The organism is Pantoea sp. LMR881, assembly GCF_027157825.1.
GTDB classification, from domain to species: Bacteria; Pseudomonadota; Gammaproteobacteria; order Enterobacterales; family Enterobacteriaceae; genus Pantoea; species Pantoea haifensis.
In genome coordinates, this window is sequence record NZ_JAPVOK010000006.1 from 1 (window position 1) to 115,343 (window position 115,343).

A 115,343-nucleotide genomic window follows, 5' to 3' on the forward strand; every position below is an offset into this window, starting at 1 on the left:
ACAGTACGGTAAACCACAGCCAGAACAGGCTGATGGCAGCAGTAACACAGCCCCTGCTCCGTTGTGATTCACCACAGCCAGGTAACGTTGTCACCACGCTGCCCAGATAAATACACACAACATCACGGGATTACGAAATTGCCCGTGGATCAAAGCTTTGAACGCTTCGCCTCATCGCTGTCCGCGCACAGGGCCTGCGCTGCTGAGAAGAAAACTGATGTCCCCGGCGATTCTCCGGCAATTAATGTGTTAGCAACTGCATCTGTTCAGTCTCAGGCCCCAATGCGAGTGACGGGACAAAGGTCGCGCGCCAACCAGTATGGTGCCCGTCAACAGGCCAATAAACAGTGGACCGTGGTAGGAAGCGTCCCGGTGCTGGCGGGCTGCTTTTTTGGCCGCCAGCGGAACTGGCGATCATCATCACCGGAATAAAAGGCAAAAAGAGCGGCCCAGCAGACATGGCAACCGCCAGTAACAGGTTCCAGAGGGGGTATTGGCTGACAGTCCTGCAAAGGCACTGCCGTTATTATTTGCCGCAGAGGACAATGCATAGAGCACTTCACTGAACCCGTGCCGGCCCCGGGATTAAAAATGGCCGCCCGACCGGCATCACTCATCATCGCCAGCGCCGTTCCCAGCAGTACCAGCGCGGGCGCAATCAAGAATGTATATCGCGGCCATCTTCATCTCAGGCACGCCAATTTTTCTTACCCAAATACTCAGGCGTGCGGCCTATCATCAGCCCGGCATAAATACCGCAAGCAACACATTAATGTAGCATGCCATAAAAGCCCTGAACCGACCCCCACCAAACACCACTTCGCCCCAGTTGCATCAGCCACAGGGGGATCACATGCCCTCCCAGGGCAGTAAACGAATCATGCATGGCATTGACGGCGCCACGACGCGGCGGCGGTGGTCGATAACGGCAAACAGACTGGAGTTCAAAATACCGAAATCGCCTCTCTTTTCCTTCCCAGTTCATTGCGCTGTCAGACCAGCAGGGGCAAATGTGAACACCGCGCGCGTTTCAGCCAGGCATCACCAGAAGAGCGGCAACGACAAACATCATGACATCGTCCAGAGAAGCGTGTTTCCCCGGCGACGATCGAGCACGGTTTCCTCACCAAACGCAAAACAGAGTCGCAGCAGGAATGAGAAAATCATGACCATCTGACACAAAATTGGTTAAGGCAGTTGGATTTTCGGGATGAGCTGAGTTCGCATTAAAAGAAACCTCCGCCATTGGTGCCAATAATTTTGATCGCTTCCTGAGAGGCAACCGGCCCCATCGGCGTGTCTGACGAAGCCCTTCAAGCGTGGTGGCCGTCCAGGTAAGGCGTAAAATTTTGAATCACGCCTGACTGACCAGAAACGAGTGCCATTAGCAGTGACAGAGGAAATAAAATAAATAACGTGATACGTATCACATCACGCCATGCATTACCCAGTTGGTCTGTTTGCTGGCGGGGAAACCGCGCGGATCAAGGCAAATACCACCGCTATTCCGCTGGCTGCCGAAGAAATTTTGCCTGGCGAGGCCCACCCATCTGGCTCGGATAGCTCATGGTCGATTCACCCGCATATGACTGCCACGTTAGTATTGGTGACAAAACTGACCGCAGATTAAATGCTGATGCCATGACAGTACTCGAAAGTGTTGCGGATTGAAAGCATGGCACACGCCTTGTAGCATGAGAAGAGTAAAAAACAGGAAAATCATGCCAGCCAGATTGGGAAACAGGCATCAACAGGGCGAGCAAATATTGCCGTCCGTTCATCTCTTTCATCTGCACGCCACAAATCCGCCACAGCACGGCTTCGATCGCCGCAGTACCGGCTATAGCACGATTCCGAGAATTATTCCCGATAGCAAGCGCCCCAGAGGCTGAGAGCCAGGATCAACAGGAACACCAAGGAAACTGGCCAGCAATAAAAGCTTCCGTTGCCATCAAAATTCCTCCGCCCGGAAACAGGGCACAAACAATATAGCTCAGTAACAGACACACATCTAGCGTAATGCCGGTTATCATCTAATCCCATACTCACGGTGGATTCTCCTCGTTATTCATTCAGGAAGAGGTGCAAAAAATAAATATAAAAAGTTCGTTAAAGAATAATTGTAGGCATATAAAAAAACATAAAACTTAAAAAAATAACGCAGAAAATTAAATAACATTGTTGCGAAAATAAAAACCGCGCATTCTGTGTACTGTAATAGTGGCGCGAAGGCATTAAGAATAAATAAAATATATGTTACCGCTGTAAATCTCCGCTTTCGCCTGCTCGCTTTTTTTGACCCCGCGCTCTTGCTGGCGTCAAGGTTCAACGTCTCACGCCAGAGCATGCATCATCGTTTTTTATATCTTGCGAAAAAAATGGATACCGATATAACTCACCCCGGGACATGCATTAGACAACATAAAGGTTTAAATAACAATGAACGGTATCTTCTCATGTTTTACCCGGCAGTCGTCGGTTGATACGCTGCAGGCTTTTCAGAACACCATTGACAAAGCCAATAAAGACGGGCGGTAGTTCTCAAATTTGAATAATTTGCTAAGAGCCGTTAAGAACTCGCCTGAGCAGCTTACGCTTAATCAGTACAAAAAAGTTAAGGATAACGTCATCACACTGGAATGCTTTGCTGGAAAAACAGCATTACCAAATCTGCATACACAGAAAAAGATGCAAAAATTACCGAGGCATTCACTCAGGCAAGTCCTAAAGCTTCTTCATCCTGAAAGAGAAGTGAACGCATCGAGAGAGGCAACGCAAGCGCATACCGCAGTGATTAATCAAGCGTTAGAGAGCCTTAAGCACGCCCTCCCGGATCTGGAAAGTTGTGTGCACAACACACACGTTATGAAGTGGATTCGACGATCTCAAGCCTGCCCACATTAGCGTCCCGGCAAAGGCAAAGAGATGATTTCCCGCAACCATTTCTCTGCATTCGGTAAAAATACGGCTAATACCGTAGCCTGTTCCCGCCACATACGGAGCGCGCTGGAAAGATGTAATGGTTATCGTAGCCAGCAGTTTGACCATTCCGCTAAATCAACCTCGACATCGCTTTACAGAATCTGGGCAGGCAACAGGCTGACGCAAAGGAGATGTTAAGCCAGGCAACGGCATTTCCTGAAACATCGCGATAACGCTCTTACATTCAATCAAACCAGACCACACAGGTAAGCTTGAGCTCACTGCGTATCAGCAGGCTCTGCTGGATTTTGCACGGGCAAATACTTAACTGCATCGATGAACTGCGCGGCTGAAGCACATGGTCAGAAAATGGAAGTCGTTTTAAACGTTTCCTGACCATGCGTTTTGTTGCTGGCCTTAACGCCGCTCACCAGCATCATATGTGATGCCAGTGCATCGCCAGTAAGCGTCATACCGGTACTGTTTTCTGCCGCTTGTGCAACAGCGGTTTCCGGCATGAGCCGCCTGGTAAACGGCGGCTATGCTGGCTTAAACTCGCTTCGCAGGAACAAAAAAAATCCCTGTTTATCCCGACATTGCCATTATTAGCTGACCATCAACCGCGGGGACGGTTATTTGTGCGGCCCTGCTTTATGGCTGCGCGCAAAACGACTCGTGACTCCTGTCTGTGAAGGCTCAATATTCATACAGGCCTGTCTCTGGCGGGTTTTTCATTTTTACTTCACACATAATATCGAATTCGCTGAATGACAAAGCCCACTCATTCAGCGTGTCGTTAAAGTAATAATTTGAATGTGCTCTTAGCTTTGTTTTCGGTACGCCCAGCAGGGACTGTTCCGGCCACCCTTGATCGGGAATAATTCCCTCCTGAGAAATGGAATAATGCAGTACTGGCCTGACATCTTTCCAGGATTCTTTTACTACAGCGATCCGCGGGTCGTCAGGCTGGATGAACGCGTTCCTTCACCCAGTGATGATGAATATCCAGCACAATCGGGCACAGCGCCCCCCTTGCCTGTAGCACCTCATCCAGCGCGAACATGAAATCTCTCATCATTCTCAACGGTTAACATCAATTTCGTTCTTCAGGGCTGAGTTTGCCAAAAGAGTTCTTAAATCCTTCGAATCCTTTTTTTTGCCATTCATATGGATATTAATTTTAAATCACCGAAGGTTTGGCGCATACCCCATTAACTTTGCACACATTGAGCATGATATTCGACATCTTCGATTGCTCTTTCCACAACCAGTGGATTATCTGAAGCCAGAACAGAATATTGTCCGTAGATGCAAACGAAAAAGGCGTTATATTATTTTTCCTGGAAAAATCCCTGCATTTTTGAACAACGGATAAAGATCAGGCGAAACGTTTTATACAAAATCGTCGCGTCGGGAACCGTATAAAGAAGCGGAAGTAAATCACTTCCTAGCCTCATCATCCTCAGGGATCAGGCAATAACGCTAATTGTTCAAGCGTCAGAAAAAGGTTAGTTAAATTGACTGTCGCTAATTCATGAATGAGCTTTATTTTCTCTTCATCAGGCAAACTCAGAAAGCGTGTCCGGGTTGTGGCTCTGAAGGGAAAAACCTGCTTCAGTTCCGAATCAAGATATTTTTACACGCGAATCCTAATTTCATAACAGCCCTTAATTATTCATTTTATTTTAATTTTAAGCAAAAGATTTGAGAAATTACGCCTTGCCGCTATAAAAAATCACAGGAAGTCACCCGGCTATAAAAGAGAAATAACTTATTTATCTCATCTGCTCGCGCTTCTACTCCACATCGGCATCAATATAAGCCTTCGTTTTTTTTTCATACTTCCTGCCGCTCAGGCAATCGCCGCGCTTGTCTGAAGGCCCCGTGTGAAGAGTGGCTTTACCGGCACGGTACAAGTGGTTTCCACTCCAGCTTCTTACCGCCTCTGTCGCCCCTTCCATCATGCCTGAAGCCGCGTTCGCTTGATCTTAGCCTGATTAATTTCTGCCACCGGCTGGTTTGCCGAATCGAGGCAGCCTGCCCTATCCTTACTACGCTTTTGAATCCCGTTAACGTTGCGCAACGCGCTTATTGATCAACCAGGCGCAGTGTTAAATGAATCACGCGTCCCCTGTTTAGCCGGAGGTTTACAGTGGTGGCAATCGCCCCTATCCCCCCCTCTTCCCGAGCAACAACAAGATTGGCCTGGCGAAACCGCAAAAGAAATGCAACCTGCAACCCGATCATGGTGAGACCAGTTACAAAGGATCGGGCCGTTGGCTGGCAAAAGCCATCATTACCGGCGGTGAATTCCGGTATTGGTCGTGCGGTGGCCTAGCTTATGCCCGTGAAGGTGCAGATGTCTTAATTTCATATCTTGATGAACACGAAGACGCTGAAAGAAACCGCAAGACTGGTTGAAGAAGCCGGACAGAAAGCGATATTGGTCGCGGGTGATATTACCGAAGTTGAGAATTGTCAGCAGGTTGTCGACAAAGCTGTTGAGGCTTTTGGCGAAATCAATATTCTGGTCAATAACGCCGCGTTTCAAATGACGCGTGAGTCGCTCGATGAGATTAGCGATGACGAGTTTGATCGCACAATGAAAACCAATATCTACGCTATGTTCCGCATTACCAAAGCGGCGGTACCTCATATGCCTGCTGGCGGATCGATTATTAATACCGCTTCGATCAATGCCGATCAGCCAAAGCCTCTGCTAATCGCCTATTCAGCGACAAAAGCTGCGATTGTTAATTTTTCAGGCAGCCTGGCGGCATTACTGGCTGAAAAGGCATTCGCGCAAATGCAGTTGCGCCGGGACCCATTTGGACCCCCTGATCCCAACGACAATGCCAACCGAGAAAGTCAAAAGCTTTGGCAGCGAAGTCCCACTGAAGCGTGCTGGCCAGCCTGCTGAGTTGGCGCCAACCTACGTAATGCTGGCAAGCGATGAGGCCAGCTATATCTCAGGCGCGACGATTGCGGTAACCGGCGGTGTTGCTGTCATTTAATCATCAGGTTTAATGCCTGGCGCTCACAGAAGGAGCTGAACCATGAAAGCCTGTCCTTTGTGGCTGTCATTACCGATGGCTTATCATATTTTTGGCGGTGATTTGATCAAGACGCAGCTAGGGCAAACAAGGGCTGCCTGATAAGCGTATCGCTGAAACCTGGGAAGTCAGCGATGTAGATGGCATGAACGCCACGGTGAAAAACGGGGGATCTGGCAGGTAAAACGCTGCGTGAGCTTACTGAGCGTTATCCTGATGAACTGGTCGCGCCAAGCTGGCGCGGCCCCATTTTCCACTGCTGACAAAGTTTATTGATGCCTCATCGATGCTGCCGGTACATCTGCATGCCAATGATGATGCAGCCCAACGGCTTGAACAACAGCCCAACGGTAAAACCGAAGCCTGGCATATTCTTTTGGGCTGCTCCGGATACAAGCTGTCTGGCCGGTATTAAACCTGGCGTTAACAGCGAGCAAATACGCAAAGCGTTACTCGCTGAAAAATATGATGATGTTATGCAGCGTAAGGCTGTCAGAACGGGTGATACGTTTTATATCCCCTGGCGGAATGCTGCACTCATTTGGCCCACATACCCTGATCTACGAAATTGAGCAGACCTCGGATATTCAGCAGCACGCTATGCCATGGAAAATGGAGGATGGCAGCAAAATCTCATCATCAGAGCGTGAAAAAAAAATATAGATGCGCTGATGGCAGAACTTCGCCCTGAATTAACAACCGAGCCACATCCGGGCCTGACGCTTACTCAGAATGCAGATATTACGCGGCTGTTCTGCTGTGCAGGCCCTTACTTCGCGCTTGAACGCTGGCGGCTGCAGGGCAGATACACTTACCCCTTTACGGGCGTGCGCATCATTTCCAGTATTGGCGAACCCGTAAAATTCGAAGCTGCGGGTGAAAGCTGGACACTGGCTCGCGCAGAAACCGTGTTATTACCCGCTGCGCTTGGCGAAGTAACTTTTAACGGGCCGGGGAAATCCTGGTGGGCTATGTACCCAATCTGCAAGATAATGTGATTGCACCTTTGCTGGCGCGTGGATATGACTTACAGAGTATTGAGCAGCTGGGAGATATACACGGAAAACAGAAATAAAGTGGCCACTTCCTGTTTCCACGTTGTCACTGGCGACAGCCCTGTCCCCACTTATTGCTCAGGCCAAAAATTCAGTGGCTGACTAAACGCAGCTTATGCATACAGCAGCGCCATTTTTTCATCTCCCTCTGTGCCTCAATGAAAATGCTCAGCCAGCTTCCCGCTTGTGCTGCCAGTAAATGCCGTTATCAGCCATTCTCATTAACCCTAAACTATACTTGTAGCCATTATTAAGCCGTTTAAGGAATGAAGATGAAGATTGCAGCTTTTGGATATTGGAGGCACCTCGTTGAAAATGGGGTCATCACGGATAAAGGCGACATAAGGCATCAGGATAAGGCTGATATATCACATAATTCACGCGATAAAATTCTTAATGAGATACTGGACTGGCTTAAAAACAATCCCGGCTGTGAAGGGATCGCAGTTAGCGTTCCCGGTTACGTAGATTCAAAAAAGCGGCTTTATTTCAATGGGAGGAACAGTCCGGGAATTTGATGGGTTTCATCTCAGCCAGTGGTTAACAGAAAAACCTCTCTTCCGGTCAGTGTGGAAAATGATGCGCATTGTGCGTTATTAGCTGAACGCTGGCTTGGAAAAGCAAAAAATATGTCCGATTTCCTGATGTTAACTATTGGTACGGGTTTAGGTGGGGCAGCATTTTGTAACAACGCCCTGATTCGCGGTAAGCGCGATCGCGCTGGCGAATTTGGCTGCATCCTGACGTCGCGACCGGCAAGCAGTCACGTGACACATTATACAATGAGTAAAACCTGCACCATGACAGCCCTGCGTGAATACTACTGTCTGCAAAAGATATCCCCAGCGAGGAGATTAGCGGTAAAGAAGTATTCGACCAGTTCGACCAGGGCGATCCGATAGCCAGCAGACTGGTTACCACTTTCTATCAGGACCTGAGTGCTGGTCTCTATAATTTGGCCGCAGTGTTTGATCCGGACACTATTTTTATAGGCGGCGGTATTGCCGAACGCGAATCGTTTCTCGAAGAGGTCAGGTTCCATCTTGAATGGTTCAGTACGGATATCAAGGTGGATACCGCGACCTATGGCAACGAGTCGGGTATGTTGGGCGCCGTTTATCATTTCCTTAAAACGCAGGGAACAGTAACAGTGCGTAAAACCCGCTGTTGATATCTTAACAGCGGTTTCGCTGCAGCACGATTTTGCAGCCAAACTGTAATCTTTTGATTTTCAAATTACGATTTGTTCGCCAGGTCGTTAAGGGCAGATACAGTGATATCAGCATGGCTGTTTAGCAACCGTCAGCCGCTATGTAAAATGATTGTATTACCCATTGACCTTATTAAATTTATCAACCGGGGCTTGACTCAGATATGAAAAGTGCAAAAAGCAAAAACGCTGGATGAAGTGAATCAAAAAACTGCACAGCGGTGATTATAAAGAGGTAATAGTTGATTTTGATATCAGCAGTGATGACTTTTTTTCTCTGTCTGATTACTGGTGTGAGCGCGGAGCAAAAATCAAGAAAGAGGGTGAGCGATTTCTGGTTAAGCTCTCAAAAAATCCCCCTTCAGCTAATTAATGTTTTTTATCGACAAAAAATTCAGAAAAGTAAACCCAGCCTGATAAAACATTCACAGACCTTATAATTAAGAGGCTGTTTCATAGCGCAAACAAAAGGCTTCGGGTGCTCGAAATTTTTTGGCAAAATGACTAACATACAGCGTGCCGTAAAAAGATTAAAGATATATTTCAAGCAGTTAAAATGGACACTTTGCAAGCCAGCCATTGCTGCCCGTATAATCAGCGTGCCGCTATCAACGAATCGCTCGCAGTTTTTCTCTCCTGGAAGAGTAGATCGTTCAGGACGCCATACTAAAGCCTGTAAAATATGGCTGGCACGCTTTCAATCCAGTATATTATGCTATTCACCACGACATCATTCTTGTAAAGCTTTTTGCGTAATGCCTGTACAATGCTATACAAGACAGATGTGAGCCAGGCTAAAATAAAAATTTTAGAGATGCCATATATTCATCCTTTACAGGATTTAAAAATAGCAGGTAAGACTGTTTCAATGCGGATGCCAGCTACTCAAAATCTTCCTGCACGCAAAAAATTAACTATTAAGCCTGTCTTTATGCGTACTACAGGCTATAGAAACATATATTTTAAGCATTTTGAGATTATGCGTGTTTATGCTTTTTATTCCTGCTCGTCTGAAAACACAAAACTTATGGCCGCTTACCGTCTTTTTATTGATCGTCAAAATTGTTGAGATGCTGTTTTGTGATAATCCGTTAATCAACAATCGAAAAATCGCTTTTGATTTCCAACCATCATTTCAGGTATAGCATTTTTTAAATGAAGCCATCTTTTGATGATACTCCACATATCAGACAAAGCTTCATGACGTGAGATAAATAAAAACTTTTGACCTGCCCGGGTAAAGCTTCCCCGCTTCGTGTCACATAAAAAAACCACTGTCGGGTACCCATCACACATTTTCAATAACACTTCGCAAGGCATATCATAAAGCAGATCAATAATCAGAATCTCATTCTGCCTGTAAGTTAATTCATACAGACTGGCCTTTTTATCTGTCGGATTGGTTACAGAAGGCCTGGATCCAGCAATGTTATTTTCAACGTTTGGTTGAACCCCTGCTTGTAAAAATCGATCCTCTGTAAGGAGCTTCAGTTCCATTGCTAACCTCATCATTTCATTTTTCTAAAATTTCTTTTCACAGAACATCTTATTTAGCTGCTTTCGCAAAATAAAATTTGTGTGGCACTAACAGCAATGACAAAACCGCCCGACTTTTGTGGGAAAATATCCAGATTCATTTCAGCATTCTTTTCATAAAAAAAGCGGGGAACAACGATTTAAAAACTGCTTTATTTTCAGGTGAAGCGTTGACGCTATCAGTAGGTAATAAATTTATATCAGAGTTGGTAAATTTATAATTGTAGCCCTCTTTCCGATAGTTGAAACTGACCTTTCTGTTTATGTAGACTTTCTCTCCCTGAGCCTGAAATGTTCCCTGCAGAAATGCCTGACCACGAGAACGGTTAGCAATCAGGGTATTCACCACATAACTTTCTGATTGGGCTGCAGAAAAGTTATGCAAACGATAGCTGCACGAGAGATTCGTTCTGTTGAATGTATCTGCATACATAAAAATACAGAAAGCAAAAGTAAAACAAAACCAGGAGTATTTTTTTATTCATGATGACTTCCCAGTCATAAAGTATGAAACACAACGAGCATCAGGCGTCTTTTGCAAATCAAGTTTGCAAGAAATATAGGATAAGTTATCAATATTTTTTAGTTTTGTAATATACACATGAGGGTAGTTTTTATTACAAGAGATGCCAAACAAATCATTGGTTTTTTTAGCATCACCATGCATACTTTTGTTGAAGTAATATTCACACCCATCAACGCTTATTTGCTTCACATAATTACTTGAAAAATAATTTATTTTATCCTGACTCTTATACAAACCGTAATAGTAGGTTGATGCGCTTACAACGAGCATCATGAAAACTAAAGCATAGAAAATAAAATGTATCGTCCTTCTTGATCTAATATCGGATGAGATGACTTTATTTTTCAGTAAAACAGACTCCAAAACTGGATCGTTCTCTTCCTTTTTTCAGCCTGTATTTCGTCTTTTTCCTGAGAAACTATTTTTCCATTAATCTTGTAACCTACCCGAGGGACGGTCTCTATGATATCGCATAATTCGTTTTCAACGAGACCTAAACTCCGACGAACAATAAGAATATTTTGATAAAGCGTATTAGACGTTTTTTCTCTTTACCTTTATTCCCCCATACATAAGGATAAAATTCCTTCTGAGTGACAATATCAGGATGCTTTTCAATGATAAGTTGAAGACAACGTGATGCTGGGGCGCTAAGGCGGATCTGATGATTTATATCTTCAGTACGTCGCAACAGGTTCAAACTGGGGATAAACTCTACCCTTCCGTCTATAGTATAATTTACTTCCTTTTTTCCTGGTAAGGTTCCCATTTAATAATCTCCATTGAAAACAACAAAATCATTACCTTGACATGCCGTTCCCATAACAGCTTAAGCTGTATAAAATTCACGATATGTTTATCTTTATCGAAAAGACTTTAGCATTGCATAAATAAAAAGGCACAAAGAATGGCATTAAACAGCCGACCTTTTCCTTATTAAGGAGCAATCAAAAAAATAATTTCCCTTAAGTAAACCTCTTCGCTTAAAAAGCTTAGTCCGTTGACAAACCTTCTATATTAATCACTTCACTCATGGGGATAAGATGCGATAGTATTTTGAAAAAACCGCGTGCGGAAACCAGAGCTATCTCCTTGAATTTAAAAGTTAAGTACTGCGATCGGGCGTTACCAAACTTCATATTTAATTTAAATATTATTTCACATTACGATATCAGATTTATAATAAAATTCATTATAGTAACGTATCAATGCCCCGGCTTCTTATATGTTAATATTATGTTGACCTGATAAATAAAAGTGATTCCTCTCTCGAAAATCAAAAAAACCTTTGTATTCTCCAGGGCTTTTAGTATGCTTATTAATATATAAGGAAATAAATTCATCTATGAGGGGGCATAATTTGGATGAAGTAACTTCAACGCATCACTGTTACAGGCTAAATGATTTAATCGAATTTTGTCCTTTAACAAAACATTACGTAGCCTGGTCAATGCTGAGGCTCACACCACGCTCACGGCGCCAGCCGCTCTTTGTCTCAAGCTTTTGTTAGAAAAACATTCTGAGGTCGTCTTACAAAAAGAGTTTTACCCCTACGTCTGGGGAAAGGAGGGAGAAAGAACCACGACGAATACTCTCTACCAAAACATATCACTGGTCCGTCGCGGTTTGAGTTATATCGAGAATGATTTTGGTAATGTTGTTCAAACTATACCCCGTCAAGGTTTTAAACTCGATGACGCTCTCAAAGTTGAGTTAATCCCCGGTTTAGAGTTACACACGCAGCTGACTGTTAAAAACGTAATTAACTCACAAAAAAATGCCAGCCTCCCGTTGAATTTTTTTTTTTAAAAAAGACGGTGCTTGTAAGTTCCACATTCGTTGCTCTGGCCATGATTTATTTATTTTTCATCACCAAAGGGAGTTGGGGAGATAAAAATTTCTTTGACCATTATCTTTTCCTTAGCAAGAGTGGGAAGTGTAATTTTTACATAAACAGTGACGCGCATGACAGTATTCGTCACAATGAAATTATTCAATCACAATCTTTCAACTGCTTGAAATATCCTTACATTTATCTAACAGCTTATCACGGAATCAATTCAGCAACATTTACTGCTTGCCAGCGTTCCTTAACAAAATATGGCGATGCAAACTGTGCTACTACTTATATCAGGGAGATAAAGTGAAAATCCTTAACCGTAAAGGCGTTGCTGCACTCTTTTGTTTAGTTTTATTAAGCGGCGTTTTTTTATTTCAAATAATAAGCATGATAACTTTACATGTATCTCACGCTTATATGTTGAACAGGGAGGATATGATTACACTATTATCAATCATTTTATAGATAACGATGGTGAAGGTAAAAGCATTATCCAGGGACGGCGCATTGATAAGAATGGCCGGGTCGAAAACATTCATCGAAAAATTGAATTTGATTATAGTAAAAGAGGAAAAGAGTATACTTTTGTCAGCAATGACATTAGCTTATTGCCGGGCGATCAGATCGGTAGCAGTGATGAAATCAACCAGAGCCTTAAAAAACAGTTTCAGAGCTTTTATCTGGGAAAAGGTGCGGTGCTACGGCTACGCATTTACCCTCAGGGTAAAAATGGCAGCGTATTTGTTAACAGTAATACGCTAAATTTTTATTGCGATAAAGTATGATAAACCCCCAAATTAACCTCTGGAGCTCAAAGCTGTCTGTGAATAACAACATGTTATCTGCATTCGCTGGTTAAAAATCTCGTTTCGCAAAAACTTATTGTTAACATTTTTTTAATGAAAATCATCGATGACCAAATCATCTTATATAGTTGGTTTTAATAGCATTGATTATTCATCCTAACACTTGTGGTTTCCGATACTTTCAGTTATCTGTTTCATGCACCCGATCGTTTAAATGTTATTTTAGATTTAACATACCATGACTGCAGGTTAGCAAGATGATTATTTGATGAGGCCAGCGCAACATATCCATCGGGTCGGATAAGGTAAAGGGCATTTTGCGCCAGACCAAACTGGGCATAAGTTTCATGCCAGTTGAAGTGTTCTACCACGACGCCAACCTGATGGCACCATTCTGCAACGTTATCCGAAAATTCGCCGTAAATATGAACCTGCCATTTTAAAGTTTGCAAGCTGGCGAAGTTATTTATCATTTCATTTTTTACCCAGGGCAGGCGATCGCCCCCGGAAACGTTGCCAGCCTTTCCTTCACTCAATGTTGAGTGCCGATAATTCAGACTTATTTGTGATAACACCGAAAAAAGACGTTTTTGCAATGCGGGTATATGATACGCCGTAGAGGCTATAAAAGGAAAAAACAGACTGCGAAAACCGGTTGCCAGTAAAGTTTTGCCATTGATGATGCTGAATGCTTTATCGGTAGTTTTCACCAGTTTATAGGCAAATTTTTGCCGTTCAGTCTGATATGTTTTGAGCAGGCTTTCTGAAGCCTCATTTTTAACAACTGCTGCCAGTTTCCAGGCCAGATTCACCGCGTCACCAATGCCTGTATTCATGCCCTGCCCACCGACGGGACTGTGCACATGTGCCGCATCGCCAAGAAGAAAAACGTTATTATGCTGAAAATTTTTGGCAACCCGATGATGAACACGATATTCAGAAAACCAGTTAACTGTTGAGACCTTCAGGCTGAGATTTTTGACACAGCGTGAATTGATATCGTCAAACGCATATTCGCCACGTTTAGTATATTTATCAGGCTTAAAAGTACCAATCAGGCGCATCTTGTTTTGTTGTCCATAAGGTAAAACCACAAGGAAATCAGTCCGCTCAAGGGCAATATGCGCTTCCTTGTCTGCTGCTTTTCCCGTTGCTTCTACGTCCGCAACATAATAGAGCTTGTCGTAAGTTCCTCCTTCAAACGAAACCTGCAATATCTCTCTCACCCGCGAGTGCGCACCGTCACAGCCAGCTAAAAATTGCGCCTCAATTTTATTAATACTGCCATCAGCGTTTCGTATTGAAGCAACGATACCCTCTCTGTTCTGCGTAAAGTCGATAAGCTCCGTGTTGCGCTCAATGTTGATACCAACAGACTGTAAATAGCGTTCAAGTAAAGCTTCATGGCTATCCTGAGGAAAAATTAACAGCCAGGGATAAGGCGTCAGCGTATCGCCTATTGCATCAAATATAAAACGCGCTTTTCTTTTGCCATTGACATGCAAATTGACATGGGTATCGCGATTTCCCAGTTTGACCAGTTCATCTGCTAAACCGATTTGTTGATAGAGTTCCAGGGTGCGTGCATGGACGACCATCGCGCGTGATTGCGTTACATGGCTGTCGAGCTTATCGATTATCCTCACTGTTATACCCAGCCTATTTAGCCACAGTGCCAATACCAGTCCTGTTGGACCCGCTCCCGTAATAAAAACCTGGGTTTTTGACATGTGGCCTCCGGCTTTTAACGCGCGTTTACGCAGTTATCATTACTGGCAAGCAATTCAATATCCACTTCACCGACATTATTAGCGTAATACAGTGGTAATAAGATGGGATAAAACATCCAGTAAAAGCCAGAAACAGAGTGTTTTCAATCTGACAGACGTAACGACCAGGACTTTGAGCGCCAGTCATTATCGGATGATATCGGCGCTAATTCTTAGCTAACAGATCATGCTGCTGGGCAGAATTGAAAGATATTTCTGCTTTGTATTCACCAGGAAGTCGCCGGGCCTGATAAAAAACGGATTTCCAGTAACTGTTACGTAATGAGGACCGTATAACGCCTTTACTGTAGGACGCATGAAAGAAATGCTGGTTAGTGTCATAAAATCCAACATGCAACTGACGATGAATGCGGAAAAAGACCAGATCTCCCGGCACGAGTTGTTTTTTGCTGACGGGTTTTCCCATGTGAATAAGCTGTCGGGTAGTGACTCTTTCTAGCGGAAGATTGAATCTGTCTTTGAGGGTTCTCCATACAAACCCAGAGCAATCCACGCCCTTAAGGTCTGTCCCTCCCCAGTGATAAGGTGTGCCCTGCCAGGAATACATCTGGTCATGCAACGCCGCAATAACAGAGATGAGATCGGAATCCTGCTGTGAGTTTAATGAAGTTTTGTTGCCGCCTTTATCAGGTTTTTGATGAGCGGTAGAAACATCAGAGGAACAGGCTGTTAACGTGATGACAGCAGCAAATAAAATTGCTCCTGATACTTCTTTAAACATGAGACTTAATACCTGCTTGAAAGAGAAGTGTTATAGCTCGCTTTATGCCTTACTGGCAGAAATTATTGTACTGTAAAAAGTATATAAATACCCTCGCCCTCTTACTTAACTTTACAATTTAAAATAACAACCTAATATTATTAATATTGGCAATAATTTCAATTGGTTATATTATATATTTTTAATTTTCTCTTTATTTCAGACAGGAATTGCGTAATAACCGCAGCTTTAGCATGTAGGAATTTTAAAATATCTGGTAAATCTTTTTTTTTATTTTGAGAGCTCCTCTTACGCATTGTTTCTGTTAAAAACTAGATGGGCACTGATTTATGGATAACGTTGCCTGGCAGCTACTTCAGTTAGATCCGTGATGAAAGTGACGCGAAAGCCTCCTGTAGACGTCGAGCCATGAAATTTTTTGCAATGACCTGTTATCCATGCCCTGCTTCGCTTGTTATTGACAGTTTTTAACAACCACTGAAGGGAGATAATGCGCTGATCCACAACGTTTGGGGATCGCTATCCACTGTAGCGAGCATCTGTACGCCGACAACCCCTGCCAACAACCACTGTAGTAAGTACACACATTTTAATAACCACTATAGAGAGTAAAACTTTCCAGTAACCACTATAACGAGAGCACACAAGGCACTTTAAAAGACATGATCCCATAGTCCGCATTATGGAAGCCCAAACAGATGGCATCGCGATTGTGATTATGGAATTACTGATATGTTTTGTGGCGCGGCTTTGCTGGCGAGTTGCACTACAGCTCAGCTTCAAATAACCACTATAGAGAGCATAGCTACTCACTACAGTGGTTGGTCTCTCACTGTAGTGGATAACCACGCCGGTAGGAACATTCTCGCTACAGTCGATAGATCATTTCTGACTACAATGGATAGACAGAACGTTACTCGCTATAGTGGTTATCGATTTTTACTTTTTCTTATTTTTTCAAGCAATTCAAGCTCTTCAGGAGAAAGCATGACCATCTCCCCTTCTTGCCTGGTTTGCTGTTTTTTCACAGCTGGCTTAACTGGGAGTGAATCAATAGTACTGTCAATGTCATCATCTGACAGATCCGGCAAACTGAGTGGGATATCCGCAGGTCTTAGTTTAGGACGGCGATAGTGCACGCAAAAGTAAACCGTGTTGCCTTTTTTGACCTCTGTATAATCCAGATAACCAATCTCTTTCAGTTGCTCCATCGCCTTTCTGACGGTAGCGTTCTGAGTAATGGTGCGTGATGTGAGGTTTAATCTTGCCCGCAAACGTGCCATTGAAATGGGTGCAGGATCGGGCGGCAGGCTTTCAATGAATGTGTAGAGAGCCTGAGCAGACTCTTTACGAGATAATTCATTTATCGCTCTGAGCTGCAGCAAGACTTTTTTATCAAACTGGTAGAGTTCAAAGATTTTCGGATCTGCCTGAAGCGTGACGCTGTCATTTTTCGCGCTGTATTTTGCCGACTGAACAAGGTGCGTCACGTAGTACTCCCTTCTTTATTGCTGAAAGAGAGAGTATTGGTCGCAATACGAGTTAAAGACGCATCCAGACGGCTTCTGAGCTTCGCTGAGGAACGTACAGAAGGTATGCCACAGAGTTTTGCAAAATCAACGAACGGCAGCGTTACGCTGTCTCCCAGGACCTTGTATTTAGCAAAGGCATGAATGATCCCGACCCATGTTTTAAAGTCATTATCCATGTCCAGTCGGGCGCCCATGATCTTTATGTTCTCATATCCCTCAGACTTAACGATCGATAACTGTTTCAGTTCATCTGTCACATCCATTGTAGAGGTCTGATTCTGCCTGCCGCGATTCGTTGATTTAAGCGTAGGGACAAACAAACCAAGCCTCATCAACGCCACTGGCTGGACGGTGTTATTGCTGTTAGGTGTGAGGTTGATAACTTCGCCAGTGCGTTTATCAGTTTCACTGAAAGCGTCAGTTATCGCCCTGTTTTCTTGTTCTTTCTTCGGCATGGGATTTCCGTGACAGGAACAAGCGATAGTCGCCGTTACTCGATACAGTGGATACTAGCACTCACTACAGTGGATAAGCTACTCGCCACAGTGGATTATTTACTCTCTCTAGTGGTTGTTCTTCTCACTATAGAGGTTAGTGATCAGAGCTAAAGTCACGTATACCCACGGTTAAACTGAAAACAGGGATTTTCAGAATATTATGTAAGTTTGAAACGGGCTCAGCTTTGTAGTCACGTCATAATTTAGCTCAGCAAAATCAGTGCATAAAAACAGCAAACTTATTGCCGTCTCTCTGGATGTCTTACTGTGAGCTGTGTCGGGAGGGGTTTCACCGGGCTTATCCCGGATTCAATTGATTCACAACCTTATTGCTTATTTACTCACTACAGTGGTTGTGACCTTCTCGCCAGCGTGGTTGGTAACGCTCGCTACAGTGGTTGATCGACTCACTACAGTGGTTATTCTACTCTCTATAGTGGTTAACGATCCCCTTTCAGGCCTTTTGTACCAAGGGCTAACAAGGTACGGGGATCTTTATAGGATCTAATAAGGATCTCATTAGGATCAAGTAATTGGATCTGGCCTGTGGATAATGAGGATAACCAGCTAAAAATGTACTGACATATTTTGGTCAGATTCCTGTCAACTGGCTTACAGGTTTTAAACACACGCAGCCCTGCTGACTTACGATTAAGCACCAGCATAAAACCAGATATCGGCTGATGAACCTTTTTAGTCTGTAATGAAAACTCTTACTGCCTGGCCAGTCTTACCACTGCTATTTTTCAGACAACTGATTCACTCCCTTCAGAACACACCTTTTCCTTTAATGAGATGAGCGGGCATCATGTTACCGTGATAAAAATTTCCTATTCACACTCTCATTTTTAATGTTATCACCATGATTTTTTACTTATAACATATTGATAATAATAGATTTAATTAAAATTTTCAGGGTGAAATCACCCCTTCTTGACCGATTTTATTGGTATTATGTCCATAAAATTCATGGTTTATTAAAGTTAATGCTGCTGAGCTTCACAAGCTAAATTAACTGACCTTTTTACATCAGAAATTGATCCTGTGAATTGGCATCTGTACAACAGCGACTTAATGTAATAAACATGACAGGTTAAAGTGCTTCTGGATTTGAGTTATCCATGTTCTGCTACTGCTGTTTTCTTCATAACAGGGCGACGACAAACCCTTTTCTAACCTACTTTCCACTTTAGCAAAATCATTTACACGCTTTGTCTTTCTGCGAGTCATAATGTGTCCAGCGATGTATCTCTCTCAATTAGCGTTATCGTTAATACCGAAATCGAAGGATGCATTATTTTCAATGTTGCCTGACATGTTCCTCAATCTGTTAGCCGTATTTAAAAACGCGCCGATTTTCACCAAACGATTATTGACTTAACCATATGATAAATAATTATTTTTTTGAAATTTTCATTATGAAAACACCGCTGCAATACAGTAAATTTTCTGCCGTGGCCCTTCGAAAAACTTTCTACGGAACAGGACCATTGAGTTAACCTGGCCTTACCTGACTCATTTTCCTTTGCAATACGACAACTAACCCTTCTGCCGATTTATTACGGAACGGTCCAAAAACAGATTTTCCCGGCACAATTTAGAACCTGTGCTACACGTAACAAAAGAGCGTCTCTCTTATTCCGGCAGTGTTATAAAATGCACTCCTCATCCAGCAAGTAGAAAAAAATCCAGGTTTTTGTGATTTTTCTAAAAAATTGGCAGGTTTTTGTTTTTTGTGTAGTATGCCAAAAAACATTATCTGCGAGGGGCTTATGAAGCGTGATTACGGTGGCGTACTTGAGATGGCAAAACGCGCCAACACCATGCTGCATGGATTGAGCAATCATATTGAGCAGCAACGTCAGGAATTCAACCAAACAGGTTTTTACCAAACGTTCTCACGTAATGCTGTTGCCAACATGCCATTGCTAAGTAAACATGCTGTGGTGGCGGCCATAGGTGACATGGAAGAAAAAGGGTACCTTTTTGGCAAGAAGCAAACCGGTAGTACTTCACAATACGCATTAAGCCTGCAAAACGTCATCGACATTTATCATCACCGGAAAGTACCGAAATATCGTGACAGGCATAAGGGCCCGTTTGTGGTTTTTGTGGTCAGCCTGAAAGGGGGTGTTTCTAAAACGGTGAGTACCGTAACCCTTGCTCATGGTATGCGTGCCCATCCGGCAATGTTGCACAACGATCTGCGAATTCTGGTGATTGACCTGGACCCTCAGGCCTCAAGCACAATGTTTTTAAGTCATACCAACAGTGTAGGATCCGTACTGGAAACTGCTGCACAGGCAATGTTGAATGACCTTGATGCTGAACAGCTGCGTAGTCAGTTTATCAAACCAACTGTCATGCCTGGCGTAGATGTTATCCCTGCCTCTATTGATGACGGTTTCGTGGCAAGCGACTGGGACGCGCTGGTGGAAGAGCATTTACCGGGTGTTGCTCCATCTGAAGTACTACGTCGAAACGTGATTGACAGACTGGCTGATGACTACGATTTTATTTTTTGTCGATACTGGTCCACATCTTGACTCATTTATGCTCAATGCCATTGCAGCGAGTGATATTTTATTAACCCCTACTCCGCCTGCTCAGGTCGATTTCCACTCTACGATGAAATACCTGACACGCTTACCTGAAATGCTCGAACGCATAGAGGCAGAGGGAGTGGAGCCTCGCCTGAAAGCCAACATCGGCTTCATGTCCAAAATGACCTCCAAGCACGATCATCTCACCTCGCAAAGCTATGCTCGCGAAGTGTTTACAAAATCAATGTTAGATGCTGGCTTACCTCGACTTGATGGGTTTGAGCGTTGTGGTGAATCTTTTGATACGGTGATTAGCGCAAATCCAACCTCCTATCCAGGCAGTGCTGATGCATTACGTAAAGCAAAACATGAAGCTGAGCAGTTCTCCCGGGCTGTTTTTGACCGCATCGAATACATCAGGAGCACGCTGTGAGCGAACATAAACAGTTAAAGCGGATCGGCAGAACGTTAGGGCAATCCGCGATTGCCAGTATGATTGACAGCAATAATCATTCACGGGTTTTTACGCTGAAATCAGGTCAGGCGGCAACCTTTGTACGTCAATTGATCCCTCATGATAATATCGAGGAAAGAACCTTTATTGATCCTCAGATTAATGGGCGTGATCAGGCGACGCTGACCGAAGAGTCTGTAAAAGATATTTCCCGTACCATTACGTTACAACAGTTCTTTCCTGCCATAGGTCGCATGAGTGAAGGCCGTATAGAAATCATGGATGGCTCGCGACGTCGTGCGGCTTGCCTTTTTCGGGTGCCAGTCTTGAGGTGTTGGTCACAGCAGATGAGATTAGCATCGGTGATGCACGCCAGCTGGCGGCTGATATTCAAACCGCGAAGGAACATAACCTGCGCGAACTCGGTCTGCGATTCATGCTGATGCATGATAATGGTATGAGCAAAAGCGATATTGCAAAAGCTGAAGGCATTTCAAATGCTAAAGTTTCGCGTGCTTTTCAGGCTGCCGCCGTACCGGGTGACATTATCGAAATGTTTCCGGTCGTGTCGGAACTGACACTACAGGACTATCAGTTACTGCTAGATGTCTCTGAAGAAGCGAAAGCAGAAGCTGTAGACATTTCTGGTGTGATTGCACAAATTCAGAAAAATATTGAAGACGCGGGCGAGCTGAACGGCGATATCAATGCAGACGATAAAAAAGCGCAGATTCTGAGTTATTTCCGTGCGGCAAAACGCCAGCTTAAAAATCCCTCGCCAGCGAAAAAAATCGTTACCGAGAAGCTGGCAAGCTTCACCGATCGTAATGCTTATGCAAGACGTAAAATCAATGATGACAAACGTCTGGTGCAATATGAATTCAGTCGTCTGCCTAAAGATGTTGCGGATAAAATTGATAAAGCTATCAAAGATATTCTCTCTGGTATGAATGCCTAATCACTGTAAGCACCAGCCATAGCGATCGCCAGGCCATCATAACGCGGGGTCTGGCAGAGCGGCTTTAAAGCTTAAAAGAATTTTGCACCATCTCTTCTAATACAGAAGCGGCAGGTTCGGCATTCGCAGATGAAGAACGCAACAGAAGGATCTCATGCGGCGCTATTTGAGGAAATGAATGGAGTATCTGCATCGAAGCTGATACCCGGCCACGATCAATCAGGCTAATGCCTAAACCTGCTTCAACGCAGGCTTCTACTGCTCTTGCTGAGGGGCTGGTCAAAATAACTTTCCACGGCTGGCCTGTCAAAGCCAGCGAAGTTGTCATTGCCTCTCTGTAAGGACAATGAGCAGCGTGCAGTGCAAGGGGAACAGGCTCGTTATGGCGAAGTATAAAATGCCGACCCGCTACCCAAACTGGCAGAGTTACCGCCAGGCGCTGCAGCGCCCTTTTTCCGAAATGCCAGGCTGTACGACGACAGCCAGATCAAGCTGATTACGACCGATTTGCTGCATAAGTAACTGGCTTGATGCTGTCAATACTTCCAGTTCAACCTCAGGGCACAATGCAGTAAATGCAGGCAAGATATTGCGAATAACAGGCGTGGCATATTCGTCAGGAATACCCAGCCGGATGCGTCCTTTGACTGCCGTTTCGTGCAAATCGTTGAGAATATCATCATGTGCTTTTAACAGAACCGCTGTAGTCGCCAGTAATTTTTGCCCGAGCGGCGTTAGCGTAACGGATTGATTATCTCGCTCAAGTAATTTTCCCCCTGCGATCTCTTCCAGGCGTTGAATCTGAACACTCACGGCTGCCGGGCTTTTATTTACCTGGGCGGCGGCGGCACGAAACTGTCCCAGGCGGGCAACACAATGAAACGTTCGCAGCAGTGTAATATCCAGCGTGACAGGCATAATTCAACTCCTTTAAACAAGTAAGTTAAGAAGTATCGTTTTATTGAATTATAGGCCTTCATTAAAATTTACCTTTAATGGAGGTGTTACTCATGTTCAATTCACACTCTCGCGTTAAAGGCAACACGCAGGCCAAAGCTAAGGGTTTGTTCGCGCTTTCACTGATCGTGCCTGAAATTTTGCTGGTTCTGGCATGGAGCTCAGGCTTTGTCGGCGTCCGTTATTCTGCCGATTACGCGCCAGTTCTGACGGTTATATTTTGGCGATGTGCTGTCGTGGTAGTTTTACTGCTTCCCTGGGGTGCCAGAGAAATTTTGCGTATACAACCTGCGGTTTTATTTACACAAGCCGGTATTGGGCTGCTTGCAATGTTTGGTTATCTGGCCTGCGTGGCAAAAGGAATTGAATACGGGGTACCTGCGGGACTGGCAGCATTAATGGCCGATCTTCTGCCACTCGGTACGGCGTTACTCAGTAGCCTTTTTCTGGGCCAGCGTTTGGTTGCAAAAACATGGTGTGGCCTGATGCTTGGCGTGGCAGGTGTTTTGATTGTCACTTCAGGCGCGCTCTCCTGGGGTAAGGCTCCACTCTGGACTTATGGGTTGCCATTGCTGGGTATGATCTCACTGGCTTTGGCAACCTTGTTGCAAAAAACGTTAAAAGCAGCTTCCTCTGTCAGTCTCCCGGGAACGCTGTGGTTGCAGTGTGTTGTTTCATTGCCTTTTTTTGGCGGGCTTTCGGCGATAAAAGGGGAATTGCTACCTGTTATATCGACAGGATTTGCCATCAGCGTGGCCTGGACAGCCTTGTTCTCAACGCTGGCGGGTTATGGCCTTTACTGGTTTTGCCTGAAGCGGACATCCGCCGTCCGGGTTGCCAGTGTGCTTTATCTGAGTCCTGCTGTGACGTTGTTATGGTCGAAAGCGGCATTCAACGAGCCGCTTTCCTGGACAATGCTCACAGGCGCACTGTTATCAGGTTATGGTCTTTGGCTGGTGGTAAAGGCTGAGGGATAAAGCAAAAAAGGGCGTTAAAAACAGAGCCAGCAAAAAGGCCGCAGCGTTAAAGACGACGGCCTGTCTGAAAGTAAGAATAAATTAAACGGCAGGCAGGCTGTTACCAGCCTTTTATCGCATCACCTTTATACACTTCGCGGGCTTTTTCCGCGACTTCAGGCGATTGTACCGCCGCCTTCAGCTTTTGAATCTTATCGCTGTCTTTGTTTTCTTCACGAGAAACCAGCGCATTGACGTAAGGTGAAGCGGCACCTTCCATAAATAAACCATCACGGTTAGCGGACAATCCGGCCTGAGCAGAGAAGTTGGTGTTAATGATAGACAACGTAACGTTTGGATCATCAAGTGTACGGGTTAACTGTGGTGTATCTACTTCCGTCAGTTTCAGATGCTTAGGGTTTTCAACAATATCCAGCGTGGTGGGTAAATAACCCACGCCCTCTTTGAGCCTGAGCAGGCCCTGCGCCTGTAACAGCAGCAGGCTACGCCCAAGGGTGGTGGCTTCGTTTGAAATGGTAATTGTTGCGCCATCCTGCAGTTCGCTAATATTTTTGATTTTATGTGAATAAGCAGCAATTGGAAAAACAAAGGTTTTACCGACAACAGCGAACTTGTAGCCGCGCTCTTTTGACTGATCTTCTAAATAGGGAAGGCTCTGGAAAGCATTAGCATCAACATCTTTATTGTTCAGGGCTTCATTGGGTAAAACATAGTCGTTAAAAGAAATGACCTCAACGTCGAGCTTGTACTTATCCTTAGCGACTTTTTGCACTTCCTGCCAAATTTCCTGATCGGGCCCGGTATTAATTGCAACCTTCACTTTATTATCATTATCTGGCGAGCAGGCGGTCAGTAATAAAACAGTGCTGGCGAGCAACGCCGTAAACAAACCTTTCATCATTTAAAATCCTTACGGTATAGATAAGTTCTGAATAGTAATACAACTCAGCCAGACTGCACACTTACCGTCGGATATAACATATAACGACAAATTTGCATTACGATGAATTTATGCGCAGCGTAAAATTTCTTCGAATCTGCGTTGCGGCCATAAAAAAGCCGGCTTGTTCGCAGACGCCGGCTCTTGAGAGGTGCAGGGCAGGTTATTAGCCTGCCTGGATAACAAATTTAACGAGACTGCAAAAACGACAGCAAATCTTCATTCAGCTGATTTTGATGCGTTACGGCAAAGCCATGAGGGGCATTGTCATACACTTTCAGTTCTGCATCCGCGATCATCTCTGCCGCCATTTTACCGGTTGATTCAAACGGAACGACCTGATCGTTACTGCCATGAATAACCAGCGTCGGAACGTCAATCTTCGCCATGTCAGCGCGGAAATCTGTTTCTGAGAATGCTGTGACACAGTCCAGGGTGCCTTTTAGCGAAGCCAGCAGGGCGATGTTTAGCGTCTGGGTTAAAACGCCTTCTGAAACCACCTGACCTGCATTAGTGCCATAAAACGTCGCGTTAAAATCACTGATAAATTGCGCACGATCCTTGCTTAAGCCGTCGCGGATGCCAGCAAAAACGGATAAATCGATACCTTGCGGATAGTCACTGATTTTGCCAAAGACAGGCGTCACGGCACCTAACAGCACCAGTGCCGCAATACGTTCACTGCCGTAACGGCCAATATAACGCGCAACATCACCGCCACCCATAGAGAAACCGACCAGAGTTACATCCTGCAGATCCAGGTGATTAATCAGCTCATTAATGTCAGACGCGAAAGTATCATAGTCATAACCTGTCCAGGGCTGATCTGAACGGCCAAAGCCACGTCGGTCAAAGGCGATTGCGCGATAACCACGCTCCGCCAGAAAGTTCATCTGACTGTCCCACATATCTGCATCCAGTGGCCAGCCGTGGCTGAATAAAACCGGTTTTCCTGTTCCCCAGTCTTTGAAATAGATCTGCGTACCGTCGTGGGTTTTAAATGTGCTCATAGTAAGGACCTTTGTTGGGTTTAAAGAATAAAAGCCGGGTAACATTAATTACATCGGTGCCACCAGATACCGGACTTCAGGATGTTTCTCGCCCTGGTGGAAGGCGTAAACGCGACGCTGTATCTTTTGATCGTTCATGGTGTAGCGATCCTGTTGTCGCAAATGCTCCATCCATGAAGCCACGACAAAGGTTTCGACAAAAATGCCGGGTTGAAGAATATCTTCATAAACACACCAGTTAATCGCGCCGCCACGACGTCGCACGCGACGCATATCCTGCATACATACGATAAACTGGCGCGCATCATCCGCGTGGATAAGGTACTCATAGCTCACCATCACCGGGCCCCGGTCATGATGAATGTCAATTGCCGGAATGGCTTCGCTTCCGCTGCTGGCATCCAGATTCAGATCCGGATCTTTATCCAGGCGCCAGCGAAAAACCGTTGTGCTGGCAATAAACATGCCTGCCGCTGCGATGCACAGCGATACTGGAATTGAAAAATGCGATGCCAGCTGTCCCCAGACAGCACTGCCAACTGTCATTGAGCCAAAAAACACCGTCAGATAGACCGCCAGCGCACGGGCTTTTACCCATTTAGCTGCGCTGCGTTGTGCACCGAGATTGAGCGTAGATAGCACGGCAATCCATGAAAAACCGGTAAAGAATATAAATGCATTCAGTAGCCAGAAATGACGGACAAAAGCCAGGGCCAGCATGGTCAGGGCAAACAGCAGACTGGCCAGTACCATCAGGCTGTCTGAACTGAAACGCTTACGCAGGCGAGGGAGCAGGACAGCCCCGAAGATGGCACCGACGCCTATAAAAGCCAGCATGATCCCATAACCGCCTGGCCCAAGCCCAAGCTCCCGACGAGCCACCAGCGGCAGCAAAGCCCAGCCGGCACTGCCGAACAGGAAAAAGGCAACAGTGCGTATCAATACATTACGTAAGACCGGCGCAGCATGGACATAGCGAAGCCCGGCGCGCACAGCAGAAAAGAAATGTTCTGGTGGCAGGCGCTGAATGCCTGGCTCGGCTTTCCAGCGATACAGCACCCAGGCCACGCCCAGCACAGAGATTGCGTTGAGCAGGAACACCATCCAGGGGCCGACAAATGAAAGAATTAGCCCGCCAAGCGCCGGACCGATTGCGCGGCTGATATTGATCCCTAAAGAATTAAGCGCAATGGCGGGGCCCAGCGCATTTTTACTGACCAGGTCCGGCACAATAGCCTGAAAGGGGGCGAACTCATTGCCGCACCGGCACTCAGTAAAAAGGCCGCAATTAACAGAATCAGTGGTGTCACGTGGCCTGTAAACGACAGCGCAGTCAATCCGGCTGCCGTGATGAAGACCCAGACCTGAGAAAAAAGCAGATATTTACGGCGATCAACAATATCTGCCATCACCCCAGAGGGCAGGGCAAAAAGAAACATAGGCAGACTGCTGGCGGCCTGCACCATGGCGACAGACAGCGGATCGGCACTGAGCGTTAACATGGTCCAGTTCACGCCGACATCGTTCATCCATGAACCGATATTGGAAACAACAGTCGCCAGCCACAACATGCGAAACACAGGTTGATGCAACGGTTGCCAGGGAGAAGCACTTACTGCCGGCGTTTCTTTTAACGCTTCTGCCGTTGCGCTGTGAATATCGTTAATTTGCGCCATGTCGCGCCTCCTGTAAATCGCCTGCGAACAATAACCAGCCAGACTGACCTTCGGTTACAGACCGGTCAGGATGAACAACAGCCTCGCAACCCGTAAGATGCCAGTGCGGGTAAGCAGGCGACCCCCAGTGATAAACACCGGACAGACAATTTCTGCGTGCAGCACCGGCAGGCTACCCGCCAGGCGCACGCAGAACAGCCCCCGAGCATGCCGGGGTGCAATCAAAGAGAGCTATTCACAGGACTAAAACGCAAAGCAGCTACAGCCGAGTGCGCCCCAGAAGGCGTTATCATCGGCCACGGGCACGCCTGAGCCACGAGCAACATCGTGATTATGTGTGTGAATGCCACACGGTCCGCTGCAGTGGTGCGCCTGTGGCATCATGCCAACACGAGTTTGTGCAACGGAAGGCGCGCAGCGGTAGTGGCCTGGGACATTCACGACAGGCGACCATTCAGGCAACACCGGAATTGAGGGCGGCGCTTCAGCATTAAAGCTCCCGGCTGCGTAAACCACCTCGCCATTTACGACGGTAAGAACAGATTCAATGCCTTTGATTTCCTCTTCCGGCACCCTGAAATAGTCTTTGCTCAATACCGCCATATCGGCCAGCTGGCCGACTTTAATCTGACCTTTTTTACCCTGCTCACTGGAGAACCATGCGCTGCCCTGGGTCCAGAGCATCAGAGCGGTTTCTCTGTCGAGGCGAGCGTTGACATCATACATTTGCATTCCGCCAACGGTGCGACCGGAAACCAGCCAGTAAAGTGCCGTCCAGGGGTTATAACTGGCTACGCGGGTTGCATCGGTGCCCAGTCCAACAGGCACACCCGTTTCGAGCATACGGGCAACCGGTGGCGTATGGCGTGTGGCTTCCAGACCGTATCGTTCGGCAAAATATTCACCCTGAAACGCCATACGATGCTGTACAGCAATTCCGCCACCCAGTTCTTTGATGCGATCAATATTCTTCTGAGTAACGGTTTCGGCATGATCAAAGAACCAGTGCAGGCCGTTAAACGGAATATCGCGGTTGACTCTCTCAAAGACATCAAGCATGCGGCTGATGGATTCGTTATAAGTCGCATGCAGGCGGAATGGCCAACGATGTTCAACCAGGTGGCGTACCACGCGCTCCAGTTCCTCTTCCATGCCGGGCGCCAGATCCGGCCGAGGTTCGAGAAAGTCTTCAAAATCAGCCGCCGAAAAAACCAGCATTTCACCTGCGCCGTTATGGCGAAAATAGTCACTGCCCTGGCCTGGCGTGAGCATATCTGTCCACTTTTCGAAATCTTCCAGTTCATGGCCAGGCCGCTGTGTAAACAGGTTATAGGCGATGCGGATCGTCATCTGCTTTTTCTGATGCAGTTCGGCAATGACTGCGTAATCTTCCGGATAGTTCTGGAAACCGCCGCCGGCATCAATGGCACTGGTCAGACCCAGCCGGTTGAGTTCGCGCATAAACTGACGGGTGGAGTTTATCTGTTGCTCAAGCGGCAGCTTTGGCCCCTTTGCCAGCGTTGAATAGAGGATCATGGCGTTTGGTCGGGCAATTAACATTCCGGTTGGGTTGCCATGGCTGTCACGCTGGATCTCTCCACCTGGTGGATTCGGTGTATCTTTGGTATAGCCAACGACTTTCAGCGCGGCGCGATTGAGCAGTGCGCGATCGTATAAATGCAGGATAAATACGGGTGTGTCCGGTGCGGCTTCATTGATTTCATCCAGCGTTGGCATGCGGCGCTCGGCAAACTGAAACTCCGTCCAGCCACCCACTACGCGAACCCACTGGGGTGTTGGAGTACGCAGCGCCTGCTCTTTGAGCATACGTAACGCATCGGACAGTGACGGAACGCCTTCCCAACGCAGTTCAAGGTTGTAATTCAGACCACCACGGATCAGATGTAAATGTGAATCATTAAGGCCAGGAACCGCTGTGTGGCGTTTTAAATCAATAATTTTAGTGCCTTCGCAGTGATGTTGCATGACTTCTGCAAGGCTTCCTACTGCCAGAAACTTGCCTTCACGAATCGCGACAGCGTCGGCGATCGGGTTTTCCCGATCAACAGTATGGAAGGTGCCATTCGTTAAAATCAGCTCTGCTTTACCAGGCGAAACCATAAATCCTCCTGAACCGATATGTCCGCTAAAGCGACTGCTGTCGCAGGACGGGGATTGCGCTGCCGCAAGTCATGCAGGGCACAGATATGGCGGGATTATGGGTAGCGTGATGTCACAGCGTCTAGTTATACGAACGTATAGTTATACACAGAGATAATAGTGCCGAAAAAAAAGTCTCATACACTCCTGCCAGACAGTAATTTCCAGTCAGATTCAGGATCACGTTAAAACGTGAGCAACGATCTGTAAGGGACTTCGGGTTACTGCCTTCTTTTGCGCCGTATTCATATTCACGGAAATCCAGCTACATTAACCTCAATGGGTAAACGCATGTCTGACTCTAAGCTTGAAGTACTGACTCCTCATAACAGCCAGATTATTTTCATCGACCAGCAGCCTCAGATGGCGTTTGGCGTGCAGTCAATTGACCGTCAGGTGTTAAAAAACAATACCGTTGCGCTGGCAAAAGCGGCGAAAGTTTTCAATATCCCGACAATCATCACCACGGTTGAGACTGAAAGCTTTTCTGGCCACACCTATCCTGAATTGCTGGACGTGTTTCCAGGGCAGGATATTCTGGAGCGCACCTCGATGAATTCGTGGGATGACCAGAAAGTGCGCGATGCACTCGCGAAGAACGGCAAGAAAAAAGTGGTTGTGTCGGGTCTCTGGACTGAAGTCTGCAACAACAGCTTTGCGCTGTGTGCCATGCTGGAAGGCGGGTATGAGATCTATATGGTGGCAGATGCTTCCGGCGGCACCACTAAAGAAGCCCATGACTATGCTATGCAGCGCATGATCCAGGCCGGTGTGATCCCGGTAACCTGGCAGCAGGTTATGCTGGAGTGGCAGCGTGACTGGGCACACCGGGATACCTACGATGCGGTAATGAATATTGCAAAAGAGCATTCTGGCGCCTACGGCATCGGTGTGGATTACGCTTACACCATGGTGCATAAAGCGCCTTCTCGCCAGAAGAGCGAGCATCACACGCTGGCTCCGGTTCCTGCACGCTAATCTCCTTAGCTAACCGGGGCTCATCGCGCCGGTTAGCTTGCCGTATGAAAGGAGAGCCCCGGCGCTTGCAGGGGCAGGTTAAGTCAAAGGGCGGTTTATACCGTGCTCTGTCTCCGTTCACCGGCATTGCCTGTGGTTGCCTTGCTGGAACGCTTCGGTATGCTGGTGAATAAACAGCTGATCTGCCTGATTATCTGACAGCCTGTTACTCTCGCCAGGTTTCACTATGAATGTGTGTCTGAAATCACCGGCACGCCGCCTGCGAGCGAAAAGCACCCTGGAAAGCGTGCTCACCTGCGTGAATACTGCCAGAGGAACACAGCATGACGCTGTCACAGCGCATTATCATCGTCGATGACGAACGTTCCGTCCGCAACGGATTGAGCAATCTACTTGAATCAGAAGGCTATGCTACTGCGGCTTTTTCCTCGGCGGAGGCGTTACTCAATGACGATATCGCGCTTGCTGACGCTGCCTTTTTATTATTGATGTCAGACTGAAAGGACAAAGCGGACTGGAGCTGTTCCGTGAGTTGTGTCACCGGCTAAGAAAGCCGTTGGGTATTCTCATCTCGGGAGACAGCGATGAGGATATGTCCTGGCGCGCGCTGGAGTCAGGTGCGATTGCATTTTTGGCCAAACCTATTGAAATAGATATGCTTTTTTACCACATTCGTCGCGAATTAACTTCCGGGGAGACGGACTGATGAGTTCACTACCTTTCTCTCCACAGCGTCAGGGAGAAGAGGGACTTTCGCTCTCAGACGAGGTGATTTTAACCTCACTTGCCCTGGAAGGCGGTATCGCCTGGTCACTGTGTCATTCTAAAACTTCAGGCGAGACTTTCATTATTGCCCGGGCAGCCAGCGACGAAGCGGCGTTTCAGGTAACACAACTGCTAAAAAATGAATTTGCGCTGCGACATCAGTTGGCAGACAGTTGGGCAATAATCCCGACCGGGCATACCTTTTATCATGGCCGGTATGCACTGATTTATCCGCCTTTTTCTTTTAAGACGCTGACCAGCCTGATGCGGTCACCGTTACCTGCGATCACTGAATTTTTAAGCAATGCCATCAAATTGTGCGCTCCGCTTAGTGAGATGCATCTTCAGGGACTCATTCACGGCAATATTAAACCCTCAAACTACTTTTATGATCATGATGGCGCGTTTCGCTTAAGCGGATTTGGGCTTTCTTCTGCCTCTGCAGAGGCTTTGCTGCATTCGCGATTACCGGTTAGCGGCGGCACGCTGGCTTATATGTCGCCGGAACATACCACCCGTACACCTTACCGCGTTAACAGCCTGAGCGATCTCTACAGCCTTGGCATAGTGCTTTACGAGTTGCTGACAGGAAAGTTGCCTTTCATGCCAGCCGAAGGGGGATATTCAGAATGGGTGCATCTTCATATCGCCTCTGATCCTTGCCCTCCACATTTCATCCGGCCCGATGTTCCCTCCGTGCTGTCTGCAATCATTATGCGTTTACTGGCAAAGCTGCCTGAAAATCGCTATCAGAGCGTGGCCGGACTGTTAGCCGATCTCAGACGTTGTCACGGCACGCTGACGGAAGGAGGCGAAATCGCAGAGTTTACTACTGGCCTACGGGACACGCTGTCAGCAACAGATCCCTCGGCCACGCTTTATGCATCCCACCCGCAAGCAGCCAGGTTAACGGCTGTGCTGGAGAAGGTCAGTCAAAGCGGAACATCTTGTTTGGTGATGATCACTGGCGCCCCCGGTACGGGTAAGTCCTCTTTGATCTTCTCGGCCCTGAAACATATTCAGGCAGAAAAAGTGCTTTTGACGGTAAGTAAAGCCGATCGGTATTCACCGGTCATTCCTTACGCGCTGGTTACCGCGGCTTTGCGATCGTTGACGTTACATATACTGGGCATGCCTGCAGCCGAACTGACGCGCTGGAAATCGCGCATTTTGCAGGCGGTTGGCGATTGTGCAGGATTAGCGGTGAATTTGGTGCCCGAGTTAGGTTTGCTGTTAAACCTTAAATCGCAAACGCCCACTGAAACAGATTTTGTTAATGCAGGTGCTCAGTTCACCTTAACGGCATGTAATTTAATCAAGGCATTTGCAACAGCGGAACTCCCGCTGGTGATATTGATTGATGATATTCACTGGGCTGATGAGGCCAGTCTGCACCTGTTTGAAAACCTTTTTAAACACCATGAAGCTATTCCGTTGATGCTGATCGTGACGCAACGTGACTTAGCGTCACTGCCGTGCTCGTTGATACATGCGCATCTGACCCGGTTGCGTCATGCTGCGAATAATGTGGTTGAAATCATGCCTGAGCCGCTTACGGTAAAAGCGGTGGCGCGCTGGCTGGCCAGTGTGTTGCACGTACGCGCCTCAACGACCACCGGTTTAGCGCAATTAATTCATGAAAAAACAGGGGTAATCCTCTGTTTGTGCAGGAGTTTTATCAACAGGCTGCGCTGGATGGGTTGATCACGTCGGCAAAGCATACGGGTAAATGGAGCTATGATCGCAAGGCAATAATGGCGCGCCGTTATACCGAGAACGTGGCCAGCAGGGTAATGCAACAGCTTAGCGTTATGCCGGAGCAAACCAAGGATTTACTGGGCAGCCTCGCATGCCTTGGCGGCTCGGGTAACTTGACGCTGTTAAGCCAGGTAAAATACCTGACGCGGGAAGAAATTAACGACAGGTTAGCCCCGGCAGTGCAGGCTCAGCTGATCAGTCTCACGGGTGATAACTATGCGTTCACCCATGATCGGGTTCATGAAACCGCTTTTGCCCTGATTGCGGCAGAGGCGCAAAACCATTTGCATTACCGGGCAGCCAGCCAGTTAGCTGAGCAGATTTCTCATTCGGAGGGAAACGATGCTCTGTTCCGTGCCGTTTACCATATCGCTTTGATCACCGGGACGCCGCCTGCCTCCGCTCGGGCTGAAGAGTTCTATTCGCTGGTGTTTTTAGCCGCCAAACGGGCCAAAAACACAGGCGATTACGCGTCTGCGCTGCGCTTTCTGCAAACCGCCAGAACGCTTAAACCGCAGCGGCCTTTTATCCTCATGCTTGAAGAAGCGGAGTGTGAATTTCTGCATGGTAATCTCGCGTCTGCGCTTAATATCTGCGGAAAAATGTTGAGCGCCCCTGGCGATCTGACCGAAAAAGCCAGGGCGGCCTGTCTGATGGCTGAAATTCATATGCGTCAGTCAGATATTCCGCTGGCTCTGGAAACCACCATCGCCTGGCTGGCCGTTTTCGGCATTCATTTCATTCGCCATCCTGATAATGATGAATGTGATGCGGCACGTACATCACTTCAGCAGCGGGTAGGTCGCGATCCGCATAGTGCCTTTATGCCCTTAGCGTTAATGCAGGATCATGAAATCGAATCGGTGATGAATCTGTTAGCCAGCTCGACTGTGTTCGCCATTTTTGTCTGCCCGCGATTGCATTTTCTGCTGCTATGCAAAATGCTGCATCTCACGCTTGATCATGGCGTAACGGGAGCATCTGCCTTTGCCATCTCATGGTATGGCGTACTCATCGGAGATCGCTATGGTGAATATAAGCTGGGTTTCCGGTGCGGCATTCTCGCCCGCGAATTGGTTAATCAACATGATTTCACGCAGTATCGCGCCAGAACATTAATCTCACTCGACAGATTAAGCATCTGGACGCAACCCATTTCATTTGCGATAGATTGCGCAAAAGCGACGTTTGCTGCTGCTGTGGCTATCGGCGATCGCACCACGGCCTGTTTCGCGCTGCGCCATCAGATCATGAACTGCCTGGCGCGGGGCGATCATCTTGATGCGATTCTGACCTCCATTGAGCGTGCGCTGGCTTTCGTTCGCAAAGCACGATTTAAAGATGTGGAAAACGTTCTGATTATGCAGCGTTGCTATGTTAACACGCTGCGCAATCCAACGGGCGACCCCCTGACAGGCCATCATCTTTTTTCCGCCTTCTCACCGGATACGGCGCCCACCGCGACGCCGTCAGGGGCCATCGCGCTGGTCAAATTCTGGTCGTGGATATACCGTGGCAAAGCGCATTTTTTAAGTGAAGAATTTATCAGCGCCAGCCACTGTTTTGATCAGGCCGCACGGTTGAGAGAGTCCATTGCCGGACATATTCATATTTTTGATTTTCATTTTTACAGTGCACTTTCGCTGACGGTGCCACTGATTGCTGAACAATACACGCCGGATGTTCAGAACAAAGTCGTGCATCACTACCAGCAAATTGCCGGCTGGGCAAACGAGAATCCTGGTACTTTTTCTGACAAAGAGGCGCTCTTGTCGGCAGAAATATGCCGCCTGGAGGGAAAAAGCCTGCCCGCCATGGAAAAATATGAGACAGCAATACGTCTTTCACAGGAAGGCGGCTTTATACACATCAATGCACTGTGTCATGAACTGGCAGGGAACTTTGCCCATTATGCAGGCCTGAATGTTGCGGCTGATGCCTACTTTAAAAAAGCGATCAACGCCTGGAGAGAGTGGGGGGCAGCGGCTAAGGTGAGGCAGCTTGAAAGAAAACACCCCTATCTGGTCACTGCTGCGCCAGTAACGCCTTTCAACACCATCTCTTTCGCACAGAATGAAACGGTGCGTGATTTAGAGAGTGTGGTGACGGCCATCAGAGCGTTGACAGAAGAGATCAATCTTGACCGCCTGATCAATACGCTGATGATGATGCTGCTGGAGCGAGCGGGCGCACAACGTTGTTTACTGATCCGCATCCTGGACAATAACCTGCCTGAAACAGAAGCAAAAGCGGTAATGACCCCTGACGGGATCCGCGTTGACATTGTGAATGAAGCGCCGACAGCAACTGATTTGCCGCTTTCCGTTCTGTCTGCGGTAATTCGTACCGGACAGGAAATCCGTACCGGAAAGCCAGAGATATTTAGCCCGTTCAGTCAGGATCCCTATCTTGTCGCTTCCGGCGCGGCGGTAATGTGTGTTCCTGTATTCAAACAGGCCAAACTGGTTGGCGTGCTCTATTTTGAAAACCGGCTCATGCCTGATGTATTTACCGCCGAACATTCAAAAATCATTAGCACGTTAGGTGCTCAGGCAGCCGTTTCACTTGAAACGGCACGTTTGTATAGTGAATTGCTTGAAGAGAACGTACAGCGCCGACGGGTTGAGAAAGAACTGCGTGCCAGCCAGACCTCTCTGATGCAAGGCGAACAGATTAGCAATACCGGAAGCTGGCGCTGGGAACTGAAACAGGATCTGATGATGATATCGGATGAATATGGCCGCATTCTCGGGTTACCTGCCGCGCAAAAATCCCTTTCAATGGCTGATTTTTTAACCCGCGTTCATCCAGACGATCAACCCAGTATCAGTGAGCGGGTCTCGGAGAGCGTGCGTAATGGCATGAATATGCGGGCGGAGTTCCGTATTCTGCGACCCGATGGCGACTGTCGCTATATCCTGGGAATTGGCGATCCCGTTGAAAACTGGCCTGATGTTAAAGAATATTTTGGCATTATTCGGGATATTACGGCGCAGCGTCAGGCGGAAGATGCCGTTCGCATTGCCCAGGCGGATCTGGCGCGCGTTTCACGTGCCACCACGATTGGTCAGCTTACTGCCTCAATCGCGCATGAAATAAACCAGCCATTAATGTCGATTGTTGCCAATGCGGGGGCGAGCATGCGCTGGCTGAATCGGGATCCGCGTTATCTGGCAAACGCGCGGGAAAGTTTGCAGGAGATCATTACTGAGGGGAAACGTGCGGGCGACATCATTCGCGGCCTTCATGCCTTAACCCGAAAACAAGAAACTTTATTCACACAGGCGAATCTGCACACCATTGCCCGCCATATTCTGTCTATTTCGCGCAACGAAATTGAACAAAAATGGATCGCGCTGGAGTTAAAACTGCAGGCAAACAGCGCCGAAATCTACTGTGACAATATTCAGATACAGCAGGTTTTGCTCAATCTTATCGTTAATGCGATCGAAGCGATGAGCGGTGTTGAGCATCGTCCCCGAATACTGACACTGACCTCAACCAACCCCAGCGCAGATACGCTACGCTTCGAAGTGGCTGATACAGGCAGCGGCTTGTCACCCGACGTTATCGGTCATCTTTTCGACTCATTCTTCACGACAAAGAAAGAGGGGATGGGCATGGGGCTTACCATCAGTCAAAGCATTATCAAAAAACATGGTGGGGAATTAATGGCTGACAACCGGCTGCCACATGGAAGCGTGTTCTGGTTTACTCTGGAGGTAAAGCCAGAACAGAACACGTAACAGGCTGGCCTTCTTACCGGCGCAATTTTCCTGCACCGATAAGGATAAAGGCGTTACCGGCTGCGAGACTTACCCAGATTGAGCCTTTCGGCTGCTCTGACTAAATCAGAAAGTGAACGTGCCTGCATTTTTTCCATTACGCGTCGCTTGTGTACTTTAGCGGTAATTTCACTTACCCCCATCTCGTGCGCAATTTGTTTGTTCAGCAGGCCGCCAATAGCCAGTAACATGACTTCAGACTCGCGGGGAGTGAGTGATTGATGGCGAACTGTCAGGTCGAGCTTTTCAATTGAAGAGACCATATTTTCCTGGGAAATGTGCAATGCTTTAGAAACGCTATTGAGAATTTCCTCAGGATCGGCAGGCTTAGTCAGAAATTCGTAAGCGCCCTCTTTCATTGCTTTTACCGTGACAGGAATAGTGCCAAATCCGGTAAGAAAAATAGTGGGTATTGAATAGCCCCGTTGATGTAATGTGCGGTTAACGTTTAATCCGTCTAAATTGGGCATGTTAATATCCAGAATAAGACAACAGGGCGCAGGGTAGATGGGATGTGATAAAAAATCCTGAGGTGAAGAGAAATCCGCAACATCATAATCTTCTGAGCGAAGTAGTTGTATCAGAGAATTTCTTACTGAATCATCATCATCTACTACGTAAACCATTTGATTCATATTTCCCCCAACTGGAAACGGATTAGCGGCTACCTGATTCAAAGGATCACCTGTGCACAACAAGGAATGAAAAGCGATAAAAGACGACAAGATAAAGCAAGCTAAAGGGTCACCGCGATAATACCATAATAATTCTCATTATCACCTTTAAAGTCAGCACTGCGCGCAGGTAAGGTAACCCACTGACCCAAAAGGTCAAATCATGAGCAGGTTTTGAGCCAGGTTAACAGCAAAAGTGTAATTTTCAGGTTTGGCGGCAAAGTGACGTCGGCTCGCGACCTGTCACCGTGCTGGCGTGATTCAACGAAATAAACGCATCATCGAAATATCGTTAACAGAGATAATCTGCTTATATTCATAGCGCAAAATGCGTGCTTTTATCAACTGCGGGTTAACATGCAAACTTTTAAACGGCGATTCAGCCATTTTAATATGGACGAGTCTGTCATACGCCGGTTATCTCTATTGCAATAGCAGCATTGCTGTTAACAGTTAATTCGTGTGGCATAAGGTTGTTTCTGAATAATTATTGCGTGTGAAAAGTAGTTGCCATTAACACCAGGTGAAATAATCCATATATATTAAAAAATTATGAAGATAAAAATGGTTGTGCATCGTTCAATAAACGGCTTTGAAGCCAGCCGTTTATTAAAACCCACATCATGCCGATATAATATTTTTGTCTGGCTGCATTAACATCATGTTTTTTTGGTGACTTTTTCTGATGACAACCGGTTAATTACATTATAATTTACTGCTGTCCAAAATTCAGATCGCTCAGAATCAATAATGGTGTGCTCAGCGGCTTCAATATGTGCCCAGTCACGTGTGCAGATATAGTCTTCTACATCATTTAAGGACGCGAAAGACAGGACGGTTATGCCATCTATTTTCTCGCCTTCAGGATCTTCCTGCGTCAGGTCAAAGGGGTGAAGCTGAGCATAGCGGCTGACATATTTTTTTGTTGCGTCCATGGAGGCGACGAGATCGGCATGATCGTGCAACCACTGGTGTTGAAATGCTTCCCGGCTCAAAGCGGGCTGCCGGTAATGAATTTTCACCAGGCTGAAAGGATCGCGGTGACGGGCAGAGGGAATAATAATGAATTCACGCGCCAGCTGCCGCGTAACTTTACGAAACACCGTTTGCTCATCGGCAATAATGCGTTTGGCATACTGCTCTTGTGTAAGGGTTTGTTCTGTGTCGTCTACTGAGTTGTAAGCGATGTAGGCAAACCCATCCCATGAGAGACGATGATAGACCGGCACTCGTGCTGCGGGGTCAGCGACGAGGCGGTTGTGATCGTCGATCATGGCACGATAGGGGGTCTAAACCAGGAGGAGGGGCCAGATGCCAGCCGGTGAACCTGATCGTAGCGCAAAACGCTGTCATTTTGTGTACCGGGCCCCGCATAGGCAAATTTCGGCCCATGTACCTTACGCCAGTATTCATCCCAGTGTTCAAAGGCAAGATTTGGTTCAGCCTCCAGTGCCAGTTTTGCAGCATGGCGATCTGGCTCAGTCACTTCTTTTCCTGTGCAATCAACAGAAGACCCTTTATCGTGCGGGCGTTCAGTCCACTGCGTATTATCGCTACGTAATACAAATGTCGGCGTAACAACAAGGGGCTGGTTTGATGCTTCTTTGGTTTCACCTGCGGGGGGACGCTGCAACATATCGGAGCGAGTAAGATCGCCGAAGTGGGAAGTATCGTTCATCTCTTTTCCTTATTGCCAGTGAATATAAACATCTGCACGGGTTTGTTTAGGTCCCTGCCGCTTGCACCGGATACCACCGCTTTGATTAACGTACAACAGGGCATTTTTCGAACGGCAGGGTAAACAGACACTATAGCCTGCTGTCGCGCCAGCGAAGCCACGCTGAATAAATTGAGATGAACCACGCGCTTATCGATACAAAACAGATTTAACGCTGATTTCCCGCGCAGCCGGAAAATTCTTTGCCACACTGATAAAGATTTTCACTGGCTCAATTTTAATTTGTCCTTGTTTCTTCTCTGAAAGGATCACTTCGATTCTTTGCCTTAGCGGCATCGTTCCGCACGTTATGACGTGAAGTGGTAAACATTTCTCTTGCGCTGAAACGCTGCTGATAAAAAGCGCAAGCCGTTGAACAATGCGGTCAGGCTTGCGGGCTTCAGTCTGACTGTTAATTCGGAGCTGATGATGAAGAATAATACCAATGCGTCCTCTCACACTTCCCTCGCGGTTATTACTACGCTAAGTGCTTTGTTGATGCCGGTTTCCGCTTCAGCATGGGATAGTCTCACCGTTTTCGGCGACAGCTTAAGTGATGGCGGTAATATTGGCCGTTACACCTGGGATGGCGCTACGCATCCGCTTTATGATGAAATCCTTGCTCAGAATATGGGACAAACGCTGCTTCCCTCTTCTCAGGGGGAAGCAACTACGCCGCTGGAGGCGCGGTAGCGACGCCTTTACTGAATCCGGATCTCAATACGCAAGATCAGGTTTCTGCCTGGTTTACCGCCATGGGGGAAGGGCTGACAGCAATGGTCTGTATATTCACTGGATCGGTGGCAACGATCTGGCTGCGGCGGTCATCAGTCCGCTGTTCGCAACGGAAATTGTTGATAACAGCGCAACAGCGGCTGCCGCGCAGGTAAAAACGTTACTGGATGCAGGCGCGGGGGCAGTGATTGTGCCTACCGTTCCTGATGTAGGCGCAACGCCTGCAGTGACAGAAGCGATTCTCAGCCTGCTGGGGCCAGCCGCTGAACCTGCACTGGCGGCGGCGTTCCAGTCTCTTGACAGCGCCGTAACGCCGGATGCCGCATCACGCCAGCAGGCGATTGAAACGGCGCTGACGCAGGCGGCGTCTGAAATTTCCTCCATTCCCGCCGTGCGTGATGCGCTGGCCCAACAGCTGATTGCCGCCTGGCAAACCATAAGCGACCAGGCGGCAACGTTAACCGACCGTTATAACCAGCTTGAAGAGAGTGGATTGGTGGCTACACAGGGCAATATTGTGCGGGTTGATGTTAACGGTTTATTTAGTGAAGTGATTGCCAATCCCGCTCTTTATGGCATCAGCAACACGGCGGGAATGGCTTGCCCAACCGGTGTTTCAGCCTCAGTCTGTACCTCATCTACGCCTGGATTCTCCAGCGCACAAAGCTATCTGTTTGCTGACCGTTTACATCCTTCCCCGGCGGTGCATGCGCTTATCGCAGATTATATTCAGTCAGTGCTGGATGCGCCTCTGCAGGTGGCGGCGCTGACGCAATCCCCGCTGGCAATGGTGCGTGACGTACATAATACGCTGGATGGGCATTTGCAACAGCAGCGCCATCGACCTGCCAGCGCAGGCCAGCTCACGGTTTTTGGTGGCTATGCGGGACAGCATTCAAACAGCAAAGGCGACGCCTGGAACGATGGCGACGCTACCACGACCAATCTGGCACTGGGTCTGGGATATCAGGTAACGGAAAACTGGCAGGCGGGCGCACTGCTTTCTACTGCGAATCAGCACCAGCAGCCCTCATCCCGTTACGATTACCGCTTACGTGGTAACCTGGTGGCGCTGTGGAGCCAGTTAAGCATTCTGGATCAAGGGTGGATCAACACCGATATTCACTATGCCGATTTGGATTTTGATGACATTGAGCGTCAGGTAAAGCTGGGGCCCGCTACCCGCACTGAGCAGGGCAATACCGGGGGCAAACTACTGGGGTTACGGGTGCAAACTGGCTGGGATTTGCCGTTGGGTTCTTATGTCACAACTGGCCCCGTTGCCAGTTATGCGCTTGACTATGCTCGCGTTGGCGGCTATCAGGAGCAGGGTAACAGCAGCAGCGCGATGCGCTATTACGATCAGACCACTCATTCTCAAATCGGTTCGCTGGGCTGGCGCATTGATACTCAGCAGCTGTCGGTCAATCCGTGGGCGCAGGTCAGTTATAACCATCAATTCGGTGATACTGACTCACCCGTGACGGCGGGGTTAAAATCCACACGCACGTCGTTCAGTCGTTCCGGCGAAGCGCGCGACGAAAACTGGCTGGATATGGCTGTCGGTGCGAACGTACCGCTTGGTCAGACGGTAAGTGCCTTTGCGGCGGTTTCTGCGGTGGGGGCGTCAGTGAATATAATGAAGTCACCTGGAATGTGGGTTTGAATGCAACGTTTTAAGCAGCGGTAAAAGCGGGTAAAAATTCAGTGAAGCGCAGCTATAAAAGCCAGCACAGCGAGTGCTCCTGTGCTGGCTTTCTGCATCAGTGACGGCTGGCACATCCACATTGTGCCATTTCTCCCGGCACTTCTTTACCCAGATGCGAGTGCCGAATTTGCAGTTCACCTCGCCGCCATAGGCCATTCTCATCATAACGGTTGTCCAGTAACCGGTTGAGAGCCTCTGTCACCAGTAAGTCGTTATGCTGTGACCAGCTTGTCAGGTGCCAGGTTGATGTGCGCGCTTCATCAATATCGCCAAAGCCCACTACAGCAATATGCGTCCCCTGACCAAAATCACGAATTGCCTGCATCGTGCCAAATGCCAGCAGATCATTTTCGCAAAAGAGTGCCTCAATGCGCTCCGATGCCCGGGTACGCTTCAGGTAAGCCATCATTGCCTGGTAGGCCAGCTCGCGATCGTGACTGCCCGCCACCAGTACCTTTGCTGTTTTATCTGCCGCTTCTAAACCGGCGGCAAAGCCCTTCATTCGTCGCAAGGGTGAAGAAAGGCGTTCATATCCCTGCATGTAGCCAAAACGCTGGTGCCCCTGCGACAGCATCAGTTGCGCAATTTCTTCCCCGGCAGTGTAGTCATCAGCAGTGACAACCCGGGGATTGTTATGATCAGAGCTGCTGCACAGATGCATCAGGGTTGAAGATAACGCTTCAGCGGCTGCGTTTAGCGCGTCACGATAAACAGTCGAAACGACCAGCACGCCATCAATCGGTTGCTGCGTCATAAAGTGCATAACTGACTGACGATTCTCTGGCGAGTCGACATTCAGCAGCAGCGTCAGAGCGCCACGAGTATTAAGCTGGTGGGTCACTTCGTTCAGCATCTTCACAACGCAGGGATGAGTCAGCTCCTCGCTGATAACCCCAATTACCCTACCCTTACGTTCCGTCATTGTCTTTGCCTCTGTTATCGTCATTTTCGGTTTTTGTCTGGAATGATAATCAAAAAATAACAAAAAAACATATCTGCAACATTTCAAATCTAATCCAGATCGGTCCGTTCAGAGAAAGGCAGTTGCCACAGGGATAAGTAAAAATGCCCTGCACGCTTAATCCTGAAGCTGTATATAGCAGGCCATGATTTTCTCAAACACTCCTTTTAAGAGCTTGTAATTTATTAAGGAGAGTTAATTTGCTTTTTTATGGTTTTTTTGTTGCCTTCTGTTTTTCACTTAAATTCCTGTTAAATAACTCACTTAAAGTTGATTTAATTTTTCCGGAACTCAAAATACAGATCGCTCGTTAGCGGTGAAATATAAAACCCCAAAAACAACACGGATAGAGAAAAAATTTTACGGTTATTAAAAAGTTAAAATGAATATAAATGGATTGCGTCATATGTTATTCATGGTGTTGTCAATTTTTTCTTTTTGCTGCTCAGGCAAATATGACTGTTTACCCTATGGTCGTTGGTCTTAATGAAAAAGGTGAAGGGAGTGTACGATTAATATCAAAATCACGGGACGTGCAGTTTGTGCAAACAAAGGTGTTTAAGATTATCAGTCCGGGGGCGCCAGATGAAAAAGAGATTGAAATTAAACCTGGAAAGGGAAGTGATTTGGTTGTCATGCCACCGAAATCGGCTATTCCCGGAGGAAGTAGCAAACTTATTCGTTTCGTGTCAATGAATATACCTGAAACAGAACAAATATATCGCGTGATGTTTGAAGGCGTACCATCACCGGATGATCCTGCATTGAGTAATGCCGGTAAAAAGATTACGACAGATGTCAGTGTAAATCTTGTTTGGGGAATTCTGGTTACTGTTCCTCCACGCAATCCGCAAATTTCCACTTCTCTGACTAAAGATCACAAGAAGTTAGAAAATAAGGGTAATCAGCGGATAAAAATCATTGATGTTGGATTAAGCCATCAAGGTAAGCCTGAAACAGCATGTCAATGGAAAACTGATAATATAAATTTATTTCCTGGGAGGTAATATCATTTACCATTAATAAAAAAACAAGGAAAAATAATCATTAAATACAAAAGCTGGCTTGGAAAAAACAAGGCCAACGAGTGTTTAATGTTAATCAAATGAAAGTAACGTTTATTTTTTGCTAAACACATTGCAACCAAATTGTTGATAAATAATGAATTTCTGTATGACATTACGTCTGAATTAAAAAGAATACATGGAAAACTTATATTACTAAACCTCTCACTTTTGCTGCTTTTTTGTTTGCCTGACAGGTTCAGCTTATGCCGTTCAGAAAGATATCACTGTCACGGCGAACGTTGACCCGACAATTGATATGACGCTATCTGATGGTAGTGCCTTACCAAAATCTGTTGAGATGAAATATGTTTCAGGGACTGGTTTATCCCCGGTCTCTATGATGACCAGGATTGGGTCAAATGCAATGAGCGCCTCAGCGGGTGCTATTCATATGAAGTTAGTTACCGCGCCGCAGTTGGTTAATAATGCCGGTGCTACTACCAACACTATTCCTCCGGCAGTAAGCTGGGGTGGTCAGGCCTTGAGCGACACGACACCTGCTGATTTCACTACCGCCGTGCTTTTCCCTAACGGAAAAGAGGCTGCTACAACCGGCTCTCTGGCGAAGGAACTGAATATTTCTCAGGCTAAGAAAGGTAATGAATAATCAGAACATCGTCTGGACACAGATCAATCAGAATAAAATTCGTCCGGTCAGGCTACCAGGTATTACTACACCAGTGCTCTGTATACCAGCGCCGTTACAGCTCAGTGTCAATAAATTTTTGGTAAAGGATAAAACGCCGGGCATTATCGCGAAAAGCTAACAGTCATTTTCACGCCAACAGTAGATTAACCGTTCTTAATGTCGCAGAAGGCGTGTCGTGATATTTAACGGAATCTAAATTTCCGGCTGAGATTATTAGCCGTGCCGCACGGAGCATGGCGGCACGTAACAGTGAAAGCTATACCGGCGACACTTCTTCAACCGGACGTTTTCTTGCAACGGACAATTACCTGTACAGAACGAATGGCGTGCTTAGCGGCCCTTTTTCTTCCGCCCAGGCTGAGTAAAACGTTTGCGAGAGGCGAGGTTGCCAGCCGATTTTTCAGCATTTTTGGGGCCGCTATTACCCGGCTTTTTAGCTACCGCCTTAGCGGGCGTTTTTTTTGCTTTTTCACTTCAGATGTTGAATTTTCAATCAGTTTAAACAACCCGATCAATTCATCGTCTGTTAAATCTCGCCATTCACCCAAAGGCAAGCCTTTCAGGCTGACGTTCATAATGCGGGTACGCTCAAGTTTGGTAACTTCATAACCAAAATGTTCGCACATACGGCGAATTTGACGGTTAAGCCCTTGCACCAGCGTGATACGAAACACAAAGGGTGCCTCTTTCTTCACCTTGCATTTTTTGGTAACCGTTCCGAGCATTGGCACACCGGCACCCAAACCGTGGATGAACTCATCAGTCACGGGTTTGTTGACGGTCACCATGTACTCTTTTTTCATGATCGTTGCCGGCGCGTAAGATTTTATTCACTAAATCGCCGTGATTGGTCAGGAAAATCAGCCCCTGAGAATCTTTATCCAGGCGGCCAATAGGGAAGACTCGTTTACTGTGATTCACAAAATCAACAATATTGTCTTTTTCACCCTCTTCGGTGGTACTGACAATGCCAACCGGTTTATTTAACGCAATCAATACCAGATCGTCTTCATTACGTGGCTCAATAAGCTGACCATTAACTTTTACCACATCGCCAGCTGATACCTGATCGCCAATCGCGGCCCGTTTGCCGTTAATAAAAACATTCCCTTGTTCAATGTAGCGATCGGCTTCACGACGAGAACAGATCCCGCTCTCGCTGATGTATTTGTTAAGGCGAATAGATGAGTTGATCAGCATGGTTCCTCCGTAAAAAAGCGGACTATACCTTACCGGGCACAGGTTGCGAAGTCTGGACAAAAGGAATCAACTGACCAAAAGGCGTGACGTGATCGGAGCGGTGTCATACTCGCCTTTATTTATCTGTATCAGGGGCATCATCTCTTATTAAGACGCGGTGCGTTGCCCCTGATATTTCACGGCCTCGACAAAGACAGAAAAGGCCGAAGACGTATTTCTTCTGTGAGGATAATAGAGATGATAGCCCTCGAAATAGGGACTCCAGTCTGCCAGAACCTCAATAAGACGCCCCTCTTTAATATGCTCTTCTACCATATAATCAGGAAGATACGCCAGGCCGATGCCGTCAAGGGCAGCGTTGAGGATATGAATGTTACTGTTTGCGGTGAACTGGCCATTAACCCGGACGTTGATTTTTCGCTCATCTTTCTCAAACTCCCAGGCATAAGCACTTCCACCAATAGCGTGTCGAATGTTTATGCAATTGTGAGTGGTTAACGCCTGTGGGTGATGAGGTTTTGGATTATGGCTGAAATAATCAGGCGAGCCCACCACTGACAGGCGCCAGTCCGGTCCGAGGCGAACAGCAATCATATCAAGGCTGATTGATTCACCGAGGCGTATACCGGCATCAAAGCGTTCACTGACAATATTGGTAAAACCATAATCGATACAAATTTCTACGTTGATGTCTGGATACTGGCGGAAAAACGCAGGTAAAACAGGCCGCAGTAATTGTTCAGCCGCATCATCTGAACAGGTCAGGCGAATATTTCCGGCTGGCTTATCTCTCATTTCACCGATTCTGTCGATTTCTGTGTTTATCTGCTCAAAAAGTGGACCAACTGACTGTAATAACCGTTCTCCCGCTTCAGTGGGGGCAACATTACGTGTTGTGCGGGCAAGTAACCTCACTCCCAGCCTTTCCTCAAGATGCTTTACCGTATGGCTCAGTGCAGAAGGCGTAACGCCAAGAGTACGTGATGCTTTGGTAAAACTTTGTTCTTTAGCCACTGCCAGAAAAGCCAGGATGTCATTCATAACGGAGACGCTTATTGTTGAGTAAAATTCAAAAGTACTTAAAAATTACCCTGGATAATCAAAGCTATCAAACTGTTTTAAACTGGGTGCTGAATTTTTAACGGAACAGAAAAATGCCTACAGCGCCTGCCACTTCAGACAATAAAACACACGTCAGCCATCATCCCGCATGGGGAGCCATCTTTTCAATGACGCTCGGGGTGGTTGTTCTTATTGCCTCGGAGTTTATGCCGGTAAGCCTGCTGACACCGATTGCTGACGATCTAGGCCTCAGCCAGGGAAATGCGGGTCAGGCCATTTCAGTATCGGGGCTGTTCGCAGTGATTACCAGTCTGCTGAACACACCGCTTACAGGGCATATCGATCGTAAAAAAGTCCTGCTGAGCTTCACTTTTCTGCTGACGATTTCAGGCCTGATGGTAACGCTGGCGACCAATGGTATAACCTTTATGGCGGGACGTGCGCTGTTGGGTGTTGCTATCGGTGGTTTTTGGTCAATGTCGACGGCCACCGTGATGCGTCTGATCCCCGCTCATGCCGTCGCCAAAGGGCTGGCATTGATTAATGGCGGTAACGCGCTGGCAGCCACCGTTGCTGCACCACTAGGCAGTTTTCTGGGCCAGTATATCGGCTGGCGAGGATCTTTTTCATTGTGGTGCCTTTGGCTGTTATGGCTTTTATCTGGCAGTGGCGCAGCATTCCCCTGATGCCAGCGACTACAGCAAAAAGCCATTCGGCTAACCCTTTTTCTTTACTTCGCATGCCACAGGTGGCGCTGGGAATGACAGGCATTATGTTCCTGTTTATGGGGCAGTTTGCCATTTTCACTTACCTGCGCCCTTTTCTGGAGGAGATCACGCGGGTTTCGGTGACGCAACTTTCACTAATGCTGTTAGCTTTGGGTATTTTTGGACTGGCTGGCACCGGGTTTATCGGGCATTTATTGCAACGAGGCCTTTACGCATACCTGATCGCGATACCGCTTGCCATGGCGCTGATAGCGGGATTGCTTATCGGGGCGGGCGCTTCTTTTATGGTTGTAACGATTTTACTGGCCGCATGGGGCCTGATTTCTACGCCAGCGCCGGTAGCGTGGGGACTCTGGCTCAGTAAAGCCTTGCCAGAAAATGCTGAAGCGGGCGGCGGGCTGATGGTGGCCACTATCCAGCTGGCGATTACTGTCGGAGCAGGCCTGGGCGGGATTCTGTTTGATGCTGTCGGTTGGTGGAGTCCTTTTGCGCTTGGACTGGTTCTTCTGATTGCTTCTGCACTCTTTGCATGGGCAGCACAAAAAGAGAGTGCAAACCTTTCTCTTTCTGTAGCTGATTGATGATAACAGTTACCGGTCTGGTCAATGGCTCTTCCTTAAAATGGGAAGAGCCAGGTTGTTTTTAGCCTTAAGCGTTGCTTTTCCCCGGCTGGATGAGTGTCATGACGCTAACCCCGCCTGCAATAAGCCCTGCCGCCGCCAGGATAATGGCCTCATTTAACGTACCAGACACCGCCACGCTTGCTGAAGAGAGCAGCGGACCGGCCAGCTGCCCGGTTGCATAACCAGAAGTCAGTAAGCCGACCATTCGGGCCAGTGAGCCTGTTGAAATCTCACGAGCGAAACGCATTGTCAGCTGCATAATTGAAAGAAATCCCAGCCCGGTTAACACAGTGGAGAGTAAAAGGCCCGCAGTGCTCTGCATAACCACTGAGGCCGCCACGCCAACACCCTGCAGCATCATTGCGGCCGCCAGACAACGCTGCGTATTGAAGCGCGCCGCAAAAAGAATCACCAGCGCCACTCCGGCTACAGCAGACAGGCCGAACAGGGGCCAGAAAAAGGCGGCCAGATCCCCTTCCGGGAAGGCGCTGTGGGCCATCTGAGCAAGAAAGGTGGCCGGCAGAATGTAACCGAACCCGGCCAGAGAGTAGATAACCACCAGCTTTTTCAATTCCTTGCTAACGGGTGGATGCAGGTCAGCATGGGCGCTGACCGGACCAAATTCAGCCGGAAGCGCACGGCAGATCAACAGACTAATAATCAGTGCCACAGCACCATAGATATACCAGGCGTAAGAGGAACTGAAGTGAAAGCAAGCCATCAACCATGCCAGCACACCGGTTAGCGTGATCCCGACGCCGGGACCAGTAAAAACGGCCGCAGAGAGGCGGGGCGCATTATTGTTACCCAGCCTGAGCTGCGTCCATGAAGTCACTATAATCAGTGCCCAGGCACCCCCTGCGCCTGCAACGAGACGGAACAGGCACTGAAGGATAAACGAAGAGGTCGTGCCTGAAAGCAGCGTTACGAGCACCGTTGCCAAAATGCCTGCTTTGAGAAAAAAGGCATGACCCTGTTTCATCCGGCTGACGTGTATGGCTCCGGCTAAATAGCCAATGTAATTCATCGCGGCCACTATTCCTGCACCAGACAGGGTGAGATAGCCGTCCCCTATCATTAAGGGGATCTGGGGTGTCAGTGAAAAGCGGCCGATGCCCATCACGGTTACCAGCGTTAAAATACCGGTGAGCATAATGATGAAATTATTTGTACGGCTGTCGTTCATTCTTAAAGTTATCCGGTCACGTCTGTAATATTGTCTGGCCTGGCACAAGATGCCCGGCCTTGCGGTAGCTGTTATCATCGGCACTGATGAAAATGAAAAGTGAAAATCCTCTTTACCCTCAGCGGCGGCGACAATAATAAACGCTGTATGAAAGGTGAAAAGAGGAGACGTTATCCTGTGATTACAGGTCATACTCAGGAGCATTTGTGCCCAGACATACCGATATAAAAAGCTTCCTTTTTAAAACACCGGGCAAAATTAAACCCAGAGGAGTACGGATTTAGCTCACTTAACCGGCGTGTTAAAGGATTGCGCAGAGAAGAAGTAGCGCAGCTGGCTGCGGTAAGTGTCAGTTGGTATACGTGGCTGGAGCAGGGAAGGGATATCCGGATTTCACCGGCTGCACTTAACCGTATTGGTAAAGTGCTTCAGTTAACGGATGTTGAGCAGCAATATCTCAACGCCGTTATTTTTGGGGGCGGGCAGCTGACGCAAAATCTGTCTGATCTCTCTGTTGAAGTGATGGCAATGGTTGATGCCCTGCATCCTCACCCGGCTTTTGTCCGGCGTGCCAATATGGATATTCTTTACTGGAACGACGCTGTTCGGGACAAGATTTTTGACTGGTCAGTGATCCCAGAGTCAGAAAGAAATTCCCTAAAACTGATGTTTATTAATGAGGATTACCGCAAGCGGATAGCGCACTGGGAAAAAGCGGCGAAGCATACCCTTGCTTCATTTCGATCATATCAGGCGGCCGCGGGCAATACTCATGTGTTTGAAAATGTCATTACTGACCTGATGTCCAGAAGTACCCTGTTTCGTGAAATGTGGGAACAGCACGATGTCAGCCGCGTGGGAGCAGGAAACAAAGCCATCATTGATGATAACGGCGTGCTCCATTACTACACCTATACGGCATTAGAAATTGAAAACAGTCCGGGCATCTTTTTGATTTTTTATCTTGAAAAATCAGGCGATCAGTAACATACAGCCGGGGCGCGTTTGTTAACGTGCGATACCATAACAGGATAAAGCGGCATTTAGTTACAGCATCCACTAATTTATGTTGCCGACACCCGCATTCCACAGAAACGACAAAGCTCATCCTGATCATGATTTTGGTGCACACCGGAAACACTCTGCCCATCCTGAGCCACGCTGTGCAAACCTCGCACACGCGCCAGGATTGACCCTCCTGAAAAGGCGGCCGGCCCCGGCCTTAGGCCGGGAGTCTGTTTTTCACGTTAACGATTGTTGTAACTAATACGCCTCTCTTACCTTTCACGTCACAACATGCAGAAGCAGTTCGTTCAGCAGCAGGGGGCCACAGATACCCCGGAGACGGCTGCGTGACATCTTGCAGAGTCCGCTGAAATTTTTATCTGCATATGTTAAGGGAATTATGAGGGCGGTTTACTACCTTAGTACCCGAATAAACGCTAATGCCCCGGTTGATGATTTGTTGTATCACCTGTGCATTAACCGCATGAGCCCCGACAGGAATCGATATCCCTGAATGGTTTTTAAGCCATTATCATCGCTATGAAGAGAAGTGTGATAAAACCGATTAAAGATACAGAAGACGCTTCTTGAGATCGTTTGAGTGGTACGCCGTATCGAAGCTCCCCACAGAATACCAGAAGCCGCTCAGACAGCGGTGCTGAAGCAACAGCACCGCTATTAAAAATCCATTTCTTCCATGCGTTCAAAATCCTTAACTGTTGAGCAGCGATAACACGGCTTGCGGCGTCTGGTTGGCAATCTTCAACGCGGCGTTTTGTCCCTGCTCAAGAATTTGCGCCCTGGCTAACCGGCTCGCTTCCAGCGCATAATCAGCATCCTGAATGCGGCTTCGGGCTGCCTGCGTCGCGGTATTCTGCTGCGCCAAAACCGTTTTATTAGACGTGTAGCGGTTTATCTTTGCACCATAAGTTGAGCGATAGCTGCTCACTTTATCCAGCGCCGCGTCTAATGCATTCATGGCGGTTGAAACAGATGCATCAGAAATCAGGCTGGTATTACTTAATCCTAAGGATTTCGTATCTGTTGGCGTCGGCTCGATAGTATCGGACTGCACCTGCTGACCAAAGCTGGCACTGGTCACTACGTCAAATGGCCGGCTCTGTTTAGGCGGAACCGTCGGCGTAACCGTCGGCTGCGGCAATGTTCCCCAGGTCAGATTACTGGTAAATGAACCATTCCCGACGACGACGACAATCAGATCTTCACTGACGTTATCAAGGGTGATACGTTCCTGCCGGTTAGCGCCGTTCGTCCCGTCGTTAAACTCACCTGCAGCAACATCTTCATAACGGTCACCGTCACCGCTATAACTGATATTCATCCCGTTATAGCTAAGCGTATCGCTGCCATTCAACGCCCAGGTGGCACCACCTGTGATTAATTGCGAATCATCATAGGTGGCACCACTGGCAAAGCCATTACTGGTAGTGAGTAATTTAGTCGTAGCAGAAGCATCGTCAGTAATACCTTTACTGACCCAGGTGTAATCCGGATCGCTTCCGTCTATTGGCGTACCCACCAGATGCTTACCATCACGGGTAAACAGCTGCAAATCATCATCTTGTCCCAAAGCGTCAATGGTGATGGTGATATTGGTGGCGCCAGCGGGAATATACGCTAACGGCACGACCCCAGAGTTGAAAGAGTAATTCTGGCCCGGCACCGGAAATTTGGTGTTAATCGGCTCCACGTTCCCCAACAGAACGGGTGGCATTTCCGGTGAGTCGGTTGCCAGAGGATACTGGCCAAATATCTCAGTCTGACTGGCAATATCATTGATACCTGCGAGGATTTGCTGGTATTCATTATCAATGCTTTGCCGGTCTGATTCTGACATCGTGCCATTCGCCGCCTGGATAGCCAGACTCTTGGCCCGGATAAGTAACTGACTTACCTGACTTAAGCTGCCTTCGGCGGTTTGTGAGTAGCTGATAGCATCATCCAGACCGCGCGCGACCACGCTGTCTGCATTGATATTAGCGGTCATACGATTAGCAATCGCTTGTCCCGCCGAATCATCTTTTGCGCCATTAATGCGTAACCCCGATGAGAGGCGCTCAATGGACTTTGCCAGCTCTGACGAGTTTGTTTTGCGCGTTTTATTCGATAGCGCGGCGGTTTCATTATGATTTATTGTTAACATAATCGCTGTGTGCAGGTGTTGTAATAATTTGAGTTATCGGCTGCGCGGTAACCGGCTTTAGACAGAAGATCAAAAAAACAGCACCCGATCACTAACAGTGACGTAAAACTATTTACATTAAGACAAAAGGCAGAAACGGTAATGTTGTTTCTGCCTGCCCGGTGAATATAAGGTGCGTCCGGCCTGTTAAACCTGAGCCATGCCTCCATCAACAAACATCTCTGTTGCGTTGATAAAACTGGCTGCATCTGAGGCGAGAAATGCCACTACTTTGCCAATTTCCTGCGGTTCACCCAGTCGGCCTAAAGGTACCTGCGCCGCCAGCGCATCGAATAATCCCTGTCGGTGTTCTTCACTCACGAGCTCTCCTAAACCCGGCGTGCGCACCGGTCCCGGACTGACGGCATTGACACGAATACCTCGATCTTTGAGATCCAGCGCCCACGAACGTGCAAAGTTACGAACAGCAGCTTTACTGGCACTATAAACGCTAAATCCGGCGGTTCCCTGCACTGACGTAGTGGAAGCCGTCAGGATCACCGACGCCCCCTCAGTCAGTAACGGCAGAGCTTTCTGCACTGTGAATAACACGCCGCGAACATTGGTTGCGAAAATGCGATCAAAATGTTCTTCAGTAATCGCGCCCAGTGCCTGCATGTCGCCACCGCCTGCATTGGCAAAAAGTATATCCAGTCGTCCACTACGTTGAGCGATTTGTGCATACACCCTATCCAGATCGGAAAGAACAGAAGCATCGGCGCGAATACCCAACGCTGTCGGGCCAATGGCAGAGACGGCGGCATCCAGTTCCTGCTGACGACGCCCCGTAATAAAAACCTGCGCGCCTTGTGCTGCCAGCTCCTGCGCTGAGGCCAGGCCAATCCCACTGGTTCCACCGGTAACAAGGGCAATTTTTCCGCTAAGTGGCTTATTCATGATTCTCTCCAGATTAAGTGATGACGTTATGTTGTCCTGGCAGATGGCGCTAGCAGTCAGTCGCTTACTTGCCGGGAATGGGATCACTGTAAACAAGGGACGGTTATAGATAAATTATGTAAAATAAGAATCACTATTCACCTGTGTGGATAATCAACCTTAAGTGAGGAAAAGCATGGATCAGTTAATGGCGATTCGGGCATTTGCGCGCGTTGTGGAAGCAGGAAATTTTACGCGCGCTGCAGATTCCTTAAACATGCCCAACGCAACGCTGAGCAAAATGGTGCAGGAGCTGGAGGCACATCTGGGGATCAGGTTGTTGCAACGTACCACGCGGCGGGTAACAGTTACGCCCGAGGGGTGGGATTATTATGAAAAAACAACGCGCGTTTTACGGGATTTAGAAGATATTGACACTTCGTTCAGTTCAGTGCGGAGTAAACCCCGCGGGCACTTACGTGTTGACGTCGGAGGCTCAACGGCAAGGGAAGTACTCATTCCACTCCTGCCCGATTTTCTGTCACGCTATCCCGACATCAGGATGGATCTTGGCGTGTCGGATCGCCCGGTCGATCTCATCAGCGACAACGTTGACTGTGTCATTAGAGGCGGCGCTCTTAATGACTCCACAATGATTGCCCGTCATCTCGGTGATGCGCATCTGATTACCTGCGCCACGCCGGGTTACCTCAAATCTTTTGGCGTACCGGCATATCCGGAAGAACTCAAAAACGGCCACAGGCTCGTCAGCTACCTCTCCCCCAAACAGGCCGGGCGACGCCGTTTCGTTTCGAACGAGACGGAGAGAAAGTGGAGATTAAAACAGAGCACCGCATTGGCGTTAATGAAAGCAACGCGCATCTTGCTGCCGCGCTGGCGGGATTAGGGATTATTCAAACCTTTACTTACGCGCTGGCTCCAGCGATACAAAATGGGTTAATGGTAGAAATCCTGCCAGCATGGCGACCAGCCACTTATCCTTTTCATGTTGTTTACCCGCAAAACCGACACGTTACGCATCGCCTGCGGGTTTTCATTGAATGGCTACTTGAATGTTTTCCTGAGCGGGTAAAAGGCAGTCGCCTGATTTAACCCCTTTACATGCACAGGCTGTTCCCGTTTTCTGTGGCTACGTTTTCGTACCTGCTAACCCTCTGTCAGCAGACGTTATAGTGAGGCCTGGTCTCTTCCCTTATGCTTGGCCTGATAGAGTGCAGCATCAGCCTGCGTCAGTAACTGCTGTATATCAGCGTCATTGCCACTGCCGGTTAATGCGGCACAGCCCGCGCTGATAGTGACAACTTTAGCCGGAAAATCGCTCGCCGCATGGCCTATTTTATGGCTTCGCACCGCTTCAACCGCTTTTTGAGCCACGCTGTAAGCGTCATTTAACGCCGTCTCCGGCAAAATAATGGCAAACTCTTCTCCACCATAGCGGGCACACAGATCCTGAAAGCGATGAGCCAGAGTTTTAATGATCTCGCCCACCAGGCGAAGACATTCATCGCCGCTCACATGCCCATAAACGTCGTTGTAACGCTTGAAAAAATCCACATCTATCATAATCAGAGATACAGGATGGCCACTGACCGCTGAGCGTAAAAGAGACTCTTTTAAATACACATCAAATTGCCTGCGGTTCGCCAGTCCTGTCAGGCCATCCACCATTGCCATGGCCTTCAGATTGCTGTTCAGGACGGTGAGTTCGTCACGTAACTGAGCAAGCTGAGCCTGATAACGCAAATTCATTCTTACCTGGCGCAGGATAAAAGATCCCATCGCCAGAATACCTGCCAGTAACGCAAGATTAAGCGTGACATCCTGCACCCGACTTTTCATCCACTGCTGAATCAGGTTTCGTCTGTCATAGCCCGCCGCAACAACGAGAGGATAGCGATCTGAGCGGGCGAAGCCAAATATTCGCTTTTGCCCGTCAAGCGCCGCACTCCATTGTCCGCTGCCACGATCGGACTTCATTAACATTTCACGAAACAGCCAGCTTGAAGAGAGATTTTTACCAATGTAGCTGTCTGGCATAGGGCGAGCATAAAGTACGGTGCTATCGGCGAGCATTAACACCAAAACGTCACGTTTACCCATCTCATAATAAGCATAGTAACGTCTGAAATAGTCTACTTTGATGGTGGCCAGCAGAACGCCCTCAAAACCGCCGCCCATACTGTTAACCCGCATTGAAACGGGAATAACAAGATCACCGGTACTGCGGCTTCGAATAACAGGGCCGATATGCACGCTGTTGCGGGGATTGTTGCGGTGGTATGAGAAGTACTCGCGATCGGCGTTATTTATTCCTGCTGGTACCGGTTGAGCAGAGGTCGCAATCCATTTGCCATTGGCATCGTAATAGAACAGGCCGTGCAGTTGCGGCAAACGGCTTTTCAAATCACGCATAATAAGACTAAGGCTGTCGCCATTTACGCCAGTGGAGATCTCATCCTGCACGTCTCGCTGCAACTCTCTGAGCGTAATTTCAGTCTGGAGAAAAGTATCTTCTGCCTGTCGCGCCTGAGAGAGAGAAAGGTTAATTGCCGTTTCTTCTGCTGTTCTGACAGTTCTTTGCCAGGACTGGCTAAGTGACCACGCATTAATTGACAACACAGCCAGAATTAACAGCGCGCCAAACGCCTTGATACTTTGCATCAAAGGTGACCGCAGAGGCTGCTCAGCCTCTGGTTTTGTGTCTGCTGTTTTTATTAAAAATTTTCGTCTTTCCATGGTTACAGTAAAGCACAGTTAATGATAAAAACAGGCGCTTGCAACGCAAAGGAGAGCGTTCGGGCCAGCCATGAACGTTATCAGTGACGGGGAATGGCATTTTCGCTGTAAACAAGCTAAGGCGAGATAAAAACGGAGAAGTCAATATGCGTTACACTGTCACTCAAAAAGCGCCCTGATAATGCTTTAAAACCCGTCAGGCAGTGCGATACGACCCTGATACAAGTGAACAGTAAAAGCGCACCGCGATACGGTTCAGGCAAGATTAGGTGATTTCATACTTTTCTATACACAGGCTGTCCCCATTTTCTGTGGATAACCCGTGCTGGTATAGACAACTGTCAGGATGTGATGCGTTACGGGCGGTGTACCTGCCTGACCCGATGAAAAGCTCATTCTTTAAGCTGCGCATTTTCACCAGACTAAAGCAGGCTCACGGTGTATCGGATTGCTGTTGTTCCATCAAATCAACCATCGCCCCTTTGTGTGCATCAACATTTCGAATGTAGCGCATCAACGTTTCGGGCTTTTTCCAGGTGCCTTCCTGCATGATTTGCGCCACCGGATACCCTTTTTTGCCATATCCTGTGCCGCGCCCACCCGGGCGCTGTGTCCGCTCCAGCCGCGATAACGATTTTTATTGGTTTTCACCGGCTTAACAGGCCCCGCAGCGCGCCATGCCTGTGCAAAAATCTCTTCAAGTGCCGGCGTGCTCATCGGGCGCTCTGTGTTAACGATCGCCTTGTCTGAACGATGAACCGGACAAAAAATGAAAGCATCAGGTTCACCCGCCAACCCCGCAGCGGCAATCCACTTCGTCAGACGACGTGATGAGAGGGCACTCAGTGCTTTGATCAGGCCGCCGGTTTGCACAATGGTTTTAGTCCATGCTACGTCGAGAATGATTCGGCCATCTTCAGCCCGGCTGATATCTCGCACCCGCAAACGTGCCAGTTCACTGACGCGCAAAAGCGTGCTGTAGGCCACATGTAAAAAGGCCAGATTACGGACGTCCTGCTTGCGTGTTGATACAGACCAGAGTGCATCCAGCTTCATCAAATCTGCCAGCCGGAACGGCACAGCCTGTCCGGTTCGTTCACCTGCCACTACCGCTGTGCGGTTGATTTTTTTAAGGGTGCGGAACACCAGAGGTGAGGTATTCGGCGGCTGAATCCCCGCGTTACGGTGTAACATTGAGATCAGTGAAGCGTGGGTAGAGATAGTTGAAGAAGCCCGGCCACTGGCCTGTAAAAAGGTGAGATAGTCACGTAAATCATCTGACGTCATCGGCAGAAAGCTGCGGCTATTTTTTTGCGCCCATTGATAACTGATGCGCATTACGCTGAGTAACTGACGCCAGGTATTCGGTGAAAACGCCTCACGGTCTTGCACAAATGCCTCAAGCTGCGCGGACAGATCTTCTCTGATAGCCGTCAGTGGAAGCACGGCACTGGATTGTATAATTTCTGTCATATCTGCTCGTAATCCGGCTCGTTAAGAATTGATCGCGCTACGCCAGTTCTGACGGGTTATCCCTCTGCTCATGCTTCCAGAATTCGCGTAGCGACGTCATTTAAGGGTCAGTTATCTACACCGTTTTGCTTGCAGTTATCTTACCCGTTCCGTTGCGCGCTGTCATGGCTTCATATAATGCTCATTATATTAACTTATGTGATGAGCAGACATCGGCGTCCCTTGATTTTATAAGGATAGAAACGGTAAGCGTGACAACCCGGTTTGTCGCTGTCGGTTCGCCCTCACAGACGCTTTACTTAGTCCAGGAAGCCCGCGCGTGGTAATAAGGAGAAAAGATGAGAGGTTTGAGTAAAAATTAAAAGATGCACTAACGTTAATTTGAGTCCAGCCACAAATCAAACAAGCACGCAGTAAAATAATAACCGGTCCTGTTTTGGGGATTTTTATCCTGGGGTTATTTTTTATAACACTGAAAAAGCATTAATGCCTGATTAGCTTAACTCTTAGCGTAGTCAGACTTTTATCCACTGTCATTTATGTATCTGCTCTTAATAAAAAAGGAATTAAATTAAAACGCAATCTACTAATTTTACTCTTCTTTAAACCACAATTAAGATCCAGGCATAAAATATTTATTTCCAGCATTTTGTCCGGAAATAGTCTCTTGAATAAAAAATTATCAAGTTCCGATAAATATTTCATGAGTGAAATGATGTTAATTGCATCACCAAATTCTTACTCATCCTCACATAAAATATTTAATTGAACAAAAATGCCTGAAACGTAACGGTTAACCTGATCCGGGCGTTGTATTTTCTCTGTTGAGGAAAACATCTTGTTTAAATTAAATCCTTTACTTCTGGGCCTTATCGCGGCGCAAGGGGTGATCCCTGCGTTTAATGTCACTGCGGCGGAATTAAAACCTTATACGCCGGAGCTGAACGACAATAAGGCAGGCGTTTACTGCCTCTGCAACGGCAGCACGCAAATGCTAAGCGGGCTGCCTCAATTTACCCCCGGCAAAGGGGTGAAACGCGCATTACGCTAACCGAATTGCAAAATAAGGGTCGCATCATTAATGACAGTTTGACCGGGAAAGAGCGTATCGAAATCGGTCAACAAACCTTAAACATTCGCATCCCTGACGTCGAATCCAACAGCTATACGCTGTATCAGGTTTATAATTCAGATTTTATGACCCATTTGCCTGTCATTGGTCTCGACACGGTAGTGCCAGATTATATTGATGTTAATGATGCGCAATATATTAATGCGCGGGTGGCATCGGTAAGTAATGGCACCATAAATGTCGATATTGGCAGGCAAGGCGCTGCAAGCCGTGCCACCACCAACAGCTGGTCAATGGCGGCGAAACAGAGCGAATTATTTACCGCCAGCAAACAAGGGCACCTGAACTGGAACTCAAACAACCGCATTACTTTTACCGCCGCCACGCCACCCTATAGCGGTGATCGGTTAGCCTATAACAGGGGCAACGTAGTCAACTACAGCGGCGTTTTCAGCGTAACAACCCTTGATGGCGCTACCAGCACCTTTAACGTTAATAACCTCAATGAGTTACGCAATTACAACAACTGGCTCATCGCTCAGCTCTCCGACGTTAATCTCAGCCCAGAAAACTATAACGCCGAATTTAATAAAGCTTTTTCTCTGAATGACAAAAGCGTGGTGTATCGCATGAGCAGCGATAATCTCAATGATGAGATAGCAGAGCCGCTGGGCGATCAGGTAGTGCTAAGCGCCGAGGGTCCCGATGCCAGCATCAAAATCACGCGTGGTAAAACCCTGGAGGTTGTGAACAACAGTACCGCTGTGATGCGTGCCAGTAACGGGGCCAGCGCAATTATTGATGGCAAACTCGCCAGTACCGGGCCAGCACAGTCAGAAAGCAAGGCGCTGGAATTAATCAATGGCAGTAGCGGAATCAATAACGGCGTGATAAACGGTGGCTTTTTAATAACGCTAACGGCAACGGGGTAGACCCCAGCACGCTCGGCTATATCGGCAAAGCGGTGTCGGCCTCCTCTGGCAGTCAGTTCACTAACAACGGCGTAATTAACCTTGCGCCTGGTGAAGGCCCCGAATTTTGGGAGAGTCAGGCTATCTGGCTGGGCAGCAGCAGCGCGATCAATCATGGCAATATCAATGTCGGTGTCACAGACGTTGATAGCAGTAGCGCAGGGACAGGCGTAAGTTTCAGTGGAAAAGGCAGCTTTACCAATGCGGATGACGGCACGATTTATCTTGGTCGCGCTGCGCAGAATAGTCAAACCAGCGACACAACGGATGTGGCTATCAATCTGAGCGGCGGTCTCAGCGCAATCAGCCAGGTCCATGATTCCAGCGCCATCAACAACGGTCATATTGTTATTGGTTCCGGAGTACAGAACGCGGTTGCCATGCGCGTTGAAGCGGGGCCGAATGCACTGGCGCTCAACAATGGCGTGATTGATATCAATGGACGCGCGCAATTTCAGCCCGCTGAAAACATCGGCATGCTGGTACTTGACTCTGGCAGTGGCGGGCGCGTTGGCAACACCGGCACCATTAACCTGAACGGCGATAATAGCACCGCGATGAAAATCATTGCCCGCGACGGCAACAGCGCCAGCGCGTTCTCTGGCGGCACGATAAATGTCAACGGTGACGCCGATTCCATTTTCAGCACAATCAATACCGCCGTCTGGCTGACTGGCCAAGAGGGCAGCAGTGTCAAAGCGGATCTTAGCGGGCCGATAAACCTTAATGGCAACTCGGCTGTCGGCATTCGCGCCGAAGGTAATGCCACCGTTAACGTGACGTCCGACGCGGTGCCACGCCTGAACGGCGGTCAGTATCAAATTGGTGTTTATGCGATCGGCCCGGAAGCCAGAATTAATCTCCCCGCCAACGGCAGCTATACAACGTCCAACTGGTTTAACACGCTGTTTCGCTATCAGGATGGCGCGATTTTTGATGGACGTGGTATGACCCTTACCGCGGATACATTTTTCTCCACTGGCGTGATGGGAAGTGGTGACGGCACACAGGTCTATACTCACGGCGCAACAATCAACATTGGCCAGATCGCCACCGGTTTAGTAATAGAAAACGGTGCTCTTGGCATCATTGATGCGAACACCCAGATAAACATAACCGCTGACACAGGAAGAGCAGCATTAGTGGACGGCATGAAACGTAACCTGGTCGGCGATTATATCGATCCAAATTCAAAACCCTCTGATGACAGCCTGCTCATTAACCATGCTGCCATCAACGGTGCCGCTGACTGGCAAAACGGTCTGGTCGCAGCCAATCATGCTCAGTTGATCAATACGGGCAACATCACGTTCGGCGGCCAGGGAACCCATGCCATTGAAGCCTATTCCGGTTCAACCGTCATCAACAGTGGCGATATCAGCGTGACGCGCAGCAGCACCGGGCTTAGTGCGAATGCTAATCCTTTTGCTGGCGATAATCTCAGATCAACCGTGATTACTAACAGCGGTACGCTAAACGTCAGCGCGGGAGAAAGTATTCTGCTATCACCGACTATCGGTGCATCGGCCAGTTACCCGCTGGCCCGCATCAACCAGAACGGTACCATCAATCTTTACGGCGAAAATGTTCTGGGCGCACAAGCCTGGGCAGGCGCAACGCTTAACCTTGGAACAGACAGCAAGGTCGTGTTTCACAGCGCCAACCAGACCGCTTATCAGGCGCTCGATGTAAATTCCAGCCTGGTCAGCAGCAGTGGTGATACCGATGTCAGTACGGACGGCTCGACGCTGTACCGTCTTGTCACAGGGGCTTCCTTCTATCCCCTTACCGCGCCTAACGTCACGTTAAGCGGTGCAGGCAGCAACGGGATTACAGGTTCTGGCACCGGCACCACTTTATTCGGCACGACCGTTTTCACCGTTAACGGCGAAGCCGCAACGGCAGTGCGCGTGACCGATGGCGCAGAAGCTACGCTTTCAAACGCTATTACGCTGAACGGCGAAAATAGCGTCGGCGCGGTCAGCGACGGCAGTGACGCAACGATTTATGCCGCATCTCAAATTGCGGGTGAGGGCAAAAATATCACAGCCTTTGCTGTGGGTAGCGGCGCACGGCTGTTCAATCAATACCCGGGGCGCGTCGATTTAACCGGGGATAACAGCACAGGTGTACGCCTGTATGACAAGGGCAATTTTACCAACCGTGGCAGCGTGCATGTGGCGTCGGGCATCGGCGTGGATGTCAACAGTGGTCAAGGTGAGTATGTGCCGATGGACAGCGAACTGCGAGTGGATGATGGTATCGCCGCGTTACGTGTTGGCAACGAGGCGGGGCTAAACCTCTATGGAGAGGGTCAGGGCCGCAGCACCCTGACCGCCAGCGGTAGTGCTGACACGCTGTTACTGGATAACGGTGCCGCCTGGTTTGAGGCCAACGACATCATTTTAGGTGTCTACGGCAGCGGTAGCGTTATCAACAACCGCGCCGAAACGGCAAACATTTCACTGCAAAACGTCATGCTCGACGTAAGCGGTGGCACCGGCATTCGCTCTGCAACCTCCTTCGATCCTGAAGGCAGCGCCTTCATCAACGTCAGCAACGGCGGCACCGGTTATCTGTTTGCCAATGCCGACGGCTCAACAACAGATAACGATCTGGTGATCGGGAAGAACTATTCCATCCTCGTTTCAGGCGAAGGCACCGGCATCCGTGCTGATACCACCGGCAGGGTAATTTCTCAGGGTTCTGTTGTGATCCGGGATACCAACGGTGGCTCAGCGATAGTGACCAGCACCGCCAGTGAAGTGATCAACCAGGGTTCAATCACCTCATTAAGCCTGGTCGCGCCAATCATCGACTTACGCGGCGGTCAGACGGTGTTCCTCAATGAAGGGAACATTTTTGCCCCCTTCCCGGAAACCGTTGTGGTGGCTGGCGGAGCAACCGATGACGTCATTGCCCTGCTGGACGGCAACGTGACTGGAGATGTGAATACCGGCAACGGCAGCGATTCACTTCTTGTCACCGGCGGAACGTTAAATGGCAGCCTGACAATGGGCAGCGGCAGCGATAATCAGGCCAGGGTGCAAAAAGTAAGCCTGGCGAAGACCAGTCACATCACCGCTGCAAGCGGCGCGGGCGCAACGCTGAGTTTTAGTGAGATCGAGGCGCGCGGTGGCTCCTTTGTTAGCGATGATCTGAGCAAAGGCACTAATCTCGGTGCCGGATGGAGCACGCTTAACTTCTCCCGCTCAAAGTGGACATTGACCGATAACATCAAACTTGCGCACAGCACCATCAATATCGACAGCGGTTCGACGCTGTTCGCGGGTGATAACGTTAATCCACTGTTGCAGGGTGCCACTGACGATTCTCTCGTCGTGAATAATGCCGGTACGCTGGATCTGACTAACGGAAGCAACACCGCCAGTAATACGCTGACTATCGACGGAGAGCTGGCGTCAGCAGGCGGAACTGTACAACTCAATTCCACCGCCACGCAGAGTGACAGGCTGCTTGTCAACGGCAGCGTCAGCGGTACGACCTTTATCGACGACAGGCTGGTGGCTGGCGAACAGGCGGATACTAACCGCGACGGCGTAATCGAAGCCACCGAAGGCGTCTCGCTGGTACAGGTTTCAGGTAATGCCAGCGCCAGCAGTTTCGTGTTGAAACAGGGCTACGTGGCGTCAGGGCCGTGGCAATACAGCCTGTACAGTTTTACACCGGGTACGAGCAGTGCCAGCCAGCGCCAGCTCAGCGGCAGCGGTAACGCCTTCTGGGATTATCGCCTCGCCAACAGTTATGTTTGTGAAGGGGGTTCGCTGTGCCAGCCGCAAACAGGAAGCACCCAGGCAGCGGTGCGACCAGCAGTGATACCGCAGGTGCCCTCCTATATTTCAGCACCTCTGGGTCTGGCCTATTACACGCTGGCGATCACCGACGATCTGCATAAACGCCTCGGTGAGTTACGTCATCAGCAAAGTAACACGGACGCATTGAGTGGCGAGATGTTTATTCGCTATCTCGGTTCAAATCTGGACTATAAAAGTCACCGCGATGTCAGTCAGTACGGTTATGATTTCGATCTCGATTACAGCGCCGTTCAACTGGGCGGCAACCTGCTACGCAGGGATGGCGTGCGTGACAGCCTGCGCGGCGGCATCGCCTATACGCGCGGCAACACGCGGATACGTCCGCACGCCGCAGACGGGTACAGCTCCACGACTTTCGACAGTGACAGCCTCGCGCTCTACACCACCTGGCAGCGTGACAGTTTCTATCTGGACGGTTCGCTGGCCTGGAACTGGCATCGCGGTGAAACCGATATCGCCCGTGAAAAAGAGGCAGGATCACCAAAAGGGGATGGATGGACCGCGTCGCTGGAGTCAGGTTATTCGCTGACCTTTGCAAACGGATTGCGCCTTGAACCGCAGGCACAGCTGACGTATCTGAACCTTAAAATGGATGATTTCACCGACAGCGATCGCACCCGCGTCGCCTGGGATGCTTATGAGCAAACCATCGGACGTCTGGGCGCGCGTCTGGATCGCACCTGGCAGGATGACAGTCAGCGTCAGTACACGCCTTATATCCGCACTAACTATTATCACGGCTGGGGTGGAACGGCGAAGGTGAAAGTGGGCTCCGCTGACAGTGACAGTAACCAACGCTTCGAAAGCGGTAAATTTGGTCAAATGTGGGATGTCGGCATTGGCGGTACCACCCGCTTTAAAAATGATGTTTCGCTCTACGCTGAAGCTGATTACCGCAAAGAAATTGACGGAAACGGCGCGAAAGGCTGGCGTTACAATGCAGGGATACGCTGGACATTTTAAACGGGCTCCTGGATAAGCCACCACTGAGACGCATTATGAATTGTACGGTTCAGCCGTACAATTCATAACAAATCACTACGGTTGCGGCGATACGCTTTGTTTAGCCACTGAGGTTTGATCAAGCGTTTGCATATTTTTTTGATAAGCGGCCAGTTGCGTACCGAAGCTTTTTTCGAGAACAGCAAAGGTTGCCTGCGCTTTATTTTTATACAGCTCGCTGGAAGGATGAGTACAGTCTGGTGACATTAAGGCCTGCCAGTTATCCATTTTTTTAATCCGTTCAAACTGGGGAACCAGAGGCACCGATTCTGACCGGGCAACAGCATTCAGACTGGAAACATAAGGTTCTAACTTCACACGTGCGATACGCCCGCAAATGGGATGCGGTTCCTGAACAATCACCGCTTTGCCTTCGGCACGCGCAATTTCAATCAGCTTTGACATCACTTCGCTATATTTTACCGGACTGACAATATAATCAGGTTCAGTATCTTTGAAACGATAGTGCCGGGCATCGTTCATGGCAAAATTAAGAATAATAATTTTAGCTTCCGATGTTTCCATCTCCTCACGCCAGGTTTTATTTTTGCGGTAATGATATTCACCTGTCAGTAACTCCAGTGCCTGTGCAGACGGCGCGCCATAATTAACAACGCGAATACCCGGACCATATTTATCTTTTAAAAGCGTATTAAGCACAGCTATTTCATTTTCTTTTGTGATAACCGACTTTAGTTTCCCTTCTTTTTTACTGCCATCACACCTTTGGTACTGGATCCGCCATAAGCCGCAATAATAAAGTCCTTTTGAGCATCAGCTGCATGTACCGTCCCGCTCAAAACAGAAAAGAGAGCAAATAAGGAAAACATTATTGAAAAAGAAATATGTAGCCTCATTGAATTTACCTTTGACGTGTATACATGATGCTTATCCTGCAACCGGATTGCCTGTGTGACATCAGGGTAACAAAGGGGCATTGAACGAAACAATCCGAAAGCGTGATTTATCATTTTTGCCCTGGCAGGGAATAGGAACAGTCCCATTTAACGGATGAAATGTTAAAAACAGCACGGCTAAACTTTGAAACATTTTTTCATCGCCATCACCTTTGCTAATCAGTTTCACTGTCAGGCTTAAGATTATTCTTTAAATCATACCTGCCTGATACGCGCCTGAATCATAAATAAAATAACTTAGCTTGCTAACTACCAAGACCACCCATGTGCGGGATATCAAAACTTAACCATTACCTATCATAAAGTTAAAAGATATTTCATTTTTTGGCTTACTTACTTTTTCGGCGTGTGCATTAAAAACGATAACCTCTTTTATTCATTATGAGGTTTATCCGAATATTTCCTGACTCTGTTAATGCATAATGTAAAAGCTGATACCATTATGTTTCCTCATGTAAAACGTCGTTTTGCCTGAGGGATGTCTGTTACAGTCGGGCCAAATAAACACACGCCGTTTTGTTTAACGGTGCTTACTTTTTTCACCAGTGCCAAACAGACCCAACTTAAAATAAAGTAATAAAAAACCTTAAGGCGGAGAAAGTGGATAAAACTTCATTTTTATCAACGCGAAATACAGGCCTCGATTTTTTACGTGCGCTGCTTATTTTAGAAGGCGTGCTGTACCATGCAGCACGCAGTTTACCCGGAGGGAATTCCTGGTATTACCTGTCAGAAAAAAATGAATCGGCGTTTTTTACCTCCCTGATTGAGTTTGTCCATACGTTCCGAATGGAAGCTTTTTTCTTTTTATCAGGCATGTTTTCAGCGATGGTGTTTTTACGCAAAGGGAAAGATTTCTTTATTCAAAATCGAAAGAAAAGGGTGCTTGTCCCCTTATCTCTGCTTTCGCTTTTATTCCTGGCGTCATGTACCTGCTTGCTGCAACGATTAAAGGCAGTGAGATAACCGCTGCGGGATTAGCAGAGGGTTACACGCACCTTCACCACCTGTGGTTCCTGGTCTCGTTATCAGCCATGTCGTTTTTCATTCCGGGTTCGGTATACGCGAAGATCGCGGCAATTTTCCGCCGTCTGCCATTCCCGGTGCTGGTGGGTACACTCATCGTGAGTTGCAATTTCTTTTTCGTGCTGAAGTTTTTACTGAAAGATGCAGGTGAACTGGTGTCGTTAATTCCGGTGACCGCCCGTTTCTGCGTTTACTACGCAGCCGGTTATGCGCTGTATCTCAACAGAGATAAGATCCCAGAGATTGCTAAAAGTCCGTTGCTGCATTCAGGGTTGGTGGCTGCGCTGGCGCTTGTTTGTTATGCCGCCTTTTATGCTACTTTTCATTACAACCCTGGCGGGGTGATGAAGTATTTACCCGCTCTGGCATCCAGCGTTTTCTCTGTTATTTTCTCCTACTGGATTGTTTTCTGTTTTGAGAAAATGCGCCTGAAAGAAAATCGTTTGGTGAATGGCATCGTCGATTCGGCTTTGGTGGTCTACATCATGCACTATCCGTTAACCATTTCACTGGCCTGGCTTCTGGATGATTATTTCCCGGATAATCTTTCTGTTACTTATGTCGTTGCAGTGACAACGGTTGCTTTGATACTAAGTGCCTGCTGCTATGGCTTTATCAAACGTATTCCTGTGCTGGCAACCCTGTTTGGCTTAAAACCAGCCAGCACTAAAATTGTGCCAGTGGCTAATCCTGTGGCGAAATAAACGGTTAAAGATCAACGTATCAACCGTTCAGGTCAGGGTAACCCGTAGCAAAAACCCCGTATCCGGTGAGCCGTTTACGGGGTTTTTAACATTTAGCTATTACTCATCCGCTTCAAGCGTTCCTTTAATGCCATGGGGCTCGGAGCGAAGATATTGTGGCGGTACGTTAACCGTTCCCTGCAATTCTGCCGCCGCGTGCCAGGGCCAGCGGGGATCATAAAGAATGCCGCGTGCCAGGGCGACCAGATCTGCTTCTTCGTTTTTCAACAGATCTTCTGCCTGCTGAGGCTCGGTTATCAGACCAACAGCAATCACCGGAATAGTGAGATGTTGCTTAATATCTCGAGCGAAAGGCACCTGATAGCCAGCCTGTACCTTGATTTTTTGCTGTTGCGCTAACCCACCGCTGGAAACATGAATATAGGCACAGTTAAGCGATTCGAGCTGTTCTGAGAAGGCGATGGACTGAGCCACATCCCAGCCTTCGCCCTCTACCCAGTCTGTGGCTGAAATCCTGACGCCAACCGGTATATTTTCCGGCACGGCATTCCGTACTGCCTGAAAAACCTCAAGCGGAAAGCGCATTCTGTTTTCCAGCGAACCGCCATACTCATCGCTACGCTTGTTAGAAAGCGGTGAAAGAAACTGATGCAGCAGATAACCATGTGCCGCATGAATCTCAATAAGTTCTATTCCTGTCCGGACGGCTCGTTGTGCACTGTCGACAAACGCTTGTTTTACACGTTTCATATCGTCGTCGCTCATTGCAGCAGGCAGTGTATCGTCTTCACTAAAAGCCACTGCCGACGGAGCAATAGTTTGCCAGCCGCCCGCGTTTATACTAATTTGCTTTCCGCCTGCCCAGGGCACAGCGCAGGAAGCTTTACGTCCGGCATGGCCAAGCTGAATACCGATACGAACACCAGAATACTGGCGGATATCATTCAGCACCGATTGCAATGCTGCTTCAGTTTTATCATCCCATAATCCCAGATCCCCAGGCGAGATCCGGCCGATATCCTCAACTGCCGTTGCTTCGATAATCATTAAGCCCGCACCAGAAAACGCCAGTTGACCAAGATGAATACGGTGCCACGCGGTCGCTTTACCCTCATCAGCGGAATACTGACACATCGGCGCAATGACAATGCGGTTATCCAGCGATAGCTCACCAATGTTGATTCCGGAGAAAAGTTGACTCATGAAAACTCCTTTTGAACGGGTGTGAAGAAAGGCGAATAGCTTTCACAACTATAGTGGCAGTTTGCGACACGCGGCAGGGTAAATGATTAACCCAATATGCGATTCAGAAGTGAATTAAGCCTGCCGGATGCTTGCCGACCCGTCAGGCTTTAACCGGAACTCAGTGGCGGATTTGCTGCAGTTCTTCTTCGGACAGGCCGGTCATTTTCATGACAGAAACGCTATCCATGCCGTTTGCCAGCAGGTTACGGGCAATTTCCCGGCTGGCTTCCAGCCCGCCAGGCTGCCGTCCTTTTTCCAGCCCTTCCTGACGCCCTTTTTCCCGGCCTTTTTCTTCAAGCTGTTGTGCAATTGTCATCAGTTCGTCCTCATGCTGTGGCACGCGGTGTGCCAGTTCGCGAATAACGGCTTCCGCATCCGGCGTTTCACCCGCCTGAATCAAGTAGTTTACCAGCACCTGCTGCCCGTTCAGGCTCGCTGAACAGCTGCAGCCAGTTCATCGAAGATTTTGGACACCGCGTCGTGTGGCGTGGGCGTGCGGTTTTTCTTCATCCTGATGGCTTCGCTGTGGGAGATCCGTTGGCGGGGTTTTAACACAGGGCCGCTGCCGGTACGGCATGCCAACGTGTATTGTCCAAAAGAGGTAGCATCAGAAATTCATGCTCATTTTATTACTGCTACCCAGAGAATAACCTGCATTTATTTAACATAATGTTGATTATACGCCTTTATTAAAGAGCCGTTACGCTGTAATGCCTGCTGGGAGCCAGACGAATACGCCGGTTACGGTGGCTTGCCGGAAAAGCTGCAATTCCTGTGGCCGATATCATGGAAGCCATGCGACATACGCTGAGCCAGCCAGCAGCTAACGCACCGGACTGCGAAGCGGCAACACCTGTTTTGATAATAAATTGTTACCGACGCGATAAACAGCGACATGAAAGTTTGTCTCTCTGTTAACGATAAACCAGCGCAAAAACCGCTGCCCGTAGAGAGCGTGGTACTCATCGCAAGTCAGCGTGCCCCGGGTTGACTACGCTTAAACAGAGGGTTACCCGGTTAACTACGGAGGTAAAAATGTCACGCGTACAGGCAGTCGATCATATTGTGTTATCCGTTAGTGATTTCGCTGCATCACGAACGTTCTATCACGGGTTGATGACCTTTTTGGGATTCGATGTTTTAGATGAGAAGCCGCAGGCCATGGGCTGGACCGATGGCACGACCCGGCTATGGATCTATCAGGCCGATGAACAAGGCGTGAAAAATCCTTATCGGCTGGGTAACCCCGGTTTTCATCACTATGCCTGGTCACTGAACGGCCGTCAGGATGTTGATCAGTTACAGGCATGGCTGGAAGAGAACAATGTCACCATTGTTGATGCAGCAGGTGAATATTATCCCGATTATTACGCCGTGTTCTTTCTCGATCCGGATGGAATGAAGCTGGAAGGTATGCACTACGCTAAGTAAACATCGCCTGATGTCTCGCCTGCTGTGATTGCGTTAAGCTGTTAATACGCAGGCGTTTTTTCACATAAAATCTGTTCATACGGACTTCATATGCCTTTTAATGCGTAACATTTACCACGTCTGTTTCTGTTTACACTACCTTTTAAGTCATGCGTAACGCGGGGAAGCAATAAACACTTTCCATATTCGCTGCATAACTTACTGAACATTTAGCTCTTAACTGCCCTGTAAATTGTCCTCGCCTCATGCGCAAAGCCCAACACCTGTTCTGTTTCCCTTCGTTCAACAGAGGAGTTAGTGCTATGTCATTTGTTACAACCAAAGACGGCGTAAATATATATTTTAAAGACTGGGGTCCCCAAAACGCACAAGCTATTGTTTTTCATCATGGATGGCCCTTAAGCGCAGATGACTGGGATGCTCAAATGTTGTTTTTTCTCGAAAAAGGCTTTCGCGTTATCGCTATTGACCGCCGTGGCCATGGACGTTCAGATCAGGTCAGTGACGGACACGATATGGATCATTACGCCGCTGACGTTTCAGCCGTTGTTGAACATTTAGATTTAAACAACACGGTTCACGTTGGTCACTCGACAGGAGGAGGTGAAGTTGCCCGCTATGTCGCGCATTATGGTCAGCCACAGGGACGGGTTGCGAAAGCTGTTCTGATCAGTGCCGTTCCACCTTTGATGGTTAAGACGGCGGATAATCCCGGCGGTACGCCAGTTGACGTTTTTGATGGTTTTCGCCGTGCGTTCGCGGCTAATCGTGCTCAGTTCTACCTTGATGTGGCATCTGGCCCTTTTTATGGTTTTAACCGGACTGGCGCAGCGGTCTCGCAAGGAATTATTCAGAACTGGTGGCGTCAGGGTATGAACGGCAGTGCGAAAGCCCATTACGAAGGCATTAAAGCCTTTTCAGAAACAGACCAGACTGAAGATTTGAAAACCATTACGGTGCCGACACTCATTATGCAGGGTGATGATGATCAAATCGTACCTTACGAAAATGCCGCTATTCTGCAGGACAAGTTGTTAACCAACGGGACTCTCAACATTTATCCTGGCTTTCCTCACGGTATGCACGCTACCCATGCAGACGTGATCAATGCCGACCTGCTTGCCTTCATCCAGTCTTAAAAAAGCTGACTGAGAGGAGTAGTTAACACGCCTCTCAGTTGTTTGTTCTGCCTCCCGCAACCGCAGAAAAAGCCAAACTACATCATCTGAGGCTCGCGTATTGCCTTACCCCTGGCAAAGCGGCTCAGGCTATAGGGCGTGATGTCGGTATAGAGTTTTTCATGGGTAACCAACTGGGCACAAAGCTCCCCTGCACCAGGACCGATACCAAAACCGTGACCGCTGAATCCTGAAGCGATGATCAAACCCGGTATGGCCTGAATTTCATCAATGACAGGAACCAGATCGGGTGTGGTATCTATCCAGCCTGCCCAGGCATAATCGATGGCTATGCCTTTTAACGCGGGAAATTCACGCTCCAGCCGTTTGATAGCGTCGTTAAGTAATGTGCTATCCGGCGCAGGATCTAACACCCGACTCTTTTCAAAAGGGGAAATACCATCTGTTTTCCAGGAGCCAGACGCCTCCGGGCCGGAAAAGAAAGCGCGGTTGAGACGGAACTTAAGTTTTTGGCAATTTTGCTGCGGTACATCGGGTAAAAACGGGTAGCATGACGCAGGTTTTGCGGTGCCAAATCGAGCGTGCCTCTTCCCGGCACGGCAACGGTATAGCTTCCATCCAGGCGGCGGCGAATCGCCAGATCAGGCATGCTCAGGCACCCTTTAATCACCTCTGGAGCCTGGGTAGTTTTAAAGGCTGTACCCAGTATGTTCGCGCTGGGTAATTCAATGCCATAGCGTTTACAAAAACGCGAACTCCAGGCACCTCCACAGCAGATCACCCGCCCCGCTTTTACCCGCCCATGCTCAGTCCAGACGCCCGCGACTTTCCCGGCAGCAATATCAAGCCCTCTCACCGCGCAGCGTTGATGAACATATGCGCCCAGCTTTTGTGCGCCCAGCGCCAGTGCCGGCGCCGCTTTAGACGGTTCTGCACGTCCGTCTGTGGGTGACCAGACGCCACCTTTCCAGGCAGTCTCACCAGCGATACGTTCACCGGCTTCTTTTGCGGAGAGCAGGTGACTTTCGAATCCTGCAAACCGGGCTTTTTCACCCCAGGCTTCCCATTTTGCCAAATCGGCTTCACTGGTGGTGCCGTACAGTATGCCGGTACGGCGAAAACCGAGATCGCGCCCCGTTTCCGCGCCCAGGGCTTCCCAGCGTTGCAGGCTGCGAATGGCAACAGGCAGTTCGTAAATGTCGCGATTTTGTTGCCTCACCCAGCCCCAGTTGCGACCTGACTGCTCGCCGCCTATGACACCTTTTTCAAACAGTGCCACGGATACCCCGCGTTTCGCCAGTTCATAGGTTACAGAGGTGCCTATAATGCCTCCGCCGATAACAATAACATCCACACTATCAGGAAAATCAGGGCTGTCCGGAACTGCGTCAACGTTGATGCGCATACATAGACCTCTGTTTATCTCTGCGGTGAGCAGGAGATATGAATAGTTCCACCACTTTGCTTATTATCAGAGATGGTGATCGGGCAGGATGTGCATGATCCAGAGCACCCTCGCCTCTTTGTCGGTATGGTTGAAAATGTTGTGCTTAAGCGAACTCTTAAACTGAAAACTGTCGCCAGGAAACAGAATGGTTGATTCACCCTCCAGTTCCAGCGTCAGCTCTCCGCTCATAATGATTCCGGCTTTTTCACCTTGTCCCATCAACATCTCATCGGAACGTACGCCTGGCGGAATGACAATAAACATAAACTGAACAGCGTGGTCGCCAGCGGGAGATAACATCTCCTTTGCAATCCCCTGCCTGCCAACGTTGAAATGTGGTCGTTCAGCCAGGCGGCGAATGTAATATTCTGTGCCACGCAACGTGGCCGTGGATCCTTCAAGAAAAGCCGTCAGCGGCACTTTCAGAACCAGCCTTAATTGCTCCAATACTCTGACTGTCGGGTTAGCCTGATTACGCTCAATTTGACTGATCGCTCCAGCAGAAACGTTCGCCAGCATCGCCAGTTCGTTAATGGTCATTTTTCGGGCCTTGCGGATGCATTTCAGGCGTGCACCGATATCGGCTTCAAGCGCGCCCGGCCCGAATTCGTCCTGCTTCACACTGTTCATTCAATATTATTCCTGCTGTCAGGCCGTCATCCGCATTATTTTCGAGCATCGTAATTTCAGAAAATTCACAGCGAGAGAAGCTGCCCTTCAGCATTTGTTCCGTTACGCTTTAAAATAACCCACTGCAACAGGCATTCGCTTCAGGCATAAGCATTAACCAGGAATAAACGCAGGATAAACAATTTAGCCTTATGTTCAGGTCAGCCAAAAATTATTTATGGCATGCCCCACCGGGCTTTTAAGGCATCTAATGAACCATCGGCTTTCATTTTCGTTAACGCATCATCAATTTTCGCCAGCAAGGCTTCATTTCCTTTTTTTACACCGAAAGCCATCGGCGAAACGGATTCAGGTTTATAACCTTCAACCACATGCATGCCTTTCAAACCGCCCGCTTTTTCCTGCGCTTTGAGAATAGGATAATCATTCATGCCGGCCGCTATGCGCCCAAGAGAAAGATCACGGGTCATGTCAGCAGGGCTGTCATAAACTTTCACCTCTTTTGCAATGCCGCTTTTTATCAGTGACTGCGTATAATCGGTACCCGCCATGCTGCCGACGATGTCGCCTTTTAAATCCTGCCAGGAATGGTAGGCTTTTTTATTGTCATCTTTTACAACCAGTCCAGCGCCAAACGCCGTTACCTCTTGTGAAAAGGAGATCCTTTTAGCCCGTTCAGGAGTAGGCGTCATGCCCGCCACAATCATGTCGATTTTTCCCGCGATAACCGACTGAATCAAGGTTGAGAACGGGACGGCCGTAAAATTCACGTCAAGCTTTTCTCTTTTAGCAATTTCAGCAGCAACATCAGGCATAAATCCTTCGATTTTTCCTGTTTTTGTATCAAGAAAGGTCGTGGGCGCACTCGACGGCGGCGATCCTGCGGTCCAGGTTGCCGCCTGCGCGGCAAACGTGGTGGTGAAAATAAGTCCAGCAGCGAAACAGCGAGAGAGAGCAGAAAGCTTTATCTGTGAAGCTGACATAAAACACTCCTGGTAGCGAAATGAGACGTAAGATTTATTTTCAATATAATGAAAATCAAACAGCCGTTGTCAAATACATTATCACCAAATAATAAAAATCATGAGCACCAAGGAATTATTCTTATAAATAACAAGGCAATATTTCCCATTCAATGTTGTTATGACGACGATAAGTAAAGCCTATGCGGTTTTTATTTAAAGCCGTTGACAGCTGACGGACGTGAGTAGATATTCATTTAAATGAATTAAACGCATCATTCTTGTCTCAGGACACACGCTAACGCCGTTAATACAGGAGTGAGAAATGGACTGGAGCAGCATCCATACTTATATGCCGTTTTTGCTGAAAGGCGCAGAAATGACGATTTACATCACAATTTTCTCGTTAATTATCAGCACCCCCTTAGGCTTGCTGTTTGCTGCTGCAAAAATGTGTCCGTTCAAAATAATATCCTGGCCCGTCTCCATTATTATCAATATTACCCGCGGTCTGCCGATGATCGTGGTGCTTTTCTATATTTACTTTGTCTTTCCTGATATCGGCATCACCTTAACCTCATTCCAGGCCAGTGTTATTGGTATCGCCTTCTGCTTTTCGACCTATATTGCTGAAATTTTCCGCGCCGGTATTGAGTCCGTTGATCGCGGGCAGCTGGAAGCCGCCCGTTCTATGGGCATGAGCTTTAATAAAGCGATGCGTCGGGTTCTGCTTCCGCAAGCTTTTCACGTTGCCCTTCCTCCCTACAGTAATACGCTGGTAATGATGCTGAAAGATTCCGCGCTGGCTTCCACTATCGCCGTAACTGAAATGACGCGTCAGGGACAACTTATTGCCGCGTCAACTTTTGACAACACCACTGTCTATACCCTTGTCGCCCTGCTTTATCTGGTGCTTTGCCTGCCGCTGCTCGCGTTGACCAAACGCCTTGAAAATCGCCGAATGAAAGGAGCCTGATATGATCGAAATACGCAACGTCCATAAGCGGTTTTCACATGTGGAAGTCTTGAAAGGGGTGAGCTTTAGCGTCAATAAAGGCGAAGTTGTGTGTCTGATTGGCCCTTCGGGATCGGGAAAATCGACCCTTCTGCGCTGTATTAACGGTCTGGAAACCTATGAAGAGGGTGAAATACGGGTGCTGGATCAGAAGGTAGAGAGCCGCCATAAAAGCATCAATGCCTTACGCCGCCAGATCGGCATGGTTTTTCAGCGATTTAACCTGTTTCCCCACAGAAGCGTGCTTGAAAATGTCATGGAAGGCCCGTTACATGTTAATGGCGAGTCTCGTGCGGTGGCAGAAAAACGCGCTAAGGAATTGCTGGCGATGGTCGGACTGGCGGATAAAATCAATGCCTGGCCAGCGCAGTTATCAGGAGGACAACAGCAGCGCGTCGCCATCGCCCGCACGCTGGCCTTACAACCTCAGGCCATCTTATTCGACGAACCGACCTCAGCCCTTGATCCTGAACTGGTGGGTGACGTGTTGCAAGTGATGCGTAATCTGGCAAATGAAGGCATGACGATGGTAGTGGTTACCCACGAAATGCAATTTGCCAGAGAAGTGGCTGATCGGGTGTGCTTCCTGCACAGTGGCAAAATCGTGGAGCATGGCCCGTCAGAGGAGGTTTTATTACGTCCACAAGAGCCGCGGACACAGGATTTTCTTAAGCGCGTTATCGGACAGTCAAATGCTTCTGTATGTACGCACTGTCGCCAGGCGGTGTCATGACGTCAGGAGAAACAGATGCGCCCGGCTTTACCACCACTTATTATCCGACCCGCTTAGCGGCGGCACAGGTTTAAAAGCGTCCAAATCTGCCGCAGAATTTCCCGCAATGACACCGTGCGGAAAATATCTCGCATCATCGCCATGTCGGCCTTAAGGCCTCGTAGCCAGCCCATTTTGCTGGCCTTACAGGGGCTGCGCACGCCCGGCCATTTTACCACCCGGAGTCGCACATTCTGTGTAATCCACTGATGATTGAGCCACACCTCCAGACCAAAATGTGGCAGGGAAGCGAGTTCGTCCAGATGTTTCGCAACAACGTCACGGGCAAAGACGCGCTCGCCAGAGATGTAATCCAGTCCTATCATTCGCCACAACAGCGGGCTGTTGCACCGAAGACTGATGGTTGCTTCAGCCTGGTGCTGCTGTATGGGAATAATCAATGCGGTGATGTCATCGGCTTTCAGTCCCATCAAATCGCCATCCAGTAAGAGTAAATGGCTTCCTGTGGCGGCTGAAATGCCTTCGGCTACCGCGCCGGTTTTGCCTCGGTTCTGTGCTAGCTGAATCACAGTAACGCCGCGAAGACGGGCTTGTTTAGCGGTATCGTCAGTGGAACAGTCATCAACTACGATAATTTCTGACAGATAAGGGTGATGCATAATCGCATCCAGCACCTTTCCTATTCGCTGCGCTTCGTTGTAGGCAGGGATAATGCAACTGAAAGAGATCATCTTTTTACTTTTACCCAGCAAAAACAGCCGATCACTATCACTATCAGCAGCCCTAACGAGACATAACCGAGCCAGTGATTAACTTCGCCAGCGATATGACCAAAAACCCAACCGATTGTGACAAAAACAAGGCTTTTTGGGAATGGTGGCCAGCGTGTTGTAGAACATAAACGTGCTGAACTGCATGCGGGCAATGCCTGCAGCAACCAGTATCGCAGCCCCTGCTGAATGTGTCAGTTTGCCGAAGGTCAAAATGCGCCCACCCCGGCTGTCAAAAACATCAACGATACGTTGCAGTCTGGCCGGATTCAGGCCAAGGCGTGCCAGCCAGCGTGGTGGCGTCCCGCCCGATTTAACCACCCAGCGACCAAGTGCATAAAATCCTATATCACCAACCAGATCGGCGAGGATCACCATCACACAGACAGCAGACAGGCTGAAATAGTCGAGGCGGGCCATATAGGCGGCAATAACGGTGACAACCGGACCTTCGATCACCGCCAGTGGCGTGAGCAACACCAGACCATGCGCTCTGAAGAGGGCCTCAAGGGTTGAAAGATCAAACAGGCTGATAATTTATTTCTCACTCTTCTTGCTGTCGAACGACGGCATCCGCAACAGGACGTTGCAAACCCGAGGCATTGCCTCGCCAGACAAACCCGCGCGCCGTCCAGCACCATAACCATAATGCGGGTAACAGCACATCACGAATGACCATCGCAACGAGGTCTCGTGGACGATGAGGCCAGCCTGCACTTTTTGCTAATAACCCCTCAGCACCATACCAAAAAACAAACAACGCCGGGGAATTCCCCAGGACCAGACATCGCGGGCGGCCAGATAAACAGAAGCGCCTAAGGCGGGTAAGATCCCCAGAAAAATTTCAGGCAGGAAAAGCCAGACGAAACCGTCACGCCGTATTCGCGCCCAGCGTAACTGGCGACTCCAGACAGCACAAAGCGGGCGGTGCCCTATTGGTTGAGGAAAAGGCTGTGGAGGCAAACGCACTTTTAATCCTGCCCGCCGTACCAGCCTGGTCGAAGCAACGTCTTCTGCAAGTTCATGACCTAATGCCGCCAGTCCGCCGCCCTGCTCCAGCACATCACGACGCCAGAAAAGCGTCTTGCCTTGCGCAAATCCCTTGTGCGCGAAATCGGCAAGCAACTGCCATCGTGCCTGATGTGTATTAAGCATTGCCGCTTCCACCGCCCCCCAAAGATTCAACGGGCGGATACCGACCGCTGGCGAACTGACGAGCCCAGTCTGGTCATCAAAGCTGTTGACCAGGGTGCGCAGGTAATGCGAGGGCAGGAGCAGATTACTGTCTGCCATCACTATCCAGTCTGAGCAGGTTTGCTGCCAGGCTTTGTTCAGATTATTAATTTTTGGGTTTTTGGAAATCCGATCTTCGCCAGTAAGCAGTCTTGCAGGTTGTGCAGGATAGTCAGCCATCACTTTTTTCACCAGCGGAATAACCGGATCATAAGGAGAAGCCACACAGAAAAGAATTTCATAGGCGGGATAGTTTTGCAGGAAGCTGGATCGCAGCGTCTCTTCTTCGAAAGCATCTTTACCACACAGCGGACGAACCAGAGCAATAAATGGCAGAGGCGTGTCAGAGGATCGCCGGGCAACCCGGTGGCGCAGACGCCACCACGCGACGAAAAGTGAAGCCGCCTGTACCAGACAAAGTATCAAACAGAAAGAAATCATTATCCAGTTCTGAAGCGTCATGCAGCCTCCGAACCATGAGAGTGAACAGGTGCAGCGTTAATGCGGCTTGCCAGCGCCCCGTTGATTAAGCTGAACTCGCCTGCAGCATCTTCCACGATAGCACTCATATTACTGATCCAGTCGCCACAGTTGGCATACATTACGCCTTCGCGAATGTGCAGCGCAGGGCTGTGTAAATGTCCGCAGATGATGCCATCTGCATCCTGTTTGTGCGCCAGAGCGGTCAGTCGCTGCTCAATAAGGCTTCGGTATTTGAATAAGGCACCAACGTGACCCGCGAGCGTTTTACGCTGGGTTTTTTGCGCTAAAAGGATCTGCGGGCGCGTATGCGCGATACGGCTCTTTTCGTCGACGCCAGCACCAGTCAATACCGCTGCCTAAACGGGAAAAAAGATGGGTGCTGAGAGGCCAAAAGTCACAGCAGTCGCCATGCAATACCAGATAACGCCGACCATCAGCCCCTTCGTGAATAACCGTTTTTTGCGTCGCGGTAAATAAATCCGTATGCGCAAACCCGTTCTGTTTTTCAACGTGAACAGGATCATGATTACCAGGCAGGCGGACTATTTTTACGCCCTGCTGCTCACGGCTTCGCAACAGGTCAATAATTCGCTCGTGATCACGCGTCCAGTGCACGGCACGTGGATGCCAGACATCGAAAATGTCTCCAACCAGATAGATATAATGCGCTTCGTGCTGATAAAGAAAGTTCAGTAATTTATCGGCCTGACAGGCCCGCGAACCAAGATGAAGGTCAGAAAGAAAAAGGCTGCGATGGCGCATCGGGGCATGAAGCGGTGTGCGTGATGACATAACTTTCTCCGGATGCAGGCGTCGGTCAGGCCAGTTACAGCAACCGTTAGTGCCTGGGAAAGAGCGGGATGCGGTGTCATGTATCGGTACAGCATATGAATCGACGCGCTGCTGCTAAACGCAGGTTTTTTATTTACTGAACGTATCGCAGCAATACTGCACTTACCCATCTGCAATAGCGTCCCGCGTCCAAAACGATCGAGAACAGAGAGTGAAACAACGATACTTTGAATGACTTAGTGTCTAAAAATGCTGCTTTACGCATTTTTATGTCCTGATAAAAACCCATTTCTGTGACAAAAAAATGACGCTCATCTCATTGATGACGCTTGTCTTAAAAGCGCGTTAAAGGCAGTACCAGACAGAACAAGCGAAAGATAATCACACAGTATGCCGCGTCAGCGGCTACTGGTATCAGGTTGATAAGAAGTACAATTAAACGCTGTGGAAGGGTGACTCAGAAGCGTAAACAGCGGAAAGAGTATGTCACCAGAGAAGGGATTACCCTGGCTAAAAATGGTTGTCGGGATGCAGACAACGGAGATAACAAAGCAGATGTAAGCACGATTAAAGAGCCGGCAAACATCTGCTTTGTGTGGTTACCTGAGGCTGTTTTATGCCGGCACACGGCTAAGGAAGCGAGCACGCCAGGGTTTAAGCACCAGCAGAGCCAGCAAGGCACACACAATATCCAGCGTAATAGCGCAGCTAAATACCAGGCTCCAGCTCTGGGTATGCTGATACAGCAGGGCAGCGAGTGGCCCCCGAAAATGGAACCTATCCCTTGCGATATATAAAGCCAGCCGTAGTTAGCTGTGGCAAAACGGGTGCCAAAGGTGTCGGTGAGCGTGGCGGGAAATAAAGAGAAAATCTCACCCCAGCCAAAGAACACTACGCCTGACAGCAGCACAAACAGCAGCGGATCGTCTTTACATAACAGCCACAACGTCATGGCACAGCCTTCCAGACCGAACGCAATAAACATCATTTTCTCGCGCCCAATGCGGTCAGAAAGATAGCCGCAGACCGGGCGCGTCAGACCATTCATAAAGCGATCAATGGTCATTGCCAGCGGTAGCGCCGCCATTCCTAACACCGTGACCGATGTAATACCAAAATCACCTGCAAAAATGGCCATCTGCGAGGTCACCATCAGGCCCGAGGTAGACATCATGGTCATCATCAAAAACATCAGCCAGAAAAGCGGCTGGCGGAGCATTTCCCGTGAGGTAAAATCTTTTGACGTCACCTTAAGCGGCGTGCTGCGGGTTTCTGTTTCCTGAAACGGTGGCACACGTAGTCCCTGACTGGCCAGAAAACCAACCACCGCCATGATCAGGCCAAACTGCCAGAGCGTATTTTCCAGCCCGTGGGATGCCAGAGAAAGCGTAATGGGAAAAGTAGTGAGTATTGCGCCCATGCCGTAGCCCGCCGCGACCATACCTGTGGCGAAGCCCCGATTTTGGGGAAACCAGCGCACCATAAGCCCGACGACACCGATATAAACAATGCCGGTGCCCAGACCACCCAGTACGCCATAGTAAAGATAGAGTTCTGTCAGTGAATCCATTCTGGCAGCCAGCATCCAGCTCACCCCAGTCAGTACCGTACCCAAAGTAATCAAACGGCGCGGGCCAAATCGATCAATGAGCTTGCCCTGAAAAGGCGAAAAAAATGTCTGCAGGATGATCAGCAATGAGAAGGTTATCTGAATTTCTGCCAGCGGAACCTGTAGCTTTTCCATTAAGGGCCGGGAAAACAGGGCCCAGACATATTGCGGGCTGGATATTGAAATCATGCATAACAGCCCCAGCACCAGCTGGCCCCATTTTTTCTTCTGGCTGGTAACAACCACGCCCGGTAAAGTTGTATTGGTCATGTTGCCGCTCCGACTTAGCGTAAAGTCAGACAGCAATGCATTGATCGTGCCAGATTATAATAAGGTAAGGTGGTGTCTGAATTTACTTAGCATGCAAACCAATTCATTCTTACCGATACGGTTTTTGTTGCCCTTAAATGTAGCAAACCGGCACTTCGCCAGTGCATTGAAGGTTGCAGCAAAGCAGCCCCTTTCTCAGGCTGCCTGCCGCAATCTCTGGTTCAAACAGATCACGTCAGCGTTGGCAACCCTTTCAGCAACTTATCAAGCGTAATGGGATAATCCCTTACCCGCACTCCCGTTGCGTTATAAATCGCATTTGCAATCGCGGCACTGACGCCACACAAGCCCAGCTCTCCCACCCCTTTGGCCTTCATCGGCGACGATACAGGATCGGTATCGTCGAGAAAAATGACTTCCTGGTCAGGAATATCGGCATGAACCGGCACCTCATAAGCCGCCAGGTCATGATTTACGAAATAACCCAGCCGCGTATCCACGGCCAGTTCTTCCATGAGCGCCGCGCCGACGCCCATGGTCATGGCGCCAATTACCTGACTTCGTGCCGTTTTAGGATTCAGTATGCGGCCAGCAGCACAAACCGCCAGCATACGGCGAACACGCACTTCACCCGTGGCAATATCAACACCAACTTCGATAAAATGACCGGCGAAGGTTGATTGCTGGTATTTCTCCTCAAGCCCGGAAAATTCAATGGTGTCTTCGGCGGTGAGGATGCCGCTTGCAGCAGCTTCCGTCAGCGGGATACTCTGGCCACCTGCCCGTACCTGTTTATCAATGAAGATCGCCTCATCAGGGTCAAATCCTAGCTTTTTCGCGACCGTTTCACGCAGCCTGACGCACGCAGCGTACACCCCCGCCGTCGAGCTGTTGGCTCCCCACTGTCCCCCTGAACCGGCGGAAACGGGGAAATCGGAATCACCTAACCGCACCACGACGTTTTCCAGTGGCACGCCCAGCATTTCTGCCGCCGTCTGGGCAATTATTGTGTAACTGCCCGTACCAATATCCGTCATGTCGGTCTCTACGGTTACGATACCTTTTGAATCAAGGTGAACACGTGCACCGGATTTCATTACCAGATTATTACGAAAACCTGCTGCTACCCCCATTCCTGTCAGCCAGCGACCGTCGCGCACCTGGGCAGGCCGGGCATTCCGGCGGTTCCAGCCAAAATGTTCGGCACCCGTACGCAGGCATTCAATCAGCTGGCGTCGGGAAAAAGGCCGATCCGGATTGGAAGGATCAACCTGAGTATCATTAAGAATACGGAACGCTATCGGATCCATGCCGACTTTCTCAGCCATCTCGTCTATAGCGATTTCCAGGGCCATCAAACCCGGCGCTTCGCCAGGGGCGCGCATCGCGTTACCTTCCGGCAGATCCAGCCTCGCCAGCCGCAGCCCGGTAAGGCGGTTCGCACCGGCATAAAGCAATTCAGTCTGCTGAACAGCAGTTTCTGACTTGCCGTCGGGAAGGTTGCCTGACCAGCTTTCATGCGCAATTGCGGTGATGTGTCCGGCCTGATCGGCACCAATACGGATGTGCTGAATAGTCGCAGGGCGGTGCGTGGTATTGTTAGGAATAAGGGGGCGGGGCAACATGATCTTCACTGGCCGTTTCGCTGCTCTCGCGCCCAGCGCCGCCAGCACGGCATCACTACGCAGAAACAGCTTGCCACCAAAGCCACCGCCGATATAAGGCGAAAGCACCCGTACTTTTTCCACGGGCAGGTTAAGCGTTTTTGCCAGCTCGTTGCGGCACCAGTTGATCATCTGATTGGATGTCCAGACCGTGAGCTTATCTCCGTCCCAGGCGGCCATAGAGGCATGCGGCTCCATCGCCATGTGGCTCTGATCGGGGGTGGTGTAAAGCGCATCGAGTTTGACGGGAGAGGCTGCAAAGGCGCTCGCAAAATCGCCTGTTTTTTTACCCGGATCGCTTTCGTCAGGCTTTGCGGCGGGCTTCTCTTTGGCAAGATCCCAGGCTCCGCGTTCGCGACGATAATCTACCTGAATCAGGGCCGCCGCTGCGCGTGCCTGCTCAAATGTTTCAGCAACAACCACGGCGATGGCCTGATGATAATGCTGAATATCAGGGCCGCCTAATAACGTTGCTGCATTCATTTCACCTTTGCCGAGGCGTCCTGCGTTATCGGCCGTAACAATGGTAATCACACCGGGTGCACGCCGGGCAGCACGGCTGTCGATAGCATTGATGCGACCTTTGCAATCGATGAGCCTACCACATAGCCATACGCCACATCCGGCACCACATCATGCCATTCATAAGCATAGTGAGCGGTTCCTGTCGTCTTCAGCGGCCCGTCAATACGGTCATGAGCGCGACCGACAACCTTGAGCTGATCGATCGGATTGTCATTTGCAGGTTTATCAAATTTCATCCTGTTATGCCCTCGCTTCCGTTAACGCAGAGGCGAGCGTTCGCTTCGCCAGTATCAACTTGAACGCGTTTTCATGAGTAGGCTGTGCAGAAGCAAACAGCCGGTCATAGACTGCCTGCGCCCCATGGGCAACCTCAGCATCCGCCTCTTCCAGCCGCCATGGTTTGTGCGCAACACCGCCCAGTGCAACGCGACCTGTGCCGTCCTGCTGAACGATGGCAGCAACCGAAACCAGAGCAAACGCGTAAGAAGCACGATCGCGCACTTTGCGATAGATATGGTTGCCGCCGACTGGCGGAGGCAGCGTGACGGCGGTGATCAGTTCACCTGGCGACAGGCGATTCTCCAGATGAGGCGTGTTGCCCGGTGCGCGGTAAAACTCTGCAATCGGAATTTTACGCTCATCTCCGTTCGGGCTAACCGTTTCCACAACGGCATCAAGCAGGCGCATGGCGACAGCCATATCGCTGGGATGGGTTGCGATACAGGATTTACTTGCCCCTGTTACCGCATGCTGGCGGCTAAACCCTTCCAGCGCCGCGCAACCACTGCCGGGCAGCCGCTTGTTACAGGGTTGATTCGTGTCGTAGAAGTAGGGGCAGCGCGTACGCTGAAGCAAATTACCGGCGGTGGTGGCCTGATTGCGAAGCTGGCCGGATGCACCTGCCAGCAGCGCGCGGGAAAGCACCGCGTAGTCACGGCGTATCCGCTGATCCGCAGCCAGATCGGTATTGCGTACCAGCGCGCCGATACGTACTCCGCCTTCCGCAGTCGGCTCGATGTTATCCAGTGCCAGGCCGTTGACGTCGATCAGGTGAGAGGGCGTTTCAATTTCCAGCTTCATGAGATCAAGCAAATTCGTCCCCCTGCAATAAATTTTGCACCAGGTATGCGCTGCGCGCTTGCGGCAGCCTCAGCAGGCGTTTTCACACGTTCATACGTAAAAGCTTTCATGATTTTTCGCTCCCGGCGACATCAGCGATCGCGGCAAGTATGTTGGAGTAAGCTCCGCAGCGGCAGATATTGCCGCTCATACGCTCGCGTATTTCATCGGGCGTTGCCTGAGGAGAGGAAACCAGGTCAAGGGTGACATGGCTGGGAATGCCCATTTCAATTTCTTTGAGAACAGCCACTGATGAGCAAATCTGGCCTGGCGTGCAGTAACCGCACTGGAAGCCGTCATGTTTTACAAATGCGGCCTGCATGGGGTGCATATTATCGGGAGTACCAAGCCCCTCGATGGTGGTGATCTCGGCATTTTGATGCATTACCGCAAGCGTCAGGCATGAATTAATTCTCCGGCCATTTACCATGGCCGTACAGGCCCCGCACTGACCGTGATCGCACCCTTTTTTTGTGCCCGTGAGATGAAGATTTTCCCGTAACGCATCCAGTAACGTGGTACGGGTATCGACGTTCAGTTGCCTGACTTCACCGTTCACGCTGAAGGTCACAGCAGAGATTTCAGGCGGAGCAGTAGCAGGACGCTCACTGTCGCTGAGCGCGGTTGAGGGAGAGACAGCCACTGCCGCCGCTGAAGCCGCCCCCGCTTTAATAAGATCCCGTCTCGTCAGGGTAAAGCCATACTCGTCGTTATCCTTAGCGTAATGCGTGCCGCTTCTGTGGCCGCCTGCATCATGCAGACGCCCGTTATCAGCTTCACTGCCTTGATTGCTCATATCAGGCCTCCAGTATTTTAAAAGTTTAATGTTGAAAAACAGACTTTTTCGCTACTGCAATGCGTAACGTTTAATAATTAACTTTTAATAGTAGACGGAACCGGTGCGGTTATTACGCCTGAATCCTGAATAGCGTAATGAGAAAGGATCATTAATAGGTCAAGGCGATACGGCGGGCAGAGGCGGTTTTATGGCTAACCTCATACCGGAGACAGGATATTAGTGTCCCCAGCGACGTTGAAGATAGCGGACAGCCTGCCGGGTTTGAGGTTGATTCAGATAATCCTCTCTGAACAGAATAGTGCCGTTAATTTGCGGCACGGACTCGTTTAAATCGAGCTGTTGTTTTAATTCCGGCACGCCCCCTTCGGTCATCCAGACAGGCTCACTCTTCGAAGGCTCGCCCACTTTGTAAAGTGCGACGCCAATATAGAGGCGAGTGTGGGTCGGTTTCACCACATTCGCCCACCATTTCGCCAAAACATCATAGCGGGCCGCTTGTCGGGAAAAGGGCCAGTAAAGCTGCGGCGCAATATAATCCAGCCATCCCTGCTGCACCCAGCGTCGGGTGTCAGCATAGGCTTCATCGTAGGCCGCCGCACCGCGCGTATCAGATCCTGCCGGGTCGTGTGACAGGTTGCGCCATACGCCTGCCGGACTCACGCCAAATTCAACTTCCGGTTTCAGCTGCCTGATGGTGCGCGAAACCTGTTCAATCAGCTGCTGGGTATTGTGGCGTCGCCAGTCCGCTTTGGAATTAAATCCCTGGCCATATTTTTTAAAAGTCTGATTGTCGTTGAGCGTTGATCCCGGTGACTCAGCATAGAAGTAATCATCAAACTGCACACCGTCGACCGGGTATCGTTCCACCACCTCTGCCACGATGCTGGTGATCCAGTCACGTGCATCCGGGAGGCCAGGATCAAGCACAAAACGATCGCCTGCGGTGCGTATCCAGTCGCGATGTAAGGTGAAAACGCTGGCAGGCTGTAGCGATAATGTGCGATTCAGTTCGGCAACCGTTGAAGGGCGGGTATTGACGGCTACGCGATAGGGGTTAAACCAGGCATGAACCTTCATGCCGCGCTTGTGCGCTTCATCCAGTATAAACGTGAGCGGATCATATCCGGGATCTTCACCGATTTTACCGGTCAGCATATCTGACCAGGGCAGAATTTTTGATGACCAGAGCGCAGTGCCATCAGGCTTTACCTGAAAGAAGACCGTATTTATACCCAGACTTTTTAATTTATCCAGCTTATCGGTCAGTGACGTTTTTTGCTGGTCGATCCGCACCGCGGCACTGCGGGCACTAACCGACGACACCGGCGGCCAGTCGAGGCGGGAAACAGTGGCCAGCCACACACCGCGTACCGGTTCCTGATGCTGCACGGTTTTGACCGGCAGAGAGGGTTTCACCACAGCAGGTAACGGAGTAATCAGTGATTCAGGCGGTTCAGCGGAACAACTGGCAAGCAAAAAAGCGACGGCAACAAGCGTACCTGACTTTTTGACGCGCTTAATGCAAAGAGAGCCGGGTGAGCAGGCGATAATAAACTCCATTTCTTTCTGGCAGTTACCCGAGTAAGGCCATTCTCTTAATATTCAAACTGAAGTCAATAGTTGAAAAACATTGATTCCCCGCCTTCATAGCCAGGAGACGACCGTCATCTTCCCGCCAGGTCACAAACGTTTCTGCCAAAATCCAGCCTGTTTTTACCTGAAAGTGTTAAAAGGTAATCAATATAGCCATCAATGTATTTACTGCCTCTTTTAAGCTTACTGTCGAGTAGTTATCAGAAATTATTTTTTCATCAGCAACGTACGCTTGCTGTTTAGCTTTGATTTAAAGGAAAAATAAAATGAAAGTGCAAAAACTCGAACAGTCAGCGTCGATCAGTGCGCTGGAATCCTGGGGAAGCGTCGAAGGTTTGCCAGGTACGCCCGCCGTGACGTTATCGGGGTTACAGAAAGTGATCCCAGGAAAGGAAGATATTGATACAGGCATTTTTGAATGTAGCGCAGGCAGCTATCGGCGCTCAGTTAAACAAGCGGAAATTATGCACTTCCTCGACGGCAGTGGCTCCTTTACGCCTGATGGTGAAGCGACTTTGACATTCAGGGCCGGAGACGCGTTTTTCTTTGAAGCCAATACCCAGGGCACATGGGTTATCGACACCCAGATGCGCAAGCTCTATGTCATTTTTGACGTGAGCTAAAAGCTCACCGCTTTTAAAAACCAGTCATGGAAGGGGTGTGGCGCAGCACGCCAGTCAGCACAACGTGGGGACTGGCCGTTGCTACGCACCCTGTAAATTACCGGTTTTGACCTGCCATCAGAATATATTTAACCTGCACGTACTCTTCAATGCCGTAGTGCCCTCCTTCGCGCCCGTAACCAGACGATTTTATCCCGCCAAAAGGAACGGACGCTGTTCCGACTGAGCCAGAGTTTATCATCACCATCCCGGCCTCAAGCTTGCTGGAAAGACGAAATGCCCGGCCAACGTCCGTTGTCCATGCATAGGCCACAAGACCATACTCGGTGTTGTTGGCGCGCCGGATGCCCTCTTCCTCAGATGTAAAACAATAGAGTGCAAAGACCGGCCCGAAAATCTCGGTGTTATGCATGTCACAGCTATCGTCTGCATTGCACAGGATTATCGGCGGATAGAACAGCCCGCCTTTTGCATCAGGTTTTCCGCCCAGCATTACCTTTGCACCGCGTGATACGGCGTCGTTTACCAGTGATGTCACTTTGTCCAGGGCGTTCTGATTAATCAACGGCCCGACGACAAATTCATCCTGCATCCCCTGATCAACCCGTATTTTCGAAACTGCAGCAGTGAGCTGCTCAACAAAGGCGTCATAAATGCCGCTCTGGACAAATATGCGATTAGGTGAAATGCAGACCTGACCAGCATTGCGCAGCTTTGCGTTAACCAGACCGGCAATAGCGTCTTCCATGGTTGCGTCATTAAACACCATAAAAGGCGCGTTACCGCCCAGTTCGAGAGTCATTTTTTTCAACATCGCGCCACACTTGCTGGCCAGCAACTTTCCTGTGCGTGTTGAACCGGTAAAAGAAATTTTATGAATGCGCGGATCGCGGGTAAAGGCTTCGCCAATCGCAACAGGATCGCCTGTTACCATTTCAAACACGCCTGCCGGGATCCCCGCTTCACGCGCTGGCTGATCCCGCGTCTGACGGCATTTCAACTGGCTAATCCCACCCTTGATGTGCGACTGACCACAGCCTCAGACTGGAATGAAACCGCTGACTTTGATGCAGCCATTCGCCTCGGAAACGGAAAATGGCCACACATGTATGCCACACCTTTGGTTGATAATGTTCTGGTCCCGGTTTGTCGATCCACGCCGGAACGCAAAGCAACCTTCACGCCTGATAATTTGGTGCAACATACGCTACTCCGCGTGCGTGGCCGTCCGGATGACTGGTTACGCTGGGCAGAGGCGTTTGATATTTCTCTGCAGGGTTTTACCCACTGGCGTGAACTGGAAAGTTCAGCTCTGGCTTACCAGGCTGCACTGGAAGGGCAAGGTGTAGCTTTGGCACAGCGCGTGCTGGTCGAAAAGGAGTTAAAAGACGGGACGCTGACCGCAATGGAGAATTATCAGCTTGATTGTGGAGATTTCACCTATTACCTGGTATGGGAGAGTGAAAGCCTGAAAGAAACCAACCTTAACCTGCTCAAAGCATGGCTGGCTACGCATAAATAATTTGCGGGTCAGGCAGATGCCTCGGGTGCTGACGAGGCAAACTGCCAAATCTTTTTGTCAGCGTTGTTGAACCGTAGCTATCTTCTGTTTACTTGTGTAATGCCAGCCCTTTAATCGCCTTATCGACCGCCTTTTTGGGTCCGCGCAACGCCAGACCCACAAGATCAAGATTGTCAGCATTTTCAGCCAGAAATGCCTGGCGGTTTGCTGCGTCGTGACCGGTTGAAAACATAGCATGGACATAGGGAATAAGCGTGAGTTCACGCTCCAGGCCTTTGCGATGCGCGTTCTGCAAACCGGAAATATCTGACTCGAAAACAAGCACTGGCTGACCCAGCATATTGCCGTAGCGGTTGCCGCTGGCATCAATATAAGGCTCACCCATCATTTCAGGTGCGGCTGAAGCAACACCACTTGCCAGGAAGGCGACAACGTTCAGGCGCTGCCATACGGCCAAATCGTTACGAACAATGAGTGCGACTTTAGTATCAAACATCAGCGATGATTTCCTCAGATTTATAAGAGCCGCTATTGTCGGAAAAGTCAGGGTCACCCGTATAGAACGTTTGTGCACTGCTGTTGATAGGCTGCTGGCGTCATCCTGTAAGCTCGCCGGAACCAGCGTCCCAGATGGCTCTGGTCGGCAAAACCAACCTGAGCAGCAACCAGAGCGGGGTTGTGCCCCTGGGACAGCAACATGCGCGCAGCCCGCAAGCGCAGCCTCACAAGATAGGCATGAGGTGATTGTCCAAAAGCTTTTTGAAACTGTCGCGTCAGACGAAAGCGATCGAGACTGGCATAGCGGGCAATCTCATCAAGGCCGATGTCCTGACTCAGGTTGTCATGCAGATAATCTCTGACCACGCACATTTGTCTGAACGCATCATCGCCAGTGGCCAGCGTTCGGAGAGAGATATGCTGCGACAGCAAATCGATTAATCGATCGAGGCTCTGATCCCGTGCAAGCCGGCCTTCACCGTAATGAATAGCGGCAAATGCCTGCTGTATCGCCGTATTGAGTAATGCATCGTCTGTTAGCGTGGAGCGAAAAGCCGCCTGAAGAACGGAGATATCTCCCTGTTCCCGTCGTTGTAACATAGCAGAAAGCCACGCCTGGGGCAGATAGAGCATGGTATAAGTAAAGCCTTCCGGGTCAGGCGCATGGCCGTCATGAACGGCGCCGGGTTCAATCAGAATGACCTGTCCTGGCGTGCTGGTATGAAGTGTGCGATGGCAGTTGAATCGCTGCAGTCCTTTTTGCGTAACGCCGACCAGCATCTCATCGTGGTCGTGAGGATCGTAAGCGTGCCCACAGAAATGTGCATGAACACTTTCAATGCCGGTTTCGTTGTCTCTGTGCAAATCTATCCAGTCGTTACTGGCTGTTTTCTGCATTTTTCAGTTCACAAATAAAACAGGATGACAATGACTCTATTCTGACACAGGAAGATATAACGCCACACCGTCTCATCATCAGATATCCAGTTCAACCCAGACGGCGGCGTGATCGGAGCCGGCATTAACCGGTTTTTTCAGTTCCGGATAGGTTTCCCATTTAACCGGACGCACGCCAGGCCACATCCCTTTTCGGCAAACGCCCCCTTCTTTACCTTTTCCCATAAGGCAGGAGAGAGCAGGATGTAATCGATTTTATTGCTGGCGGTACAGCTACCCCAGGTGCCTGGATATCCCCCATCATCAAACGTTGGGTGGTGAAAAACATCCTTGAGGTCAGTCTCGTTTAGCAAAGGCGCTAACGCCTGGCTGTCGGGCGTGTCGTTAAAATCACCTACAATGGCAATTAACCTCGCGCCCGCCTGAATTCGCTGCTGATAAATCTCTTTTACCCGTTCCGCCTGTTTTTTACGGCGTGTGTCAGAGCTGCTTTTCGAGCCATAACCTTTACTTTTCAGATGATTAACCAGAACGTGTAGTGTCTCGCCGCTGCTTAATGGAACCGCGAATTCCGGGCAATCCCGCGAAAAAATGAGCGCCCCAGCGGGGTCTTTATCATCAACGTGGCTGCGAATAGTTTCAATGGGAAAAGCTTCGGCGGTCATCAGACCCACGTCAATGCCACGTTGGTCATTGCCGTCTATTACCATCACATGTTCGAAAGGTTTGCCTTTACGCGCAGGCAGAATTTCAGTGTTAAAGGCCAGCAACGCCGGACGACTTTCTGCTTCAACCACTGCCAGCAAATCGGCCTGGAGATCAATCATTACCTGCGCCGTTAAATTCATGGCAACTTCATCGACAGGGGCCTCGCGTAGCTCCAGCGAGCCAACCCAGTCTGCGCGGCCTTCTGCCAAAATTTTTATCCCGCCATCCTCTTTTTGTCGGGTGAGTAACTTGCCTCGATTACGTCGCAGAATAACAAACGGGCCGGTATCTGACTTTTGCAGGCCCAGTTCCTTCATTAACATCACCATTTTGCTTTTCATCGCAGCGGTGTACTTCACTTCGCCAAGCAGTTCATTCAGCGCCGCAAATTTTTCCAGCACCGGTTTTCCCGCAGACCAGTCACTCTGATTCATCGCCTTAGCGCGATCAAACAAGTTTTCAACGTTGTACGATGCCAGCCGCATAGTGCTTCCTTTTATCTTCAGCGTGATTGTCGTGTGAGCCACACCGCAAAATTCGCTACTGGCTATGAAACCGTGCGTTCTGGTGATCAGCGAATAAATATTTATTCGCCATTAAAAAGACTCGTGTCATCAAACAGGCCATTACAACCGCCCCGAAGCGAACGGTGTATTGTTGAAAGCGGTTATTTTAATGAATTTATGATGACCGAATGGATAGCATATTCTGACAGTTTTTATAAGATTTCTGTCATCATCGCAGACGAAAGGCGGCTAACAGATCAGAAAGGCGTTTACGCTGAACGAGCGCGGCAAAGGCAGGTATCCAAAGAGGACAAGCAGCCGCGAACGGTAATAAAACCGGGTCAAATTTTTCATAATGACAAGACAACCGGGCTTTAACCCGCTAGCGTTTACGATGCTTGATCCTGGCAGCTGTAGCCGCTCTCTTAAAGCTGTCAGGACGTGATGTAAATACCTGCTGCGATAAGCGACATCTTAATCTCTATCTGTTAAGAAGGCCCAGTGCATGATGAACAATGCTTGCCGCATCAAAACCATGGTGCATACGCATATCCTTTCTGTCAGCGGCGATGGCATATTCACCGTCTGGAATACCTAACCGTTTCAGGAGCGCGCTATGGCCGTTATCAGCCAGGATCTCCGCAGTGATGCTGCCTACCCCGCCATTAACGTTATGCTCTTCAACCGTAATGATATGTTCTATGCCATTTAACGTGCGTAAAAAGGCGTCGCGATCTAAAGGACGAACAGACGGAACACTGATAACTTTTGCAGAGACGCCCTGTTCATTAAGCTGTGCAGCGGCATCAACGGCTTCATGAACTGTCGAACCCATTGCAACAAGCGCAATTTCATCGCCCTCACGTAACACGTCTATAGCACCCGGAACGAACTGATAACTGCTGTCATGCAGCTCCGGCAGGGATTTGCCATCCATACGGATATAAACCGGTCCGACATGCTTCAGGGCATACTCAATAATCTGGCGGCACTCCAGCGGCGAAGCCGGAGCAAATATTTGAATGTTGCCGAACCCGCGCATCACTGAAATATCATCAATGGAATGATGCGTGCTGGCCAGTGGGCCATAGCTGGCTCCGGCATTCAGGCCGAAGAGCTTGACGTTAGTATTGTTGTAACAAATATCAACTTTAACCTGTTCATTCGCGCGAGAAATCAGGAAAGGCGCAGCGTTGCAGGTCACGGCTATTTTCCCCCAGCGCCAAACCGGCCGCAACGCCAACCAGCGTCTGTTCGGCGATACCTACATTCACTATCCTGTCAGGAAACTTTTTTATAAAAGGAGAAATTTTTGCTGTTGAGGTTGAGTCCGCCACGACGGGCACGAGATCGATACCTTTTTCTACAGCCTCGATGAAAACCTCAACCATGACATTAGCCAGATGTTCTGCGTTACTCACTTTTCATCTCCTCTTCAACCAGATCTTTCAATTCATTCATTGCAATGTCGATCTCATCCCCTTTTGGCACGCGATGGTGCCACTCAGGTTTTCCCGCAATAAATGAAACGCCAGCGCCTTTGGTGGTATGGGCAATAATCACGTTTGGCTTGCCAGTCTGAGGAAGATTTTCTAATGCATCCACCACGGAAGCCATGTCGTTGCCCTGACACTCTGTTACTTCCAGGCCAAACGCGCGCCATTTTTCATCCAGCGGGTCGGTTCCCATGATTTCTTTGGTTGCGCCCGCCAGTTGCAAACCATTTTTGTCGTTGATCACCACGAGGTTATCCAGTTGGTAATGGGCTGCCGCCATTGCCGCTTCCCAGTTACTGCCTTCAGCCAGTTCACCATCACCGGTAATAAGGAAAATTCGGCGCTTGCTGTTATCCCGTTTCGCCGCAATCGCCAGGCCGACTGCCACCGGAAAACCGTGACCCAGCGCGCCGGTATTAAGTTCAATACCGGGCGTTTTTTGTTTCACAGGGTGTCCGGGCAGATGAGAATTTGAATGTTGATAAGTCGCTAACCAGTCGAGAGGAAAGTAGCCTGCTTCGGCCAGTACGCAGTAGTAACAGCCAACCGCATGCCCTTTGGACTGGATATAAATATCACGATCGCGATCGTCAAGCCGGTCTGGCGCACAGTTCAACACGCGGAAATAGAGTGCGGTCAGAAGCTCAACCTGTGATAAGTCTGCGCCGGTATGACCTCCGGCGGGGCTGTTCGCATTCAGTGCAACGATATGGCGCCGCACTGCACGGGCTTTCTTTTCTAATTCAGGAACAGAAAGTTGAAAGGGATTCATCGTCCACCTCCGAATTAATATTCGATACTGAATATTTATTCTGTAAGAGTGAAAAAATGGGAGCCAGCTTTTGTACCACTGACTCCAATAACAAACAGCAGCGTTTTCAACCCGCCTGAATATATATTCAGGCTCGGGTTTATATTCATAAATGCTACAGGCCAGGTTGCTGGCTTGTCCAGACTTATGCGCCAGATTGTGAAGAAACTTGAATAGGATCACACTTTCTGGTCATTTTTTAGGCATTGCGCCCTTTAAGCCGGACAACAGGCCGTAATGGATCAGGTTAATTACAGCGCAATACGCACAACGCTGTCTGGCCCTTTGGTGGAGTTGTCCTTGTTGAAATCCTGCTTCAACGTGACATAAAGCGTTTCACCCTCTGGCGACACTAACAGGCTGTTAGGGTGCGTTTCAAATGACCAGCTGTTTTTTACCGCATAGGTGGTGGCATCAAGCTGGAGCACTTTTTTCGATTCGCGCTGGCTGATATAGATTTCGTTGCGTCTGGCGTTGAACTTGATGCCCAGCGCGTCACCTTCGATGCGTTTAATAACGTTGCCGCTGCGCTCATCGAATACCAGCGTAGCTTTTGCTTTAGAGTCATCAGTAACAAACAGGCGGCCAGTCGCCGGATCTTCCGCCAGATTCAGAAACAGATACTCTTTGCCATCGTTAGCCGTCAGGCGTTTTTCAATTTTGTGGCTGTGGGGATTAATGACCAAAATTTCGCCGCCGCCGTTTGCAGCATAAACGCGATCGGTCAGCGGAGAATAGATAATGCCAGTTACCCATTTGCCCGCATTTTGGATGCGCGTTTTCAGCGTCATGGTCTGTGCATTGACGACAGAAATGAAGCCCGGATCCGCGACGCCTCCAATGAATAGCTCTCCTTTATGGAACAGAACTTCACGTGCGCCAATGGGGTCGCCATCTTTATCTTTGCCTTTAAACATCAGGCGCTGTAATACCTTACCGCTCCGGGCGTCGACTTTAGAAACGCCGCCATCAAGCGTATTGGTGGTATAAAACAGCTGTCCGTTGTCATCTTCAGCCATACCGAAATTTTTTAAGTCAGTATGCGTTTCACCTTTGACGTTCAACGTCGCCGGGTCGAGGCGATAAATCATGCCGCCATTAACATCTTTAAAGCCCTGCGCACTGGCCACAAACAGCGATTTTGTTGCTGTTGAGTACACCATTTCGTACAAGCCCTCTCCTGACTCACGCATCAGCCGTTGCGTCTTCACTGGCTCCGGCGCAGCAACTGCTGATTCAGTTTTCTTCGCAGGTGCCTGGCATGCCGACAAGCCTGAGACGGCCACAATTGCCAAAGCAAGTGCAGCTTTAGGCGTAGTGAAAAACGATTTCATTCTTAACTCCATCAATGGATAAGCAGTTCCCGTCAGGGAGAGCGGCCCTTAAAAATAATGATAATCATACTCATTAAGGTTAAGGGAGTAAACGGAACGCCTGATACGACAGAAATTTCCACGTTTAAACGTTTTATTCAGAGAGTTAAACGACACATAACGTGCATCAGCGCGGTTGTTTTTCATTCGAACAGACCGGTTTTTTGCGTCGGTAAAACATGTAATCTATTGAAAATATTATTAATAACATTTAGTTACATTTTAGAAATAAATTACCCGATAACTATTAAAGCAAATAATTATCATTAACATTCTCATTTTACACCGTTTCGCTTTTATGCTCCCGGCAAGTCACGGCGAATTGTCAGTAATGTGATGCGCACCGGAAGTGGCACGGCTGTTTACATAACAACAAATCTTGATGGGAAAAAATATGTCTTTGAATGGCAGGGAAATTCACGTGAGTTCGCATATACAAACCGGTAAAAAACATTTTACCTGTCCCTACTCGCGCTGGCAGTTCATCCACTGGCCGCTGCGGCAGCTGAAAGTCATGACAGTGCCGCGCAGCAGGAAATGGTTGTTGATGCAACGACCGACAATACTTCAGATGAACAGCATGATTACGCGGTGAAAACCACTCGCGCCGGCACCAAAATGCTGTTGACGCCGCGTGATGTCCCGCAGTCAGTGAGTATTGTGACGCAGCAACGCATGCAGGATCAGGATTTAGAAAACATTGATGACGTCCTGAACAATGCTACCGGTATCTCAGCACAGCAGATCGATAGCGAACGTTCTCAGTATTATTCACGCGGATTTCAAATCACGGACTTCGCCTATGACGACATCCCCACGTCGATCGGCGATGCCTGGAACTACGGCGATGCCACGGAAGATACCGCGATTTATGACCGCATCGAAATGGTACGTGGCGCAACGGGCTTAATGACCGGCGCAGGCGATCCGGGAGCAACCATCAACATGGTGCGCAAACATGCTGACAGTAAAACCTTCACCGGTAACCTCAGCGCCAGCTATGGCAGCTGGAATAAACAGCGTTATGTCGCCGATGTTTCTGGCCCACTTAACGCCACGGGCAGCGTGCGTGGGCGAGTGGTCGCGGGTTATCAGGATCAGGATAGTTGGCTGGATCGTTACAATAAAACCAAAAAGTTCTTATATGCCGTGGTCGATGCGGATATCACCGATCACACTACCCTGTCGTTGGGCTGGGACTACCAGCAAACCAACACCGACAACCCAACCTGGGGCGGCCTGCCAACCTGGTACAGCAATGGCGCGCGCACCCATTACGATCGCAGCACCAGCACCGCTGCAGACTGGACGCGCTATACCATTGAGTCGCGCAAGGTGTTTGCCAACGTGACACACAACTGGGACAACGGCTGGACTTTACGCTTTAACGGTACGCATGGCGAACAGACGTTTAACGATAAGTTACTCTATTTGATGGGTTATCCCGATAATTCTACCGGTCTGGTTGACAGTGGCTGGGGCAGTAAGGATCGGGGCAAGCGCACGGTAGATTCCTTTGATTCCTTCGCCAGCGGCCCGTTCGAGCTGCTGGGTCGTCAGCATCAGTTAGTTGCGGGCGTCAGTTACAGCCGTCAACACAACGCCACTTACAGTCAGAATGGCTTAATGACCAATGAGCAGGTCGGCTCATTCTCAGACGGCTGGAACGGCAATGCGACAGAGCCGCAATGGGATGAGTGGTATCTCAATGCGGATGATATTGTGCGCCAGAAATCGGCCTATACCGCCGCACGCTTCTCGCTGGCCGATCCCTGTCGCTCATTATCGGCGCACGCTACACGCAATACAGCACCAGCGGCAGCAGCGGCAATATGCGAAAATATAACATTACGCCTTATGGCGGTATGGTGTATGACCTCACTGAAAGCCTCTCAGCCTATGCCAGCTATACCTCAATTTTTTCACCACAACTCAAACGCAACGCAGAAGGCGCCTGGCTGTCACCGGTTACTGGTAAGAACTATGAAACGGGGCTGAAAGCCGACTGGATGGATGGCCGCCTGACCACCCACTTCGCCATTTTCCGCATTGAGCAGGAAAATACCGCTGAGGCACTGAACAACGTTTACGTCAACGGTTCCAGTGAGCAGGCGTATCGTGCAACGAAAGGTGCAGTCAGCAAGGGGCGGAGTTTGAACTTAACGGCGCGGTCACCGATAACCTGCAACTGACCTTCGGCGCAACCCGCTACGTCGCTCGCGATAGCGAAGGGCGATATAACAGCTTCGCGCCGCAAACTCAGTTCAAGCTGTTTACGCGCTATCGCCTGCCTGTGCTGCCTGAACTGACTCTCGGCGGCGGTATGAACTGGCAAAATCGCGTGTATAACGATGCTACCGGTCCCGATGGCGAAACGCATCGTCTCTATCAGGGCAGCTATCCGCTGGTGGATCTGTTTGCACGTTATCAGGTCAGTAAACAGCTGGCAGTGCAGGCCAACGTCAGCAATCTGTTTGATCGGGACTATTACACTTACCTGAGCGATTCCGCCGTTTACGGTGAACCGCGCAATATTTCAGTCAGCCTTGCTTATCAGTTCTGATCCGCTTCCCCGGTTCCTGCCGGGGAAGATGCATCACTGTTTTTTGCGTAACTTACGTAGCGCGGTAATGGCCTGTAACGAGCAGAGAGTCCCACCCGTTACCGCTTGAATACGCTGAGATAATTTAAAACAGAAAGGCGTTACCCCTGCTCAGGGGGAAATGAATGCCGAATACGTCGCAGGCGAAACAGTGTTTCTTTGAGAAGAGAGTGCGGCAACTTAATTAACAGGCCGCCTCGCTCAAGACGCAGCGCCGCATCTTGCTCACAACGCATACAGCGCGTGTAAAACCAGTATACTTCTTCATGACTCATCGGTGCTTTGCAGCGCGTACATCTGCTATCCATAACGTCAATCTACTCACTACTGGTCAGCTGCGGGGAGGTAATATCGCATAAGCCTGTTATTCAGAATGGCGGCTATCATAAGCCAGGCTGAGTTGAATGCGTGCTGGCAAAAATCTTAAACAAAACACTCTACTGAATAAACCGATAACCGACGCCATTCTCCGTAATAAAATGCTGTGGCTGCGCCGCTTGCTGTTCCAGTTTCTGCCGTAAATGGCCCATATAAATGCGTAAATAGTGGCTGTTATTATCCGCATTCGGGCCCCAGACCTGTCTGAGTATTTGCGTCTGCGTCAGGACTTTCCCCGGATTGCCGATCAGCAAGGCCAAAAGGCGAAACTCTGTGGGCGTCAAATGTATCGACTCACCGCCGCGAGTGACGGTACGGGCGCTGAGATTAACAGTCACATCGCTGAATTTAATGACATTCTCTTTCTCATGGTCATTACGCCGTAGCGCAACCCTTACCCTTGCCTGAAGTTCACCCATGCCAAAAGGTTTTGATAAAAAATCATCAGCGCCCGCATCCAGCGCGTCGATTTTATCTTGCTCGTCTGCTCTCGCCGAAAGCACAATAATCGGTTTATTGCTCCACTGGCGAAACTCGTGAATAAAGGTCACGCCATCACCATCCGGTAAACCCAGATCAAGAATAACCAGATCGGGCCGTCTGGCGGCCGCCGTGCTGAGACCATGCGCCAGCGTGTCCGCTTCATACACCCGAATCTGATCGCTGTTTTCCAGTGAGAGGCGCAGATAGCGACAGATCTGTTTTTCGTCATCAATAATCAGCAGACTTTTCATCCTGTTTCCTCAGGGCTTTCCTTTACGACCGGGGCGGGCGTAAAAGGAAGCGTAACCGTAAAACAGGCTCCGCCTTCCGCCAGATTGGCCGCGCTGATCTTACCCTGGTGCATTTCAATGATAGCCCGGCAGATCGCCAGCCCCATGCCAACACCCGGCACCGCCGATTCATCATGACCGCGGGTAAATTTCTCGAAGATTTGCGCTTCCTTGCCCGGCGGAATGCCTGGCCCGTTGTCTAAAACAGCAATGATGAGTTTATCCTGGCGCACCTCAGCGCGAATAACGATTTCTGCGCCAGGCCCGGCATACTTCCAGGCATTTTCCAGCAAATTAACCAGAACGCGCTCCAGCAGTGGGCCATCAGCCTGGAGCAAGATCACCTCTTCAGGCAGTTGCAGGATCATCTTTTGCTGAACAAGGATGGCATCCAGCGATCGCAGCGCACTGGCAATAATTTCATCCAGCGCCACCCAGTCTGCTCGCAGGTGAAATCCACCTGACTCAATCCGCGCCATATCCAGCATATTATTAACCAGGCGGATGGTGCTCAGCGTTTGCTGGCGTATCTCACTGGCCTGGATCGCATATTCCGATTGCGCCGCAGATAAATGTAAGGTCAGGATTTCAGCCTGGCTGAACAGCACCGTTAAGGGCGTGCGCAGATCGTGTGACAGCGCGGCTAAAAGGGAGTTTCTTAATTCCTCTCGTTCGGCGGCCATGCGCGACTGCTGCTCACGTTGCGTAAGCTCAAAACGTTCAAGCGCACCGGTAATCAACATGATGAATGTTTTCAGCAACTGCTGCTGTTCGGGGATGTCAGGCTGGCGATGCATAGCGGGTTCAGTAATCAGTAACCCCAGTGGTCGGGCCGAGGCGATCAAAGGAAAAATTTTATAGGGGACGCCGGGCAGCGTATCGCTGCCCGCTCCCACAATCTGTGCTTTGTCGAAACTCCATTTAACGATGGCGGGTTCAGGAACGGTGACGAGTTCTTTTACCGCAGGCGCAGTAAGGTTTCCCTGCTGATCCGGTAGCCAGAGCTCACATCTGACCTGCAAAGCCGCGCTGACAATCTGCTGACTGATCCGGGCAATGTCCTGGGGTATACGCGCCCGGCTCAGGCCGTTGGCCATTTCATACAGATAATGCGCCCGCTTTTCCCGATGACGGGCAACTTTCGCCTGATAACGCACGCCAGCCGTCAGATTCGCTGTAATCATGCCGACCGTTAACATCACGGCAAACGTCATCAGATACTGCGTATCATCAACGCTAAACGAACCTGTCGGAACAATAAAAACCAGGTCAAAGGCAAGGATATTGAGCAGGGCTGCAAACACCGAGGGAAAGCGACCAAAGCCGTTGGCAATCAGCACCACGCCTAACAGGTAAATCATCACCAGGTTAGCCGGTGAAAAGCCGGGCAACAGCCACTGACCTGACAGCGTAATGGCGGCGCAAAGCGCCAGCGCCGCCAGACAACCACGCAGGCGCTGCTGCCATTTTCCCCGCGCGGCGGGCGCCTCAAGGTTGCGATGAGAGGTAAAATCTTCTGCTTCATCCAGCGCCACGATAACCAGGTCAAAATCGGGGCCAAGGCGGCTCAGGCGACGGGTAAAAGAGTGCATTACGCGCCAGCGCCGTGGCGCTGAGCGCCCTACAACAATTTTGCCCAGATTATGTTCACGCGCATAGCGAACCACCGCTTTCGCCTCATCGGTATCTGATAAGGTCGCGGTTTCCGCCCCCATGCTTTGCGCCAGTTGTAAAGTCTTCAGTACCGCGTGACGGCGTGCTTCACCCTGTCGATAGTGCGCGGGCGTTTCAACCGTAATGGCGTGCCACTCACAGCCCAGTCTGGCGGCCAGCCTGGCCGCAATCCGCACCAGTTTTTCACTGCCGCTACGGCTGCTGATACACAACAAAATGGCATCACGCACGTGCCAAATCTTCTCTTCCCGTCCGTTGGTGTCACGCCAGGCCCGGATCTGATCGTCAACACGATCGGCAGTGCGCCGCAAAGCCAGCTCGCGCAGGGCAAACAGATTTCCTTTGCGAAAAAAGTTCTCAATGGCGCGTTCAGCACCCTCGCCAACATAGATCTTGCCTTCCCGAAGTCGCTGGCGCAGGTCGTCCGGCGGTAAATCCACCAGCACCACTTCATCAGCAGAATCAAAAAAACGATCGGGCACCGTTTCACGTACGCGAATTCCGGTTATGCCGCTCACCACATCGTTCAGGCTTTCAAGATGCTGGACATTGACAGTTGTCAGCACATTGATGCCCGCATCCAGCAACTCTTCAATGTCCTGCCAGCGTTTAGGGTGGCGGCAACTGCGAAGGTTGGAGTGCGCTAATTCATCTATCAGGATCACCGCAGGCTGACGTGCCAGTGCGGCATCAAGATCAAACTCTTGATGGTGAGGACGGTTGCTGGCGCGCCGGGGCAAAATTTCCAGCCCCTCCAGCAGCGCGGCCGTTTCCTGACGGCCATGTGTTTCGACTACGCCCGCCACCACATCCAGCCCCTGCGACTGCAGACGTCGCGCTTCCTGAAGCATGGCCCAGGTTTTCCCTACGCCTGCGCAGGCGCCGAAAAAGATCTTTAACGTTCCCCGGTTCTCTTGATCGGCTTGTATCAACAATAAATCAGGGTCCGGACGTAGCGGTTCGTTGACCATCGTGCTCTCTTAACGTGGTGATAACGTATCCAGCGCCCTGTTCAGCTCCAGCACATTCACCACGGCTTCACCGGTAAAGCCAGGCTGTGGATACCGGGTTAAACGCTGAACTAACGCGCTGATTTCAACTGCGGGTAAATGGCGCGCCTGCGCAATCCGGGGAACCTGCCATTCAGCCGCGTCTGGCGACAGATGCGGATCCAGCCCGCTGGCTGAAGAGGTGACCAGTTCCACCGGAACAGATGCTGTGGCCTGTGGGTTGGCGCGGCGCAATGCCGTAATGCGCTGTTTAAAGGCTTCGTCCAGCTGTGGGTTACTTAACGCCAGATTACTGCCTGACGACGCCACGGCGTTATAAGGCGTTTCGGCTGTCGCCGATGGACGGCCCTGAAAATAGCCAGGTCGGGTAAAATCCTGTCCAATCAGCAGGGATCCGCGCAGTTCGCCGTTTTGTATGATCAGTGAGCCAGCGGCACGCTGAGGAAACCACCACTGCGCCAGGGCGGTGGTGAGCAGAGGATAAGCCAGGCCAGTGATTAACAGTAGCAGGATAAAAACAGAAAAAGCAGGTCGTAAAACATTCATGATTTTCACCTCAGCCCAGCCCCAACAACGTCAGTAGCATATCGATCAATTTAATGCCGATAAACGGCACGACAATGCCGCCCGCACCATAGATCCACAGGTTGCGTCTCAGCAGCGAAGCCGCAGACATTGGACGATAATGTATGCCTTTTAGCGCCAGCGGAATAAGCAGCACAATGATCAGGGCGTTAAAAATTACTGCAGACATGATCGCAGAGCCTGGCGAATGGAGCTGCATCACGTTGAGTCTGTTGAGCTGCGGATAGGTCACCGCAAAGGCAGCGGGAATAATAGCGAAATATTTCGCCACGTCGTTCGCAATACTGAAGGTGGTCAGCGAGCCGCGCGTCATCAGCATCTGCTTACCGATATGGACCACTTCAAGCAGCTTGGTGGGATTGGAATCCAAATCCACCATGTTGCCAGCCTCTTTCGCGGCCTGCGTACCCGAATTCATCGCCACGGCGACATCGGCCTGTGCCAGCGCAGGGGCATCATTGGTACCGTCGCCCGTCATCGCCACCATACGGCCCTCCGCCTGATACTGACGGATCAACGCCAGCTTGGCCTCGGGCGTTGCCTCAGAAAGAAAATCATCCACGCCCGCTTCAGCGGCAATAGCCGCAGCGGTCAACGGATTATCGCCCGTGACCATCACGGTTTTGATTCCCATTCTGCGCAGTTCGGCAAACCGCTCTTTGATCCCGCCTTTGACTATGTCTTTTAACGCTACCACCCCCATAACGCTACGGCCTTCCGCCACGACCAGCGGTGTTTCCCTTTACGTGCCACCTGATCGACCAGAGCTTCTACATCATCAGGAAACTGACCACCCTGGCTTTCCACATGACGTCGAATCGTATCAGCGGCGCCTTTGCGTAACATTTTTTGCCCAATATTGACGCCACTCATGCGGGTTTGGGCAGAAAAAGGGATAAACACGGCATCCAGACTGGCTAAATCACGTTCCCGCAGGCTGAATTTTTGCTTGGCAAGCACCACTATGCTGCGCCCTTCTGGCGTTTCATCGGCAAGAGAAGCCAGTTGAGCCGCGTTCGCCAGCGCCTCTTCGCTAATACCCCGCGCAGGCAAAAACAGACTCGCCTGTCGATTTCCCAGCGTAATCGTGCCGGTTTTGTCCAGCAGCAGCACATCAACATCACCCGCCGCCTCCACGGCGCGCCCGCTGGTAGCAATGACATTTGCACCCAGCATGCGGCTCATGCCGGCAATACCAATGGCTGAAAGCAGTGCACCAATCGTCGTTGGAATAAGACAGACCAGTAGCGCCACCAGCACAGTGATATCGACAGGCGTGCCTCCCCAGGCTGAAAAAGGATAAAGCGTCGCGGTGGCCAGCAAAAAGATAATCGTTAACGAAATGAGCAGGATGCTCAACGCCACTTCGTTAGGTGTCTTGCGGCGGCTGGCACTCTCGACCATGGCGATCATACGATCAAGAAAGGTCTCACCGGGGTTAACGCTACATTTAACAACCAGCCAGTCAGATAAAATGCGCGTTCCGCCCGTCACCGAGGCAAAATCGCCCCCGGCTTCACGAATAACCGGAGCCGATTCGCCCGTGATGGCGCTTTCGTCTACTGAAGCCCCGCCCAACAGGACTTCACCATCGCAGGGAATAATATCGCCCGCCTCAATCAGAATGATGTCGCCTTTACGCAGGCTCTCAGCAGAGACTTTTTGCTGCGCTGCATCCTGCGCCGCCGCTGACAACTTTTTCGCCCAGCTGGTTTTTTTTATCTCTCTGAGACTTTCCGCCTGCGCCTTGCTACGCCCTTCAGCCAGTGCTTCCGCGAAGTTGGCAAACAGTACGGTAAACCACAGCCAGAGGCTGATGGCAGCAGTAAACAGCCCTGCTCCGTTGTGATTCACCACAGCCAGTAACGTTGTCACCACGCTGCCCAGATAAACCACAAACATCACGGGATTACGAAATTGCACCCGTGGATCAAGCTTTTTGAACGCTTCGCTCATCGCTGTCCGCCACAGGGCGCTGCGCTGCTGAGAAGAAAACTGATGTCCCATAAGATTCTCCGGCAATTAATGTGTTAGCAACTGCACATGTTCAGTCACAGGCCCCAATGCGAGTGACGGGACAAAGGTCAGCGCGCCAACCAGTATGAGGGTGCCCGTCAACAGGCCAATAAACAGTGGACCGTGGGTAGGAAGCGTCCCGGTGCTGGCGGGCTGCGTTTTTTTGGCCGCCAGCGAACTGGCGATCATCATCACCGGAATAAAAGGCAAAAAGCGGCCCAGCAGCATGGCAACCGCCAGTAACAGGTTCCAGAAAGGGGTATTGGCTGACAGTCCTGCAAAGGCACTGCCGTTATTATTTGCCGCAGAGGACAATGCATAGAGCACTTCACTGAAGCCGTGCGGCCCCGGATTAAAAATGGCCGCCCGACCGGCATCACTCATCATCGCCAGCGCCGTTCCCAGCAGTACCAGCGCGGGCGTAATAAGAATGTATATCGCGGCCATCTTCATCTCAGGCACGCCAATTTTCTTACCCAAATACTCAGGCGTGCGGCCAATCATCAGCCCGGCAATAAATACCGCAAGCAACACATTAATTAGCATGCCATAAAGCCCTGAACCGACCCCACCAAACACCACTTCGCCCAGTTGCATCAGCCACAGGGGGATCATGCCTCCCAGGGCAGTAAACGAATCATGCATGGCATTGACGGCGCCACACGACGCGGCGGTGGTGATAACGGCAAACAGACTGGAGTTTAAAATACCGAAACGGCTCTCTTTTCCTTCCCAGTTCATTGCGCTGTCAGCACCCAGCAGGGGCAAATGTGAATTACCGCGCGTTTCAGCCAGCATCACCAGAAGAGCGGCAACGACAAACATCAATGACATCGTCCAGAGAAGCGTGTTTCCCTGGCGACGATCGAGCACGGTTTCACCAAACGCAAAACAGAGTGCAGCAGGAATGAGAAAAATCATGACCATCTGCACAAAATTGGTTAAGGCAGTTGGATTTTCAAAGGGATGAGCTGAGTTCGCATTAAAGAAACCTCCGCCATTGGTGCCAATAATTTTGATCGCTTCCTGAGAGGCAACCGGCCCCATCGGCAGTGTCTGACGAAGCCCTTCAAGCGTGGTGGCCGTCAGGTAAGGCGTAAAATTTTGAATCACGCCCTGACTGACCAGAAACAGTGCCATTAGCAGTGACAGAGGAAATAAAATAAATAACGTGATACGTATCACATCACGCCATGCATTACCCAGTTGGTCTGTTTGCTGGCGGGAAAACGCGCGGATCAAGGCAAATACCACCGCTATTCCGCTGGCTGCCGAAAAGAAATTTTGCACGGCGAGGCCCACCATCTGGCTCAAATAGCTCATGGTCGATTCACCCGCATATGACTGCCAGTTAGTATTGGTGACAAAACTGACCGCAGTATTAAATGCCAGATGCCATGACAGCCCTGGAAAGTGTTGCGGATTGAGCGGCAGCACGCCTTGTAGCATGAGAAGAGTAAACAGGAAAATCATGCCAGCCAGATTAAACAGTAACAGGGCGAGCAAATATTGCCGTCCGTTCATCTCTTTCATCTGCACGCCACAAATCCGCCACAGCACGGCTTCAATCGCCGCAGTACCGGCTATAGCACGATCGAGAATTATTCCCGATAGCAAGCGCCCCAGAGGCTGAGCCAGGATCAACAGAACCGCAAGGAAACTGGCCAGCAATAAAAAAGCTTCCGTTGCCATCAAAATTCCTCCGCCCGAAACAGGGCACAAACAAGATAGCTCAGTAACAGACACACCAGCGTAATGCTGGTTATCAATCCCATACTCACGGTGACTCTCCCTGGTTATTCATTCAGGAAGAGTGTAAAAAAATAAATATAAAAAGTTCGTTAAAATAATTATCAGGCGTATAAAAAAACATAAAAACTTAAAAAAATAACGCAGAAAATTAAATAACATTGTTGCGAAAATAAAAACCGCGCATTCTGTGTACTGTAATAGTGGCGCGAAGGCATTAAGAATAAATAAAAAATATGTTACCGCTGTAAATCTCCGCTTTCGCCTGCTCGCTTTTTTGACCCCGCGCTCTTGCTGGCGTCAAGGTTCAACGTCTCACGCCAGAGCATGCATCATCGTTTTTTTATATCTTGCGAAAATGGATACCGATATAACTCACCCAGGACATTCATTAGCAACATAAAGGTTTAAATAACAATGAACGGTATCTTCTCATGTTTTACCCGGCAGTCGTCGGTTGATACGCTGCAGGCTTTTCAGAACACCATTGACAAAGCCAATAAAGACGGGCGAGTAAGTTCCTCAAATTTGAATAATTTGCTAAAAGCCGTTAAGAACTCGCCTGAGCAGCTTACGCTTAATCAGTACAAAAAAGTTAAGGATAACGTCATCACACTGAATGCTTTGCTGAAAAAACAGCATTCAAATCTGCATACAGAGAAAGATGCAAAAATTACCGAGGCATTCACTCAGGCAAGTCTAAAGCTTCATCCTGAGGCGAGAAGTGAACGCATCAGAGAGGCAACGCAAGCGCATACCGCAGTGATTAATCAAGCGTTAGAGAGCCTTAAGCACGCCCTCCCGGATCTGGAAAGTTGTGTGCACAACACACGTTATGAAGTGGATTCGACGATCTCAAGCCTGCCCACATTAGCGTCCCGGCAAAAGGCAAAAGAGATGATTTCCCGCAACCATTTCTCTGCATTCGGTCAAAATACGGCTATTACCCGTAGCCTGTTCCCGCCACATACGGAGCAAGTGGAAAGAGGTAATGGTTATCGTAGCCAGCAGTTTGACCATTCCGCTAAATCAACCTGGACATCGCTACAGAATCTGGGCAGGCAACAGGCTGACGCAAAGGAGATGTTAAGCCAGGCAACGGCATTCCTGAAACATCGCGATAACGCTCTTACATTCAATAAACCAGACCACACAGGTAAGCTTGAGCTCACTGCGTATCAGCAGGCTCTGCTGGATTTTGCACGGGCAAATACTTAACTGCATCGATGACTGCGCGGCTGAACGCATGGTCAGAAAATGGAAGTCGTTTTAAACGTTTCCTGACCATGCGTTTTGTTGCTGGCCTTAACGCCGCTCACCAGCATCATATGTGATGCCAGTGCATCGCCAGTAAGCGTCATACCGGTACTGTTTTCTGCCGCTGTGTGCAACAGCGGTTCCGGCATAGCCGCCTGGTAAACGGCGGCTATGCTGGCATAAACTCGCTTCGCAGGAACAAAAAATCCCTGTTTAACCCGACATTGCCATTATTAAGCTGACCATTAACCGCGGGGACGGTTATTTGTGCGGCCCTGCTTCATGGCTGCGCGCAAAACGACTATGACTCCTGTCTGTGAAGGTAATATTCATACAGCCTGTCTCTGGCGAGGTTTTTCATTTTTACTTCACACATAATATCGAATTCGCTGAATGACAAAGCCCACTCATTCAGCGTGTCGTTAAAGTAATAATTTGAATGTGCTCTTAGCTTTGTTTTCGGTACGCCCAGCAGGGACTGTTCCGGCCACCCTTGATCAGGAATAATTCCCTCCTGAGAAATGGAATAATGCAGTACTGGCCTGACATCTTTCCAGGATTCTTTTACTACAGCGATCCGCGGGTCGTCAGGCTGGATGAACGCGTTTTCCTTCACCCAGTGATGATGAATATCCAGCACAATCGGGCACAGCGCCCTTGCCTGTAGCACCTCATCCAGCGAACATGAAATCTCATCATTCTCAACGGTTAACATCAATTTCGCTTCAGGGCTGAGTTTGCCAAAAGAGTTCTTAAATCCTTCGAATCCTTTTTTGCCATTCATATGGATATTAATTTTAAAATCCTGGAAGGTTTGGCCATACCCCATTAACTTTGCACACAGAGCATGATATTCGACATCTTCGATTGCTCTTTCCACAACCAGTGGATTATCTGAAGCCAGAACAGAATATTGTCCAGGATGAAACGAAAGGCGTATATTATTTTTCCTGGAAAAATCCCCGCATTTTTTGAACAACGGATAAAGATCAGGCAGAAACGTTTTATACAAAATCGTCGCGTCGGGAACCGTATAAAGCGGAAGTAAATCACTTCCTATTCTCATCATCCTCAGGGGATCAGGCAATAACGCTAATTGTTCAAGCGTCAGAAAAAGGTTAGTTAAATTGACTGTCGCTAATTCATGAATGAGCTTTATTTTCTCTTCATCAGGCAAACTCAGAAAGCGTGTCCGGGTTGTGGCTCTGAAGGGAAAAACCTGCTTCAGTTCCGAATCAAGATATTTACACGCGAATCCTAATTTCATAACAGCCCTTAATTATTCATTTTATTTAATTTTAACAAAGATTTGAGAAATTACGCCTTGCCGCTATAAAAAATCACAGGAAGTCACCCGGCTATAAAGAGAAAATAAACTTATTTATCTCATCTGCTCGCGCTTCTACTCCACATCGGCATCAATATAAGCCTGTTTTTTCATACTTCCTGCACGCTCAGGCAATCGCCGCGCTTGTCTGAAGCCCCGTGTGAAGAGTGGCTTACCGGCACGGTACAAAGTGGTTTCCACTCAGCTTCTTACCTGCCTCTGTCGCCCCTTCATCATGCCTGAAGCCGCGTTTCGCTTGATCTTAGCCTGATTAATTTCTCACCGGCTGGTTTGCCGAATCGAGGCAGCCTGCCCTATCTTTTACTACGCTTTAATCCTGTTAACGTTGCGCAACGCGCTTATTGATCAACCAGGCGCAGTGTTAAATGAATCACGCGTCCCCTGTTTAGCCGGAGGTTACATGTCAGACAGCAATCGCCCCTATCCCCCTCTTCCCGAGCAACAACAAGACTGGCCTGGCGAAACCGCAAAAATGCAACCGCAACCCGATCATGGTGAGACCAGTTACAAAGGATCGGGCCGTTTGGCTGGCAAAAAAGCCATCATTACCGGCGGTGATTCCGGTATTGGTCGTGCGGTGGCCATAGCTTATGCCCGTGAAGGTGCAGATGTCTTAATTTCATATCTTGATGAACACGAAGACGCGAAAGAAACCGCAAGACTGGTTGAAGAAGCCGGACAGAAAGCGATATTGGTCGCGGGTGATATTACCGAAGTTGAGAATTGTCAGCAGGTTGTCGACAAAGCTGTTGAGGCTTTTGGCGAAATCAATATTCTGGTCAATAACGCCGCGTTTCAAATGACGCGTGAGTCGCTCGATGAGATTAGCGATGACGAGTTTGATCGCACAATGAAAACCAATATCTACGCTATGTTCCGCATTACCAAAGCGGCGGTACCTCATATGCCTGCTGGCGGATCGATTATTAATACCGCTTCGATCAATGCCGATCAGCCAAAGCCTCTGCTAATCGCCTATTCAGCGACAAAAGCTGCGATTGTTAATTTTTCAGGCAGCCTGGCGGCATTACTGGCTGAAAAAGGCATTCGCGCAAATGCAGTTGCGCCGGGACCCATTTGGACCCCCTGATCCCAACGACAATGCCAACCGAGAAAGTCAAAAGCTTTGGCAGCGAAGTCCCACTGAAGCGTGCTGGCCAGCCTGCTGAGTTGGCGCCAACCTACGTAATGCTGGCAAGCGATGAGGCCAGCTATATCTCAGGCGCGACGATTGCGGTAACCGGCGGTGTTGCTGTCATTTAATCATCAGGTTTAATGCCTGGGCGCTCACAGAAGGAGCTGAACCATGAAAGCCTGTCCTTTGTGGCTGTCATTACCGATGGCTTATCATATTTTTGGCGGTGATTTGATCAAGACGCAGCTAGGCAAACAAGGGCTGCCTGATAAGCGTATCGCTGAAACCTGGGAAGTCAGCGATGTAGATGGCATGAACGCCACGGTGAAAAACGGGGATCTGGCAGGTAAAACGCTGCGTGAGCTTACTGAGCGTTATCCTGATGAACTGGTCGCGCCAGGCTGGCGCGGCCCCCATTTTCCACTGCTGACAAAGTTTATTGATGCCTCATCGATGCTGCCGGTACATCTGCATGCCAATGATGATGCAGCCCAACGGCTTGAACAACAGCCCAACGGTAAAACCGAAGCCTGGCATATTCTTTGGGCTGCTCCGGATACAAGCTGTCTGGCCGGTATTAAACCTGGCGTTAACAGCGAGCAAATACGCAAAGCGTTACTCGCTGAAAAATATGATGATGTTATGCAGCGTAAGGCTGTCAGAACGGGTGATACGTTTTATATCCCTGGCGGAATGCTGCACTCATTTGGCCCACATACCCTGATCTACGAAATTGAGCAGACCTCGGATATTCAGCAGCACGCTATGCCATGGAAAATGGAGGATGGCAGCAAAATCTCATCATCAGAGCGTGAAAAAAATATAGATGCGCTGATGGCAGAACTTCGCCCTGAATTAACAACCGAGCCACATCCGGGCCTGACGCTTACTCAGAATGCAGATATTACGCGGCTGTTCTGCTGTGCAGGCCCTTACTTCGCGCTTGAACGCTGGCGGCTGCAGGGCAGATACACTTACCCCTTTACGGGCGTGCGCATCATTTCCAGTATTGGCGAACCCGTAAAATTCGAAGCTGCGGGTGAAAGCTGGACACTGGCTCGCGCAGAAACCGTGTTATTACCTGCTGCGCTTGGCGAAGTAACTTTTAACGGGCCAGGGAAATCCTGGTGGGCTATGTACCCAATCTGCAAGATAATGTGATTGCACCTTTGCTGGCGCGTGGATATGACTTACAGAGTATTGAGCAGCTGGGAGATATACACGGAAAACAGAAATAAAGTGGCCACTTCCTGTTTCACGTTGTCACTGGCGACAGCCCTGTCCCCACTTATTGCTCAGGCCAAAAATTCAGTGGCTGACTAAACGCAGCTTATGCATACAGCAGCGCCATTTTTTCATCTCCCTCTGTGCCTCAATGAAAATGCTCAGCCAGCTTCCCGCTTGTGCTGCCAGTAAATGCCGTTATCAGCCATTCTCATTAACCCTAAACTATACTTGTAGCCATTATTAAGCCGTTTAAGGAATGAAGATGAAGATTGCAGCTTTTGATATTGGAGGCACCTCGTTGAAAATGGGGGTCATCACGGATAAAGGCGACATAAGGCATCAGGATAAGGCTGATATATCACATAATTCACGCGATAAAATTCTTAATGAGATACTGGACTGGCTTAAAAACAATCCCGGCTGTGAAGGGATCGCAGTTAGCGTTCCCGGTTACGTAGATTCAAAAAGCGGCTTTATTTCAATGGGAGGAACAGTCCGGGAATTTGATGGGTTTCATCTCAGCCAGTGGTTAACAGAAAAAACCTCTCTTCCGGTCAGTGTGGAAAATGATGCGCATTGTGCGTTATTAGCTGAACGCTGGCTTGGAAAAGCAAAAAATATGTCCGATTTCCTGATGTTAACTATTGGTACGGGTTTAGGTGGGGCAGCATTTTGTAACAACGCCCTGATTCGCGGTAAGCGCGATCGCGCTGGCGAATTTGGCTGCATCCTGACGTCGCGACCGGCAAGCAGTCACGTGACACATTATACAATGAGTAAAACCTGCACCATGACAGCCCTGCGTGAATACTACTGTCTGCAAAAAGATATCCCCAGCGAGGAGATTAGCGGTAAAGAAGTATTCGACCAGTTCGACCAGGGCGATCCGATAGCCAGCAGACTGGTTACCACTTTCTATCAGGACCTGAGTGCTGGTCTCTATAATTTGGCCGCAGTGTTTGATCCGGACACTATTTTTATAGGCGGCGGTATTGCCGAACGCGAATCGTTTCTCGAAGAGGTCAGGTTCCATCTTGAATGGTTCAGTACGGATATCAAGGTGGATACCGCGACCTATGGCAACGAGTCGGGTATGTTGGGCGCCGTTTATCATTTCCTTAAAACGCAGGAACAGTAACAGTGCGTAAAACCCGCTGTTGATATCTTAACAGCGGTTTCGCTGCAGCACGATTTTGCAGCCAAACTGTAATCTTTTGATTTTCAAATTACGATTTGTTCGCCAGGTCGTTAAGGGCAGATACAGTGATATCAGCATGGCTGTTTAGCAACCGTCAGCCGCTATGTAAAATGATTGTATTACCCATTGACCTTATTAAATTTATCAACCGGGGCTTGACTCAGATATGAAAAGTGCAAAAGCAAAAACGCTGGATGAAGTGAATCAAAAACTGCACAGCGGTGATTATAAAGAGGTAATAGTTGATTTTGATATCAGCAGTGATGACTTTTTTTCTCTGTCTGATTACTGGTGTGAGCGCGGAGCAAAAATCAAGAAAGAGGGTGAGCGATTTCTGGTTAAGCTCTCAAAAAATCCCCCTTCAGCTAATTAATGTTTTTTATCGACAAAAATTCAGAAAAGTAAACCCAGCCTGATAAAACATTCACAGACCTTATAATTAAGAGGCTGTTTCATAGCGCAAACAAAAGGCTTCGGGTGCTCGAAATTTTTTGGCAAAATGACTAACATACAGCGTGCCGTAAAAAGATTAAAGATATATTTCAAGCAGTTAAAATGGACACTTTGCAAGCCAGCCATTGCTGCCCGTATAATCAGCGTGCCGCTATCAACGAATCGCTCGCAGTTTTTCTCTCCTGGAAGAGTAGATCGTTCAGGACGCCATACTAAAGCCTGTAAAATATGGCTGGCACGCTTTCAATCCAGTATATTATGCTATTCACCACGACATCATTCTTGTAAAGCTTTTTGCGTAATGCCTGTACAATGCTATACAAGACAGATGTGAGCCAGGCTAAAATAAAAAATTTTAGAGATGCCATATATTCATCCTTTACAGGATTTAAAATAGCAGGTAAGACTGTTTCAATGCGGATGCCAGCTACTCAAAATCTTCCTGCACGCAAAAAATTAACTATTAAGCCTGTCTTTATGCGTACTACAGGCTATAGAAACATATATTTTAAGCATTTTGAGATTATGCGTGTTTATGCTTTTTATTCCTGCTCGTCTGAAAACACAAAACTTATGGCCGCTTACCGTCTTTTTATTGATCGTCAAAATTGTTGAGATGCTGTTTTGTGATAATCCGTTAATCAACAATCGAAAAATCGCTTTTTGATTTCCAACCATCATTTCAGGTATAGCATTTTTTAAATGAAGCCATCTTTTGATGATACTCCACATATCAGACAAAGCTTCATGACGTGAGATAAATAAAAACTTTTGACCTGCCCGGGTAAAGCTTCCCCGCTTCGTGTCACATAAAAAAACCACTGTCGGGTACCCATCACACATTTTCAATAACACTTCGCAAGGCATATCATAAAGCAGATCAATAATCAGAATCTCATTCTGCCTGTAAGTTAATTCATACAGACTGGCCTTTTTATCTGTCGGATTGGTTACAGAAGGCCTGGGATCCAGCAATGTTATTTTCAACGTTTGGTTGAACCCTGCTTGTAAAAAATCGATCCTCTGTAAGGAGCTTCAGTTCCATTGCTAACCTCATCATTTCATTTTTCTAAAATTTCTTTTCACAGAACATCTTATTTAGCTGCTTTCGCAAAATAAAATTTGTGTGGCACTAACAGCAATGACAAAACCGCCCGACTTTTGTGGGAAAATATCCAGATTCATTTCAGCATTCTTTTCATAAAAAAAAGCGGGGAACAACGATTTAAAAACTGCTTTATTTTCAGGTGAAGCGTTGACGCTATCAGTAGGTAATAAATTTATATCAGAGTTGGTAAATTTATAATTGTAGCCCTCTTTCCGATAGTTGAAACTGACCTTTCTGTTTATGTAGACTTTCTCTCCCTGAGCCTGAAATGTTCCCTGCAGAAATGCCTGACCACGAGAACGGTTAGCAATCAGGGTATTCACCACATAACTTTCTGATTGGGCTGCAGAAAAGTTATGCAAACGATAGCTGCACGAGAGATTCGTTCTGTTGAATGTATCTGCATACATAAAAAATACAGAAAGCAAAAGTAAAACAAAAACCAGGAGTATTTTTTTATTCATGATGACTTCCCAGTCATAAAGTATGAAACACAACGAGCATCAGGCGTCTTTTGCAAATCAAGTTTGCAAGAAATATAGGATAAGTTATCAATATTTTTTAGTTTTGTAATATACACATGAGGGTAGTTTTTATTACAAGAGATGCCAAACAAATCATTGGTTTTTTTAGCATCACCATGCATACTTTTGTTGAAGTAATATTCACACCCATCAACGCTTATTTGCTTCACATAATTACTTGAAAAATAATTTATTTTATCCTGACTCTTATACAAACCGTAATAGTAGGTTGATGCGCTTACAACGAGCATCATGAAAACTAAAGCATAGAAAATAAAATGTATCGTCCTTCTTGATCTAATATCGGATGAGATGACTTTATTTTTCAGTAAAACAGACTCCAAAACTGGATCGTTCTCTTCCTTTTTTTCAGCCTGTATTTCGTCTTTTTCCTGAGAAACTATTTTTCCATTAATCTTGTAACCTACCCGAGGGACGGTCTCTATGATATCGCATAATTCGTTTTCAACGAGACCTAAACTCCGACGAACAATAAGAATATTTTGATAAAGCGTATTAGACGTTTTCTCTTTACCTTTATTCCCCCATACATAAGGATAAAATTCCTTCTGAGTGACAATATCAGGATGCTTTTCAATGATAAGTTGAAGACAACGTGATGCTGGGGCGCTAAGGCGGATCTGATGATTTATATCTTCAGTACGTCGCAACAGGTTCAAACTGGGGATAAACTCTACCCTTCCGTCTATAGTATAATTTACTTCCTTTTTTCCTGGTAAGGTTCCCATTTAATAATCTCCATTGAAAACAACAAAATCATTACCTTGACATGCCGTTCCCATAACAGCTTAAGCTGTATAAAATTCACGATATGTTTATCTTTATCGAAAAGACTTTAGCATTGCATAAATAAAAAGGCACAAAGAATGGCATTAAACAGCCGACCTTTTCCTTATTAAGGAGCAATCAAAAAAATAATTTCCCTTAAGTAAACCTCTTCGCTTAAAAAGCTTAGTCCGTTGACAAACCTTCTATATTAATCACTTCACTCATGGGGATAAGATGCGATAGTATTTTGAAAAAACCGCGTGCGGAAACCAGAGCTATCTCCTTGAATTTAAAAGTTAAGTACTGCGATCGGGCGTTACCAAACTTCATATTTAATTTAAATATTATTTCACATTACGATATCAGATTTATAATAAAATTCATTATAGTAACGTATCAATGCCCCGGCTTCTTATATGTTAATATTATGTTGACCTGATAAATAAAAGTGATTCCTCTCTCGAAAATCAAAAAAACCTTTGTATTCTCCGAGGGCTTTTAGTATGCTTATTAATATATAAGGAAATAAATTCATCTATGAGGGGGCATAATTTGGATGAAGTAACTTCAACGCATCACTGTTACAGGCTAAATGATTTAATCGAATTTTGTCCTTTTAACAAAACATTACGTAGCCTGGTCAATGCTGAGGCTCACACCACGCTCACGGCGCCAGCCGCTCTTTGTCTCAAGCTTTTGTTAGAAAAACATTCTGAGGTCGTCTTACAAAAAGAGTTTTACCCCTACGTCTGGGGAAAGGAGGGAGAAAGAACCACGACGAATACTCTCTACCAAAACATATCACTGGTCCGTCGCGGTTTGAGTTATATCGAGAATGATTTTGGTAATGTTGTTCAAACTATACCCCGTCAAGGTTTTAAACTCGATGACGCTCTCAAAGTTGAGTTAATCCCCGGTTTAGAGTTACACACGCAGCTGACTGTTAAAAACGTAATTAACTCACAAAAAAATGCCAGCCTCCCGTTGAATTTTTTCTTTTTAAAAAGACGGTGCTTGTAAGTT

At 48.8% G+C, this 115,343-nt stretch carries 80 protein-coding genes and 26 pseudogenes; 40 read left to right on the plus strand and 66 right to left on the minus strand.

Going from position 1 to position 115,343, the window contains the following annotated elements:
* Positions 1 to 138: 138 nt before the first annotated feature.
* On the plus strand, positions 139 to 432 hold the full coding sequence (locus O3W44_RS25160; protein WP_442954688.1) for a hypothetical protein: 294 nt from the start codon (positions 139 to 141) through the stop codon (positions 430 to 432).
* On the opposite strand, the gene O3W44_RS25165 is transcribed toward O3W44_RS25160, so the two are convergent.
* The 5 genes and pseudogenes from O3W44_RS25165 to O3W44_RS22865 all read right to left on the minus strand — a co-directional run bounded on the left by O3W44_RS25165 (position 421) and on the right by O3W44_RS22865 (position 4,581).
* Positions 421 to 558 (minus strand): potassium-transporting ATPase subunit KdpA, encoded by a 138-nt coding sequence (locus O3W44_RS25165; RefSeq protein ID WP_442954689.1) that lies wholly within the window; start codon positions 556 to 558, stop codon positions 421 to 423. The genes O3W44_RS25160 and O3W44_RS25165 overlap by 12 nt on opposite strands.
* Before the next feature lie 211 nt (positions 559 to 769).
* Positions 770 to 1,270, minus strand: a pseudogene (locus O3W44_RS25170) (potassium-transporting ATPase subunit KdpA); the annotation flags it as partial.
* Between the two features lie 43 nt (positions 1,271 to 1,313).
* Positions 1,314 to 1,790 (minus strand): annotated as a pseudogene (locus O3W44_RS25175) (potassium-transporting ATPase subunit KdpA).
* Positions 1,791 to 3,284: 1,494 nt separating this feature from the next.
* Positions 3,285 to 3,440, minus strand: a complete 156-nt coding sequence (locus tag O3W44_RS22860) for a hypothetical protein (protein WP_269294990.1) — start codon at positions 3,438 to 3,440, stop codon at positions 3,285 to 3,287.
* A gap of 178 nt (positions 3,441 to 3,618) precedes the next feature.
* A pseudogene (locus O3W44_RS22865) lies at positions 3,619 to 4,581 on the minus strand (UV damage endonuclease UvsE).
* A gap of 566 nt (positions 4,582 to 5,147) precedes the next feature.
* Between O3W44_RS22865 and O3W44_RS22870 the strand changes: the two are divergent.
* The 3 genes and pseudogenes from O3W44_RS22870 to O3W44_RS25180 all read left to right on the plus strand — a co-directional run bounded on the left by O3W44_RS22870 (position 5,148) and on the right by O3W44_RS25180 (position 8,201).
* A pseudogene (locus O3W44_RS22870) lies at positions 5,148 to 5,936 on the plus strand (glucose 1-dehydrogenase).
* A 710-nt stretch (positions 5,937 to 6,646) separates the two neighbouring features.
* The gene (locus O3W44_RS22875) at positions 6,647 to 6,973 is read left to right on the plus strand and encodes a hypothetical protein (protein WP_269294991.1); all 327 of its coding nucleotides are present in this window, start codon (positions 6,647 to 6,649) and stop codon (positions 6,971 to 6,973) included.
* 329 nt (positions 6,974 to 7,302) lie between these two features.
* Positions 7,303 to 8,201, plus strand: a pseudogene (locus O3W44_RS25180) (ROK family protein).
* 949 nt (positions 8,202 to 9,150) lie between these two features.
* Here O3W44_RS25180 and O3W44_RS25185 read toward each other — a convergent pair.
* The 4 genes from O3W44_RS25185 to O3W44_RS22900 form a co-directional block, all read right to left on the minus strand.
* Positions 9,151 to 9,342: a hypothetical protein gene (locus tag O3W44_RS25185; RefSeq protein WP_442954690.1), complete on the minus strand. Its 192-nt coding sequence runs from the start codon at positions 9,340 to 9,342 to the stop codon at positions 9,151 to 9,153.
* Positions 9,336 to 9,737 (minus strand): hypothetical protein, encoded by a 402-nt coding sequence (locus O3W44_RS22890; protein WP_269294993.1) that lies wholly within the window; start codon positions 9,735 to 9,737, stop codon positions 9,336 to 9,338. The genes O3W44_RS25185 and O3W44_RS22890 overlap by 7 nt, the downstream gene beginning before the upstream one ends.
* Before the next feature lie 136 nt (positions 9,738 to 9,873).
* A complete protein-coding gene (locus O3W44_RS22895) occupies positions 9,874 to 10,122 on the minus strand; it encodes a hypothetical protein (RefSeq protein WP_269294994.1) in 249 nt (82 codons plus the stop codon).
* Positions 10,123 to 10,795: 673 nt separating this feature from the next.
* The gene (locus tag O3W44_RS22900; protein ID WP_269294995.1) at positions 10,796 to 11,071 is read right to left on the minus strand and encodes a hypothetical protein; all 276 of its coding nucleotides are present in this window, start codon (positions 11,069 to 11,071) and stop codon (positions 10,796 to 10,798) included.
* 647 nt (positions 11,072 to 11,718) lie between these two features.
* Here O3W44_RS22900 and O3W44_RS22905 point away from each other — a divergent pair.
* Together O3W44_RS22905 and O3W44_RS22910 are read left to right on the plus strand one after the other, a co-directional pair.
* The gene (locus O3W44_RS22905; protein ID WP_269294996.1) at positions 11,719 to 12,111 is read left to right on the plus strand and encodes a winged helix-turn-helix domain-containing protein; all 393 of its coding nucleotides are present in this window, start codon (positions 11,719 to 11,721) and stop codon (positions 12,109 to 12,111) included.
* Between the two features lie 372 nt (positions 12,112 to 12,483).
* Positions 12,484 to 12,927, plus strand: coding sequence for a hypothetical protein (locus O3W44_RS22910; protein WP_269294997.1), 444 nt, complete (start codon positions 12,484 to 12,486; stop codon positions 12,925 to 12,927).
* Positions 12,928 to 13,142: 215 nt separating this feature from the next.
* On the opposite strand, the gene O3W44_RS22915 is transcribed toward O3W44_RS22910, so the two are convergent.
* The 3 genes and pseudogenes from O3W44_RS22915 to O3W44_RS22925 all read right to left on the minus strand — a co-directional run bounded on the left by O3W44_RS22915 (position 13,143) and on the right by O3W44_RS22925 (position 17,446).
* A complete protein-coding gene (locus O3W44_RS22915) occupies positions 13,143 to 14,678 on the minus strand; it encodes an FAD-dependent monooxygenase (protein ID WP_269294998.1) in 1,536 nt (511 codons plus the stop codon).
* Positions 14,679 to 14,883: 205 nt separating this feature from the next.
* Positions 14,884 to 15,459, minus strand: a complete 576-nt coding sequence (locus O3W44_RS22920) for an NlpC/P60 family protein (RefSeq protein WP_269294999.1) — start codon at positions 15,457 to 15,459, stop codon at positions 14,884 to 14,886.
* A gap of 929 nt (positions 15,460 to 16,388) precedes the next feature.
* Positions 16,389 to 17,446 (minus strand): annotated as a pseudogene (locus O3W44_RS22925) (RepB family plasmid replication initiator protein).
* Between the two features lie 1,814 nt (positions 17,447 to 19,260).
* Here O3W44_RS22925 and O3W44_RS22930 point away from each other — a divergent pair.
* Positions 19,261 to 20,464 (plus strand): annotated as a pseudogene (locus O3W44_RS22930) (AAA family ATPase).
* Positions 20,465 to 20,523: 59 nt separating this feature from the next.
* A pseudogene (locus O3W44_RS22935) lies at positions 20,524 to 21,443 on the plus strand (ParB family protein).
* 64 nt (positions 21,444 to 21,507) lie between these two features.
* Here the strand turns inward: O3W44_RS22935 and O3W44_RS22940 are convergent.
* Both O3W44_RS22940 and O3W44_RS22945 read right to left on the minus strand, forming a co-directional pair.
* On the minus strand, positions 21,508 to 21,888 hold the full coding sequence (locus O3W44_RS22940; protein ID WP_331283471.1) for a LysR substrate-binding domain-containing protein: 381 nt from the start codon (positions 21,886 to 21,888) through the stop codon (positions 21,508 to 21,510).
* Entirely contained in the window at positions 21,870 to 22,361 is a 492-nt protein-coding gene (locus O3W44_RS22945; RefSeq protein WP_269295000.1) for a LysR family transcriptional regulator, read from the minus strand. The genes O3W44_RS22940 and O3W44_RS22945 overlap by 19 nt, the downstream gene beginning before the upstream one ends.
* A 92-nt stretch (positions 22,362 to 22,453) precedes the next feature.
* On the opposite strand from O3W44_RS22945, the gene O3W44_RS22950 reads away from it, so the two are divergent.
* Positions 22,454 to 23,377: a DMT family transporter gene (locus O3W44_RS22950; protein ID WP_269295001.1), complete on the plus strand. Its 924-nt coding sequence runs from the start codon at positions 22,454 to 22,456 to the stop codon at positions 23,375 to 23,377.
* A gap of 100 nt (positions 23,378 to 23,477) precedes the next feature.
* On the opposite strand, the gene O3W44_RS22955 is transcribed toward O3W44_RS22950, so the two are convergent.
* The 4 genes and pseudogenes from O3W44_RS22955 to O3W44_RS22970 all read right to left on the minus strand — a co-directional run bounded on the left by O3W44_RS22955 (position 23,478) and on the right by O3W44_RS22970 (position 29,124).
* The gene (locus O3W44_RS22955; protein WP_269295105.1) at positions 23,478 to 24,275 is read right to left on the minus strand and encodes a MetQ/NlpA family ABC transporter substrate-binding protein; all 798 of its coding nucleotides are present in this window, start codon (positions 24,273 to 24,275) and stop codon (positions 23,478 to 23,480) included.
* A gap of 230 nt (positions 24,276 to 24,505) precedes the next feature.
* Positions 24,506 to 25,327 carry an alpha/beta fold hydrolase gene (locus O3W44_RS22960; protein ID WP_269295002.1) on the minus strand — a complete coding sequence of 274 codons (822 nt, stop codon included), beginning with the start codon at positions 25,325 to 25,327 and terminating at the stop codon, positions 24,506 to 24,508.
* A 48-nt stretch (positions 25,328 to 25,375) separates the two neighbouring features.
* Positions 25,376 to 27,003, minus strand: a pseudogene (locus tag O3W44_RS22965) (MFS transporter).
* A gap of 243 nt (positions 27,004 to 27,246) precedes the next feature.
* Complete coding sequence (locus tag O3W44_RS22970; protein ID WP_269295003.1) at positions 27,247 to 29,124, minus strand: amidohydrolase; 1,878 nt, start codon at positions 29,122 to 29,124, stop codon at positions 27,247 to 27,249.
* Between the two features lie 330 nt (positions 29,125 to 29,454).
* Here O3W44_RS22970 and O3W44_RS22975 point away from each other — a divergent pair, with 330 nt between their 5' ends.
* The 4 genes and pseudogenes from O3W44_RS22975 (at position 29,455) to O3W44_RS22990 (ending at position 36,410) form a co-directional block, all read left to right on the plus strand.
* Positions 29,455 to 30,141 (plus strand): hydrolase, encoded by a 687-nt coding sequence (locus O3W44_RS22975; protein ID WP_269295004.1) that lies wholly within the window; start codon positions 29,455 to 29,457, stop codon positions 30,139 to 30,141.
* Between the two features lie 102 nt (positions 30,142 to 30,243).
* A complete protein-coding gene (locus tag O3W44_RS25190; protein ID WP_442954691.1) occupies positions 30,244 to 30,339 on the plus strand; it encodes a hypothetical protein in 96 nt (31 codons plus the stop codon).
* Between the two features lie 125 nt (positions 30,340 to 30,464).
* Positions 30,465 to 30,847: pseudogene (locus O3W44_RS22985) on the plus strand (response regulator transcription factor).
* A pseudogene (locus O3W44_RS22990) lies at positions 30,847 to 36,410 on the plus strand (trifunctional serine/threonine-protein kinase/ATP-binding protein/sensor histidine kinase). Before O3W44_RS22985 ends, O3W44_RS22990 begins: the two co-directional pseudogenes overlap by 1 nt.
* A 53-nt stretch (positions 36,411 to 36,463) precedes the next feature.
* On the opposite strand, the gene O3W44_RS22995 reads toward O3W44_RS22990, so the two are convergent.
* The 4 genes from O3W44_RS22995 to O3W44_RS23010 all read right to left on the minus strand — a co-directional run bounded on the left by O3W44_RS22995 (position 36,464) and on the right by O3W44_RS23010 (position 39,299).
* Positions 36,464 to 37,084, minus strand: coding sequence for a response regulator transcription factor (locus O3W44_RS22995; RefSeq protein WP_269295106.1), 621 nt, complete (start codon positions 37,082 to 37,084; stop codon positions 36,464 to 36,466).
* A 698-nt stretch (positions 37,085 to 37,782) separates the two neighbouring features.
* Positions 37,783 to 38,397 carry an EthD domain-containing protein gene (locus tag O3W44_RS23000; protein ID WP_269295005.1) on the minus strand — a complete coding sequence of 205 codons (615 nt, stop codon included), beginning with the start codon at positions 38,395 to 38,397 and terminating at the stop codon, positions 37,783 to 37,785.
* Positions 38,394 to 38,801 carry a hypothetical protein gene (locus tag O3W44_RS23005; protein WP_269295006.1) on the minus strand — a complete coding sequence of 136 codons (408 nt, stop codon included), beginning with the start codon at positions 38,799 to 38,801 and terminating at the stop codon, positions 38,394 to 38,396. The genes O3W44_RS23000 and O3W44_RS23005 overlap by 4 nt, the downstream gene beginning before the upstream one ends.
* 189 nt (positions 38,802 to 38,990) lie before the next feature.
* Complete coding sequence (locus tag O3W44_RS23010; RefSeq protein ID WP_269295007.1) at positions 38,991 to 39,299, minus strand: hypothetical protein; 309 nt, start codon at positions 39,297 to 39,299, stop codon at positions 38,991 to 38,993.
* On the opposite strand from O3W44_RS23010, the pseudogene O3W44_RS23015 reads away from it, so the two are divergent.
* A pseudogene (locus tag O3W44_RS23015) lies at positions 39,270 to 41,255 on the plus strand (autotransporter outer membrane beta-barrel domain-containing protein). The gene O3W44_RS23010 and the pseudogene O3W44_RS23015 overlap by 30 nt on opposite strands.
* Positions 41,256 to 41,338: 83 nt before the next feature.
* On the opposite strand, the gene O3W44_RS23020 reads toward O3W44_RS23015, so the two are convergent.
* Entirely contained in the window at positions 41,339 to 42,205 is an 867-nt protein-coding gene (locus tag O3W44_RS23020) for a substrate-binding domain-containing protein (RefSeq protein WP_269295008.1), read from the minus strand.
* Between the two features lie 494 nt (positions 42,206 to 42,699).
* Here O3W44_RS23020 and O3W44_RS23025 point away from each other — a divergent pair, with 494 nt between their 5' ends.
* The 4 genes from O3W44_RS23025 to O3W44_RS23035 all read left to right on the plus strand — a co-directional run bounded on the left by O3W44_RS23025 (position 42,700) and on the right by O3W44_RS23035 (position 44,325).
* On the plus strand, positions 42,700 to 43,251 hold the full coding sequence (locus O3W44_RS23025; protein WP_269295009.1) for a fimbrial protein: 552 nt from the start codon (positions 42,700 to 42,702) through the stop codon (positions 43,249 to 43,251).
* Positions 43,252 to 43,567: 316 nt separating this feature from the next.
* Positions 43,568 to 43,918 (plus strand): CS1 type fimbrial major subunit, encoded by a 351-nt coding sequence (locus O3W44_RS23030; RefSeq protein WP_269295010.1) that lies wholly within the window; start codon positions 43,568 to 43,570, stop codon positions 43,916 to 43,918.
* Positions 43,911 to 44,078: a CfaE/CblD family pilus tip adhesin gene (locus O3W44_RS25195; protein ID WP_269295080.1), complete on the plus strand. Its 168-nt coding sequence runs from the start codon at positions 43,911 to 43,913 to the stop codon at positions 44,076 to 44,078. The genes O3W44_RS23030 and O3W44_RS25195 overlap by 8 nt, the downstream gene beginning before the upstream one ends.
* 115 nt (positions 44,079 to 44,193) lie before the next feature.
* Entirely contained in the window at positions 44,194 to 44,325 is a 132-nt protein-coding gene (locus tag O3W44_RS23035) for a hypothetical protein (RefSeq protein ID WP_269295109.1), read from the plus strand.
* On the opposite strand, the pseudogene rluF reads toward O3W44_RS23035, so the two are convergent.
* Positions 44,291 to 45,160, minus strand: a pseudogene (gene rluF / locus O3W44_RS23040) (23S rRNA pseudouridine(2604) synthase RluF). The gene O3W44_RS23035 and the pseudogene rluF sit on opposite strands and share 35 nt — an antisense overlap.
* A gap of 147 nt (positions 45,161 to 45,307) precedes the next feature.
* A complete protein-coding gene (locus tag O3W44_RS23045) occupies positions 45,308 to 46,201 on the minus strand; it encodes a LysR family transcriptional regulator (protein ID WP_269295011.1) in 894 nt (297 codons plus the stop codon).
* A 113-nt stretch (positions 46,202 to 46,314) separates the two neighbouring features.
* Here O3W44_RS23045 and O3W44_RS25200 point away from each other — a divergent pair, with 113 nt between their 5' ends.
* Together O3W44_RS25200 and O3W44_RS25205 are read left to right on the plus strand one after the other, a co-directional pair.
* Positions 46,315 to 46,908 (plus strand): MFS transporter, encoded by a 594-nt coding sequence (locus tag O3W44_RS25200; protein WP_442954692.1) that lies wholly within the window; start codon positions 46,315 to 46,317, stop codon positions 46,906 to 46,908.
* Positions 46,908 to 47,531 carry a hypothetical protein gene (locus O3W44_RS25205; protein ID WP_442954693.1) on the plus strand — a complete coding sequence of 208 codons (624 nt, stop codon included), beginning with the start codon at positions 46,908 to 46,910 and terminating at the stop codon, positions 47,529 to 47,531. The genes O3W44_RS25200 and O3W44_RS25205 overlap by 1 nt, the downstream gene beginning before the upstream one ends.
* A 67-nt stretch (positions 47,532 to 47,598) precedes the next feature.
* Here O3W44_RS25205 and O3W44_RS23055 read toward each other — a convergent pair whose 3' ends face one another.
* Positions 47,599 to 48,759, minus strand: coding sequence for a YbfB/YjiJ family MFS transporter (locus O3W44_RS23055; RefSeq protein ID WP_269295012.1), 1,161 nt, complete (start codon positions 48,757 to 48,759; stop codon positions 47,599 to 47,601).
* Between the two features lie 309 nt (positions 48,760 to 49,068).
* Here O3W44_RS23055 and O3W44_RS23060 point away from each other — a divergent pair, with 309 nt between their 5' ends.
* A complete protein-coding gene (locus O3W44_RS23060; RefSeq protein WP_269295013.1) occupies positions 49,069 to 49,746 on the plus strand; it encodes a helix-turn-helix transcriptional regulator in 678 nt (225 codons plus the stop codon).
* 730 nt (positions 49,747 to 50,476) lie between these two features.
* Here the strand turns inward: O3W44_RS23060 and O3W44_RS23065 are convergent.
* The gene (locus tag O3W44_RS23065; RefSeq protein ID WP_269295014.1) at positions 50,477 to 51,928 is read right to left on the minus strand and encodes a flagellin N-terminal helical domain-containing protein; all 1,452 of its coding nucleotides are present in this window, start codon (positions 51,926 to 51,928) and stop codon (positions 50,477 to 50,479) included.
* A gap of 186 nt (positions 51,929 to 52,114) precedes the next feature.
* The gene (locus tag O3W44_RS23070) at positions 52,115 to 52,864 is read right to left on the minus strand and encodes an SDR family NAD(P)-dependent oxidoreductase (RefSeq protein WP_269295015.1); all 750 of its coding nucleotides are present in this window, start codon (positions 52,862 to 52,864) and stop codon (positions 52,115 to 52,117) included.
* Between the two features lie 175 nt (positions 52,865 to 53,039).
* Here O3W44_RS23070 and O3W44_RS23075 point away from each other — a divergent pair.
* Positions 53,040 to 53,956: pseudogene (locus tag O3W44_RS23075) on the plus strand (LysR family transcriptional regulator).
* A gap of 75 nt (positions 53,957 to 54,031) precedes the next feature.
* Here O3W44_RS23075 and O3W44_RS23080 read toward each other — a convergent pair.
* Both O3W44_RS23080 and O3W44_RS23085 read right to left on the minus strand, forming a co-directional pair.
* Complete coding sequence (locus O3W44_RS23080; RefSeq protein ID WP_269295016.1) at positions 54,032 to 55,525, minus strand: sensor domain-containing diguanylate cyclase; 1,494 nt, start codon at positions 55,523 to 55,525, stop codon at positions 54,032 to 54,034.
* 508 nt (positions 55,526 to 56,033) lie between these two features.
* A pseudogene (locus O3W44_RS23085) lies at positions 56,034 to 57,073 on the minus strand (tyrosine-type recombinase/integrase).
* 838 nt (positions 57,074 to 57,911) lie between these two features.
* Between O3W44_RS23085 and O3W44_RS23090 the strand changes: the two are divergent.
* Genes O3W44_RS23090 through O3W44_RS23100 form a run of 3 tightly spaced genes read left to right on the plus strand, consistent with a single transcriptional unit; the run spans position 57,912 to position 63,915 of the window.
* The gene (locus O3W44_RS23090; RefSeq protein ID WP_269295017.1) at positions 57,912 to 58,124 is read left to right on the plus strand and encodes a hypothetical protein; all 213 of its coding nucleotides are present in this window, start codon (positions 57,912 to 57,914) and stop codon (positions 58,122 to 58,124) included.
* A 5-nt stretch (positions 58,125 to 58,129) separates the two neighbouring features.
* Positions 58,130 to 59,077 (plus strand): hypothetical protein, encoded by a 948-nt coding sequence (locus tag O3W44_RS23095; protein WP_269295018.1) that lies wholly within the window; start codon positions 58,130 to 58,132, stop codon positions 59,075 to 59,077.
* Between the two features lie 32 nt (positions 59,078 to 59,109).
* Positions 59,110 to 63,915 carry an autotransporter outer membrane beta-barrel domain-containing protein gene (locus tag O3W44_RS23100; protein ID WP_269295019.1) on the plus strand — a complete coding sequence of 1,602 codons (4,806 nt, stop codon included), beginning with the start codon at positions 59,110 to 59,112 and terminating at the stop codon, positions 63,913 to 63,915.
* A 75-nt stretch (positions 63,916 to 63,990) separates the two neighbouring features.
* On the opposite strand, the gene O3W44_RS23105 is transcribed toward O3W44_RS23100, so the two are convergent.
* A complete protein-coding gene (locus O3W44_RS23105; RefSeq protein WP_269295020.1) occupies positions 63,991 to 64,614 on the minus strand; it encodes an SGNH/GDSL hydrolase family protein in 624 nt (207 codons plus the stop codon).
* Positions 64,615 to 64,646: 32 nt separating this feature from the next.
* The gene (locus O3W44_RS23110; RefSeq protein ID WP_269295021.1) at positions 64,647 to 64,811 is read right to left on the minus strand and encodes a hypothetical protein; all 165 of its coding nucleotides are present in this window, start codon (positions 64,809 to 64,811) and stop codon (positions 64,647 to 64,649) included.
* 735 nt (positions 64,812 to 65,546) lie between these two features.
* Between O3W44_RS23110 and O3W44_RS23115 the strand changes: the two are divergent.
* Positions 65,547 to 66,601 (plus strand): annotated as a pseudogene (locus O3W44_RS23115) (acyltransferase family protein).
* 99 nt (positions 66,602 to 66,700) lie between these two features.
* Here the strand turns inward: O3W44_RS23115 and O3W44_RS23120 are convergent.
* Both O3W44_RS23120 and O3W44_RS23125 read right to left on the minus strand, forming a co-directional pair.
* The gene (locus O3W44_RS23120; protein WP_269295022.1) at positions 66,701 to 67,804 is read right to left on the minus strand and encodes an NADH:flavin oxidoreductase/NADH oxidase; all 1,104 of its coding nucleotides are present in this window, start codon (positions 67,802 to 67,804) and stop codon (positions 66,701 to 66,703) included.
* A gap of 160 nt (positions 67,805 to 67,964) precedes the next feature.
* Positions 67,965 to 68,276: pseudogene (locus tag O3W44_RS23125) on the minus strand (Rpn family recombination-promoting nuclease/putative transposase); the annotation flags it as partial.
* A gap of 605 nt (positions 68,277 to 68,881) precedes the next feature.
* Between O3W44_RS23125 and O3W44_RS23130 the strand changes: the two are divergent.
* Positions 68,882 to 69,277, plus strand: coding sequence for a VOC family protein (locus O3W44_RS23130; RefSeq protein ID WP_269295023.1), 396 nt, complete (start codon positions 68,882 to 68,884; stop codon positions 69,275 to 69,277).
* 302 nt (positions 69,278 to 69,579) lie between these two features.
* A complete protein-coding gene (locus O3W44_RS23135) occupies positions 69,580 to 70,416 on the plus strand; it encodes an alpha/beta fold hydrolase (RefSeq protein ID WP_269295024.1) in 837 nt (278 codons plus the stop codon).
* Positions 70,417 to 70,493: 77 nt separating this feature from the next.
* Here the strand turns inward: O3W44_RS23135 and O3W44_RS23145 are convergent.
* The 3 genes and pseudogenes from O3W44_RS23145 to O3W44_RS23155 form a co-directional block, all read right to left on the minus strand.
* Positions 70,494 to 71,821, minus strand: a pseudogene (locus O3W44_RS23145) (NAD(P)/FAD-dependent oxidoreductase).
* A gap of 66 nt (positions 71,822 to 71,887) precedes the next feature.
* The gene (locus O3W44_RS23150; RefSeq protein ID WP_269295027.1) at positions 71,888 to 72,493 is read right to left on the minus strand and encodes a helix-turn-helix domain-containing protein; all 606 of its coding nucleotides are present in this window, start codon (positions 72,491 to 72,493) and stop codon (positions 71,888 to 71,890) included.
* 215 nt (positions 72,494 to 72,708) lie between these two features.
* Positions 72,709 to 73,476: a substrate-binding periplasmic protein gene (locus O3W44_RS23155; RefSeq protein ID WP_269295028.1), complete on the minus strand. Its 768-nt coding sequence runs from the start codon at positions 73,474 to 73,476 to the stop codon at positions 72,709 to 72,711.
* A gap of 304 nt (positions 73,477 to 73,780) precedes the next feature.
* Here O3W44_RS23155 and O3W44_RS23160 point away from each other — a divergent pair, with 304 nt between their 5' ends.
* Complete coding sequence (locus O3W44_RS23160; protein WP_269295029.1) at positions 73,781 to 74,431, plus strand: amino acid ABC transporter permease; 651 nt, start codon at positions 73,781 to 73,783, stop codon at positions 74,429 to 74,431.
* 1 nt (position 74,432) lies between these two features.
* Positions 74,433 to 75,203: an amino acid ABC transporter ATP-binding protein gene (locus tag O3W44_RS23165; protein WP_269295030.1), complete on the plus strand. Its 771-nt coding sequence runs from the start codon at positions 74,433 to 74,435 to the stop codon at positions 75,201 to 75,203.
* A 53-nt stretch (positions 75,204 to 75,256) separates the two neighbouring features.
* Here O3W44_RS23165 and O3W44_RS23170 read toward each other — a convergent pair whose 3' ends face one another.
* The 11 genes and pseudogenes from O3W44_RS23170 to O3W44_RS23215 form a co-directional block, all read right to left on the minus strand.
* Positions 75,257 to 75,934 (minus strand): glycosyltransferase family 2 protein, encoded by a 678-nt coding sequence (locus O3W44_RS23170; protein WP_269295031.1) that lies wholly within the window; start codon positions 75,932 to 75,934, stop codon positions 75,257 to 75,259.
* A gap of 78 nt (positions 75,935 to 76,012) precedes the next feature.
* The gene (locus tag O3W44_RS23175; RefSeq protein ID WP_269295032.1) at positions 76,013 to 76,453 is read right to left on the minus strand and encodes a DedA family protein; all 441 of its coding nucleotides are present in this window, start codon (positions 76,451 to 76,453) and stop codon (positions 76,013 to 76,015) included.
* A gap of 64 nt (positions 76,454 to 76,517) precedes the next feature.
* A complete protein-coding gene (locus O3W44_RS23180) occupies positions 76,518 to 76,652 on the minus strand; it encodes a hypothetical protein (protein WP_269295033.1) in 135 nt (44 codons plus the stop codon).
* A gap of 44 nt (positions 76,653 to 76,696) precedes the next feature.
* A complete protein-coding gene (locus O3W44_RS23185; protein ID WP_269295034.1) occupies positions 76,697 to 77,668 on the minus strand; it encodes a ceramide glucosyltransferase in 972 nt (323 codons plus the stop codon).
* On the minus strand, positions 77,665 to 78,036 hold the full coding sequence (locus O3W44_RS23190; RefSeq protein WP_269295035.1) for a hypothetical protein: 372 nt from the start codon (positions 78,034 to 78,036) through the stop codon (positions 77,665 to 77,667). Before O3W44_RS23190 ends, O3W44_RS23185 begins: the two co-directional genes overlap by 4 nt.
* Entirely contained in the window at positions 77,954 to 78,481 is a 528-nt protein-coding gene (locus O3W44_RS25210) for a UDP-2,3-diacylglucosamine diphosphatase (RefSeq protein ID WP_442954694.1), read from the minus strand. Before O3W44_RS25210 ends, O3W44_RS23190 begins: the two co-directional genes overlap by 83 nt.
* 614 nt (positions 78,482 to 79,095) lie before the next feature.
* Positions 79,096 to 80,360 (minus strand): annotated as a pseudogene (gene oxlT, locus O3W44_RS23195) (oxalate/formate MFS antiporter).
* 230 nt (positions 80,361 to 80,590) lie between these two features.
* Positions 80,591 to 82,785: pseudogene (gene paoC, locus O3W44_RS23200) on the minus strand (aldehyde oxidoreductase molybdenum-binding subunit PaoC).
* Positions 82,786 to 82,789: 4 nt separating this feature from the next.
* Positions 82,790 to 83,739 (minus strand): annotated as a pseudogene (locus O3W44_RS23205) (FAD binding domain-containing protein).
* Positions 83,736 to 84,464 (minus strand): aldehyde dehydrogenase iron-sulfur subunit PaoA, encoded by a 729-nt coding sequence (gene paoA, locus O3W44_RS23210; protein ID WP_269295036.1) that lies wholly within the window; start codon positions 84,462 to 84,464, stop codon positions 83,736 to 83,738. The pseudogene O3W44_RS23205 and the gene paoA overlap by 4 nt, the downstream one beginning before the upstream one ends.
* Positions 84,465 to 84,683: 219 nt before the next feature.
* A complete protein-coding gene (locus O3W44_RS23215) occupies positions 84,684 to 86,027 on the minus strand; it encodes a glycoside hydrolase family 10 protein (protein ID WP_269295037.1) in 1,344 nt (447 codons plus the stop codon).
* 299 nt (positions 86,028 to 86,326) lie between these two features.
* Here O3W44_RS23215 and O3W44_RS23220 point away from each other — a divergent pair, with 299 nt between their 5' ends.
* Entirely contained in the window at positions 86,327 to 86,683 is a 357-nt protein-coding gene (locus O3W44_RS23220) for a cupin domain-containing protein (protein ID WP_269295038.1), read from the plus strand.
* A 97-nt stretch (positions 86,684 to 86,780) separates the two neighbouring features.
* Here the strand turns inward: O3W44_RS23220 and O3W44_RS23225 are convergent, their stop codons facing one another.
* Entirely contained in the window at positions 86,781 to 87,617 is an 837-nt protein-coding gene (locus O3W44_RS23225; RefSeq protein ID WP_269295039.1) for an aldehyde dehydrogenase family protein, read from the minus strand.
* Here O3W44_RS23225 and O3W44_RS23230 point away from each other — a divergent pair.
* Positions 87,558 to 88,205 carry a LysR substrate-binding domain-containing protein gene (locus tag O3W44_RS23230; protein WP_269295040.1) on the plus strand — a complete coding sequence of 216 codons (648 nt, stop codon included), beginning with the start codon at positions 87,558 to 87,560 and terminating at the stop codon, positions 88,203 to 88,205. The two genes, O3W44_RS23225 and O3W44_RS23230, sit on opposite strands and share 60 nt — an antisense overlap.
* Before the next feature lie 88 nt (positions 88,206 to 88,293).
* Here O3W44_RS23230 and O3W44_RS23235 read toward each other — a convergent pair whose 3' ends face one another.
* The 3 genes and pseudogenes from O3W44_RS23235 to O3W44_RS23245 form a co-directional block, all read right to left on the minus strand.
* The gene (locus O3W44_RS23235; RefSeq protein ID WP_269295041.1) at positions 88,294 to 88,701 is read right to left on the minus strand and encodes a DUF2000 domain-containing protein; all 408 of its coding nucleotides are present in this window, start codon (positions 88,699 to 88,701) and stop codon (positions 88,294 to 88,296) included.
* A 53-nt stretch (positions 88,702 to 88,754) separates the two neighbouring features.
* Positions 88,755 to 89,600, minus strand: a complete 846-nt coding sequence (locus tag O3W44_RS23240) for an AraC family transcriptional regulator (RefSeq protein WP_269295042.1) — start codon at positions 89,598 to 89,600, stop codon at positions 88,755 to 88,757.
* A gap of 78 nt (positions 89,601 to 89,678) precedes the next feature.
* A pseudogene (locus O3W44_RS23245) lies at positions 89,679 to 90,793 on the minus strand (endonuclease/exonuclease/phosphatase family protein).
* 33 nt (positions 90,794 to 90,826) lie between these two features.
* Here O3W44_RS23245 and O3W44_RS23250 point away from each other — a divergent pair.
* The gene (locus O3W44_RS23250; protein WP_269295043.1) at positions 90,827 to 91,192 is read left to right on the plus strand and encodes a hypothetical protein; all 366 of its coding nucleotides are present in this window, start codon (positions 90,827 to 90,829) and stop codon (positions 91,190 to 91,192) included.
* Between the two features lie 103 nt (positions 91,193 to 91,295).
* Here O3W44_RS23250 and O3W44_RS25215 read toward each other — a convergent pair whose 3' ends face one another.
* The 4 genes and pseudogenes from O3W44_RS25215 to O3W44_RS23265 form a co-directional block, all read right to left on the minus strand.
* Positions 91,296 to 91,751, minus strand: a complete 456-nt coding sequence (locus O3W44_RS25215; protein WP_442954698.1) for a transketolase C-terminal domain-containing protein — start codon at positions 91,749 to 91,751, stop codon at positions 91,296 to 91,298.
* A gap of 48 nt (positions 91,752 to 91,799) precedes the next feature.
* Positions 91,800 to 92,205, minus strand: a pseudogene (locus O3W44_RS25220) (transketolase family protein); the annotation flags it as partial.
* Between the two features lie 22 nt (positions 92,206 to 92,227).
* Positions 92,228 to 93,082, minus strand: coding sequence for a transketolase (locus O3W44_RS23260; protein WP_269295044.1), 855 nt, complete (start codon positions 93,080 to 93,082; stop codon positions 92,228 to 92,230).
* Positions 93,083 to 93,372: 290 nt separating this feature from the next.
* A complete protein-coding gene (locus tag O3W44_RS23265) occupies positions 93,373 to 94,455 on the minus strand; it encodes a YncE family protein (protein ID WP_269295045.1) in 1,083 nt (360 codons plus the stop codon).
* A 576-nt stretch (positions 94,456 to 95,031) separates the two neighbouring features.
* Between O3W44_RS23265 and fhuE the strand changes: the two are divergent.
* Positions 95,032 to 97,057 (plus strand): annotated as a pseudogene (fhuE, locus tag O3W44_RS23270) (ferric-rhodotorulic acid/ferric-coprogen receptor FhuE).
* Positions 97,058 to 97,533: 476 nt separating this feature from the next.
* Here the strand turns inward: fhuE and kdpE are convergent.
* The 5 genes and pseudogenes from kdpE to kdpA all read right to left on the minus strand — a co-directional run bounded on the left by kdpE (position 97,534) and on the right by kdpA (position 105,224).
* Positions 97,534 to 98,208 carry a two-component system response regulator KdpE gene (gene kdpE / locus O3W44_RS23275; RefSeq protein ID WP_269295046.1) on the minus strand — a complete coding sequence of 225 codons (675 nt, stop codon included), beginning with the start codon at positions 98,206 to 98,208 and terminating at the stop codon, positions 97,534 to 97,536.
* Entirely contained in the window at positions 98,205 to 100,892 is a 2,688-nt protein-coding gene (gene kdpD / locus O3W44_RS23280) for a two-component system sensor histidine kinase KdpD (RefSeq protein ID WP_269295047.1), read from the minus strand. Before kdpD ends, kdpE begins: the two co-directional genes overlap by 4 nt.
* Positions 100,893 to 100,901: 9 nt before the next feature.
* A complete protein-coding gene (gene kdpC / locus O3W44_RS23285) occupies positions 100,902 to 101,477 on the minus strand; it encodes a potassium-transporting ATPase subunit KdpC (RefSeq protein ID WP_269295048.1) in 576 nt (191 codons plus the stop codon).
* A 10-nt stretch (positions 101,478 to 101,487) separates the two neighbouring features.
* Positions 101,488 to 103,523 (minus strand): annotated as a pseudogene (gene kdpB / locus O3W44_RS23290) (potassium-transporting ATPase subunit KdpB).
* A 15-nt stretch (positions 103,524 to 103,538) separates the two neighbouring features.
* A complete protein-coding gene (gene kdpA / locus O3W44_RS23295; protein ID WP_269295049.1) occupies positions 103,539 to 105,224 on the minus strand; it encodes a potassium-transporting ATPase subunit KdpA in 1,686 nt (561 codons plus the stop codon).
* A gap of 681 nt (positions 105,225 to 105,905) precedes the next feature.
* On the opposite strand from kdpA, the gene O3W44_RS23300 reads away from it, so the two are divergent.
* A complete protein-coding gene (locus tag O3W44_RS23300) occupies positions 105,906 to 106,499 on the plus strand; it encodes a hypothetical protein (RefSeq protein ID WP_269295050.1) in 594 nt (197 codons plus the stop codon).
* A 32-nt stretch (positions 106,500 to 106,531) separates the two neighbouring features.
* On the opposite strand, the gene O3W44_RS23305 is transcribed toward O3W44_RS23300, so the two are convergent.
* Both O3W44_RS23305 and O3W44_RS23310 read right to left on the minus strand, forming a co-directional pair.
* A complete protein-coding gene (locus O3W44_RS23305; protein WP_269295051.1) occupies positions 106,532 to 106,687 on the minus strand; it encodes a hypothetical protein in 156 nt (51 codons plus the stop codon).
* A gap of 152 nt (positions 106,688 to 106,839) precedes the next feature.
* On the minus strand, positions 106,840 to 107,805 hold the full coding sequence (locus O3W44_RS23310) for a UV damage endonuclease UvsE (RefSeq protein WP_269295052.1): 966 nt from the start codon (positions 107,803 to 107,805) through the stop codon (positions 106,840 to 106,842).
* A gap of 481 nt (positions 107,806 to 108,286) precedes the next feature.
* Between O3W44_RS23310 and O3W44_RS23315 the strand changes: the two are divergent.
* From O3W44_RS23315 to O3W44_RS23330, 4 genes and pseudogenes are all read left to right on the plus strand, one after another.
* Positions 108,287 to 109,149: pseudogene (locus O3W44_RS23315) on the plus strand (glucose 1-dehydrogenase).
* A 43-nt stretch (positions 109,150 to 109,192) separates the two neighbouring features.
* Positions 109,193 to 110,182, plus strand: a complete 990-nt coding sequence (locus O3W44_RS23320) for a type I phosphomannose isomerase catalytic subunit (protein WP_269295053.1) — start codon at positions 109,193 to 109,195, stop codon at positions 110,180 to 110,182.
* Positions 110,183 to 110,510: 328 nt separating this feature from the next.
* A complete protein-coding gene (locus O3W44_RS23325) occupies positions 110,511 to 111,386 on the plus strand; it encodes an ROK family protein (protein ID WP_269295054.1) in 876 nt (291 codons plus the stop codon).
* 226 nt (positions 111,387 to 111,612) lie between these two features.
* Complete coding sequence (locus O3W44_RS23330) at positions 111,613 to 111,819, plus strand: hypothetical protein (protein WP_269295055.1); 207 nt, start codon at positions 111,613 to 111,615, stop codon at positions 111,817 to 111,819.
* Positions 111,820 to 112,355: 536 nt separating this feature from the next.
* Here the strand turns inward: O3W44_RS23330 and O3W44_RS23335 are convergent.
* From O3W44_RS23335 to O3W44_RS23345, 3 genes are all read right to left on the minus strand, one after another.
* Complete coding sequence (locus O3W44_RS23335; protein WP_269295056.1) at positions 112,356 to 112,886, minus strand: LuxR C-terminal-related transcriptional regulator; 531 nt, start codon at positions 112,884 to 112,886, stop codon at positions 112,356 to 112,358.
* 111 nt (positions 112,887 to 112,997) lie between these two features.
* Positions 112,998 to 113,471 (minus strand): hypothetical protein, encoded by a 474-nt coding sequence (locus O3W44_RS23340; RefSeq protein ID WP_269295057.1) that lies wholly within the window; start codon positions 113,469 to 113,471, stop codon positions 112,998 to 113,000.
* On the minus strand, positions 113,468 to 114,280 hold the full coding sequence (locus O3W44_RS23345; RefSeq protein WP_269295058.1) for a winged helix-turn-helix domain-containing protein: 813 nt from the start codon (positions 114,278 to 114,280) through the stop codon (positions 113,468 to 113,470). The genes O3W44_RS23340 and O3W44_RS23345 overlap by 4 nt, the downstream gene beginning before the upstream one ends.
* A gap of 592 nt (positions 114,281 to 114,872) precedes the next feature.
* On the opposite strand from O3W44_RS23345, the gene O3W44_RS23350 reads away from it, so the two are divergent.
* Positions 114,873 to 115,340 (plus strand): winged helix-turn-helix domain-containing protein, encoded by a 468-nt coding sequence (locus O3W44_RS23350; protein WP_269295059.1) that lies wholly within the window; start codon positions 114,873 to 114,875, stop codon positions 115,338 to 115,340.
* The last annotated feature ends 3 nt before the right edge of the window (positions 115,341 to 115,343 follow it).

Coding starts and splice junctions, on each gene's coding strand:
- kdpC (WP_269295048.1), bottom strand. CDS start 101,477: ATGAATGTTTTACGACCTGCTTTTTCTGTTTTTATCCTGCTACTGTTA.
- O3W44_RS23030 (WP_269295010.1), top strand. CDS start 43,568: ATGACGCTATCTGATGGTAGTGCCTTACCAAAATCTGTTGAGATGAAA.
- O3W44_RS23305 (WP_269295051.1), bottom strand. CDS start 106,687: ATGCCGGAACCGCTGTTGCACACAGCGGCAGAAAACAGTACCGGTATG.
- O3W44_RS23035 (WP_269295109.1), top strand. CDS start 44,194: ATGGCGGCACGTAACAGTGAAAGCTATACCGGCGACACTTCTTCAACC.
- O3W44_RS22970 (WP_269295003.1), bottom strand. CDS start 29,124: ATGGTTTCGCCTGGTAAAGCAGAGCTGATTTTAACGAATGGCACCTTC.
- O3W44_RS23025 (WP_269295009.1), top strand. CDS start 42,700: ATGACTGTTTACCCTATGGTCGTTGGTCTTAATGAAAAAGGTGAAGGG.
- O3W44_RS23135 (WP_269295024.1), top strand. CDS start 69,580: ATGTCATTTGTTACAACCAAAGACGGCGTAAATATATATTTTAAAGAC.
- O3W44_RS23005 (WP_269295006.1), bottom strand. CDS start 38,801: ATGAACGATACTTCCCACTTCGGCGATCTTACTCGCTCCGATATGTTG.
- O3W44_RS23080 (WP_269295016.1), bottom strand. CDS start 55,525: ATGCAAAGTATCAAGGCGTTTGGCGCGCTGTTAATTCTGGCTGTGTTG.
- O3W44_RS22920 (WP_269294999.1), bottom strand. CDS start 15,459: ATGTTTAAAGAAGTATCAGGAGCAATTTTATTTGCTGCTGTCATCACG.
- O3W44_RS25195 (WP_269295080.1), top strand. CDS start 43,911: ATGAATAATCAGAACATCGTCTGGACACAGATCAATCAGAATAAAATT.
- O3W44_RS22960 (WP_269295002.1), bottom strand. CDS start 25,327: ATGAGCACATTTAAAACCCACGACGGTACGCAGATCTATTTCAAAGAC.
- O3W44_RS23130 (WP_269295023.1), top strand. CDS start 68,882: ATGTCACGCGTACAGGCAGTCGATCATATTGTGTTATCCGTTAGTGAT.
- O3W44_RS23330 (WP_269295055.1), top strand. CDS start 111,613: ATGAAAAGTGCAAAAGCAAAAACGCTGGATGAAGTGAATCAAAAACTG.
- kdpD (WP_269295047.1), bottom strand. CDS start 100,892: ATGGTCAACGAACCGCTACGTCCGGACCCTGATTTATTGTTGATACAA.
- O3W44_RS22955 (WP_269295105.1), bottom strand. CDS start 24,275: ATGAAAGGTTTGTTTACGGCGTTGCTCGCCAGCACTGTTTTATTACTG.
- O3W44_RS23215 (WP_269295037.1), bottom strand. CDS start 86,027: ATGGAGTTTATTATCGCCTGCTCACCCGGCTCTCTTTGCATTAAGCGC.
- O3W44_RS23265 (WP_269295045.1), bottom strand. CDS start 94,455: ATGAAATCGTTTTTCACTACGCCTAAAGCTGCACTTGCTTTGGCAATT.
- O3W44_RS23045 (WP_269295011.1), bottom strand. CDS start 46,201: ATGAATGACATCCTGGCTTTTCTGGCAGTGGCTAAAGAACAAAGTTTT.
- O3W44_RS23120 (WP_269295022.1), bottom strand. CDS start 67,804: ATGAGTCAACTTTTCTCCGGAATCAACATTGGTGAGCTATCGCTGGAT.
- O3W44_RS22950 (WP_269295001.1), top strand. CDS start 22,454: ATGTTCAATTCACACTCTCGCGTTAAAGGCAACACGCAGGCCAAAGCT.
- O3W44_RS23150 (WP_269295027.1), bottom strand. CDS start 72,493: ATGAACAGTGTGAAGCAGGACGAATTCGGGCCGGGCGCGCTTGAAGCC.
- O3W44_RS23235 (WP_269295041.1), bottom strand. CDS start 88,701: ATGTTTGATACTAAAGTCGCACTCATTGTTCGTAACGATTTGGCCGTA.
- O3W44_RS25215 (WP_442954698.1), bottom strand. CDS start 91,751: ATGGATGGCAAATCCCTGCCGGAGCTGCATGACAGCAGTTATCAGTTC.
- O3W44_RS23230 (WP_269295040.1), top strand. CDS start 87,558: ATGAATGCGCGGATCGCGGGTAAAGGCTTCGCCAATCGCAACAGGATC.
- O3W44_RS23165 (WP_269295030.1), top strand. CDS start 74,433: ATGATCGAAATACGCAACGTCCATAAGCGGTTTTCACATGTGGAAGTC.
- O3W44_RS23180 (WP_269295033.1), bottom strand. CDS start 76,652: ATGGTCATTCGTGATGTGCTGTTACCCGCATTATGGTTATGGTGCTGG.
- O3W44_RS23240 (WP_269295042.1), bottom strand. CDS start 89,600: ATGCAGAAAACAGCCAGTAACGACTGGATAGATTTGCACAGAGACAAC.
- O3W44_RS23260 (WP_269295044.1), bottom strand. CDS start 93,082: ATGAATCCCTTTCAACTTTCTGTTCCTGAATTAGAAAAGAAAGCCCGT.
- O3W44_RS23160 (WP_269295029.1), top strand. CDS start 73,781: ATGGACTGGAGCAGCATCCATACTTATATGCCGTTTTTGCTGAAAGGC.
- O3W44_RS23170 (WP_269295031.1), bottom strand. CDS start 75,934: ATGATCTCTTTCAGTTGCATTATCCCTGCCTACAACGAAGCGCAGCGA.
- O3W44_RS22915 (WP_269294998.1), bottom strand. CDS start 14,678: ATGTCAAAAACCCAGGTTTTTATTACGGGAGCGGGTCCAACAGGACTG.
- O3W44_RS23320 (WP_269295053.1), top strand. CDS start 109,193: ATGAAAGCCTGTCCTTTGTGGCTGTCATTACCGATGGCTTATCATATT.
- O3W44_RS23070 (WP_269295015.1), bottom strand. CDS start 52,864: ATGAATAAGCCACTTAGCGGAAAAATTGCCCTTGTTACCGGTGGAACC.
- kdpA (WP_269295049.1), bottom strand. CDS start 105,224: ATGGCAACGGAAGCTTTTTTATTGCTGGCCAGTTTCCTTGCGGTTCTG.
- kdpE (WP_269295046.1), bottom strand. CDS start 98,208: ATGAAAAGTCTGCTGATTATTGATGACGAAAAACAGATCTGTCGCTAT.
- O3W44_RS23110 (WP_269295021.1), bottom strand. CDS start 64,811: ATGAGGCTACATATTTCTTTTTCAATAATGTTTTCCTTATTTGCTCTC.
- O3W44_RS23055 (WP_269295012.1), bottom strand. CDS start 48,759: ATGAACGACAGCCGTACAAATAATTTCATCATTATGCTCACCGGTATT.
- O3W44_RS23325 (WP_269295054.1), top strand. CDS start 110,511: ATGAAGATTGCAGCTTTTGATATTGGAGGCACCTCGTTGAAAATGGGG.
- O3W44_RS22975 (WP_269295004.1), top strand. CDS start 29,455: ATGTCTGACTCTAAGCTTGAAGTACTGACTCCTCATAACAGCCAGATT.
- O3W44_RS25200 (WP_442954692.1), top strand. CDS start 46,315: ATGCCTACAGCGCCTGCCACTTCAGACAATAAAACACACGTCAGCCAT.
- O3W44_RS23065 (WP_269295014.1), bottom strand. CDS start 51,928: ATGTTAACAATAAATCATAATGAAACCGCCGCGCTATCGAATAAAACG.
- O3W44_RS23345 (WP_269295058.1), bottom strand. CDS start 114,280: ATGGGAACCTTACCAGGAAAAAAGGAAGTAAATTATACTATAGACGGA.
- O3W44_RS22945 (WP_269295000.1), bottom strand. CDS start 22,361: ATGCCTGTCACGCTGGATATTACACTGCTGCGAACGTTTCATTGTGTT.
- O3W44_RS25205 (WP_442954693.1), top strand. CDS start 46,908: ATGCCAGCGACTACAGCAAAAAGCCATTCGGCTAACCCTTTTTCTTTA.
- O3W44_RS23000 (WP_269295005.1), bottom strand. CDS start 38,397: ATGATCGACGATCACAACCGCCTCGTCGCTGACCCCGCAGCACGAGTG.
- O3W44_RS22860 (WP_269294990.1), bottom strand. CDS start 3,440: ATGCCGGAAACCGCTGTTGCACAAGCGGCAGAAAACAGTACCGGTATG.
- O3W44_RS22890 (WP_269294993.1), bottom strand. CDS start 9,737: ATGGAACTGAAGCTCCTTACAGAGGATCGATTTTTACAAGCAGGGGTT.
- O3W44_RS23155 (WP_269295028.1), bottom strand. CDS start 73,476: ATGTCAGCTTCACAGATAAAGCTTTCTGCTCTCTCTCGCTGTTTCGCT.
- O3W44_RS23185 (WP_269295034.1), bottom strand. CDS start 77,668: ATGACGCTTCAGAACTGGATAATGATTTCTTTCTGTTTGATACTTTGT.
- O3W44_RS22900 (WP_269294995.1), bottom strand. CDS start 11,071: ATGGGAACCTTACCAGGAAAAAAGGAAGTAAATTATACTATAGACGGA.
- O3W44_RS23020 (WP_269295008.1), bottom strand. CDS start 42,205: ATGACGGAACGTAAGGGTAGGGTAATTGGGGTTATCAGCGAGGAGCTG.
- O3W44_RS23225 (WP_269295039.1), bottom strand. CDS start 87,617: ATGGTAACAGGCGATCCTGTTGCGATTGGCGAAGCCTTTACCCGCGAT.
- O3W44_RS22995 (WP_269295106.1), bottom strand. CDS start 37,084: ATGAATCAAATGGTTTACGTAGTAGATGATGATGATTCAGTAAGAAAT.
- O3W44_RS23220 (WP_269295038.1), top strand. CDS start 86,327: ATGAAAGTGCAAAAACTCGAACAGTCAGCGTCGATCAGTGCGCTGGAA.
- O3W44_RS25210 (WP_442954694.1), bottom strand. CDS start 78,481: ATGTCATCACGCACACCGCTTCATGCCCCGATGCGCCATCGCAGCCTT.
- paoA (WP_269295036.1), bottom strand. CDS start 84,464: ATGAGCAATCAAGGCAGTGAAGCTGATAACGGGCGTCTGCATGATGCA.
- O3W44_RS23340 (WP_269295057.1), bottom strand. CDS start 113,471: ATGAATAAAAAAATACTCCTGGTTTTTGTTTTACTTTTGCTTTCTGTA.
- O3W44_RS23310 (WP_269295052.1), bottom strand. CDS start 107,805: ATGAAATTAGGATTCGCGTGTAAATATCTTGATTCGGAACTGAAGCAG.
- O3W44_RS22875 (WP_269294991.1), top strand. CDS start 6,647: ATGGCAGAACTTCGCCCTGAATTAACAACCGAGCCACATCCGGGCCTG.